General features: G+C 70.7%; 106 protein-coding genes, 1 rRNA gene, 3 pseudogenes and 1 riboswitch (1 of these 111 running past the window's edge). Of the genes and pseudogenes, 41 read left to right on the top strand and 69 right to left on the bottom strand.

All coding sequences use genetic code 11. The annotated features are described in order from the left end of the window. On the top strand, positions 1-916 hold the final stretch of the coding sequence (locus ACFY1L_RS20255; RefSeq protein WP_388825695.1) for a LuxR C-terminal-related transcriptional regulator. It extends 1,610 nt beyond the left edge of the window; only the last 916 of its 2,526 coding nucleotides appear in the window; its start codon lies off the left edge, out of view; the stop codon is at positions 914-916. Between the two features lie 25 nt (positions 917-941). On the opposite strand, the gene ACFY1L_RS20250 is transcribed toward ACFY1L_RS20255, so the two are convergent. Together ACFY1L_RS20250 and ACFY1L_RS20245 are read right to left on the bottom strand one after the other, a co-directional pair. Next, positions 942-1,424, bottom strand: coding sequence for a LuxR C-terminal-related transcriptional regulator (locus tag ACFY1L_RS20250; RefSeq protein ID WP_388825692.1), 483 nt, complete (start codon positions 1,422-1,424; stop codon positions 942-944). Between the two features lie 117 nt (positions 1,425-1,541). Then, positions 1,542-1,835, bottom strand: a complete 294-nt coding sequence (locus ACFY1L_RS20245) for a hypothetical protein (RefSeq protein ID WP_388825689.1) — start codon at positions 1,833-1,835, stop codon at positions 1,542-1,544. Positions 1,836-2,032: 197 nt separating this feature from the next. Between ACFY1L_RS20245 and ACFY1L_RS20240 the strand changes: the two genes are divergently transcribed. Beyond that, the gene (locus ACFY1L_RS20240) at positions 2,033-2,497 is read left to right on the top strand and encodes a hypothetical protein (protein WP_388825686.1); all 465 of its coding nucleotides are present in this window, start codon (positions 2,033-2,035) and stop codon (positions 2,495-2,497) included. A gap of 26 nt (positions 2,498-2,523) precedes the next feature. On the opposite strand, the gene ACFY1L_RS20235 is transcribed toward ACFY1L_RS20240, so the two are convergent. Further along, positions 2,524-3,828, bottom strand: coding sequence for a diacylglycerol/lipid kinase family protein (locus ACFY1L_RS20235; protein WP_388825683.1), 1,305 nt, complete (start codon positions 3,826-3,828; stop codon positions 2,524-2,526). A gap of 140 nt (positions 3,829-3,968) precedes the next feature. Between ACFY1L_RS20235 and ACFY1L_RS20230 the strand changes: the two genes are divergently transcribed. After that, entirely contained in the window at positions 3,969-5,372 is a 1,404-nt protein-coding gene (locus ACFY1L_RS20230) for a DUF2252 domain-containing protein (protein ID WP_388825680.1), read from the top strand. Here the strand turns inward: ACFY1L_RS20230 and ACFY1L_RS20225 are convergent. After that, the gene (locus ACFY1L_RS20225; protein WP_388825677.1) at positions 5,364-6,170 is read right to left on the bottom strand and encodes a YhjD/YihY/BrkB family envelope integrity protein; all 807 of its coding nucleotides are present in this window, start codon (positions 6,168-6,170) and stop codon (positions 5,364-5,366) included. The two genes, ACFY1L_RS20230 and ACFY1L_RS20225, sit on opposite strands and share 9 nt — an antisense overlap. 158 nt (positions 6,171-6,328) lie before the next feature. Between ACFY1L_RS20225 and ACFY1L_RS20220 the strand changes: the two genes are divergently transcribed. Continuing rightward, the gene (locus tag ACFY1L_RS20220; protein ID WP_388825674.1) at positions 6,329-6,862 is read left to right on the top strand and encodes a gamma carbonic anhydrase family protein; all 534 of its coding nucleotides are present in this window, start codon (positions 6,329-6,331) and stop codon (positions 6,860-6,862) included. A 3-nt stretch (positions 6,863-6,865) separates the two neighbouring features. Here the strand turns inward: ACFY1L_RS20220 and ACFY1L_RS20215 are convergent, their stop codons facing one another. From ACFY1L_RS20215 to ACFY1L_RS20200, 4 genes are all read right to left on the bottom strand, one after another. Continuing rightward, positions 6,866-7,525: a DedA family protein gene (locus ACFY1L_RS20215; protein ID WP_388825671.1), complete on the bottom strand. Its 660-nt coding sequence runs from the start codon at positions 7,523-7,525 to the stop codon at positions 6,866-6,868. A gap of 94 nt (positions 7,526-7,619) precedes the next feature. After that, positions 7,620-9,179 (bottom strand): carboxylesterase/lipase family protein, encoded by a 1,560-nt coding sequence (locus ACFY1L_RS20210; protein WP_388825668.1) that lies wholly within the window; start codon positions 9,177-9,179, stop codon positions 7,620-7,622. Next, positions 9,176-11,641, bottom strand: a complete 2,466-nt coding sequence (locus ACFY1L_RS20205) for a beta-glucosidase (protein WP_388825665.1) — start codon at positions 11,639-11,641, stop codon at positions 9,176-9,178. Before ACFY1L_RS20205 ends, ACFY1L_RS20210 begins: the two co-directional genes overlap by 4 nt. 271 nt (positions 11,642-11,912) lie before the next feature. Further along, positions 11,913-13,679, bottom strand: coding sequence for a ricin-type beta-trefoil lectin domain protein (locus ACFY1L_RS20200; RefSeq protein WP_388825662.1), 1,767 nt, complete (start codon positions 13,677-13,679; stop codon positions 11,913-11,915). Between the two features lie 439 nt (positions 13,680-14,118). Between ACFY1L_RS20200 and galU the strand changes: the two genes are divergently transcribed. Continuing rightward, the gene (gene galU, locus ACFY1L_RS20195; RefSeq protein WP_388825659.1) at positions 14,119-15,069 is read left to right on the top strand and encodes a UTP--glucose-1-phosphate uridylyltransferase GalU; all 951 of its coding nucleotides are present in this window, start codon (positions 14,119-14,121) and stop codon (positions 15,067-15,069) included. A gap of 72 nt (positions 15,070-15,141) precedes the next feature. Here galU and ACFY1L_RS20190 read toward each other — a convergent pair whose 3' ends face one another. Then, entirely contained in the window at positions 15,142-15,579 is a 438-nt protein-coding gene (locus ACFY1L_RS20190) for a DUF4442 domain-containing protein (protein ID WP_388826884.1), read from the bottom strand. 98 nt (positions 15,580-15,677) lie between these two features. Here ACFY1L_RS20190 and ACFY1L_RS20185 point away from each other — a divergent pair, with 98 nt between their 5' ends. Continuing rightward, positions 15,678-16,610, top strand: coding sequence for a hypothetical protein (locus ACFY1L_RS20185; protein WP_388825656.1), 933 nt, complete (start codon positions 15,678-15,680; stop codon positions 16,608-16,610). 66 nt (positions 16,611-16,676) lie between these two features. Next, complete coding sequence (locus tag ACFY1L_RS20180; protein WP_388825653.1) at positions 16,677-17,714, top strand: hypothetical protein; 1,038 nt, start codon at positions 16,677-16,679, stop codon at positions 17,712-17,714. A gap of 46 nt (positions 17,715-17,760) precedes the next feature. Here the strand turns inward: ACFY1L_RS20180 and ACFY1L_RS20175 are convergent, their stop codons facing one another. The 4 genes from ACFY1L_RS20175 to ACFY1L_RS20160 form a co-directional block, all read right to left on the bottom strand. Further along, positions 17,761-18,606, bottom strand: a complete 846-nt coding sequence (locus ACFY1L_RS20175) for a spermidine synthase (RefSeq protein WP_388825650.1) — start codon at positions 18,604-18,606, stop codon at positions 17,761-17,763. A gap of 97 nt (positions 18,607-18,703) precedes the next feature. Then, positions 18,704-19,873, bottom strand: a complete 1,170-nt coding sequence (tuf, locus tag ACFY1L_RS20170; RefSeq protein ID WP_388825647.1) for an elongation factor Tu — start codon at positions 19,871-19,873, stop codon at positions 18,704-18,706. 97 nt (positions 19,874-19,970) lie between these two features. After that, positions 19,971-20,135, bottom strand: a complete 165-nt coding sequence (locus ACFY1L_RS20165; RefSeq protein ID WP_388826939.1) for a hypothetical protein — start codon at positions 20,133-20,135, stop codon at positions 19,971-19,973. Continuing rightward, a complete protein-coding gene (locus tag ACFY1L_RS20160; protein ID WP_388825645.1) occupies positions 20,132-20,854 on the bottom strand; it encodes a DNA alkylation repair protein in 723 nt (240 codons plus the stop codon). The genes ACFY1L_RS20165 and ACFY1L_RS20160 overlap by 4 nt, the downstream gene beginning before the upstream one ends. Positions 20,855-20,903: 49 nt before the next feature. Between ACFY1L_RS20160 and ACFY1L_RS20155 the strand changes: the two genes are divergently transcribed. Beyond that, a complete protein-coding gene (locus ACFY1L_RS20155) occupies positions 20,904-21,677 on the top strand; it encodes a TVP38/TMEM64 family protein (RefSeq protein WP_388825642.1) in 774 nt (257 codons plus the stop codon). 4 nt (positions 21,678-21,681) lie between these two features. Here the strand turns inward: ACFY1L_RS20155 and ACFY1L_RS20150 are convergent, their stop codons facing one another. Then, on the bottom strand, positions 21,682-22,851 hold the full coding sequence (locus ACFY1L_RS20150) for a thiolase family protein (protein WP_388825639.1): 1,170 nt from the start codon (positions 22,849-22,851) through the stop codon (positions 21,682-21,684). Between the two features lie 117 nt (positions 22,852-22,968). Here ACFY1L_RS20150 and ACFY1L_RS20145 point away from each other — a divergent pair, with 117 nt between their 5' ends. Together ACFY1L_RS20145 and ACFY1L_RS20140 are read left to right on the top strand one after the other, a co-directional pair. Next, positions 22,969-23,439, top strand: coding sequence for a winged helix-turn-helix transcriptional regulator (locus tag ACFY1L_RS20145; RefSeq protein WP_388825636.1), 471 nt, complete (start codon positions 22,969-22,971; stop codon positions 23,437-23,439). Positions 23,440-23,501: 62 nt separating this feature from the next. Next, entirely contained in the window at positions 23,502-24,110 is a 609-nt protein-coding gene (locus ACFY1L_RS20140; protein ID WP_388825633.1) for a DUF4328 domain-containing protein, read from the top strand. Here ACFY1L_RS20140 and ACFY1L_RS20135 read toward each other — a convergent pair. From ACFY1L_RS20135 to ACFY1L_RS20125, 3 genes are read right to left on the bottom strand one after another with little or no spacing between them, the layout of a single operon-like run. Next, positions 24,107-24,817 (bottom strand): cupin domain-containing protein, encoded by a 711-nt coding sequence (locus tag ACFY1L_RS20135; RefSeq protein ID WP_388826881.1) that lies wholly within the window; start codon positions 24,815-24,817, stop codon positions 24,107-24,109. The two genes, ACFY1L_RS20140 and ACFY1L_RS20135, sit on opposite strands and share 4 nt — an antisense overlap. Then, the gene (locus ACFY1L_RS20130; protein ID WP_388825630.1) at positions 24,814-25,740 is read right to left on the bottom strand and encodes a PmoA family protein; all 927 of its coding nucleotides are present in this window, start codon (positions 25,738-25,740) and stop codon (positions 24,814-24,816) included. The genes ACFY1L_RS20135 and ACFY1L_RS20130 overlap by 4 nt, the downstream gene beginning before the upstream one ends. Next, entirely contained in the window at positions 25,737-26,921 is a 1,185-nt protein-coding gene (locus ACFY1L_RS20125; RefSeq protein ID WP_388825627.1) for a Gfo/Idh/MocA family protein, read from the bottom strand. The genes ACFY1L_RS20130 and ACFY1L_RS20125 overlap by 4 nt, the downstream gene beginning before the upstream one ends. 274 nt (positions 26,922-27,195) lie before the next feature. Here ACFY1L_RS20125 and ACFY1L_RS20120 point away from each other — a divergent pair, with 274 nt between their 5' ends. Then, on the top strand, positions 27,196-28,071 hold the full coding sequence (locus tag ACFY1L_RS20120; RefSeq protein WP_388825624.1) for an undecaprenyl-diphosphate phosphatase: 876 nt from the start codon (positions 27,196-27,198) through the stop codon (positions 28,069-28,071). Here ACFY1L_RS20120 and ACFY1L_RS20115 read toward each other — a convergent pair. After that, positions 28,040-28,633 carry a carboxymuconolactone decarboxylase family protein gene (locus ACFY1L_RS20115; RefSeq protein WP_388825621.1) on the bottom strand — a complete coding sequence of 198 codons (594 nt, stop codon included), beginning with the start codon at positions 28,631-28,633 and terminating at the stop codon, positions 28,040-28,042. The two genes, ACFY1L_RS20120 and ACFY1L_RS20115, sit on opposite strands and share 32 nt — an antisense overlap. Before the next feature lie 160 nt (positions 28,634-28,793). Here ACFY1L_RS20115 and ACFY1L_RS20110 point away from each other — a divergent pair, with 160 nt between their 5' ends. Both ACFY1L_RS20110 and ACFY1L_RS20105 read left to right on the top strand, forming a co-directional pair. Then, positions 28,794-29,072 carry a winged helix-turn-helix transcriptional regulator gene (locus tag ACFY1L_RS20110; protein ID WP_388826878.1) on the top strand — a complete coding sequence of 93 codons (279 nt, stop codon included), beginning with the start codon at positions 28,794-28,796 and terminating at the stop codon, positions 29,070-29,072. A 126-nt stretch (positions 29,073-29,198) separates the two neighbouring features. Then, positions 29,199-29,378 carry a hypothetical protein gene (locus tag ACFY1L_RS20105; protein ID WP_361256850.1) on the top strand — a complete coding sequence of 60 codons (180 nt, stop codon included), beginning with the start codon at positions 29,199-29,201 and terminating at the stop codon, positions 29,376-29,378. A gap of 13 nt (positions 29,379-29,391) precedes the next feature. Here ACFY1L_RS20105 and ACFY1L_RS20100 read toward each other — a convergent pair whose 3' ends face one another. Then, positions 29,392-30,387, bottom strand: a complete 996-nt coding sequence (locus ACFY1L_RS20100) for an LLM class flavin-dependent oxidoreductase (RefSeq protein ID WP_388825618.1) — start codon at positions 30,385-30,387, stop codon at positions 29,392-29,394. 126 nt (positions 30,388-30,513) lie between these two features. Between ACFY1L_RS20100 and ACFY1L_RS20095 the strand changes: the two genes are divergently transcribed. Together ACFY1L_RS20095 and lnt are read left to right on the top strand one after the other, a co-directional pair. Further along, the gene (locus ACFY1L_RS20095) at positions 30,514-30,999 is read left to right on the top strand and encodes a nuclear transport factor 2 family protein (RefSeq protein ID WP_388825615.1); all 486 of its coding nucleotides are present in this window, start codon (positions 30,514-30,516) and stop codon (positions 30,997-30,999) included. Positions 31,000-31,086: 87 nt separating this feature from the next. Beyond that, positions 31,087-32,652 carry an apolipoprotein N-acyltransferase gene (gene lnt, locus ACFY1L_RS20090; protein WP_388825612.1) on the top strand — a complete coding sequence of 522 codons (1,566 nt, stop codon included), beginning with the start codon at positions 31,087-31,089 and terminating at the stop codon, positions 32,650-32,652. Here lnt and ACFY1L_RS20085 read toward each other — a convergent pair. Further along, entirely contained in the window at positions 32,576-33,481 is a 906-nt protein-coding gene (locus ACFY1L_RS20085; protein ID WP_388825609.1) for a Gfo/Idh/MocA family protein, read from the bottom strand. The genes lnt and ACFY1L_RS20085 overlap by 77 nt on opposite strands. Positions 33,482-33,494: 13 nt before the next feature. Next, positions 33,495-34,682: an FAD-dependent monooxygenase gene (locus ACFY1L_RS20080; protein ID WP_388825606.1), complete on the bottom strand. Its 1,188-nt coding sequence runs from the start codon at positions 34,680-34,682 to the stop codon at positions 33,495-33,497. Between the two features lie 101 nt (positions 34,683-34,783). On the opposite strand from ACFY1L_RS20080, the gene ACFY1L_RS20075 reads away from it, so the two are divergent. From ACFY1L_RS20075 to ACFY1L_RS20065, 3 genes and pseudogenes are all read left to right on the top strand, one after another. Beyond that, positions 34,784-35,386 carry a TetR/AcrR family transcriptional regulator gene (locus ACFY1L_RS20075; RefSeq protein WP_388825603.1) on the top strand — a complete coding sequence of 201 codons (603 nt, stop codon included), beginning with the start codon at positions 34,784-34,786 and terminating at the stop codon, positions 35,384-35,386. A 42-nt stretch (positions 35,387-35,428) separates the two neighbouring features. Next, a pseudogene (locus ACFY1L_RS20070) lies at positions 35,429-35,930 on the top strand (DinB family protein). A 111-nt stretch (positions 35,931-36,041) separates the two neighbouring features. Further along, entirely contained in the window at positions 36,042-36,548 is a 507-nt protein-coding gene (locus ACFY1L_RS20065; RefSeq protein WP_388825600.1) for a hypothetical protein, read from the top strand. 35 nt (positions 36,549-36,583) lie between these two features. Here the strand turns inward: ACFY1L_RS20065 and ACFY1L_RS20060 are convergent, their stop codons facing one another. The 7 genes from ACFY1L_RS20060 to ACFY1L_RS20030 form a co-directional block, all read right to left on the bottom strand. After that, positions 36,584-37,102 (bottom strand): hypothetical protein, encoded by a 519-nt coding sequence (locus tag ACFY1L_RS20060; protein ID WP_388825597.1) that lies wholly within the window; start codon positions 37,100-37,102, stop codon positions 36,584-36,586. Between the two features lie 113 nt (positions 37,103-37,215). Next, complete coding sequence (gene ung, locus ACFY1L_RS20055) at positions 37,216-37,899, bottom strand: uracil-DNA glycosylase (protein WP_388825594.1); 684 nt, start codon at positions 37,897-37,899, stop codon at positions 37,216-37,218. Between the two features lie 89 nt (positions 37,900-37,988). Beyond that, the gene (locus tag ACFY1L_RS20050) at positions 37,989-39,572 is read right to left on the bottom strand and encodes an ABC transporter substrate-binding protein (protein WP_388825591.1); all 1,584 of its coding nucleotides are present in this window, start codon (positions 39,570-39,572) and stop codon (positions 37,989-37,991) included. Positions 39,573-39,773: 201 nt separating this feature from the next. Further along, positions 39,774-40,535: an SDR family oxidoreductase gene (locus ACFY1L_RS20045; protein WP_388825588.1), complete on the bottom strand. Its 762-nt coding sequence runs from the start codon at positions 40,533-40,535 to the stop codon at positions 39,774-39,776. Between the two features lie 14 nt (positions 40,536-40,549). Continuing rightward, a complete protein-coding gene (gene fabG / locus ACFY1L_RS20040; RefSeq protein ID WP_361256886.1) occupies positions 40,550-41,311 on the bottom strand; it encodes a 3-oxoacyl-ACP reductase FabG in 762 nt (253 codons plus the stop codon). Between the two features lie 183 nt (positions 41,312-41,494). Further along, positions 41,495-41,944 (bottom strand): DUF3037 domain-containing protein, encoded by a 450-nt coding sequence (locus ACFY1L_RS20035; protein ID WP_388825585.1) that lies wholly within the window; start codon positions 41,942-41,944, stop codon positions 41,495-41,497. Continuing rightward, on the bottom strand, positions 41,941-42,711 hold the full coding sequence (locus tag ACFY1L_RS20030; protein ID WP_388825582.1) for a HipA family kinase: 771 nt from the start codon (positions 42,709-42,711) through the stop codon (positions 41,941-41,943). The genes ACFY1L_RS20035 and ACFY1L_RS20030 overlap by 4 nt, the downstream gene beginning before the upstream one ends. 204 nt (positions 42,712-42,915) lie before the next feature. On the opposite strand from ACFY1L_RS20030, the gene ACFY1L_RS20025 reads away from it, so the two are divergent. Beyond that, positions 42,916-43,407: a Rieske (2Fe-2S) protein gene (locus ACFY1L_RS20025; RefSeq protein ID WP_388825579.1), complete on the top strand. Its 492-nt coding sequence runs from the start codon at positions 42,916-42,918 to the stop codon at positions 43,405-43,407. Here the strand turns inward: ACFY1L_RS20025 and ACFY1L_RS20020 are convergent. After that, positions 43,394-44,050: a cysteine hydrolase gene (locus ACFY1L_RS20020; protein WP_388825576.1), complete on the bottom strand. Its 657-nt coding sequence runs from the start codon at positions 44,048-44,050 to the stop codon at positions 43,394-43,396. The two genes, ACFY1L_RS20025 and ACFY1L_RS20020, sit on opposite strands and share 14 nt — an antisense overlap. A 144-nt stretch (positions 44,051-44,194) precedes the next feature. Here ACFY1L_RS20020 and ACFY1L_RS20015 point away from each other — a divergent pair, with 144 nt between their 5' ends. Next, positions 44,195-44,662, top strand: a complete 468-nt coding sequence (locus tag ACFY1L_RS20015) for a pyridoxamine 5'-phosphate oxidase family protein (RefSeq protein ID WP_388825573.1) — start codon at positions 44,195-44,197, stop codon at positions 44,660-44,662. Between the two features lie 10 nt (positions 44,663-44,672). Here the strand turns inward: ACFY1L_RS20015 and ACFY1L_RS20010 are convergent, their stop codons facing one another. Continuing rightward, entirely contained in the window at positions 44,673-45,575 is a 903-nt protein-coding gene (locus ACFY1L_RS20010) for a LysR family transcriptional regulator (RefSeq protein ID WP_388825570.1), read from the bottom strand. Positions 45,576-45,650: 75 nt separating this feature from the next. Between ACFY1L_RS20010 and ACFY1L_RS20005 the strand changes: the two genes are divergently transcribed. Beyond that, positions 45,651-46,586, top strand: a complete 936-nt coding sequence (locus ACFY1L_RS20005) for a DMT family transporter (RefSeq protein ID WP_388825567.1) — start codon at positions 45,651-45,653, stop codon at positions 46,584-46,586. A gap of 94 nt (positions 46,587-46,680) precedes the next feature. Here ACFY1L_RS20005 and ACFY1L_RS20000 read toward each other — a convergent pair whose 3' ends face one another. Beyond that, entirely contained in the window at positions 46,681-48,012 is a 1,332-nt protein-coding gene (locus ACFY1L_RS20000; RefSeq protein ID WP_388825564.1) for an aminotransferase class I/II-fold pyridoxal phosphate-dependent enzyme, read from the bottom strand. Between the two features lie 47 nt (positions 48,013-48,059). Between ACFY1L_RS20000 and ACFY1L_RS19995 the strand changes: the two genes are divergently transcribed. Both ACFY1L_RS19995 and ACFY1L_RS19990 read left to right on the top strand, forming a co-directional pair. Next, the gene (locus tag ACFY1L_RS19995) at positions 48,060-48,746 is read left to right on the top strand and encodes a pyridoxamine 5'-phosphate oxidase family protein (protein WP_388825561.1); all 687 of its coding nucleotides are present in this window, start codon (positions 48,060-48,062) and stop codon (positions 48,744-48,746) included. Beyond that, the gene (locus tag ACFY1L_RS19990) at positions 48,746-49,375 is read left to right on the top strand and encodes an FMN-binding negative transcriptional regulator (protein WP_388825558.1); all 630 of its coding nucleotides are present in this window, start codon (positions 48,746-48,748) and stop codon (positions 49,373-49,375) included. Before ACFY1L_RS19995 ends, ACFY1L_RS19990 begins: the two co-directional genes overlap by 1 nt. A gap of 33 nt (positions 49,376-49,408) precedes the next feature. Here ACFY1L_RS19990 and ACFY1L_RS19985 read toward each other — a convergent pair whose 3' ends face one another. The 3 genes from ACFY1L_RS19985 to ACFY1L_RS19975 form a co-directional block, all read right to left on the bottom strand. Continuing rightward, on the bottom strand, positions 49,409-50,350 hold the full coding sequence (locus ACFY1L_RS19985) for a DMT family transporter (RefSeq protein WP_388825555.1): 942 nt from the start codon (positions 50,348-50,350) through the stop codon (positions 49,409-49,411). Positions 50,351-50,565: 215 nt separating this feature from the next. Then, a complete protein-coding gene (locus tag ACFY1L_RS19980) occupies positions 50,566-51,576 on the bottom strand; it encodes a DMT family transporter (protein WP_388825552.1) in 1,011 nt (336 codons plus the stop codon). A gap of 115 nt (positions 51,577-51,691) precedes the next feature. Then, the gene (locus tag ACFY1L_RS19975; RefSeq protein ID WP_388825549.1) at positions 51,692-52,201 is read right to left on the bottom strand and encodes a Clp protease N-terminal domain-containing protein; all 510 of its coding nucleotides are present in this window, start codon (positions 52,199-52,201) and stop codon (positions 51,692-51,694) included. Positions 52,202-52,420: 219 nt separating this feature from the next. Here ACFY1L_RS19975 and ACFY1L_RS19970 point away from each other — a divergent pair, with 219 nt between their 5' ends. After that, on the top strand, positions 52,421-52,588 hold the full coding sequence (locus ACFY1L_RS19970; protein ID WP_388825546.1) for a hypothetical protein: 168 nt from the start codon (positions 52,421-52,423) through the stop codon (positions 52,586-52,588). 115 nt (positions 52,589-52,703) lie between these two features. Continuing rightward, positions 52,704-53,132, top strand: a complete 429-nt coding sequence (locus ACFY1L_RS19965) for an SRPBCC family protein (protein WP_388825543.1) — start codon at positions 52,704-52,706, stop codon at positions 53,130-53,132. 64 nt (positions 53,133-53,196) lie between these two features. Here the strand turns inward: ACFY1L_RS19965 and ACFY1L_RS19960 are convergent, their stop codons facing one another. The 4 genes and pseudogenes from ACFY1L_RS19960 to ACFY1L_RS19945 form a co-directional block, all read right to left on the bottom strand. Further along, on the bottom strand, positions 53,197-53,838 hold the full coding sequence (locus ACFY1L_RS19960) for a PadR family transcriptional regulator (protein ID WP_388825540.1): 642 nt from the start codon (positions 53,836-53,838) through the stop codon (positions 53,197-53,199). A gap of 187 nt (positions 53,839-54,025) precedes the next feature. After that, positions 54,026-54,204: pseudogene (locus ACFY1L_RS19955) on the bottom strand (VOC family protein); the annotation flags it as partial. A gap of 31 nt (positions 54,205-54,235) precedes the next feature. Beyond that, positions 54,236-55,876: a thiamine pyrophosphate-binding protein gene (locus tag ACFY1L_RS19950; RefSeq protein ID WP_388825537.1), complete on the bottom strand. Its 1,641-nt coding sequence runs from the start codon at positions 55,874-55,876 to the stop codon at positions 54,236-54,238. Beyond that, on the bottom strand, positions 55,873-56,658 hold the full coding sequence (locus ACFY1L_RS19945) for a cyclase family protein (RefSeq protein WP_388825534.1): 786 nt from the start codon (positions 56,656-56,658) through the stop codon (positions 55,873-55,875). Before ACFY1L_RS19945 ends, ACFY1L_RS19950 begins: the two co-directional genes overlap by 4 nt. 210 nt (positions 56,659-56,868) lie before the next feature. Here ACFY1L_RS19945 and ACFY1L_RS19940 point away from each other — a divergent pair, with 210 nt between their 5' ends. Next, positions 56,869-57,678 carry a PhzF family phenazine biosynthesis protein gene (locus ACFY1L_RS19940; protein WP_388825531.1) on the top strand — a complete coding sequence of 270 codons (810 nt, stop codon included), beginning with the start codon at positions 56,869-56,871 and terminating at the stop codon, positions 57,676-57,678. Between the two features lie 19 nt (positions 57,679-57,697). Here ACFY1L_RS19940 and ACFY1L_RS19935 read toward each other — a convergent pair whose 3' ends face one another. Then, positions 57,698-58,498 (bottom strand): CPBP family intramembrane glutamic endopeptidase, encoded by an 801-nt coding sequence (locus ACFY1L_RS19935; RefSeq protein WP_388825529.1) that lies wholly within the window; start codon positions 58,496-58,498, stop codon positions 57,698-57,700. A gap of 187 nt (positions 58,499-58,685) precedes the next feature. Between ACFY1L_RS19935 and ACFY1L_RS19930 the strand changes: the two genes are divergently transcribed. Beyond that, entirely contained in the window at positions 58,686-60,452 is a 1,767-nt protein-coding gene (locus tag ACFY1L_RS19930; protein WP_388825526.1) for a substrate-binding and VWA domain-containing protein, read from the top strand. A 25-nt stretch (positions 60,453-60,477) separates the two neighbouring features. Here ACFY1L_RS19930 and ACFY1L_RS19925 read toward each other — a convergent pair whose 3' ends face one another. After that, on the bottom strand, positions 60,478-61,995 hold the full coding sequence (locus tag ACFY1L_RS19925; protein WP_388825523.1) for a glutamate-cysteine ligase family protein: 1,518 nt from the start codon (positions 61,993-61,995) through the stop codon (positions 60,478-60,480). A 551-nt stretch (positions 61,996-62,546) separates the two neighbouring features. On the opposite strand from ACFY1L_RS19925, the gene ACFY1L_RS19920 reads away from it, so the two are divergent. The 3 genes from ACFY1L_RS19920 to ACFY1L_RS19910 all read left to right on the top strand — a co-directional run bounded on the left by ACFY1L_RS19920 (position 62,547) and on the right by ACFY1L_RS19910 (position 65,011). Then, the gene (locus ACFY1L_RS19920) at positions 62,547-63,131 is read left to right on the top strand and encodes a hypothetical protein (protein WP_388825520.1); all 585 of its coding nucleotides are present in this window, start codon (positions 62,547-62,549) and stop codon (positions 63,129-63,131) included. 387 nt (positions 63,132-63,518) lie between these two features. Beyond that, complete coding sequence (locus ACFY1L_RS19915; RefSeq protein WP_361256963.1) at positions 63,519-63,725, top strand: DUF5999 family protein; 207 nt, start codon at positions 63,519-63,521, stop codon at positions 63,723-63,725. Positions 63,726-63,961: 236 nt separating this feature from the next. Further along, on the top strand, positions 63,962-65,011 hold the full coding sequence (locus ACFY1L_RS19910) for a LacI family DNA-binding transcriptional regulator (protein ID WP_388825516.1): 1,050 nt from the start codon (positions 63,962-63,964) through the stop codon (positions 65,009-65,011). A 1-nt stretch (position 65,012) separates the two neighbouring features. On the opposite strand, the gene ACFY1L_RS19905 is transcribed toward ACFY1L_RS19910, so the two are convergent. The 7 genes from ACFY1L_RS19905 to ACFY1L_RS19875 all read right to left on the bottom strand — a co-directional run bounded on the left by ACFY1L_RS19905 (position 65,013) and on the right by ACFY1L_RS19875 (position 72,673). Next, positions 65,013-66,059, bottom strand: coding sequence for an endo-1,4-beta-xylanase (locus tag ACFY1L_RS19905; protein ID WP_388825514.1), 1,047 nt, complete (start codon positions 66,057-66,059; stop codon positions 65,013-65,015). 52 nt (positions 66,060-66,111) lie between these two features. Continuing rightward, the gene (locus ACFY1L_RS19900) at positions 66,112-66,945 is read right to left on the bottom strand and encodes a carbohydrate ABC transporter permease (RefSeq protein ID WP_388825511.1); all 834 of its coding nucleotides are present in this window, start codon (positions 66,943-66,945) and stop codon (positions 66,112-66,114) included. Beyond that, positions 66,942-67,940 carry a carbohydrate ABC transporter permease gene (locus tag ACFY1L_RS19895; protein WP_388825508.1) on the bottom strand — a complete coding sequence of 333 codons (999 nt, stop codon included), beginning with the start codon at positions 67,938-67,940 and terminating at the stop codon, positions 66,942-66,944. The genes ACFY1L_RS19900 and ACFY1L_RS19895 overlap by 4 nt, the downstream gene beginning before the upstream one ends. A gap of 6 nt (positions 67,941-67,946) precedes the next feature. Continuing rightward, a complete protein-coding gene (locus ACFY1L_RS19890) occupies positions 67,947-69,242 on the bottom strand; it encodes an extracellular solute-binding protein (protein ID WP_388825505.1) in 1,296 nt (431 codons plus the stop codon). A gap of 180 nt (positions 69,243-69,422) precedes the next feature. Beyond that, positions 69,423-70,877, bottom strand: a complete 1,455-nt coding sequence (locus ACFY1L_RS19885; RefSeq protein WP_388825502.1) for a glycoside hydrolase family 43 protein — start codon at positions 70,875-70,877, stop codon at positions 69,423-69,425. 111 nt (positions 70,878-70,988) lie between these two features. Then, complete coding sequence (gene lysA, locus ACFY1L_RS19880; RefSeq protein WP_388825499.1) at positions 70,989-72,323, bottom strand: diaminopimelate decarboxylase; 1,335 nt, start codon at positions 72,321-72,323, stop codon at positions 70,989-70,991. Between the two features lie 14 nt (positions 72,324-72,337). Continuing rightward, positions 72,338-72,673 (bottom strand): SAV_915 family protein, encoded by a 336-nt coding sequence (locus tag ACFY1L_RS19875; protein ID WP_388825496.1) that lies wholly within the window; start codon positions 72,671-72,673, stop codon positions 72,338-72,340. 295 nt (positions 72,674-72,968) lie between these two features. On the opposite strand from ACFY1L_RS19875, the pseudogene ACFY1L_RS19870 reads away from it, so the two are divergent. Next, positions 72,969-73,287: pseudogene (locus tag ACFY1L_RS19870) on the top strand (universal stress protein); the annotation flags it as partial. Positions 73,288-73,328: 41 nt separating this feature from the next. Here the strand turns inward: ACFY1L_RS19870 and ACFY1L_RS19865 are convergent. From ACFY1L_RS19865 to ACFY1L_RS19840, 6 genes are all read right to left on the bottom strand, one after another. Continuing rightward, complete coding sequence (locus tag ACFY1L_RS19865; RefSeq protein ID WP_388825493.1) at positions 73,329-74,012, bottom strand: response regulator; 684 nt, start codon at positions 74,010-74,012, stop codon at positions 73,329-73,331. A gap of 86 nt (positions 74,013-74,098) precedes the next feature. Then, positions 74,099-74,731, bottom strand: coding sequence for a potassium-transporting ATPase subunit C (locus ACFY1L_RS19860; RefSeq protein WP_388825490.1), 633 nt, complete (start codon positions 74,729-74,731; stop codon positions 74,099-74,101). Between the two features lie 5 nt (positions 74,732-74,736). Continuing rightward, the gene (gene kdpB / locus ACFY1L_RS19855; protein WP_388825487.1) at positions 74,737-76,860 is read right to left on the bottom strand and encodes a potassium-transporting ATPase subunit KdpB; all 2,124 of its coding nucleotides are present in this window, start codon (positions 76,858-76,860) and stop codon (positions 74,737-74,739) included. Next, positions 76,857-78,521: a potassium-transporting ATPase subunit KdpA gene (gene kdpA, locus ACFY1L_RS19850; RefSeq protein WP_388825484.1), complete on the bottom strand. Its 1,665-nt coding sequence runs from the start codon at positions 78,519-78,521 to the stop codon at positions 76,857-76,859. The genes kdpB and kdpA overlap by 4 nt, the downstream gene beginning before the upstream one ends. Before the next feature lie 8 nt (positions 78,522-78,529). Beyond that, complete coding sequence (gene kdpF / locus ACFY1L_RS19845; RefSeq protein WP_016434100.1) at positions 78,530-78,619, bottom strand: K(+)-transporting ATPase subunit F; 90 nt, start codon at positions 78,617-78,619, stop codon at positions 78,530-78,532. A gap of 233 nt (positions 78,620-78,852) precedes the next feature. After that, positions 78,853-80,685 (bottom strand): APC family permease, encoded by a 1,833-nt coding sequence (locus tag ACFY1L_RS19840; protein WP_388825481.1) that lies wholly within the window; start codon positions 80,683-80,685, stop codon positions 78,853-78,855. Between the two features lie 272 nt (positions 80,686-80,957). Between ACFY1L_RS19840 and ACFY1L_RS19835 the strand changes: the two genes are divergently transcribed. Continuing rightward, on the top strand, positions 80,958-81,515 hold the full coding sequence (locus tag ACFY1L_RS19835; RefSeq protein ID WP_388825478.1) for a hypothetical protein: 558 nt from the start codon (positions 80,958-80,960) through the stop codon (positions 81,513-81,515). A gap of 10 nt (positions 81,516-81,525) precedes the next feature. Here the strand turns inward: ACFY1L_RS19835 and ACFY1L_RS19830 are convergent, their stop codons facing one another. Continuing rightward, positions 81,526-83,373, bottom strand: coding sequence for an NAD-binding protein (locus ACFY1L_RS19830; RefSeq protein WP_388825475.1), 1,848 nt, complete (start codon positions 83,371-83,373; stop codon positions 81,526-81,528). A 324-nt stretch (positions 83,374-83,697) separates the two neighbouring features. Next, positions 83,698-86,235 (bottom strand): ATP-binding protein, encoded by a 2,538-nt coding sequence (locus ACFY1L_RS19825; protein WP_388825471.1) that lies wholly within the window; start codon positions 86,233-86,235, stop codon positions 83,698-83,700. 183 nt (positions 86,236-86,418) lie between these two features. On the opposite strand from ACFY1L_RS19825, the gene ACFY1L_RS19820 reads away from it, so the two are divergent. Continuing rightward, positions 86,419-87,993: a Na+/H+ antiporter gene (locus ACFY1L_RS19820; RefSeq protein ID WP_388826875.1), complete on the top strand. Its 1,575-nt coding sequence runs from the start codon at positions 86,419-86,421 to the stop codon at positions 87,991-87,993. A 12-nt stretch (positions 87,994-88,005) separates the two neighbouring features. Here ACFY1L_RS19820 and ACFY1L_RS19815 read toward each other — a convergent pair whose 3' ends face one another. Further along, on the bottom strand, positions 88,006-89,418 hold the full coding sequence (locus tag ACFY1L_RS19815; protein ID WP_388825468.1) for a hypothetical protein: 1,413 nt from the start codon (positions 89,416-89,418) through the stop codon (positions 88,006-88,008). A gap of 614 nt (positions 89,419-90,032) precedes the next feature. On the opposite strand from ACFY1L_RS19815, the gene ACFY1L_RS19810 reads away from it, so the two are divergent. Beyond that, on the top strand, positions 90,033-91,979 hold the full coding sequence (locus ACFY1L_RS19810) for an amino acid transporter (protein ID WP_388825465.1): 1,947 nt from the start codon (positions 90,033-90,035) through the stop codon (positions 91,977-91,979). Positions 91,980-92,079: 100 nt separating this feature from the next. Further along, on the top strand, positions 92,080-92,598 hold the full coding sequence (locus ACFY1L_RS19805) for a hypothetical protein (protein WP_388825462.1): 519 nt from the start codon (positions 92,080-92,082) through the stop codon (positions 92,596-92,598). On the opposite strand, the gene ACFY1L_RS19800 is transcribed toward ACFY1L_RS19805, so the two are convergent. Further along, positions 92,591-93,196, bottom strand: a complete 606-nt coding sequence (locus tag ACFY1L_RS19800; protein WP_388825459.1) for a DUF1707 domain-containing protein — start codon at positions 93,194-93,196, stop codon at positions 92,591-92,593. The two genes, ACFY1L_RS19805 and ACFY1L_RS19800, sit on opposite strands and share 8 nt — an antisense overlap. Before the next feature lie 102 nt (positions 93,197-93,298). Between ACFY1L_RS19800 and ACFY1L_RS19795 the strand changes: the two genes are divergently transcribed. The 5 genes from ACFY1L_RS19795 to ACFY1L_RS19775 all read left to right on the top strand — a co-directional run bounded on the left by ACFY1L_RS19795 (position 93,299) and on the right by ACFY1L_RS19775 (position 97,244). Then, the gene (locus tag ACFY1L_RS19795) at positions 93,299-93,694 is read left to right on the top strand and encodes a molybdopterin-binding protein (RefSeq protein ID WP_123963776.1); all 396 of its coding nucleotides are present in this window, start codon (positions 93,299-93,301) and stop codon (positions 93,692-93,694) included. A gap of 195 nt (positions 93,695-93,889) precedes the next feature. Beyond that, entirely contained in the window at positions 93,890-94,720 is an 831-nt protein-coding gene (gene modA, locus ACFY1L_RS19790; RefSeq protein ID WP_388825456.1) for a molybdate ABC transporter substrate-binding protein, read from the top strand. Beyond that, positions 94,717-95,574, top strand: coding sequence for a molybdate ABC transporter permease subunit (gene modB / locus ACFY1L_RS19785; RefSeq protein ID WP_388825453.1), 858 nt, complete (start codon positions 94,717-94,719; stop codon positions 95,572-95,574). Before modA ends, modB begins: the two co-directional genes overlap by 4 nt. Beyond that, a complete protein-coding gene (locus ACFY1L_RS19780) occupies positions 95,556-96,797 on the top strand; it encodes an ABC transporter ATP-binding protein (RefSeq protein WP_388825450.1) in 1,242 nt (413 codons plus the stop codon). The genes modB and ACFY1L_RS19780 overlap by 19 nt, the downstream gene beginning before the upstream one ends. Before the next feature lie 27 nt (positions 96,798-96,824). After that, positions 96,825-97,244 (top strand): molybdopterin-binding protein, encoded by a 420-nt coding sequence (locus ACFY1L_RS19775; protein WP_388825447.1) that lies wholly within the window; start codon positions 96,825-96,827, stop codon positions 97,242-97,244. Between the two features lie 41 nt (positions 97,245-97,285). Here the strand turns inward: ACFY1L_RS19775 and gcvP are convergent, their stop codons facing one another. Beyond that, positions 97,286-100,171, bottom strand: coding sequence for an aminomethyl-transferring glycine dehydrogenase (gcvP, locus tag ACFY1L_RS19770; protein ID WP_388825445.1), 2,886 nt, complete (start codon positions 100,169-100,171; stop codon positions 97,286-97,288). Positions 100,172-100,350: 179 nt separating this feature from the next. Next, positions 100,351-100,446: riboswitch (glycine riboswitch) on the bottom strand. A gap of 113 nt (positions 100,447-100,559) precedes the next feature. Here gcvP and ACFY1L_RS19765 point away from each other — a divergent pair. Continuing rightward, the gene (locus ACFY1L_RS19765) at positions 100,560-100,937 is read left to right on the top strand and encodes a PRC-barrel domain-containing protein (RefSeq protein ID WP_388825442.1); all 378 of its coding nucleotides are present in this window, start codon (positions 100,560-100,562) and stop codon (positions 100,935-100,937) included. Between the two features lie 16 nt (positions 100,938-100,953). Here the strand turns inward: ACFY1L_RS19765 and ACFY1L_RS19760 are convergent, their stop codons facing one another. From ACFY1L_RS19760 to rrf, 11 genes are all read right to left on the bottom strand, one after another. Next, positions 100,954-102,321 carry a DNA polymerase IV gene (locus ACFY1L_RS19760; protein ID WP_388825440.1) on the bottom strand — a complete coding sequence of 456 codons (1,368 nt, stop codon included), beginning with the start codon at positions 102,319-102,321 and terminating at the stop codon, positions 100,954-100,956. A gap of 67 nt (positions 102,322-102,388) precedes the next feature. Then, entirely contained in the window at positions 102,389-103,033 is a 645-nt protein-coding gene (locus ACFY1L_RS19755) for a MerR family transcriptional regulator (RefSeq protein ID WP_388825437.1), read from the bottom strand. 261 nt (positions 103,034-103,294) lie between these two features. Then, positions 103,295-103,768 carry a bifunctional nuclease family protein gene (locus tag ACFY1L_RS19750; protein WP_186287664.1) on the bottom strand — a complete coding sequence of 158 codons (474 nt, stop codon included), beginning with the start codon at positions 103,766-103,768 and terminating at the stop codon, positions 103,295-103,297. Between the two features lie 86 nt (positions 103,769-103,854). Beyond that, entirely contained in the window at positions 103,855-104,592 is a 738-nt protein-coding gene (locus tag ACFY1L_RS19745; protein ID WP_388825433.1) for a MerR family transcriptional regulator, read from the bottom strand. Between the two features lie 42 nt (positions 104,593-104,634). Further along, positions 104,635-105,540 carry an FHA domain-containing protein gene (locus tag ACFY1L_RS19740; protein ID WP_388825430.1) on the bottom strand — a complete coding sequence of 302 codons (906 nt, stop codon included), beginning with the start codon at positions 105,538-105,540 and terminating at the stop codon, positions 104,635-104,637. Between the two features lie 61 nt (positions 105,541-105,601). Further along, the gene (locus tag ACFY1L_RS19735; RefSeq protein WP_388825427.1) at positions 105,602-106,444 is read right to left on the bottom strand and encodes a DUF881 domain-containing protein; all 843 of its coding nucleotides are present in this window, start codon (positions 106,442-106,444) and stop codon (positions 105,602-105,604) included. A 5-nt stretch (positions 106,445-106,449) separates the two neighbouring features. Next, a complete protein-coding gene (locus ACFY1L_RS19730; RefSeq protein WP_003988855.1) occupies positions 106,450-106,782 on the bottom strand; it encodes a small basic family protein in 333 nt (110 codons plus the stop codon). Further along, the gene (locus tag ACFY1L_RS19725; RefSeq protein WP_388825424.1) at positions 106,779-107,684 is read right to left on the bottom strand and encodes a DUF881 domain-containing protein; all 906 of its coding nucleotides are present in this window, start codon (positions 107,682-107,684) and stop codon (positions 106,779-106,781) included. Before ACFY1L_RS19725 ends, ACFY1L_RS19730 begins: the two co-directional genes overlap by 4 nt. A gap of 107 nt (positions 107,685-107,791) precedes the next feature. Next, on the bottom strand, positions 107,792-110,287 hold the full coding sequence (locus ACFY1L_RS19720) for a sugar phosphate nucleotidyltransferase (RefSeq protein WP_388825421.1): 2,496 nt from the start codon (positions 110,285-110,287) through the stop codon (positions 107,792-107,794). Between the two features lie 115 nt (positions 110,288-110,402). Next, positions 110,403-111,011, bottom strand: coding sequence for a CDP-alcohol phosphatidyltransferase family protein (locus ACFY1L_RS19715; protein ID WP_388825418.1), 609 nt, complete (start codon positions 111,009-111,011; stop codon positions 110,403-110,405). Between the two features lie 109 nt (positions 111,012-111,120). Continuing rightward, positions 111,121-111,215 (bottom strand): 5S ribosomal RNA (gene rrf, locus ACFY1L_RS19710); the annotation flags it as partial.

The raw sequence follows: 111,215 nt of genomic DNA, 5'->3' as shown, positions 1-111,215 counted from the left end.
CATGGCCCGGGACCGGTGCCGTGATCCGCAGGCGGCACGGGCCGCGGCGGCCGACACCGAGGGCCTCTTCGCGCATGTGCCGCGCGCCCTGCTGGCGGACCGCCCCGAACTGCGGGCGCTCGCCCTGACCATCCGCGGCCGCGCCGAACTGCGCGAGGGCGGCCTCAAGGCGGCCGAGGCCTCGCTGACCGCCGGGCTCAAGGCCGCGGGCGCCGCCGACAACGGCGTACTGCGCCGGGACTGCCTCGCCGAGCTGGCGCTGCTCGAAGTGCTGCGCGGACGCTTCCGGGCCGCGGACGAACTCGCCGGGCACGCCCAGCGGCCGCCGCTGCCGGCCTGCACACCGGGGGACCCGTCCCGGGCGGCGCTGCACGTCGTACGGGCCTGGGTCGGCACGGCCCGGTTCGAGTCGGCCCGGGCGCGCAGCGAACTCGCCCGCGCCCACGCCGCGTTGCGCACGGCGCCCGATCCGTTCGTGGCGGGCATCGGCTCCCTCGTCGCCCAGCTCGTCAGCGCCGTGGAGAGCGGGACACCGCCGCCCCCCGAGGCCGTCGCGGCCATCCCCGACGGCGCCGACTGGCTCGCCGAGAGCCTGCGCCGGCCCGTGCGGCATGCGTGCGCCGCCTCGGTCGGTGCGCTTCGCGCCCACACGCTGCGCCTGCCGCCGGACGACGGCCGTACGGCCCTGGCGGACCACCGGCCCGGGGACGACCGGCCGCCCGTGGAAGCGCTCAGCGCCCGGGAGCAGGACGTGCTGCGACGGCTGGCGCAGATGATGACCACGGAGGAGATCGCCGAGGAGCTGTATCTGTCGGTCAACACGGTCAAGACGCACCTCAAGAGCGTCTACCGGAAGCTCGCCGTGACCCGGCGGTCGGCCGCGGTACGGCGAGCTCGCGAGCTCGAACTGCTCTGAGGGTTCTCCTTCCGGGCTCCGGGGATCACAGGAGCCGCAACTGCCTTGCCCGGTCGAGGGCTTCGCTGCGCGAGGAGACACCGAGTTTGCGGTACAACGCGCGCGCATGGCTCTTCACCGTGTTGTGCGAGATGAAGAGGTCCGAGCCGATCTGCCGGAGCGGCACGTCCTCCTGGAGCCGCACGAGGACGGTGTGCTCACGTTCCGTCAGGACTTCGGCCGACGCCACGGGGTCCGGGCCGCCCCGGCCGTTGCGAGGCACTGCGGCCAGCACGGCCGACGCCTCGTCCACCAGCACACCCGCGCTGCGCGGGTCGCCCACGCCGGCCGCGATGTCCACGAGCGTGTCGGCGACCCACACCAGACAGGCCGCCACCACCTCGTCCGCGCCGGGCGCGTCCGAACCGAGGGCACGCAACCGCCCGTGCAGCACGGACACCCGCCGGGCGTCCGCCTCCTCGAAGTCCGTCTCCTTCCGCCTCCGTTCGGTGCCCAGCACCGCAGGCATGTCCCTCACCTCCTCCGCGGTAGGCGGTACATACCAACGGTGCGGGCCGGGCGCCGGTGCCGGAAGGGGCTCTACGGACATTTCTGCAAGGAATCGGAAAATGTCAGCGGAAAGTGTCTACGCCGGCCCGCCCGAACCGGGGTCCGCGCCGCCAGGTCCGCCGGGCAGCCGCCGTACCTCGACGAGTTCGAGTCCGAGGGCCTGGATGCGGTCCAGGATCCCGTACAGGGCCGCCTGGTCGAGCCCGGCGCCGTGCAGGATCGTCTCCGGCGGGTTGACCGTGACCGTCAGTTCGGCGAAGGCCGTCAGGAAGGGCTGACCGACCCTGCCCTTGATCCGGATCTCGAAGTCGCCGCCGGCGGTGCGCGGCTCGCCCCGCTCGGATCCCGGGCGTTCGTGGGCCGTACCCATGAGGTCACCTCCGCTGCCGAGGGCCGGGTACTGGGGCTTCCCCATTCTCCCGGGCCCCGGGCCCGGCACATCACACAGCCGGGGTGACGGCGGCGGCGGGCGGGGCGCGGGCACCGGACCGGAGTCATCCACCGCGGGTGAACCCCCGCCGCCGCGGCTGCGGGATGCTCCTGGCTCCCGAGGAGGAGGTGTCCGACATGGCGGAGCAGACATCGTCAGGGCAGAGGCAGTACGGCGGCGCACCCGCGCCGCAGCCGCGGATCACACCCCTGATGCTCGGCGGGGTCGTGTTCGCCGCGTGCATGATGGGCATCATCGGCCTTTACCACGCGGTCGTCGGCATGGCCGCCCTCATCGACGACGACTTCTACCAGCAGATACGCAACTACCCGTACGAGTACAACGTCCGCGCCTGGGGATGGCTCCACCTGGGCTCCGGCATCGTCGTCTTCGCCGCCGCCTGCACGCTCTTCTCCGGCAAGCTGTGGGCCCGCGTGGTCGGGATCGTCGTCGCGTCGCTGAGCGCCCTGGAGAACTTCTTCTTCGCGCCGTACTACGCGGTCTGGTCGGTGATCATCATCGGGCTGGACGTGCTGGTGATCTGGTCCCTTGCCACCTATGGCAGTGCCCAGGCCCACAAGGCCTACGGCGCGCCACTGTAGGACCGCCGCTGCAGGACGGGGCCGTTTCAGGACGTCCGAGCCAGGCTGAGCCGGACGAGGCGGCGCCAGTTCAGCCGCGGCAGTGCCGGGCGCATCCCCGGGCGGTGGCGAGGCACCAGCACCCGCAGCGCCCGTGGCCGTATCTCGCAGCGCACGGGCACCGGCAGCATCAGTGCCTCGCCGTCGACGCCGGCCGGGATCGACGGACGGTCGGCGTCGACGACCACCGCCGGCGCCGTCGCCGTGGTCAGCCCGGTGGCCCGTCCGCCGACCATCAGCCCGGCGGCCTGCGCGGCGCTGTTCACGTCGACGCCGACGGCGCCCAGCTCGCCGCCGTCGAGGCGGGCTCGGCGGCCGAGGCCCACGATGTCGCCGGTGCCGTAGGGGTTGTTGCTGACCAGGAGAGCCTGCGGCCTGGTGAACGTCGTCTCCCCGGCGCGGGCGGTCAGCCGTGCGCCCTCGTGGCCCATCAGCAGGTCCGGCAGGAGTTCCAGGGTGGTGCGGGCCTTGTCGTCCCGGTAGGCGGGGCTCTGCACGACCTCGGCGTAGGCGCCGAAGGACACGTTGTTGACGAAGGTGCGGCCGCCCGCGCGGCCGAGGTCGACCCGCAGTTCCACGCCGTCGCCGAGCGCGTCCAGCGCCTTGGACGGGTCGTCGCGGTCCAGGCCCAGGTCGAGGGCGAAGTGATTGCGGGTGCCGGCCGGGATCACCAGGAAGGGCAGGTCGAGCGAGGCGGCGACATCGGCGACCAGGGCCTGGGTGCCGTCCCCGCCGGCGACGCCGAGCAGATCGGCGCCCTCGGCCGCGGCCTTGCGCGCGAGCTCGGCGACATCGGTCTCGCCGGGCCCTTCCAGAAGCCGTACCTGGGCGCCGAGGGCCTCGGCCTTCTCCCGCAGTCCGAAGCGCTCGACCTTTCCGCCGCCCGAGCGCGGGTTCATGATCAGCACGGGGTGGCGGACCGGCACGGCCGGCCGCTCCGGCATGGGCACGTCGGCGTCGGCCCGGCGGAGAGCGCGCCGTCCCGCGCCGACCGCCAGCAGCCACAGCGCGGCGGACACGGCGACGACCCACGCCAGATTTGCGCTGGTGTACTGCACCAGCACCCACACCGGTGCGGCGACGGCCAGCAGAAGCGCGAGCAGTCGCGTCACGCGCCGCCTGGTCAGCACCCACCAGATGGCCGCGGCCGTGACCGCGGTGCCGGCCAGGCCGACACCGACCAGGGCGAAGGTCCGCAGTCCGGCGAACACGGCCAGGACAACCACCGACGCCGTGGCAGCCGCCAGCGACGCACGTGCCAGCCACCGCTGCCGGGACGTCGTGGACTCCATGACCACACCTTCGCTCGCTGCCCCCCGGAGCGCATCACCCTCGACAGGCGAACCCGGCCGCCCGTCTGCATCACACCCCCAGGGTGACGGCGCGGCGACCGCACCGGGCAACAGTCGCTCCAGCAGGAAGGGAGCCCGCCATGACCGGAGCCAGGCATCTGCATCTCACCCCGCAGGAACGGGCGGCCCGCGGCCGGGCGGCCCGGACCCTCGTACCGCCCGACAGCCACGCGGAATTCACACCCGCCGGGGACCGGCCGGACCCCGTCGACCTGGTCGAACGGCAGTCCGCGGGCAGGCTCACGGATCTCGTCCCGATCAGGTACGGCCGGATGATGGAGTCGCCGTTCCGGTTCTACCGCGGGGCGGCCGGCGTCATGACCGCCGACCTGGCCGGTACGCCCTCCAGCGGGTTCACGACCCAGCTGTGCGGGGACGCGCACATGCTGAACTTCCGGCTGCTCGCCTCCCCGGAGCGGCATCTGATGTTCGACGTGAACGACTTCGACGAGACCCTGCCGGGCCCCTGGGAGTGGGACGTCAAACGCCTGTCGGCGAGCCTCGTCATCGCCGGCCGGGCCAACGACTTCAGCACCAGGGAACGGGCGGAGGTGGTCCGGGAGACGGTGCGCTCGTACCGGGAGTCGATGGACACCTTCGCCGGGCGACGCAACATCGAGGTCTGGTACACGCGGATCGACGCGGACGAGCTGTTCACCGCGCTCTCCGGCGAACTGGGCCACCGCGAACAGCGCCGGGTGACCCGCACGCTCACCAAGGCGCGCACCCGCGATCAACTGCACGCCTTCGAGAAGCTCACCCACGTGGTCAAGGGCGAACGGCGCATCGCCCCCGACCCGCCCCTGGTGGTACCGCTCGAGGACTTCCTCCCCGGCATCCAGCGGGAGCAACTGGAGCAGCAGCTGCGCGAGCTGATCGACCGCTACGGCCACACCCTGCCCTCCGACCGGCGGGCGCTGCTGCACCAGTACCGGGTGGTGGACATGGCCCGCAAAGTGGTCGGCGTGGGCAGCGTCGGCACCCGCTGCTGGATCATCCTGCTGCTCGGCCGCGACGACCAGGACCCGCTGCTGCTGCAGGCGAAGGAGGCAGGGGAGTCCGTGCTCGCCGAGTTCACGGCCCCGAGCGCGTACGCGAACCAGGGCGAGCGGGTCGTCGCGGGACAGCGCCTGATGCAGGCGACCAGCGACATGTTCCTCGGCTGGGAGCGCGTCGAGGGCCTGGACGGCCGGCAGCGCGACTTCTACGTCCGCCAGCTGCGCGACTGGAAGGCCATCCCGCAGGCCGACACCATGACACCGGACGTGATGCGGCTGTTCGGCCGGCTGTGCGGGGCGACCCTGGCCCGCGCCCACGCCCGCTCCGGCGACCGCATCGCCATCGCCGCCTACCTGGGCGACACGGACGTCTTCGACCGCGCGGTCACTGCCTTCGCCGAGCTGTACGCCGACCGCAACGAGCAGGACCACCGCGCACTGACGGAGGCGGTGCGCGACGGCCGGGTCACCGCGGTGTCAGCCTGAGGGCGGCGGTACGAGGCCCAGCCTGCGCCCGATCGCGCCGTCGTGGGCGATCACGTACCCCACCGCAATGCCCAGGACCACGGTCGTGAAAAACAGGATCAGCCAGGACAGCAGGGTGAAGACGGACCCGAGCGGCCCGTACCGCTCGACGCTCATCCGCAGGGAACGCGGCAGCCAGAGCCCGGAGACGACCGAGAGCAGGACGACGCCGAAGCCGGTGAGCAGGGCACCGGGCAGCAGGGGCAGCCAGCCCACCCGCCCGACCAGCAGCAGATGCTGCGTCCACCACCACAGCAGACACGAAGCGGCCAACTGGAGCGGCACGCCCAGCACGGGCCCCGCACCGAAGCCGTCGCGCAGCATCCCCTGGACCAGCAGAGCCGTGATCCACACGACCAGCCAGGCAGCCCAGCGCCAGACGACGCTGCGCAGCCCGGAACGGGGCAGATGCCAGGAGCGCTCGCACAACCGCTGCAGGGCCCGGCTGAAGGCCGTGGCCGACACCACCGCCAGCAGGACACCGATCGCACCCCAGGTCTCCCGCGCCTGGTCGCCGCCCGCATAGACCTCGTCGACCTGGGCGAGAACCGGACCCGAGCCACCGAGCAGCATCCGCAGCGTCCGCCGGAACTCGTCCCGGACCGCCTGCGGGGAAAAGGAGGCGATCGCGAAGAGCAGGGGCAGTGCCGTCAGGAAGGCCTGCGCCGCGAGCCGGGTCGCCATGTCCAGCAGCCCCACACTCACCAGCTGACGGCCGATGCGGCCCACCAGAGGTCGCGCGAGACCCGGGAACGCCATGGCCGTGCCCCCTCGGACCACCGAAGCCTGTCGGCCGATCACTCTCTCCCCGACCCGGCCGCCGTACTTCACCCACAACGGGTGAAGCGCGCCCCGCCGCGCTCCAACGGCAGTTCATCGCCTACGGTGCGTCTTGTACCGGCGACGAGGAGAGGGCAATGGGGCACAAGGCGTTGATCACGGGCATCGGCGGCAGGGAACCGAGGATCGACTCGGAGGCGTTCGTGGCACCGACCGCGTCGGTGATCGGCGACGTGACGCTGGAGGCGGGGGCGAGTGTCTGGTACGGCGCGGTGCTCCGGGGCGACGTCGAGCGGATCTCGGTGGGAGCTCAGGCCAACATCCAGGACAACTGCACCCTCCATGCCGACCCCGGGTTTCCCGTCAGCATCGGCGAGCGGGTCTCCGTGGGGCACAACGCCGTGGTCCACGGGGCGACCGTGGGAGACGACTGCCTGATCGGGATGGGGGCGACGGTTCTCAACGGCGCCGTGATCGGGGCGGGCTCTCTTGTCGCCGCACAGGCACTGGTACCGCAGGGGATGCAGGTGCCGCCGGGTTCACTCGTCGCGGGCGTCCCGGCGAAGGTCAAGCGGGAGCTGACGGACGAGGAGCGCGAGGGCGTCACTCTGAACGGAACGCTGTACGCCGAGCTCGCAAAGTCTCACAACGAGCTGTACGAGAAGCCGTAGGGCTCAGTCCACGGCCGGGACGGGCTCCGTCTCGGCCGACTCTTTCTCCGCCTTCTGCGCCGCCGCCTTCTTGGCCTTGCGCTTCAGTACGAGCATCGACGTCAGGCCGATCAGGACCGCCACCACCAGGCCCAGGTACGAGAACCTCTTCAGCCAGTCCTCGGCGACGACACCGACGTAGTAGATGACCGCCGTGGTGCCGCCCGCCCAGCAGATGCCGCCGAGGACGTTGGCGATCAGGAACTTCCAGTACGGCATGTGGAGCACGCCCGCGAGGGGCCCGGCGAAGATGCGCAGGAGGGCGACGAAGCGGCCGAAGAAGACGGCCCACATGCCCCACTTCTCGAAGGAGCGCTCAGCGGTGGCGACATGGCCCTCGCTGAAGTGCCTCGGGAACTTCCTGCCCAGCCAGGCCAGCAGCGGGCGGCCGCCCTTGCGGCCGATCGCGTAGCCGATGGAGTCGCCGACGACGGCACCGGCGGTCGCGCACACGCCGAGGACGACCGGGTTGATGCCGGAGTGCTGGGAGGACATGAGCGCCGCCGAGACCAGGACGATCTCGCCCGGCAGCGGGATGCCCAGGCTCTCCAGACCGATGACCAGTCCCACCACGGCGTAGACGGCTGCCGCGGGCACCGTGTCGAGCCACTCCTGGACGTGCAACGCCGGCTCCTCCCGTTTCGTGACCCTCTGTGACTGCGTTCCGGGTGTTCCCGGCGTGCGCCGCACGGGGGCGCACGCCGGGAAGCCTACCGGGTCAGCCCGCAGAGGCCGCGTCCCACAGATCGCACTGGTGCTCCCGATGGACGGAGGTGCTCAAGGTGTTACCTCCCTTGGAAGCGGTCTTCAGGGAGAGGATCACGCCCGGGCCGGCGGGCATCGTGGGCTGCCCCGCGGCCCGCGGCACACCGTCCCGTACGAAGGATCCCCAGTACTGGACCATCTGCCGGGACAGCGCCTTCTGCTCGGCGTTGAACGGGGACTCCAGACCGAAGTGCTTGAAGAGGTACTGGATCTCGTTGACGTGCGTCGCGCCGAAGTCGAAGTCGGTGTGCAGGTTGCGCAGGGAGGCGAAGGGCGGTGAGGTGCGGTCGGCGAACTCGTACGAGTAGACCGGGCCGCGGGCCGCGAGCAGACCGTCGAGCCGCAGCGCCGAGCAGCTGAACACCACGTCGCCCAGCGCGGTGGCGTACGCGATGGTCGGCGTCGGGTAGTCCGCGAGCGGGTAGCGCTGCAGCGCCTGCTCGCCGAAGTCGTTCCGCATGAGCTCCGGGTACTGCTCGGCCGTGATCGGCGTGCCGTTCAGATCGAAGTTGGAGAAGGCGAACAGCCGTCCCTCGTCCTTGTTCGAGCCGTTGATCACCGGCACCCGGGACGCCGTCCCGTTCGCGATGGCCTGCTCGGGCTGCACCGGCAGGAAGGCGCCGCCGACCACCGGGTTCCAGTCGAAGTCGCCCTGGGCCTCGAGGATTTCGCGGGCGGACTTGCCGCGCAGGCAGGCGACGGTCGTGCAGCCGAGCTTCTTGGCGAAGTCGGCTCCCTGGGCCACCGCGTCCTGATGCGTACGGGCGTTGCAGTCGTCGTACGCGCCGCTCTCGATGATGCCCGCCCGGAACAGACCCTTGGCCGTCGGCGAGCCCAGCTGGGTGCAGACCGAGCGGCCGCCCGCCGACTCGCCCGCGATGGTGACGCGGGCCGGATCGCCGCCGAAGCGGCCGATGTTGGCGCGTACCCAGCGCAGCGCGGCCTGCTGGTCGAGCATGCCGAAGTTGCCGGAGACCTTGTCGTGCGTCTCACCGTCGAGGCCGGACGTGGCGAGGAAACCCATCGCACCGAGGCGGTAGTTGACGGTCACGACGACCGTTCCGGTCTGACGCGCGAACGTGTCCGGTACGACGTCCTGACCGGCACCGGCGGTGAGCCCGCCGCCGTGGAGCCACACCAGGACCGACCGCTTGGCGGAGCCCTCGGGGACGTAGACGTTGAGGTCGAGGCAGTCCTCGGTGTACGACGGCTGGTCGTAGCCGGGGTCCCAACTCGACGTCTGTACGCACTTGTTGCCGAAGTCCCCCGCATCCCGGATCCCTTGCCAGGGCCGGACGGCCCGCGGCTCGCGCCAGCGGAGCTTGCCGACCGGCGGCTGGGCGTACGGGATGCCGAGGAACTGCCGTCCCTCGGCGGTGGTTTCGCCGCGCACGAGTCCCGCGTCGGTGCGGACGACCGGGTCGCCGCCCGACGGCGCGGCCTGCGCCGCCGGGACGGGCGCGACGAGTGCCGCCGCGAGGGCCGTCAGGCCGATGACGATGCGCCGTATCACGTGCCCACCTCCACGTTGGTACGCAACCGCAGATCACGCGAGGACGCTCCGACCCAAACCGTGCGACGGCCGGTTCCGAGCACCCAATCGTGACGCTTCGGGTCCCATGAGGACAATGTGCGTGCAGCGACTTCGACGACGATCCGCCGCCGCTCGCCAGCGCGCAGCGCCACCCTCCGGTAGCCCCCCAACACCCTTACCGCCTGGTCGAGTCGGAGCTCCGGCGACGGTCCGACGTACACCTGCGGCACGTCCACACCCTCGCGCCGGCCCGTGTTGCGGACGGTGAAGGACACCTCCAGTCCGCGCCTCGTCCGGCGCGCGCGGAGGTCCTCGTAAGAGAAGGAGGTGTACGACAGCCCGAATCCGAAGGGGAACAGCGGCCGTACGCCCTCGGCGTCGTACCAGCGGTAGCCGCCGTGGATGCCCTCCGAGTACTCCTCGACGCCGTCCACGCCCGGGTAGCGGCGAGGGTCGCCGGCGACGGGGTGGTGGTCGTCGTCGGCCGGGAAGGACTGGGTGAGGCGGCCGCCGGGGTCGCTTTCGCCGAACAGCACGGCGGCGGTGGCGGCCGCGCCCTCCTGGCCGGGGTAGTACATCTGGAGCACGGCGCCGGTACGCCGCAGCCAGGGCATCGACGTCGAGGACGAGGTGTTGAGGACGACCGTGGTACGCGGGTTGGCCGCCGTCACGGCCTCGATCAGCTTCGTCTGGTTGCCGGGGAGCGCGACGGTGGTGCGGTCGAGGCCCTCGGTGGCGTCCTCGTAGGCGAACAGGACGACGTCGCGGGCGGCGCGCGCGGCCTTGGCGGCTTCGGCGACGTCCTGTGCCCGAGTGGCGCCGGTGATGCGGCGCAGCCGGAACAGCTGTCCGGCGTCCCCGCCCTGCGCGGTGATCTGCAGTCTGTGGGCGCCCTTGGTGAGGCTGAGCGTCTTGCGGCGGACGGACAGGCCGTCGGGGTCGGCGGAGATCAGGCCGCCCGAGAAGTACTCGCCGTAGCCGGGGGCGAGCGGGAAGAGGTCCTCGCCGTCGAGCAGCACCTTGGGGCGCAGGGTGGGGGCGGCGGAGTAGTGGATGACGAAGGTCCACTGGTCGGCCTCGGAGGCGGTGAGCGTGCCGTCGTAGGTCCAGGTCTTTCCCGCGCCGACCTGGATGCCCTCGCCGGCGAATGCGGGGCTGAGTGCGGATGCCGGGATCGCCTTGCCGAAGAGGTCCTCGCCGAGTGCGTAAGTGACCTTTCCCGCACGGGACTTGATGGCCTCGAGGGGGCTGTCGGCGTGGTCGGGGATCACGTGCGCGCTGCCGCCACCGCTGACGAAGGGCAGGGTGCCGGTCGGGCCGATCACCGCGACCGTGCCGCCAGGGGCCAGCGGGAGGGTGCGGTGCTCGTTGCGCAGCAGGGTCGCCCCTGCCTTGGCGACCTCCAGGGCGACGGCCGCGCCCGCCGGTGCGTCGCGCTCCGGGCGCGGTGGTGCACTGCCGTCGAGGAGGCCGAAACGGTCCATGACGGCGAGGACGCGGCGCACCGCGCGGTCGACGTGGCGCTCGGGCACGCTGCGGTTCTTGACGGCGGTCTTGAGTGCCGTACCGAAATATGTGCCGTCGGGCATCTCCATGTCGAGGCCCGCGGCGATGGCCTTGACCGTGCTGTGCGCGGCGAACCAGTCGGTCATCACCCAGCCCTCGAAGCCCCACTGCTCGCGCAGGACGTCCGTGAGCAGCGTCTTGTTCTCGCAGGAGAACGTGCCGTTGACCTTGTTGTAGGCGCCCATCACGGCGCCCGTGCCGGCGCCGACGGCCGCCTCGAAGCCGCGCAACTCCAGCTCGTGCATGGTCTGTTCGTCGACCCGCACGTCGATGGAGTCGCGGTCCTTCTCCTGGTTGTTCATCGCGAAGTGCTTGACGGTGGCGATGAGGTGCTCGCCCTGGATGCCGCCGATCTCGGCGGCGACCATGTCGGACGCCAGCAGCGGATCCTCGCTGAACGTCTCGAAGTTGCGCCCCGCGTACGGCGTGCGGATGAGGTTGACCATCGGGGAGAGCAGCACGTCCTGGCCGAGTGCGCGGCCCTCGCGCCCGATGACCTGCCCGTAGCGGCGGGCAAGGTCCGGGTCGAATGCGGAGGCCAGCAGGACGGGGGCGGGCAGGGCGGTGGCGTGCTTGGTGACGCGGACGCCGGCGGGTCCGTCGGCGAGGCGCAGCGGGGGGATGCCGAGGCGTTGGACGCCCGGAATGTAGCCGGCCTGGCCGAGCGGGTCGGGGTCGGTGGCGCCGTGCAGGAGGGAGATCTTCTCGTCGAGGGTGAGCTTGCCGATGAGGCCTTCGACACGGGGGCCGGCCCCCGCCTCGGGTCTGTCCAGGGCATGTGCGGGAGGCGTGAGACCACTGGTGGCCGCCGTGGCGACGGCGATCGCGCCGCCCAGCAGACGCAGCGCGGATCTCCTGGAGACAGTGTCGGTCATGAGCCGTCACTCCTTCGGTGTGCGGGCACGACGTTGTGAACCGCCGATGCGCCCCGGCGACCCGGCTCCGCGTTCGGCATGTGAACGCATTAAGCGTCAGTACTGACCTGACACCCCGTCGGACACCACGGCGCGGCGGGAAAACTATGACCAGAGGTGACTCGTGTCAATGATGCGAACGAGAAACGTTCGAATGCCGACAAGAAACGAAGACGGGAAACAACGATGGGGCCACCCCGGAGTGGGGTGGCCCCATCGGGGCGGGCCTGCTTCAGTGCGGGGTGGGCCCGAGGGCGGTGGTGACCGCGCCCAGCACGTGCGCCGGGAGCGTACGGACCTCGTCGAGCGGGACCGGTGGCGGGACGGGCGCCGGGGAGGGCGCGGTCTCACTGTCGACCTGGGCGAACCTCTCCTCGTACGGCCCTTCGTGCCGTTCCCCCTCGGGCTTCTGCTGCGGAGCCCGGCCGCCGGGCGGCGGTTTCGGCGTACCGCTGGAAGTGCCGGGAGAATCGGGCGAGTTGGGGATGCCCGGGGCTTCTGGGGCTTGTGGGCGACCGCCCTCCTGCGCTTCGCCCTTCTTCGCCGTGAGACCCGTGCCGTCCTCGACCTCGAGCGTCCACCGCTGGGCGGCGGATCCGTCCCGTTCGGCCACCGTGACGTCCGTGCCCTTCCCGGGCGCGACGAGGAGTCCCTTGCCGCCGCGCAGCAGGAGTTCCCCGCGGACCGTGAGGTCGTAGCGGACCTCACCCGCGTGCACGACGCAGCCGGCCAGGACCACCGAGCGCCGGCCGGCGTCGGAGGCCAGGCACAGGGTGGGGTCGGCGCCGCTGCGCAGCAGGCCGTCGTCCTGGTACGACCACTGCTGGGACGCGGCGGACGAGCATGCCGCCAGCACGGCCGCGGCGCGGGACTCGGCCCGGCCGCCGTCGACGTCGAGACAGAGCCCGGCGGTGGCGTTGCGGAGCCTGCCGCGGCCGACCTCGACGGGCTGCCCCGCGGAGGCGGCCGACGGCGACCCGGCCGACGTGGTGTCGTTCGCGGAGGTCGACGGGCGAAGGGTGCTGCTGCTCTGTGCTCCCCACGTGGCGTGCGGGTCGGGGACACCGTTGTCGTCGGACCAGCTCCTGGTGGCGAGCACGGTGGCGAGCAGGGCGAGCGTCGTCACGCCGATGCCCACGGCGACGGCCTTGGTGTGCCTTCGCGACACGGTGGGGCGGTGCCGTCCGCCGCCCCCGGACCGCGCGCCGCCGCCCCAGGGCCGTACGCCGCCGCGTCCGGCCGGCGTCGTGCGGTCCCCGCCGCGGCCGGGGCGGGAGTCGAGATAGCGCCGGGCGCCCCAGCCGAGCACGGTCTCCGCGAGGAGTTCCTCCAGACCGCCCTCGAAATGGCTGAGCTGTTCGGCGGCGTGACGGCAGTAGCGGCACTCCGTCAGATGCTGCTGGACATCCGGGAGCAGGGCGCCGCCCCGGCGTATCGGGACGTCGAGGAGACGGTTGTAGAAGCGGCATTCCTTGCCGGGCGCGAGTTCGCGGTGGGCGCGTACACAGCCCGTCCGGAATTGCTCGCGTGCCTGCTCGAGGGCCGCGGACGCGGTGGGCGCGTCCACCCCCAACAGACCGGCCGGTACGGTTATGGGTTCGGCCTCGACCTCCACATGCCAGAGCAGGCATTGCGAGGCCCCCGGAAGGGCCCGGAATGCCCGTTCGGCGAGCTGCCGCCTTTCGGGCGTCACGGACCGTGCGGCACGCAGTCCGCGGCCGCCGGTCGGTTTGCGGAGTTCCGGCAGCAGGGCGGAAATTCCGTCGTCCGCGGCCCACTCCTTGACCGTCTCCCGTACGGCCATGAGCAGTTGCGGACGCAGAGCGCCACCGGCCGGCCTCCCGAGCACCCGGTGGAACGCGGCGGCGGCCGCCATCGACGCCGGACTCTCCCCGGAGACAAGGCATATGACTGCGTAGTCGTACGTCGCCCGCCAGTGCCGCGCCAGCAGGAGCGCGCCCGCACGGGCGCCCTCGGTGCCCGGACCCAACTGCGCCACCAGATTGCGGTCGGATTCCGCGGGCCCCGATCCGGGCCGCGGCGGGTACGGCGGGCGTGGGGGGTAAGGGGATTGCACTGAACCATTTCCTTCCAAGCCGCAGGACGACAAACGGAATGGATGCGTCCGTCGGAAAGCAGGTGCGTGATTGGTGCATACCTATGCGCGTCGGGTACCGGGACCGCTATAGGGCCGCTCACTTTCGCACAATTGACGTACAGGAAACAAGGAGTTTGAGTGACCCAAGTTCAAAACGCGGAAACTTCAGATAAGTTACCGGCGGTACCCGCACCCGCATTCGAAATAACCGACGCATGAACGCCAACTTGTGTGCGGCCAAGGACAGTTGGCACACGAAATCTCCACCGTGCACGGACGCACAGCGAGCTCCGAGGTTTCTCTCGGGAAGCTCTCATACCGGTACGCCAGCATGGGCCGCATGATCGCCCCCCACGCTTCGAGCGCCCCCGCCACCGCCCGCACGGTCACCAAGGCCGTCGTCCCGGCCGCCGGGCTCGGCACCCGGTTCCTGCCCGCGACCAAGGCGACTCCCAAGGAGATGCTGCCGGTCGTGGACAAGCCGGCCATCCAGTACGTCGTCGAGGAGGCTGCCGCGGCCGGCCTGGACGACGTGCTGATGGTCACCGGCCGACACAAGCGGGCCATCGAGGACCACTTCGACAACGCCTTCGAGCTGGAGCAGGCCCTCGCCGCCAAGGGAGACGCCGTACGCCTGGACGCCGTGCGCGACCCGGCCCGGCTGGCCAACATCCACCACATCCGCCAGGGTGAGCCCCTCGGCCTCGGACACGCGGTGCTGTGCGCCCGCCGGCACGTCGGCGACCAGCCCTTCGCGGTCCTGCTCGGCGACGACCTGATCGACCCGCGCGAGACGCTGCTCAGCCGGATGCTCGACGTCCGCGACCAGTACTCCGGCAGCGTCGTGGCCCTGATGGAGGTCCCGCCGGAGCAGATCCACCTCTACGGCTGCGCGGCCGTGGAGGCGACCGGCGAGGACGACGTCGTCCGGGTCACCGGCCTGGTGGAGAAGCCGTCGCGCGAGAACGCGCCCAGCACCTACGCCGTCATCGGCCGCTACGTCCTCGACCCGGCCGTCTTCGACACCCTGGAGCGCACCCCGCCCGGCCGCGGCGGCGAGATCCAGCTGACCGACGCCCTCCAGGAACTCGCCGCGGGCGGCACGGTGCACGGGGTCGTCTTCGACGGCCTGCGCTACGACACCGGCGACAAGGCCGACTATCTGCGCACGGTGGTGCGCCTGGCCTGCGACCGCGACGACCTGGGCCCTGAATTCACGGCCTGGCTCAAGGAGTTCGTGGCGGGGCTGGAGGGTGACGCGGTCGCAGGCCGGAGGCGACTCGCGGCCTGATCACGCGGCGAATGCACGCCCGAGGGCCCGGGTCACATTTCGCGTGACCCGGGCCCTCGGCGGCAGCGGCTCTCAGCCGTTCGGGCGGAGCGTCCAGACCACCGTCATCTCGCCGGTCACGGCGCCGTCCCCGCGGCGGATCTCGATCGTCACCGGGAACTCGGGGCGGCCCCCGGCGTCCAGCTCGGCGACGACGTCGGCGGCCGGCCGGCCGAGGACCGCGGTGGCGGTGACGACTCCCATCGCGAGCTTCCTGTACGCGATCTCGGCGCTCACCGCAAGCGGCACCGCACGCGCGAGCTGTTCTCCGAACGCGGCCAGCACGACCGACCCGCTGGCGGTCTCCCCGAGCGTGAACATCGCTCCGGCATGCGGCCCGCCCACGTGGTTGTGGTACTCGCTCTGGTCCGGCAGGGCCACGACCGCCTTCTCCGGCGTGGTCTCCAGGAACTCCAGGTTCAGGGTCCGGGCCATCGGCACGGTGGCGGCGAGCATCTCGCCGATCGACATCTGGTCTGCGCTCATGACGGCCAGGTTACCCACGAGTAGCCTCGGCTGACCAGAGCCGTTCCCGGTGCCGCTCGATGATCGTCGTATCCTTGCGGCCCATGTGGCCAGGAGAGCAGTCGCCCGGGGGCCGGCCCGATCAGCAGCAGGACGCCAATCCGTACCGGCAGCCCGGATATCAGCAGCCCAACCCGTACCAGCAGCAGCCGTGGCAGGCCCCGACCGCTCCGGCGCTGCCAGCGACGCGTGGTGCGGGACGCCGTACGAAGGTGGTCGCTCTTGTCGCGGCCGCGGTGGTCGTGGTGACCACCGCCGTGACCGGAGCCGTCCTGCTGACCGGCGGCAGCGAGGACCGGGCGGATCCCGGCCCGACCGGCTCGGCGAGCCCGCGGGCGTCCGACAGCGGGAACCCGCGGGCGTCCGACGGCAACGGTCCGACCATCGCCGGCTGGCAGGTCGTGGCCAACCCCCAGCTGGGTGTTCTCTTCGACGTTCCGGCCGACTGGGCGCCCCAGGCGCCGAGTTGGGTCTCGTACGTCTCGGAGAATGACGATCCCGACGACACGCCCCTGGTCGGCATGAAGGCCCCCGCGATCCTCAAGGAGGAGTGGTGCAAGGCCGACGACGACCGGGACGGCAAGGCCGACTACACGTCCCTGGCGAGCGCGGGCACCCGGCGGAACAACGGCGCGAAGAGCACGGCGGAGATCGCCCGCGCGGACTCGGCGGCCTGGGTCTACGGCAGCTACACCCAGCCGGACCACAAGAAGGTCACGACCGGTCCCGTCGCCTCCTTCACCACGGCCTCCGGACTCACCGGCAGCGTCGCCACGTCCCGGTCGTCGGGTGTGAAGAAACTGCACAAGTGCGATTCGGACGGGAAGGCGACGACCTTCGCCTTCAAGAACACCGCGGGCGATCTGGCGTCCTGGTCGTTCGTGGGCGCGAAGGGCGTGGGCGAGGAGGTCCCGGACGCCACGGTCAGGAAGGTCCTGAGCACCGTACGGCTCTACACGCCCCCCGAGGACTCCTGATTCGCTACGGCCCTGACGAGCCGCAGTGACCGAATCGTGTCCCCGGCGGCACTAGGGTGGCTGCACATGTGGCCAGGACAGCAGCCGCCCGGGGGCGAGCAGAACGCGCAGGGGCAGAACCCCCAGGCGCCGAACAACCCGTACCAGCAGCCGGGATACCAGCAGCCGAATCCGTATCAGCAGCCCGGATTCCAGCAGCAGCCCAGCCCCTATGCGCAGCAGCCGCAGTGGGGTCCGCCGGGTCCGGCGGGGGCGCCGCAGCCGCCGAGCGGTGGTGGCGGCAACAGAACGAAACTGGTCGCGATCGTGGCGGCCACGGCCGTGGTCGTGGCCGCCGGCGTCACCGGCTTCCTGGTGCTCGGGGGTGACAAGGACGACAAGGCGGACGGCGGTTCGGGCAAGAAGGTGCGCCAGTCGCCTTCCGCGTCGGCGAGCCCGAGCGACTCCGCGTCGGCGGCGGACGACAACCCGCGCGGCGGCGACACCGCGAAGGCGACCATCGCCGGCTGGAAGGTCGTGGTGAACCCCAAGTGGGGCACCGCCTTCGACGTACCGGCCGACTGGGAGGTCGACTCCCCCGGCACGCTGATCGGCTTCGAGGACAAGAGCAAGGACGCCGGCAGCAAGCCGCTCATCACGATGTCTGCGCCGGCGTACTACAAGTCCAAGTGGTGCACGTCCGACGACGACAAGGACGGCAAGACGGACGACACGGCGCTCGCCGCGGTGGGCACCAAGGGTGCGGACGGCGCGAAGAACACCGACGAAGTCGCCGTGAACCAGGTGCCGTGGTGGGTCTTCGGCGGGTACACGCAGCCGGACAAGAAGAGCATCACCTTCGACAAGACGGCCAAGAAGTTCACGACGACCTCCGGCATCTCGGGCAGTTACGCCTGGGCCCGGTCGAAGAACAGCCCGGAGATCGGCAAGTCGAAGTGCGCCAGCGACGGCAAGGCCATCTCGTTCGGCTTCAAGAACTCGGCCGGGGACTTCGTGGCCTGGAACCTCTACGCCGCGACCGGCGTCAAGGGCGAGGTCCCGGACAAGACGATCCTGAAGATCATGAGCACCGTGCGGCTGTCGGGTGAGGATCCGACGGGGTGAACGGCAACCGGTAGCGGGGCACGGTGATTTGGTTGGCCGGGACGGCTCAGCCGATGCCGAACGCCCCGTCGGGGGGTTCGGGTGACGGTACGGCGTCCTCGTCCCGTACCGGTTGGGCGCCGCGGGTGAACTCCCGTATGCCCGGCCCGTATTCGACCCGGGCCGGGAAGGCGTCGGCCGCTGTGAGGCGGGCCAGGGCGACCGCGTCGAGGGGGTGGTGCGCGGCGACGAGCACCGCGTTGCCGAAGCGGCGCCCGCGCAGGACGGCCGGTTCGGCGATCAGGACGAGCTCCTCGAACACCGCGGCGAAGGTGGCGAGTTGGGAGCGGAGGAAGGCGAAGGGCGCGGCGTCGGCGAGGTTGGCCAGATAGACGCCCGTGTCGCGCAGCACCCGGCCGGCCTCGCGGGCGTAGGCGACGGAGGTGAGGTGTGCCGGGACGCGGGAGCCGCCGAAGACGTCGGCGACGAGCACGTCCGCGGAGTCCGCGGGGGCCGCTTCCAGCCAGGCGCGGGCGTCGTCGGTGTGCAGGGTGATCGCAGCGCCGTCCGGCAGCGGCAGGTGCTCCACGACCAGCTCCAGCAGAGCCCGGTCCGCCTCGACGACGTCCTGCCGCGAGCCGGGCCGGGTGACCGCCAGGTACCGGGGCAGGGTGAGCGCACCCCCACCGAGGTGCAGCACGTCCAGCGGACTCCCCGGCTCGGCGACGATGTCCAGAACATGCCCGAGCCGCCGCGCGTACTCGAACTCCAGATGCTCCGGCTCGTCCAGGTCCACGTACGACTGCGGCGCCCCGTCCACCGTAAGCAGCCAGGCCCGCTTCCGGTCGACGTCGGGCATGAGCTTGGCAACACCGAAGTCGGTGGTCCTGCTTACGGGGATGGGTTCGGTCACTCCTCCATTGTGGGGCCCGGCAACGCCGCCAAGGGGCACGGGGAACTGCGTGACCGGCCACAGCCGGCCGGCAGTCCCCCACGCACCTCAGCGACCTTCACACAAGGGCTGTCACGGTCCCGGCCCCGACGGTCCGTCCACCCTCACGGATGGCAAAGCCCAGCCCGGGCTCCAGAGGAACCTCACGCCCCAGCTCGACGGTCATGGTGACCGTCTCCCCCGGGCGCGCGACCGCCACCGTGCCGAGGTCGACGTCACCGACCACGTCCGCGGTCCGGATGTAGAACTGCGGCCGGTACCCCGTCGACACCGGTGTCGTGCGTCCGCCCTCGCGCGTCGACAGGACGTACACCCGCGCGGAGAAGCGGCGACTGGGCGCCACACTGCCCGGCGCAGCCACCACGTGCCCGCGCCGCACCGCGTCCCGGGGAACACCCCGCAGCAGCAGCGCCACGTTGTCCCCGGCCTGCGCCTCCTCCATGGGCTTGCCGAAGGTCTCCAGGCCGGTGACCACGGTCTCCAGCCCGGCGCCGAGCACTTCGACCCGGTCGCCCACGCGGACGACACCGCGCTCGACCGCGCCCGTGACCACCGTCCCCCGGCCGGTGATCGTGAGCACGTTCTCGACCGGCAACAGGAACGGCGCGTCCAAGTACCGCTCGGGCATGGGCACATACGTGTCCACGGCGTCGAGCAGCGCCTCGATGGACGCCGTCCACCGCGGGTCGCCCTCCAGCGCCTTGAGCCCCGAGACCCGTACGACGGGTACGGAGTCGCCGCCGTAGCCCTGCGCGGTGAGCAGCTCGCGGACCTCCAGCTCGACGAGGTCGGTGAGCTCCTCGTCGCCCGCGTCGGCCTTGTTGAGCGCGACGACGATGTGGTCGACGCCCACCTGCCGGGCGAGCAGGACGTGTTCGGCGGTCTGCGGCATGATCCCGTCGACCGCGGAGACGACGAGGATCGCCCCGTCGAGCTGCGCGGCGCCGGTGACCATGTTCTTGACGTAGTCGGCGTGGCCCGGCATGTCCACGTGCGCGTAGTGGCGGGTGTCGGTCTCGTACTCGACGTGCGCGATGTTGATGGTGATGCCGCGCGCGGCCTCCTCCGGGGCGCGGTCGATGCGGTCGAACGGCACGAACGTGCCGGTGCCGCGCTCGGCCAGCACCTTGGTGATGGCGGCGGTCAGGGTGGTCTTGCCGTGGTCGACGTGACCCATGGTGCCGATGTTCAGATGCGGTTTGGTGCGCACGTAAGCCGTCTTGGGCATGGCGATACCTCGAAGCCTCTTCGTCAGGAGAGAGATGGGGACCCCAAGGACTCGCCGACCCTCCCCCTGCGGGGTCCGCCGGACGATCCGGAGAGGGTCAGCTTCGGGCGCCGTCGACTGCGGCGGCGAGAACGGGAACGGCAGCCTTCGGGGCATCCGCGACCGCGGATGCTGCGAGGTGGAAGGCGTACCGGAACATGACGTCGATCATTGCCGACGCTTTGCCCGGCGTCGAATGGTTTTCCCCCTGGGGCGAGTTCACGCCCCGATGTTCTTCAGTGCCTCCCGCACCGACAGCGGCGCGAACCGTCCGCGCTCCCGCGCCAGGAACGCCCGTACGGCCTCGGGGTCGGTCTTGGCGTACTCGCGCAGACACCAGCCGATGGCCTTGCGGACGAAGAAGTCGGGGTGTCCGGACTGGTGCAGGCAGTAGCTGAAGAGGCGTTCGGTGTCGGTGCGTTCCTTGTAGCGCAGCTGGTGCAGCAGGGCGGTGCGGGCGACCCACAGGTCGTCGTCCACGATCCAGAGGTCCATGTCTGCCGTGAGCTTCGGGTCGGCCGCGACCAGGGCGCCCACCGTGTGCGCCGCGAGCGCGTCGACCGTGTCCCACCAGGAGACGGTGGTGACGAGGTGCCGGGCCACCGGGAGGAAGCCGGAGGAGCACGCGCGCGCGTGGCGGCGCAGATAGTCGACGGCGAAGTAGTGGTACTCGCGTTCGGGCAACTGCCAGCAGCGCAGGGCGATTGCGGTGCAGTCGGCCTCGTCGGGGCGGGGCAGGCCCTCCACGACGGTGCGGGACAGGGCCCTGCGGACGGGTGTGGTCAGGCCCAGAAAGGGGGCCACGTCCTTCATGTACGCCTGCATGGGAGCGGCTCGCTCGGGGTCGGCCGCGGCGGCGTACGTGGCGGTGAGCCGCTCCAGCACGGTGTCGGCGAGTGTGCTGAACGGCACGTCCACGATGCCCGCATCTGTGACGCCCATGGGACGAACCATACGGCGATCACACACATCTGTCGGTTAGTGTCACCGGATGCTCGATGCCACCACCCGCTCTGGGGGCACCGCCACGGCCTCTCCCCGGGCCGCCGCCACGGAGCTCGCCGTCGCCGTACCCGTCCCGGCTCCACAGGGCCTCGGCGCGCGCTGCACGCGCGTGCTGCTCTCGCCGTGGTCGCGGTTGTCCCTGCTCGTCGTCCTGCTCGCCGCCGCCGCGAGTGCCGTGCTGCTCTTCGAGCCGCAGCGACTGCTGGCGCACGGCTGGCCGCCGCAACTCGGCGGGGCCGCGGCGGCCATGGTGTTCGCGGGGGCGTACGGACTGTGCACGGTCGCGTTCGTGCCGCGGCCGCTGCTCAACCTCGCCGGGGGCGCACTGTTCGGCTCCCAGATGGGCATAGGCACGGCCCTGGCGGGCACGGTGCTCGGGGCCGGAATCGCCTTCGGCCTGGGCCGCGTGCTCGGGCAGGACGCGCTGCGCCCGTTGCTGCGGGGCCGGCTGCTGAAGGCGGCGGACGGACAGCTCAGCCGGCACGGCTTCCGCTCGATGATGGCGGCCCGGCTCTTTCCCGGGGTGCCGTTCTGGGCCGCGAACTACTGCGCCTCCGTCTCCCGCATGGGCTGGGTGCCCTTCCTGCTCGCGACGGCCCTCGGCTCGATCCCGAACACCGCCGCTTACGTCGTCGCCGGCGCTCGCGCCTCGTCGCCGACATCCCCGGCCTTCCTGATCGCGATGGCCTGCATCGCCCTGCCGGCCCTGGTCGGCACGGCGGTGGCTTGGCGCAAGCGGCACCACATCCGGGGCTGCTGACCGCCTACGCGGCTTCCAGGATCATCGCGTTGGCCAGTCCGCCCGCCTCGCACATGGTCTGCAGGGCGTAACGCGCTCCACGCGCGCGCATGGCGTGCACCAAGGTCGTGGTCAGGCGGGTGCCGCTCGCCCCGAGCGGGTGCCCGATGGCGATCGCGCCGCCGTGGACGTTGACCTTGGCGAGATCGGCGCCGGTCTCCTGCTGCCAGGCCAGGACGACGCTGGAGAACGCCTCGTTGACCTCGAACAGGTCGATGTCGTCGAGCGTCAGGCCGGCCCTGCGCAGCACCTTCTCCGTGGCCGGTATGACGCCGGTGAGCATCAGGAGCGGGTCGGAACCGGTGACGGCGAAGCTGTGCAGCCGGGCGAGCGGGCGCAGGCCCAGCCGGGCGGCGGTCTCACTGGACGTGATCAGCACGGCGGAGGCGCCGTCGTTGATGGGGCTGGCGTTGCCCGCGGTGACGTTCCACTCGATCTGCGGGAAGCGCTCGGCGAAGGCCGGGTCGTGGTAGGCGGGGCGCAGGCCGGCGAGGATCTCGGAGGTGCTGTTGGGCCGCACGCACTCGTCGCGCGTGACACCCTCCAGAGGCGCGACCTCGGCGTCGAAGAGGCCCTGCTGCCAGGCCGCGGCGGCCTTGTGATGCGACGAGACGGCGAAGGCGTCCATCTGCTCACGGTTGATCGACCACTTGGCTGCGATCAGTTCGGCGCTGATGCCCTGCGGAACCAGGCCCTCCGGGTAGCGCTCGGCGACACCGGGGCCGAAGGGGTCCTTGCCGGGCGGCACGTTCGACCACATCGGTACGCGGCTCATCGACTCGACACCACAGGCGACGACGATGTCGTACGCCCCCGACATGACGCCCTGCGCCGCGAAGTGCACGGCCTGCTGGGAGGAGCCGCACTGGCGGTCCACGGTGGTCGCCGGGACCGAGTCGGGGAAGCCCGCCGACAGGACGGCGTAGCGGGTGGTGTTCATGGCCTGCTCGCCGACCTGGTCGACGGTGCCGCCGATGACGTCGTCGATCAGCGCCGGGTCGACCCCGGAGCGGTCGACGAGGGTGCGCAGGGTGTGGGCGAGGAGCTCGACGGGGTGGACGTGCGCGAGGGAGCCGTTCGGCTTGCCCTTGCCTATCGGGGTGCGTACGGCTTCGACGATCACTGCGTCACGCATGGTGCGGCCTCCACGACAACCGGCGGACAACTGCCAGGAACTACTGGTGAGTAGGAAATTCAAACTCACCATAACCGAGTGGGTTGGAAAATCAAACCCTCTCCTAGACTGGGCCCCATGGCCGCCACCAAAGACCCGCGCCCCTGTTCCATCGCCGACGCCCTGGCGCTCGTCGGCGAGAAGTACTCCCTGCTCGTCCTGCGGGAGGTGTGCCTGGGCAACGGTCGCTTCGACCAGCTGGTGCGCAACATCGGCGCCCCGCGCGACGTCCTGACCACCCGGCTGCGCCGGCTCGTGGACGCCGGGATCCTGACAAAGCGCGTCTACAGCGAGCGGCCGCAGCGCTTCGAGTACCGGCCGACCCGTGCGGGGCTCGAGCTGGAGCCGGTCCTGATGACCTTGATGGAATGGGGCGACCGCCATCTGCGCAAGGACAGCGACCGGCCCATGGTGGTCGAGCACAGCTGCGGCAACGAACTGGTCCCCGTCGTCACCTGCCGGGCCTGCGGCGAGGCGGTGCGGCACGAGGACCTCACCGCTCACCCGCAGGCCACGGGCTGGACGGTGACGGGTCCGACAGCAGCCTGAGCATGGTCATGTTCAGGTAAACGGCAAGGTCGCAAGGGTGCGGGCGGCCCTATCCTCCCGCTGTGAACAGTCCCCTCAGCAAGGCGCCATGGCTCCTCGCGCGATGCACGCAGGCCGTCATACCCGTGGCGGCAGTCGCGGACGTCTTCCGGTCCGTGGCCGTCAGGGCTCACCGTCTGCACCCGACGGATGCGTCGCTCAACAGGTCGGGGTTCGCGTCGATGGTGTTCGTGTACCTGACGACTGCGGCGATCGCGCTCTTCCTGGTGTGGTTCAGCCGCTGCCGGCGCAACGCACAGGTGCTGTCTCCCGGCGCCGTCACGGGATCCGGCGCGTGGGCCGTCCTCGCCTGGCTGATCCCGGTGGTCAACCTGTGGGTTCCGCGGGGGCTCGTCCTCGAGGTACGGCGCGCGAGCAGCGTCGGGACGACGGAGACCGGCCGCGACGAGGTCCTGGTGAACGTCTGGTGGGCGGCGTGGGCCGGGCACACCGTGCTCACCGCGGCGTCCCAGTTCGGGGGCGGGACCTCGCTGCCCCTCCTGGTGGTGGCGGAAGTGCTCGAACTCGCCGCGGCGGTCCTCGTGGTGTTCGTGATCCAGCGCATCACCGCGCTGCAGAGCAGGGTGCTCGCCGCCGGTGCGCCGGTCGAGCCCCTTACACCCGCCGCTTAGGGGCCCTGGTACACGTCCAACCGGCCGCACATCCCGAACTTCCCGTACGCCGAAGGCAGTTCGGCGCGTACGACGGCGTCCGCGAGGTGGGTGACGTCGCCCTTCTCGAGGCGGTCCAGCTGCTCCCCCGTCGCTGCCGCGGCCGCCTCGGCACCCCGCTGCCAGCGCTCGCGCCACTCGGCGAGACGGGGGCGCACCAGTGCCGCGGCGGCGCGGTGGAAGGCGGCCAGCGGCTCCGGGCCGTCCGCGTCGCGCAGGGCTCGGTAGCCCTCCAAGGCCAGGTCACGGCGGGCCCGGGCGACCCGGGCCTGCTCCTCCTCCGGTGCGTCCGTCGGGATCCTGGTCGCGGCGGCGTACGTGTCGGGGTCGGTCAGGTACCGCGGCGGCAGCGTCAGCACCGCGTCGCCCGCCTCGGGCAGCCCGCTGTTCTGCATCAGCACGGTGATGCGCAGGTCGTCCTCGTTGACCAGCCGGTGGATGGTGCCCGGCGTGAACCAGGCGACCGTACCGGGTACGAGGGGCGTGACCTCGTAACCGGACGTCGTGAGCGTCTGCACCGCGCCCCGGCCGCCGGTGACGACGTACCCCTCCGAACAGGTCAGGTGCATATGGGGAGTTCCGCCGCAGACGCCGTCGGCGGCGGGCCAGTCGTAGACGGACAGGTGCGAGACGGCCACCCCGCCGGGCAACCCCGGGAAACCGTTCACCACGGATGCGCCTCCAGGTACTTGGCGATCTCCTCCCGCTCCCAGGCTCCGTCCGCCACGACGACGCGGTAGCGGCGGGTGAGCGTGTCACCGGGGGCGAGTTCCAGTTCGTCGTAGAACGCCCAGGAGGGTGCCACCGCGGCGAACGGCTCGTTGCGTACGAACCAGTGGGCGGGGTGCGTCCCGAGGGAGCCGTCGTGGTCGTTCTCGGGAGCATGCACGAAGACGAGCGTCGCGTGGCCGTCGGTGCCGTCGTGCTCGCCGGAGTAGGCGAGCCAGGGCGCCTGTTCGCCCATCAGGCCCGGACCCTCGGACTCGGGGCCGATGATCCGGCCGTCGCGGAAGGCGCGCGGACCGCGCCAGAACAGGCCGGTGTAGCCCGCCAGTTCACGCCCGGCGGTGGTCGGGCTGCCGAAGAGCAGCGGCTCGTCACGGCGGTTGGTGACGGCGCTCGTCCAGGTCAGCGCCCAGGAGCCGGACTCCCGGTCGACGTCGTGGATCTCGATCCGGCGCTCCTCGTCGGCCCACAGTTCGCCGTTGTACGGGTGCCAGGTCAGCCTCTCGGCGATGACGACACGGTCCTCCCCGGCGGCCACCTCGTCGAAGCCGACGTGCGCCATCGAGCCGACGCGCTCGGGGAGTTCGAGGTAACCCTCGCCGTGCACGTAGGAGTTGCCGCCCCACAGGTTGGCGCCCGACAGGTGCGAGGCCGTCAGCTGCAGGCCCTTGTGCCAGCGGTGGTCGTTGGGCCGGTAGTCGGTGACGACGTCGCCGGCCAGGGTGCGCAGGGGGTGGAGGTACGGCTTCGGGGACTCCCAGGCCGCCTCGGGGGCGTAGACGTAGCTGAGCAGCTCGACGCCGGTGGACGGTTCGGTGATCGTGATCCGGTCGCCGTGGGCGTGGACGAGACGCAGGCCGGTCATGCGGAGACCTCCTCGGCGACGACGGGGGCGGGTGCCCAGCCGGGGGCGTTGCCGTGCATCGCCGTGTAGAAGGGATCGCCGGGGCCGATCTCGCCCGCCCTCACCGTCACGTCGGTGAACGCCGACTTGTACAGCGCGGCGATCAGCTCCAGGCTCGTGCGCCCGTCCGCGCCGCTGCTGCGCGGCCGCTCCCCGGCCCGCATGCTCGCGACGAGCTCCCGCAGCTGCTCCAGGTGCGAGCTCGGTACGTCCGCACCGAAGTCCTGCCAGGCGGCGACCTCGTCGCCGGACACGTCCGGGGCGGGGGTGATGCGCCAGTTCTCGTTGCCGTGACCGTAGAGGTGGGTCAGTTCGACGGTGGCGCGCTCGCAGTCGATGCGGATGCGGCTGACCTCGTCGGGGCTCAGGACACTGTTGACGATCGTCGCCAGGGCGCCGTTCTCGAAGCGGACCAGGGCGGTCGAGACGTCCTCGGTCTCCACGTCGTGCACCAGGCGCCCGGCCATCGCGCGCACCTCGCTCCACGGGCCGAGCAGGTCCAGCAGGAGGTCCATCTGGTGGATGCCGTGTCCCATCGCCGGCCCGCCGCCCTCGGTCGCCCAGCGGCCGCGCCAGGGCACGGCGTAGTACGCGGTGTCGCGGTACCAGGTGGTCTGGCAGTGCGCCACGAGCGGCCGGCCCATGGCCTTCTCGGTGAGCAGTCGTCGAACGTGCTTCGAACCCGACCCGAAGCGGTGCTGGAAGACGATCGAGGCGTACGGGCCGCCGTCCTTGCCCTCCTCGGCCTCCACCGCGTCGTAGTCGGCGAGCGTCGGCACCGGCGGCTTCTCGCACCACACCCACGCCCCGGCACGCAGCGCGGCGGTCGTCTGGTCGCGGTGCAGCGTCGGCGGGGTGCAGATGCTCACCAGGTCGGGGCGCTGCTCGCGGAGCATCTGCTCCAGGTCGGTGTACGCGTGCGGGATCCCGGTCGCCCGGCAGAACTCCTCGACGGCGGTGGCATCGATGTCAACCGCGGCGACGACCTCCGTCTCGCCCTCCTCCGCGAGCTTGGCCAGCGCGGGCAGGTGCGAGCCCCGCCCGATGGCGCCGGTACCGACGAGAGCGGCCCTGATGCGGCGGCCGGTGAGCGGGGCGGAGGGAGGCCGGGACGTCCCTGGGCGGGTCTCGGACGTGGACATGGACCTGATCAGCACTCCTCCGGGGACGACGAGCCGGCGAGGAAGAACAGCAAGCGCTTTCCCCTCCGGTGAAACGTAAGCTCCGCCCCTGTGGCTGGTCAACACCGCAAACGCCGAGGCCACCGGCCGCCTGCGAAACCCCTGTGCCGGGCCTGTCATCCGGGGGCGCTACGCTGCCGTGTGATCTCCGCGCCCGACGGCGGCGATCACCGTGCCCGGCGGCGCGGTACGCCCGGCGCCCCTTCCTCCATCAGCACTTGGACTCCGTAACTTCATGTCTTGGTTTGAATCCCTCGTCCTCGGACTCGTCCAGGGGCTGACCGAGTTCCTTCCCGTCTCCTCCAGCGCGCATCTGCGGCTGACCGCGGCCTTCTCCGGCTGGAAGGACCCGGGCGCGGCCTTCACGGCGATCACGCAGATCGGCACGGAGGCCGCCGTGCTCATCTACTTCCGCAAGGACATCGGGCGGATCATCTCGGCGTGGGCGCGTTCGCTGGTGAACAAGGACATGCGCCGGGACCACGACGCGCAGATGGGCTGGCTGGTGATCGTCGGATCGATCCCGATCGGTGTGCTGGGGCTGCTGTTCAAGGACCAGATCGAGGGGCCGTTCCGCGATCTGCGGATCACAGCGACCATGCTGATCGTCGTCGGCGTGGTCATCGGCATAGCCGACCGGCTGGCGGCACGTGACGAGACCGGCGGCCGCCACCGGGCACCCAAGCAGCGCAAGAACCTCGAGAACCTGGGCGTGAAGGACGGCCTGATCTTCGGCCTGTGCCAGTCGGCGGCCCTCGTCCCCGGCGTCTCCCGCTCCGGCGCCACCATCAGCGGCGGCCTGTTCATGGGCTACAAGCGCGAGGCCGCGGCCCGCTACTCCTTCCTGCTCGCCATCCCGGCGGTGCTGGCGTCGGGCCTCTTCGAGACCAAGGACGCGCTGGAGAGCGACCATGTCTCATGGGGCCCGACCCTGTTCGCGACGGTGATCGCCTTCGCGACCGGATACGCCGTCATCGCGTGGTTCATGAAGTTCATCTCGACCAAGAGCTTCATGCCGTTCGTCTGGTACCGCATCGCGCTCGGCATCGTCATCATCGCCCTGGTCACGACGGGCGCGCTCAGCCCGCACGCGGCGGAGTCGGCGGGCTGACCCACTCCTCGGGCAGGGCGAGCGCCCACGGTTCGGGGTCGATCGCCGTGCCGTTCGCCACGTAGGCGATCGTCCGGTACCAGCCGGCGAGGACGAGGAACTCGACGGTCTCGGGCTCGTCGAGGTGCTCCCGCAGTCCCGACCATGCCTCGTCGGTCAGCTGCGAGCCGGCGTGCAATTCGTCGACGGCACGGAGCAGGGCCTTCTGGCGGGGCGACCAGGCCGGATCGTCGGGGGTGCCGGTCGCGGTCAGGGGGATCTGCCGCGGGGTGAGACCGGCCACTTCTGCGTACGCCGCCATGTGCACACCCCACTCGTAGCCGCAGCCGCTCCGGGCACAGACCCGGGCGATCACGAGCTCACGGTCCGCGTCGGACAGCCGGCCGTGGACGAGGAGGCCTGCGCCCAACGCCCGCATGCGTGAGGCGAGTTCGGGGTGACGTTCCAGGACCTTGAAGAGCATCAGGGGTCCGCGGTCGGCGCCCGGCGGCATCCACCGGTGCAACGCGCGATCGGTTTCCGGGGTGTAGGGCGGCGCGACGCCGTCGATGCGCTGTTTCACGCCGACCGACTCTTGCGCTTCTGAAATCGAAGCGCAAGAGTGAGGGAGGAACATTCGTGAGCGACGCACCGCAGTGCGGATCGGATCGAGAGGAGGCCAGTTGGGATCGACGCCCACCCCCGGCCGCCCCGTACGCGGATCCACCACCGGCCGTCCCGTCATGGCCGCGCTCGACCTGCTGGGCCGGCGCTGGACGCTGCGCGTGATCTGGGAACTCCACCAGCACGGCGACCCGATCGGCTTCCGGGACCTGCAACGCCGTTGCGACGGCATGTCCTCCAGCGTCCTGTCCACCCGACTGACCGAGCTGCGCGAGGCGGGCCTCACAGCCCCGACCGCCGAGTCGACCTGGCACCTCACACCGCTCGGCACTGACCTGGTCACGGCGATGCGACCGCTGCTGGACTGGTCGCGCACGTGGGCCGAGCGACAGGAGTGACGGTGATCCAACACCGCGCCACGACACGGGAGTTCAGCGGCGCCACGAAAATCCGTGACCAATCGCATACGTCCTCAGTAGCCATCCGGTAGCGCAGTGTCAGTGCTTGCCCCTAGGCTTGTGCGCATGTCCCCCGATTCCGTGACCCGTGGTTCCGTGCGCTCTGCTGCCGAGGTGAACGAGCAGATCCGTGCCCTGTGGATGCGCGCGGGCGGTTCCCTCTCGGCTCAGGAGCGCGCGGAGTACGAGCTGTTGGTGGTCGAGTGGGCGGCGGCGATCCGGAGCGATGTCATCGAGGCGGCCTGAAGAAGACCTTCTGCTACGGCAGTTGTGGCGCCGCGGGCAGCATGACGTGCTGCCGGACAAGTTCGTACGACCTCAGGCGGTCGGCCAGCGCATAGATGGGCGTCACCAGCATGAGCTCGTCCGCACCCGTCACGTCCACCAGCTCCGTCAGGCGCTTGTCCACGATCTCCGGTGAGCCGTGGGCCTGTTGGGCGCGGAAGCCCGTCAACGCCCGTGCCTCCTCCGGGGTGAACGAGTGGGCGGCCGCCTCCTCGGGCGTCGGGAAGGGAATGTCTCCCCGCCCCTTGAGCAGCCCGGCCTTGACGACGTCCATCGGGCCCGCGAGGCGGGCCGCCTCCTCCTGTGTCTCGGCGCACACCGTTTCCACGCAAATCAGCACGCGGGGACGCGCGCACCAGCGGGAGGGCGAAAAGTGCTCGCGGTAGTGGTCGAGCGCGGCGAGGGTGTTGTCGGGGCGAATGTGGTGGGCGAAGGCGATGGGCAGCCCGAGTTCCGCGGCGAGCGCCGCACCCGCCGTGCTCGACGACAGCAGCCACGGCTCCGGGAGCGGGCCGAGGGCGACCTCGTCCACCAGGAAACGCAGCGTCTGCGCCACGTCGTCGCGGTACTCGTCGTCCGTCGCCGGTCCGGCCCCACGCCGCAGGGCCCGCGCCGTCGGCTCGTCGAAGGTGGCCGGCCCGCGGCCGATGCCCAGGTCGATCCGCTCCGGGTGCAGTGCGGTCAGCGTGCCGAACTGCTCCGCCAGCATGATCGGGGCGTGGTTCGGGGCGAGCACACCCCCGGAGCCGAGACGGATGGACGACGTCGAGGCGGCCGCGTGGGCGGTCAGGACGACCGGCGGAAAGGCTCCGATGGCCGGGGAGTGGTGATGCTCGGCGTACCAGAGCCGCAGGTAGCCGAGGCCGTCCAGGCGCCGGGCGAACTCGGTGGTGTCCCGTAGCGTGTCCGCGGCCCGGGCGCCCGCCTGGACCATGGCCACTTCGAGCGCACTGAGCGGAACATCGATCATCCGGTCAGTATAGGAAGGGGTGTTGGCGGCGGCCCTGCCAACTTCCGTGCCCGCGCCCGCCGTTCACGACACACGAGTCGCCGCACGCCTCTTGGCCCGGCCCGTCCCATGCCCAACACTGAGCCGATGACACAGCGAGTGGAGCTGGCGACCGTCATGGACCGGCTGGCCGTCGACGAGCTGGTCACCGACTACGCGGTGGCGGTGGACGACGGCGACTGGAGAGCGTACCGGGGGCTGTTCACACCCGACGGGCGCGCGGACTACCGCTCGGCCGGCGGTATCGAGGGGGCCGCGGGGAAGGTCGCCGAGTGGCTCGCCGAGAGCATGCTGCTGTTCCCGATGCGGCAGCACCTGATCGTCAACCGCCGGGTGCGGTTCGGGCCCCTGGAGCAGGACGTCGGCGACACCGCGCGCGTGCAGGCCGACTACGTCAACCCGATGCGGTTCGCGAAGGACGGAGCAGAGTCGGCCGCCCCCGACTTCGTGTGCGGCGGCCGCTACCGCTTCGGCTTGCTCCGCACATACGACGGCTGGCGGCTGCGCGAGGTGGTCGTACAGGAGAAGTGGCGCCGTCTGCCCGAGCCGCACTCCGCGCCCGCGGGCGGCTGAATCCGGCCCTTGGCCGAGATGACCCCCCTGGCCGAGATCACCGGAAGCACGCACACTGGAGCCAGCCGCCGGGTAGGGAGGTGCCGTATGAAGACCTTCGGTCACTGGCTCGCCTCCCCGTGGCGGCGCTCGGCGATCGCAGCGCTCGCCGGCGCCCTGCCCGTGTTCGCGTTCCCCGCGCCGTCCCTGTGGTGGTTCGCCTACGTCGCCCTGGTCCCCTGGATCGTCCTGGTCCGCTCCGCGCCGACCGGGAAACGCGCCGCGTACGACGGATGGTGGGGCGGGTTCGGCTACCTGGTGGCCGTGCACCACTGGCTGCTGCCGAGCCTGCATGTGTTCATCTTTCTCATCGCCGCGCTGCTGGGCGCCCTGTGGGCCCCCTGGGGCTGGCTCGTCCGCCGCTTCCTGGGCGGGGTGCCCGGGCCGGGGCGAGGTCTGGCCGCACTCCTCGTGCTGCCGTCGGCCTGGCTCATGGCCGAGCTCGTGCGCTCCTGGCAGGGGCTCGGCGGCCCCTGGGGCATGATCGGGTCGAGCCAGTGGGACGTGGAGCCCGCGCTGCGGCTCGCCTCGGTCGGCGGGGTGTGGCTGCTCAGCTTCCTGGTGGTGGCCGTCAACGTCTCGGTGGCCGTGCTGGTGTCGGTGCGTGCGTCCCGGGTCCCGGCCGTGGCGGGACTCGTCGCGACCGCCGCGGCCACCTCGGCGGCCTGGGTGTGGTCACCGCGCCCGGACGTCGACGGCCGGACGCGGATCGCGGTCGTACAGGCCGGTGTAATAGATGGCGCCGACGCGCGCTTCGACCGCGAGGAACAGCTCACCCGCAAGCTCGCCGGACAGGGCGTCGACCTGATCGTCTGGGGCGAGAGCAGCGTCGGCTTCGACCTCGGAGACCGGCCCGACCTCGCACGGCGGATAGCGGCGCTCTCGAGGGAGACGGGCTCCGACATCCTGGTCAACGTCGACGCTCGCCGCTCCGACAAACCCGGCATCTACAAGAGCTCGGTGCTCGTCGGCCCGGACGGCCTCACCGGCGACCGCTACGACAAGATGCGGCTCGTGCCCTTCGGCGAGTACGTCCCGTTCCGCTCGGTGCTCGGCTGGGCGACCTCCGTCGGCAAGGCGGCCGGCGAGGACCGCAGGCGCGGCTCGCAGCAGGTCGTCATGAACGTCGGGCACGGCCTGCGCGTCGGCCCGATGGTCTGCTTCGAGTCGGCCTTCCCCGACATGAGCCGCCATCTCGCCCGGGACGGCGCCGAGTTGCTGATAGCCCAGTCCGCGACCTCGACGTTCCAGCACAGTTGGGCCCCTGAGCAGCACGCCTCGCTCGCCGCGCTGCGCGCTGCCGAGACCGGGCGGCCCATGGTGCATGCGACGTTGACCGGGGTTTCGGCGGTGTATGACGCGAGCGGGCATCGGATCGGCTCGTGGCTCGGCACGAGCGACAGCGCTTCAGTGGTATACGACATTCCACTGGCGCACGGCGTCACCCCGTACGCCCGCTACGGCGACTGGCCGGTGCACGGCGCGCTCCTGATCCTCGCCGTGTGCTGCGCGGCCGAGGGCGTACGGGCCGTCCGCCTCAGGCGGTCCGGTCCTGCACCGCACGTACCACCCGCTCGCACAGTTCGTGAGTCGCCAGCGCGTCCCGGGCGCTGAGCACCTTGCCCGCGCGCACCGCGTCGAGGAAGGCCAGCACCGCCTGCTCGATACCGCGCTGCCGCGCCACCGGCACCCAGTCGCCGCGCCGCCGCACGGTCGGCTGGCCCTTGTGGTCGATCACCTCGGCGAGGTTGAGCACCTGACGCTTGGTGTCCTGCCCGGACACCTCGAGGATCTCCTCCGCCGAACCGCTGAGCCGGTTCATCACACCGAGCGCGGTGAAGCCGTCCCCGGACAGCTGCAGCACGAGGTGATGCAGCAGCCCGCCCTCCACGCGCGCGCGTACCGTCACGTCGTCGACCGGCCCCGGCACCAGAAAACGCAGCGTGTCCACGACGTGGATGAAGTCGTCGAGGATCATCGAGCGCGGCTCCTCCGGCAGCCCGATCCGGTTCTTCTGCATCAGGATCAGCTCGCGCGGATGGTCCGCGCACTGGGCGTACCCGGGCGCGAAACGCCGGTTGAAGCCGACGGCCAGGCTGACGTTCCGCGCCTCGGCGAGCGCCACCAGCCGCTCGGAGTCGGCGAGCTCGTACGCGAGCGGCTTGTCGACGTACGTCGGCACGCCCGCCTCCAGCAGCCGGGTCACGATCTCCGGGTGCACGATCGTGGGCGCGTGCACGAAGGCGGCGTCGAGGTCCTGGGCGAGCAGGGCGTCGAGATCCGCGTGCCGCTGCTCCGGCGGGACGCGGAGGCTGTCGCCGACCCGGGCGAGAGTCGCGGGGGTGCGGGTCTGCAGGTGCAGCTCGATCCCGGGAAGAGCGCCGAGCACCGGGAGGTAGGCCTTCTGCGCGATGTCGCCGAGTCCGATGCAGCCGACCTTCACGGGACGGTCTCCTCTAACGGTTGCCTGCCGGGGTCCTGCCGGAAGCATACGGCTGCTGCGGCGGCCGCCAGTCGGCGATCGAGTCGAAGCTGCGCAGGAGGAGCGCGGGTCCCGCCTTGGACAGTGCCGCAATTGCGGTGTTGCGTACGGCGATGGCGGCGCGGCTGCTCATCAGGTTCATGCGGGCCACCTTGACGGACTGGCGCGCGATGGCGGTCGTACGGGGAAGACGGGCCGCCGTGTACGCGGCGAGGTCGTCGCAGTGGGCGGCGAGCACGATCGCGTCCTCGATCGCCTGGTTGCCGCCCTGCCCGAGCATCGGCGGCATGGCGTGCGCGGCATCGCCGAGCAGAGCGACCCGGCCGCGGTGGAAGGCGGGCAGCGGCTGGGCGAGGTGGTGGACGTCGTGCCGCAGGACGTCCTCGGGGCGTGCGGCGGCGAGGACGGCGGGGATCGGGTCGTGCCAGTCGCCGTAGCGGCGCAGCAGTTCGGCCCGCTCGCCGTCGGACGCCCTCGCGCCGGCCGGCGCGAGGGCGGCGGCGTAGGCGTAGACCCGCCCGTCCTTGAGCGGGTGCGTGCCCCAGATACGGCCCCTCCCCCACGTCTCGTGCGAGGCGAACTCGGCACCGGGCACCGGGACCACGATCCGCCAAGTGGTGAACCCGGAGTAGACGGCCCCGGGGTGCTCCGGGAACAGCGACCGGCGTGCGGCGGAGCGGATGCCGTCCGCCGCCACGACGAGGTCTGCCTCCAGCTCGCCGTCCGGAGTGCTCACCCGGGCCGGCCGGTCGGCGTCGCCCGGGTCGGCAAGGGTCGCGGGCGCGGCCGTGCGGACGGTGTCCGGCGGGAGCAGGGCCGCGAGGCTGGTGACGAGAGTCGATCGGTGGAGCAGGACGAGGGGGCCGCCGAAGCGCTCGGCGGCGGCGTCGGCACTGGAGCGGGAGAGCCAGCGCCCGCCCGGGGTGCGCAGCCCGCCGTCCTCCTGCCAGGCGGCCAAGTCGCGGATCTCGTCGCCGAGCCCGATGACGTCCAGGGCGCGCAGGGAGTTCGGGGCGAGGGAGATGGCGGCGCCGACCGGTTCCAGGGAGACCGCGCGCTCCAGGACGGTGACGTGCAGTCCGCGTTGGTGGAGGGCTGCGGCCGCGGTCAGGCCGCCTATTCCGCCGCCGATCACGACGGCTCGGCCGGTGGTATGTGACATAGCACTTCCTCGGGTCCGCTGCGTGAAGGAATAACTACACCTGTAGTGCCGCACTGGATCCACCGTACTACAGCCGTAGTACACCCGGTAGGTTGACCACCATGTCGACCTCCACCCCCGCAGACACCCCCGCCGCCTCCCGTCCCGACCTCGTCGCCGACACCGCCCTCGCCCTGCTCGCCGAGCGGGGGATGCGCGGGCTGACGCACCGGGCCGTCGACGAGGCGGCAGCGCTGTCGCAGGGCTCCACCTCGAACGTGGCGCGGACCCGGCAGGCGCTGCTGGAGCTGGCGGTGCGGCGGCTGGCCGAGCGCGAGGCGCGCGTCCTGGCCCTGGACGAGATGCCGGACCCGGCGGCCGGGCTCCCCTCCCTCGTCGACGCGCTGGCCCTCGCCACGCACCGCGCCCTGACCCGCAACCGCGAACTGACCCTCGCCCGCTACGAGCTGGCCCTGGAGGCGACCCGCCGCCCCGAGCTGCGCGCCTACTTCGACGCGACCGGCGCCCGCTTCCGCGACCAGCTGGGCGGCATGGTCACGGCGATGGGCTCGAAGGACCCGGCCCGGCACGTGCTGTCGCTGGTGGCCTGGGCGGACGGGCTGATGTTCTCCTGCGTGGCCGGCTCCTTCAACGCGGAGGTGCCGAGCCTGGACGAAGTGCGCGCGGGGTTGCGGGAGTTGCTGCGGGGGATGCTCGGCGGCTGAAAACCCGTGGTGGGCTCGGGTGCGGTGGGTCAGGATGCGGGGATGACCATCGAACGCCGTGAACCCGCGACCGACGCCGACGAGCGCACCATGCTGGAGGGCTGGCTGGACTACCACCGGCAGACCCTGGCGCTCAAGTGCGAGGGTCTGACCGACGCCCAGCTCAGAACCGCCTCCGTGGAGCCGTCCTCGCTGTCCCTGATGGGGCTGGTGCGGCATCTGGCGGAGTGCGAGCGGGGCTGGTTCCGCAAGGTCCTCGCGAACGAGGACGCGGGCCCGATCTACTACACCGAGGAGGACCCGGACGGCGAGTTCCACCTCACCGAGGCGGACACGTGGGCGGAGGCGTACGCCACCTGGCAGGCCGAGATCGAGCTCGCCCGGCGCAACGCGGCCCGCTTCGCCCTGGACGACATCTCCGAGGGCAAGCATCGGCGCACCGGCGAGGGGTTGGATCTACACCCACATGATCGAGGAGTACGCCCGGCACAACGGCCACGCCGACCTGATCCGCGAGCGCATCGACGGCGCCACGGGCGACTGACGTCAGCCTGCCGCACCCGCGCCCTCCGTACGGGGTGCGAGATCACCCGTGCGGGCCAACCTCCGCCTGTCCGCCGTCTGCCGACCCACCGGACCCGACATCGTTGCGCGGGTGCATCGAACGACGACCACCGCAACGCTCCTGGTCACCGCGGCCGTCACGGCCCTCTCCGGCTGTGTGACCGTCCAGCGCCCGCCCGTGCCCGGCCCGCCGACGGCGGCACCGTCCCGGGAATCGGTTCCGCGCCCGGACGGCAGCGCGGACCCACGGGTCGTGCAGGCGCCGGCCCGTGAGGCACTGGAGATGATCGAACCGTCCGGGCGGGCTCAGCCCGATACACCGGAGCCGCACCGCTCGGCGGCCACTGCGCCTTCGCCCGGTCGGCCGGGCCGACCCGACCGACCGCACGGACCGCACGGACCGCACGGACCGCACAAGCAGTCACCGGCGCATCCCCCGCACCCGCATCCGCACGCCAAGATCCCCGAGGTGTCCCAGTCGCTCCCCAAGGGCTCGGTTCCCAAGAACGCGGACGTGTGCGCCCTGGGCAGGCAGTACGGGGGCTGGCGGGCGGACAGCCCGGAGGCGGTCATCTGCCAGCAGACGTACGGGCGTTGATACCCGGCCCACCCGACCACCCGGCCTCAGCCGTCCTACGGCCGCTGCCGCGGTGGCCCCCACACCCCCTCGCCGGCTCCGTCCTCCCCCAACCGCAGCTCCAGCCGCTCGATGGCCGCCCGCACCCCGTCCCCGTAGGGGTCGTCCGCGAGTGTCCGTGCGGCTCCGCGGGCCCGGCGCAGATGGGTGCGGGCGGCTCCGCTGCGGCCGAGCTTCACGTAGTCGGCCGCGAGGTTCAGGTGCAGCGAGGGGTACAGGGCGCGCACCGCGAGCGCTCCTTCGTGGGCGGCGAGGCGATCGTCCGTGAGTTCCTCGGCGGCCGTCAACGCCCTTAGATCCCAGGCCAGTTCATCCGCTGGGTCGTCCTGGGCGTCGGCCATGTAGTGGGCCAGGGTGCAGCGGTGCAGGGGGTCGCCGTCCGCGCCGATCTCCGACCAGAGCTGGAGGAAGCGGTGCCGGGCCTCCTCGCGGTCGCCCGCGTGGTGCAGGATGACGACCTGCCCGATCCGCGTCATCACGGCATCCGGCGCCGCCTGCTCCTGTCCTTTGGCCACCGCGTCCTCCGCCCGCTCGTCGGCTGTGCAGTCGACGCTAACCGCAGCCGCCCGCAATCCCGGTCAGGCGGCACCGGGCCGGGCCGACGGGAAACCGGCCCGGCGGTGGCCGGTCAGCCCAGGTTCGGGACGGTCCAGTCGATCGGCTCGTGGCCCTGCGCCGCGACCGCCTCGTTGATCTGCGTGAACGGGCGGGAGCCGAAGAACTTCTTCGCGGACAACGGGGAGGGGTGCGCGCCCTTGACCACCACGTGCCGGGTCTCGTCGATCAGCGGGAGCTTCTTCTGCGCGTAGTTGCCCCACAGCACGAAGACCGCCGGGTCCGGGCGGTCGGCCACCGCGCGGATCACCGCGTCGGTGAACTTCTCCCAGCCCTTGCCCTTGTGCGAGTTGGCCTCGCCGGAGCGGACCGTGAGCACCGCGTTGAGCAGCAGGACGCCCTGCTGGGCCCAGGGCATCAGATAGCCGTTGTCCGGGATCGGGGTGCCCAGCTCCTCGTGCATCTCCTTGTAGATGTTGCGCAGGGACGGAGGGATCTTGACGCCCGGGCGGACGGAGAAGCACAGACCGTGACCCTGGCCCTCGCCGTGGTACGGGTCCTGGCCGAGGATCAGGACCTTCACCTTGTCGTACGGCGTCGCGTCCAGGGCGGCGAAGACCTCCTCGCGCGGAGGGTAGACGGGACCGAGCGCCCGCTCCTCCTCGACGAACTCCGTCAGCTCCTTGAAGTAGGGCTGCTGCAGCTCGTCGCCCAGAACCCCGCGCCAGGACTCGGGCAGCATGGCGGTGTCGGTCACGTCAACGTCCTTATGTCGTGCGGTCGCTTCAGGTCTCAGAACCTACAGGCGACCACTGACAACGACCCCCGCTCCCCGAAGTCCGCGCGCTACCAGCTGGTCTTGCGGTACAGCTCCCACATCATCATGATCGTCGACGGGTCGAGCGCCCGCTCCGCGCCGGAGATCTCGTCGCTCGCGGCCACGAACTGCTTGCCCTGCCACAGAGGCAGCAGCCGCGCGTCCCTCACGAGGATCTGCTGGGCCTCCTCGAAGTCCGAGACCACGTTGGCACGGTCGCTCTCGCTGCGGGAGCGCGGCAGCAGCACACCGGTGATCTCGGGCGCCGGGTAGGGCGTGCCGAGCGCGTTCTGGTTGCCGACGAACGGCGCGATGAAGTTGTCGGGGTCCGGGAAGTCGGGGAACCAGCCGCGCCCGAACACCGGGTACTCGCCGTCCTGGTAGCCCTTCACATACGTCTTCCAGGGCCGGCTCTTGAGGGTGATCGTGAAGAGGCCGGAGTCCTCCAGCTGCCGCTTGATCTCCGCGAACTCCAGCTTGGTGGAGGAGCCGTAGCGGTCGGTGGTGTACCAGAGGGTGAGCGGGACGCGCTGGGTGATGCCGGCTTCGGTGAGGATCTTGCGGGCCTTGGAGGTGCTGGGGCTGCCGAAGTCGTCGAAGAAGTCGGTGGTGTGCCCGGTCAGTCCCTTCGGGACCATGGAGTACAGCGGCTCGACGGTGTCCTTGTAGACCTTGTGCGCGATCGCGCCGCGGTCGATGACCTGGGCGATGGCCTTGCGGACGGCGGCCTTGCCGGCCCAGGGTTCCTTCGGGTTGAACACCAGGTAGTTGATCTCGATGCCGGAGCCCTCGACGAGCTGGAGGTTGCCGCCGGCGTCGTGCTTCTGGAGGTCGACGATGTCGTCGGCGTTGAGGCCGCGGAAGGCGACGTCGAGCTTCTTGGCCTTGAGGGCGGTGACCATGGTGGACGAGTCCTGGAAGTAGCGGATCGTCACCGCGCTGTTCTTGCGGTCGGCGTAGCCCTGGTAGTTGCCGTTCTTGACGAGCACGGCCTCCTTGCCCTCGGTGTACGAGTCGAGGGTGTACGGCCCGGAGCCGTCGACCTTGGAGTCCTTGCGCAGGGAGCCGGCCGGATACTCCTCGGGGTCGACGATGGACATCGCGGGCGTCGCGAGGACGAACGGGAAGGTGGCGTCCGGCTTGTTGAGGTGGAAGACGACTTCCTTGTCACCGAGCGCCTGGACCCGGTCGAGGCTGCCGAGCAGGCCGGCGGGGCCGCCGTTGAGGTTGATCTTCCGGATGCGGTCGATGGAGTACTTGACCGCCTTGGCGTCCAGCGTGTGGCCGTCGGAGAACGTCAGGCCGGAGCGCAGCTCGCATCTGTACGTTCTGTTCGAACTGTCCGTGAAGCGGCAGTTGTCGGCCGCGTCGGGCTGCGGAGTGGTCGCGCCGGAGGGGTAGCTGAGGAGCGTCTGGTAAATGTTGCGGAACAGTTCCCAGGACTGGTCCCACGAGGCTGCGGGATCCAGTGTGCTGGGGGCGCTGGTCGTCCCGACGGTGATCGCTCCCTCGTCGTCGGAGGAGCCCGACGAGAGCACGCCACATCCGGCCACCAGGGACGATATGGACGCGATGGCCGCCACCTGCCGCAGGCGTCGCTTCCGGTTGAACACGCGCTCGCTCCTCGATCTGCCGTACCAAGGGTCGGCAGACCATACCGCAGCATTCCGCCAACTCCACCAGGTTCGGCACGGCGTTCTTGATCAGCGCGTTCATGACGACGTTGTCAAAGGAATGTGTTCTTCCTGTACGTGGACACGGGCGCCGCTGATGTCCAGCGACGCCCGTGTCATGGGCACGTACAGCCTGGTGCGTCAGCCGACGCCGGCGTTCAGGAAGATGCCGCCGTCGACCACGAGCGTCTGGCCGGTGATCCAGTCGGACTGCTCGGAGGTGAGGAACGCGGCGGCGCCGCCGATGTCGGAGGGCACGCCGAGCCGGGCGAGCGGGTAGGCGGCGGCCGCCTCCGCCTCCCGGCCCTCGTACAGGGCCTTGGCGAACTGGGTCTTCACGACGGCCGGGGCGATCGCGTTGACCCGCACCTTCGGCGCGAACTCGTGCGCCAGCTGCTGGGTCAGGTTGATCAGCGCGGCCTTGCTGACGCCGTACGCGGCGATGAACGGCGAGGGCGCGATGCCCGCTACGGAGGCGATGTTGACGATCGCGCCGCCGTTGTCCTTCTGCCAGGCGTGCCAGGTCTTCTGCGCGAAGCCGAGCGCCGAGATCACGTTGGTCTCGAAGACCTTGCGGGCCACGTTCAGGTCGAGGTCGGCGATCGGGCCGAAAACCGGGTTGGTACCGGCGTTGTTGACCAGGTGGTCGACGCGGCCGAAGGCCTCCATGGCGCGCTCGACGACCTCGGTCTGGTGGTCCAGGTCGTGCGCCTTGCCGGCGACACCGATGACGCGCTCGGCGCCGAGCTTCTCGACGGCCTCCTTGAGGGCGTCCTCGCCTCGGCCGGTGATGACCACACGGTCACCGCGGGCGACGAGCGCCTCGGCGACGCCGTAGCCGATGCCGCGGCTGGCGCCCGTGACGATGGCGACCTTGCCGGAGAGTGCGGGCAGTTCAGTCATGAGTGGATGATCTCCTAGTCGAGCGGTCCGCCGGCGACGTACAGCACCTGGCCGGAGACGAACCCGGCCGCCTCGCCCGTGAAGAAGGCGATGGCGTTGGCGATGTCGTCCGGCTCGCCGACGCGGGCGACGGGGATCTGGGTGGCGGCCGCGGCCTTGAAGTCCTCGAAGCCCATGCCCACGCGCGCGGCGGTGGCGGCGGTCATGTCGGTGGCGATGAAGCCGGGGGCGACGGCGTTGGCGGTGATGCCGAACTTGCCGAGCTCCTTGGCGAGGGTCTTGGTGAAGCCCTGCAGACCGGCCTTGGCGGCCGAGTAGTTGACCTGGCCGCGGTTGCCGAGGGCCGAGGAGGAGGACAGGTTGACGATGCGGCCGAAGCCGGCGTCGACCATGTGCTTCTGGACGGCCTTGGACATCAGGAAGGCGCCGCGCAGGTGGACGTTCATGACGGTGTCCCAGTCGGAGACGCTCATCTTGAACAGCAGGTTGTCGCGCAGCACGCCCGCGTTGTTGACGAGGATCGTCGGCGCGCCGAGCTCCTCGGCGACGCGCGCGATCGCGGCCTCGACCTGCGCCTCGTCGGAGACGTCGGCACCGACCGCGAGGGCCTTGCCGCCGGCCGCGGTGATCTTCTCCACGGTCTCCTTGCAGGCGGCCTCGTCGAGATCGATCACGGCGACCGCGCGGCCTTCGGCGGCCAGTCGTACGGCGGTGGCGGCACCGATGCCGCGCGCTCCGCCGGTGACCACGGCGACCCGCTGCTCAGTGGTGGACATTGCTGCTTCTCCTCGCCCTCGAGAAAGTACGCCCGCTTTGAAGGTACGTCCGTCCGACGTCTTGGAAGTACGTCCGCCCGACGCTGCGTCCGCTAGGTGAGCGACCGCTTAGTACCTTCGGCACACGTGACGCTAGAAGGCCTGGCACTCGGTGTCAACGGCACACGGCGCGGGTGTGATCCATTACCTCACCAGCAGGTCGAGCAACCGCTCCGTCTCGGCCGCCGGATCGGCGGTGAGGCCAGTGTGCACCGGTCCGGGCTGGACGACCGTGGAGCGGGGCGCGATCAGCCACCGGAAGCGCCGCCCGGCGTCGTCGCCCGCGGCCTGCCCCGCCGTCTCTCCCCCGCCGCAGACGCGCTCGACGGCCCCGAGGGCGGCCCGGATGCCGGCCACGTCCGCGTCCGGGTCGAGGGCCAGCAGCCGCGCCTCGTCGAGGTGGGTGCGGGCGCCGACGTAGGCCTTGGCGCGGCAGTAGACGAGGACGCCGGCGTTGATGCACTCGCCGCGTTCCACGCGCGGTACGACGCGCAGGAGGGCGTACTCGTAGACGTCCCGTTCGTTCGCCTCGCTGCCCTTGATGATGTGGCGTTCGACCACACTGCCGGCCATGTGGATGTGGCGCTCGCTCACTTGCCCTCCTCGACGGCGATTCCGGTGATGCGCTCGTGGACGACGGCGGCCCGGGCCAGCAGCGGCCGCGTGTAGGCCCGCCGGAGGTCGTCCGGAGAGTCGAAGCCGGGTTCGTCGGCCAGCCAGGCGTCCGGGATCTCGGCGGTGACCTCGGCGAGGAGGTCCTCGGTGACACGGGGGGCCAACTCGGCGGCGGCGCCCGCGAGATCGGGGGCGAAGCGGGCGAGGGCGTGGTCGGAGGCGTCGTAGGAACGGCCGGCCGAGGTCTCGGCGCCGGGCCAGTTGTGGTGCCAGATCATGGTGGCGCCGTGGTCGATGAGCCACAGTTCGCCGCGGTGCATCAGCAGGTTGGGGTTGCGCCAGGAGCGGTCGACGTTGTTGACCAGTGCGTCGAACCAGAGGATGCGGCCGGCCTCCTCGGGGCCGACCGCGAAGACGAGCGGGTCGAAGCCGAGGGCGCCGGAGAGGAAGTCCATGCCGAGGTTGGTGCCGCCGCTGGACCGCAGGAGCTCCTGCACCTGCTGCTCGGGTTCGCCGAGCCCCAGCACCGGGTCCAGGTCGATCGTCACGAGCCGTGGCACCCGGAAGCCGAGCCGGCGGGCGAGCTCACCGCAGACGACCTCGGCGACCAGCGTCTTGCGACCCTGTCCCGCACCGGTGAACTTCATGACATACATCCCGAAATCGTCCGCTTCGACGAGCCCCGGCAGCGAGCCGCCCTCACGCAGGGGCGTGATGTAGCGGGTCGCGATGACTTCCTTGAGCATCGCCCCAGGTTACTGGGGTGTTGGCGGACGCAGGCGGCGCCCCGGGGGCAGCGGTGCGCCGAGACCGACAGCAAAGCGACAGCGTGGCTTTACCCACCTCCAGGCTCGAGCGAGTCAAGATCTCGACATCGTCTGAACAACGGGCGACCGGCGCCCGTAACCCTGTACAGATCTACGAAACATGCCATGGAAGGGAACGTCAGCATGACCAGCGAATCGCTTCAGCCCACCGGGGCACCGGCCCGCCGTACCGTCGTGGCGGCGGTCGGCGCAGCGGGGCTCGCCGTCGCGCTGACCGCGTGCGGATCGGACGACTCCTCCTCCGGCTCCTCCGACACCCAGGCCGGCGCGAATGCGAGCGGAGGCGACTCCGGCGCGAGCAGCAGCGCCTCGTCCGGCTCGGGAGGCGGCACCGCCCTCGCCAAGACCTCCGACATCCCGGAGGGCGGCGGCAAGATCTTCAAGGACCAGGGCGTGGTGGTCACGCAGCCGAAGGCGGGCACCTACAAGGCGTTCTCCTCGAAGTGCACGCACCAGGGCTGTGCGGTGTCCAGCATCGCCAACGGCGTCATCCTCTGTCCGTGCCACAAGAGCGAGTTCTCGGTGGAGGACGGCAGCGTGAAGAAGGGTCCCGCGACCCAGGCGCTGCCCGCCGAGCAGATCACCGTGAGCGGGGACTCGATCACCCTGGCGTGACGCCCGTACGCCGGGGCCGCTTGAAGCAGCCCAGCACCTCGTCCGTGGTCGCGACCGTGGCGACCAATGCGAGGGTGTGGCGGATCATCGCGGGGGTGTAGTCGGCGGGCACCCCCGCGATGGCGTCGCTCGGGACGACGGCGGTGTAGCCGCGGTTGACCGCGTCGAAGACGGCGTTCGGGATCGCCACGTTGGCCGAGACCCCGGTCACGACCAGTGTGCGGCAGCCGAGGTTGCGGAGCAGGGCGTCGACGTCGGTGCCTTGGATCGGGGACAGCCCGTGCAGCCGCCGTACGACGAAGTCCTCCTCGGTGACCTCGATCGGGGGCGCCACGCGGACCGCCGTGGTGCCGGACAGCTGCTGGACGGGCAGCCGTTCGGCGGCTCGGAAGAGACGGGCGTTGCGGTTCGCGCCGCGGCCGTCCGGGCGGCGTTCGGCGACCGCGTGGACGACCTGGATTCCGGTCTCGTGGGCTGCCGCCACGAGCCGGGCGATGTTGGCGAGGGCGCCCGAGGAGCGTGCCGCGCGGGCGAGTTCGGGCAGCGCGCCGTCCGGGCCGACGACCCCCTGCTGGCACTCGACGGTGAGCAGCACGGTGGTCGCCGGGTCGAGGAGCTCGCTGAGCTGTTCGTACGACGGCACGGTTCCCCCTCGTCGGCGGTGGTCCGGAGCGGGCGAGAGTAGCCACCATTGCGCGAGGACGGAAGACGACCCATTCTTTTCTGACGTGATGTCAGAGGATCACGGTAGTTCCTCTGACACGACGTGAGAGAAAGAGGGGGCCGCATGACCGTCACTCAACGCCGGGGCCGGAAGATCATGATGACGCCCGGTGAGCTGGACGAGTTCCTCGCCACCCAGCGCACCTGCCGGGTGGCCACCGTGTCCGCGGGCGGTGCGCCGCACGTCAGCACGCTGTGGTTCGCCTGGGACGGCACGTCGATGTGGCTGTACTCCGTCGTGCGCAGCAAGCGCTGGACCGATCTCCGTCGCGATCCGCGGGTCGCGATCGTGGTCGACACCGGCGAGGAGTACGACGAGCTGCGGGGCGTCGAGCTGTCCGGAGCCGTGGAGTTCGTGGGCGAGTTCCCGCGCACCGGGGAGCTGTGTGCCGAACTCGACGTCCCGGAGACCCTGTTCGCCCGCAAGAACTTCAACCTGGAGGAGATGCCGCACGACGGCCGGCACGCCTGGGTGCGGCTGACGCCGGAGAAGATCGTGTCCTGGGACTTCCGCAAGCTGGGGCCCGCATAGGCGCGTTGGGTCAGCCGACCTTCCGCCCCGCGTCCTGAAGTGCCTCCACCGCCGCCCGGATCGACGGGCGGCGGTCGGCGTCCGTGCGCCAGACGGCGTAGATCTGGCGCTGGACGGACTGCCGCACCGGTACGGTCCGCACGCCCTCCGGCACCGGCCCGCGTCCGAGCCGCGGTGCCACGCAGACGCCCAACCCGGCGCCGACCAGGGCGAGTTGGGTGGGGTGCTCCTCGGCGCGGTGGGCGACGCGCGGTTCGATGCCCTTGGAGCGCAGGGTGTGGATCAGCCACTCGTGGCAGAACTCGCTCTCGCCCCAGGTGATCCAGTCGTCGTCGGCGAAGTCCTCGAGGTCCACCTCTTCCCGGTCCGCGAGGCGGTGCGCCGCGGGCATCGCCACATCCGCCGTGTCGTCGAGGATGACGGCCTTGACGAGCCCGTCGGGCATGGGCAGCGGCCGGTTGTACCAGTCGAGGACGACGGCGAGGTCGAAGTCGCCGCGGACCACGGCGAGGACGGCGGGCTCGGGCTCCGTCTCCCGCGAGGTGACACGGAGCCCCGGATGGGCGGAGCGCAGCGCCGACAGCGCGGCCGGGAACAGCCCACGCGCGGCGGTCGGGAACGCCGCCAGTCTGAGCTCGCCGACCACCTGCCCGCGGTGCGCCTCCAGGTCGGACTGGGCGAGCGCGACCTGCGACAGGATGCGCGCCGCGTGCTCGGCGAGCAGCCGGCCGGCGTCCGTGAGCCGCACACCCCGCCCGTTCTTGGCGAGCAGCTGCTGGCCGACCTCGCGCTCCAGCTTGGACATCTGCTGCGAGACGGCCGACGTCGTGACATGCAGCCCCTCGGCCGCGCCGCTGACCGAGCCGTGCCGGGCGAGGGCGTCGAGGGTGCGCAGGCGCTCCAGGTTCAACATGTAAGCAATACTACGAGGTACCGGGCGCGAAAACTCGATTGTGCTACGAGGTTCCTGTGCCGCATCGTTACGACCATGACCACCGCCACCGCGCCACGGACCCCCGCCCGGTCCTCCTCCGCCGCCCGCCGTCCCGCCCTCGACTGGCGTCTGCGCTTCGGCGGACTGTCCCTGATCTGGGGCTTCAGCTTTCTCCTCATCAAGGTCGGTACGGAGGGGTTTGCACCGTTCCAGGTCACGCTCGGGCGGCTGGTGTTCGGAACGGGTGTGCTCGCGCTGGCGATGGCGGTGAAAAGGGAGCGGCTGCCTCGGGGGGTGCGGACGTGGGGGCATCTGACCGTCGCCGCGTTCCTGTTGAATGCGCTGCCGTTTTCGTTGTTCGCCTACTCCGAGCTGACGATTCCCTCCACGCTGGCCGGGATATGCAATGCGACGTCGCCGCTTTGGGGGATGGCGCTGTCCCTGGTCGCGCTGTCCGAGGACCGGCCTACTCGGGTGCGGGTCGCGGGGCTGGGGATCGGGTTTCTCGGTGTTCTGACGGTTCTCGGGGCCTGGCAGGGGTTCCATGGGCTGGATGCGACGGGGACGGCCATGGCGTTGCTGGCCTCGCTGAGTTATCCCGTCGGGTGGATCTATGTTCGCCGGACTCTGGCCGGGTCGAGCCACTCCCATCTGTCGCTCACCGGTGCCCAGTTGTTGCTGGCGACGCTTCAACTGGCCGTCGTCACGCCGCTGTTCACCACGGCTCCGAGTCACTTCGCCGTGGTGCCGCTGCTTGCGGTCGCCGCGTTGGGTGCGCTGGGGACGGGGCTGGCCGTTCTCCTCCAGTACGGGCTGGTTGCTGAAGTCGGGCCTACGACGGCTCAGATGGTCACGTACTTCATTCCGGTGATCGCGACTGCCGCGGGGGTTGCGATTCTTGGGGAATCGCTGAGTTGGTCCACGCCGGTGGGGGCATTGGTCGTGTTGGCGGGGGCGGCGCTTACTCAGGTTCGGCCCAAGGGCGCCTAATGGGGTGAGGCCGAGGATTGTGTGCGACTGCGGGTTGTTCGTGGCTGGTCGCGCAGTTCCCCGCGCCCCCAAGAAGGTCGACTGTCCTTACCCCTTACACAAAGTTCCGGGTCGGTGCAGGACCCAAGGCCTTGGCGATCGCGTCCGCCAAGGGGGCAGCCTCTTCCGGGGTGAGAGTAGAGACCGTGACCCGGATGCCCGGCGGTGCACTCATCCTGAAACGTGCGCCCGGGGCCACCGCCCAGCCGGCGTGGAGCAGGCGGGACACGGCTGCGGTCTCGTCCGGCACGGGGATCCAGACGTTCAGGCCGGTTCGGCCGTGGGACTCGACGGCATGGTCTGCCAGTGCGTTGATCAGTAGGTCCCGGCGTTGGCGGTATGCCGTTGCCACCGCCCTTGCGTCCAGTGTGTCGTCGGTCCACAGGCGCACCACCGCCCGTTGGGTGATGCGGCTGACCCAGCCGGGGCCCAGGCGGTGGCGGCCCCTTACCCGGTCGACCGTGACGCCGTCGCCGGTGAGTACCGCGAGGCGCAGGTCGGGGCCGTAGGCCTTGGCCACCGAGCGGACGAAGGACCAGTGGTGGGTGACGCCGGCCAGGGGGTGCAAAGGGAGGTCGACGATGCCGTGACCGTGGTCGTCCTCGATCAGGAGGGTCTCCGGGTGCTCGCGGAGCACGGCGCGCAGGGCACGCGCGCGCGTGGCGGTCACGGCGGCGCCGGTCGGGTTCTGGGCCCGGTCCGTGACGATCAGGGCGCGTGCGCCCGACTCCAGAGCCCGTTTTACGTCAACGGGCAGCGGGCCCTCGTCGTCGACGCCCACCGGGGCCGTGCGCAGGCCCAGCGCCGGGACGAGGTCGAGCAGGCTGCCCCAGCCGGGGTCCTCCACGGCCACGGTGTCCCCGGGCTTGAGATGTGCCGCCAGCACGCGCTCGACGGCGTCCAGCGAACCGGAGACGACGGTCAGGGGGCCGTCCGGCACGCCGTCCGCGTCCAGCGCCGCGCGCGCGATGCGTGCCAAGTCCGGCTCCACGGCGGCACCCCCGTACAGGACCGGCTCGCGGTCGGCCTGCTCGCCCGCCGCCGCGAATGCCTTGGCCAGCGACGGCAGCAGTGCCGGATCCGGGTTGCCGTTCGCCACGTCTCGGACCCCCTCCGGCAGGTGCATCCCGGCGTACTCGCGCCCCGTCGTGGCCGGCTTGGGCCGCACCCGGCTGCCCCGGCGCCCGGCCGTCTCGATGACCCCGCGCTCCCGCAGGATCCGGTACGCGGACGCCACCGTATTGGGGTTCACGCCCAGCTCCACGGCCAACTCCCGCATGGGCGGAAGCAGTTGCCCCGGCTCCAGCTCGCCGGACCCCACCGCACGCTCGACGCTCGCCGCAATCTCTGCTGCGCGTCGCCCCTCGATCCGATATCCTCCTAGCACAAAGCAGATTATGCACTAGTGCAATAGGAAACGCAATGGAGATCGCGATGCAGGGGACCCAGCAGCAGCCGACGTCGCAGCCCGCCGCCTACACGCCGACCGACCGCACCGTCCCCACGCGCTCCGCGGACCGGGCGTCGTACGACAAGGAACTGGTGCACTCGATACTCGACGAGGGCTACGTGTGCCATCTCGGCTTCGTGCGCGACGGGGCACCGGTGGTGCTGCCCACGCTCTACGGCCGGGTCGGCGAGCGGCTCTATGTGCACGGTTCGACGGGGTCGCGGCCGCTGCGGATGACCGGCAAGGCCGACCCGGGGCTGCCGGTGTGCCTGACGGTCACGCATGTCGACGCGCTGATCCTGGCGCGGTCGGCCTTCCACCACTCGATCAACTACCGGTCCGTCGTCGTCCACGGCATCGCGTACGACGTGACCGACCCGGAGGAGAAGCGGGTCGCGCTGGACACACTGGTCGACCACGTCGTGCCGGGCCGGGCGGCCGACTCCCGGCCGGCGAACAAGAAGGAGCTGGCCGCGACCGCCGTGATCCGCCTCGACCTGGACGAGGTCTCCGCCAAGCTCCGCACGGGCGGCGTGAACGACGAGCCCGAGGACCTCGCCCTCCCGCACTGGGCCGGGGTGGTGCCGCTGCGCAAGGGCTACGAAGTCCCGCTCCCCGACGCCGACCTGGCTCCGGGCATCGCGCTCCCCGACTACCTGGCGGTGCCGTGATGCTGATCCACCCCTGGGACGCCGCCCGCGACGACACCGAGTGGCAGCAGTGGCTCGGCACGCACGACTTCGGACAGCTCGCCGTCAACGGCCTGCCGGGCGAGCCGCCGTACGTCCAGCCGCTGCACTTCTTCTACGACGCGGAGCGCGGCGAGGTCGTCACCCATCTCGCCCGGCCCAACCCCCTGTGGTCGGCGCTGGAGGCGGACCCGGACGTGCTGCTGAGCGTGGTCGACGACTACGTGTACGTCCCCGGCCCCTGGCAGGCCCCGCCGGACGCGCCGCCCGAGCACGGCACTCCGACGAGTTTCTACGCGGCCGTCCAACTCCGTTGCCGGGCCCACGTCGTGGACGACCCGGCCGAGAAGGCCGCGCTCCTCAACCGCCAGGTCGGCCACTTCCAGCCGGAGGGCGGCTCCGCCCGGGTGGCGACGGGCGAGGTGCCGTACGGCCGGATGCTGCCGGGCATTCGTGGGCTGCGGCTCGAAGTCGTCGACGTACGGGCGAAGTTCAAGTACGCGGGCCGCAAGCCCGAGGTGCAGGAGCGTGTCGCGGCCGGGCTGGCGGAGCGGGGCGGGCCGCGCGACGCGGCCGCGCGTGAGCATCTGCTGCGCAGGCGCGGGGCGTGAGAGAGGGGCCTGCCAAGAGGCCCCTCTCCCGGTTCAGCTGTGCACCGGCTCCGGTGTCGCACCTCGCGCCTCGGCCGACGCGAGGCCTGCGACCGAGGTGAGCATCAGCGCGATGCCGGTCAGGGTCGTCGCCGTCAGGCGTTCGCCCAGCAGCGCGAACCCGAGGACGGTTGCGCCGACCGGCTCCAGGAGCATGATCACGGCCACGGTGGCCGACCGTACGACGGCTGCGCCCGCGAAGTAGAGCGTGTACGCCAGGGCCGTGGGCACGGTCGCGAGGTAGGCGAACAGCAGGAGAAACAGGGTCGGTCGGGCGATCTGCGGCAGCAGTCCGCCGGCGAGCGCGAGCGGCAGCAGCCACAGGGACGCGCCCGCGAACGTGTCCACGGCCGCCGCCGAGGCATCGGCGTGGCCCTGCCGCCCACGCCTGCGGGCGAGCAGCGTCGTGGCGCACTGGCCGGCGGCGGAGACCACCGCGAGCAGCACACCCCACGGCCGTACCGTCGCGCCCGCGCCCCCGAGGGTGACGACGCCGAGCCCGAGGAGCACTCCGCCGACCGCCACGGCACCGCCGCGCCCGAGCCTCTCCCCCATGGTCAGGCGGGCGGCGAGTGCGACGAGGACGGGGCCGGTGCCCAGGGTGACGACGGTGGCCACGGCGAGTCCCGTGGCCGAGACGGCGGCGAAATAGGCGGCCTGGAAGACGGCCAGCCCCAGCCCGGTGACGGTGGCCAGCGCGGCTCGCCGGCCGAGCGGTTGCCGCGGGGCCGACTGGACCGGGCGGCGCAGGGCGCGGACGGCGGTCAGCAGGACGAGCCCGGCCGCGCAACGCCAGAAGGACAGGACGACGGGACCCATGTCGCTGGTCCGGTGGATCAGCGACGCGGCCGCGCCCGCGGTGCCCCAGACGGCACCGGCGATGATGAGACAGCCAAGACCTCGCCCGACGGGCAGGCCGGAAGCAGCATTCGACACGATGTTTTCTCCGCAGGCGCGCGGCGGCAGCCCGCAGGCGGCGGCCGCGCGGAAGTCAGGGAACGGACCTCGCGCGGACGCGCGGAAGGCCCTCGGACTCCGTCTGCGGGCGACACCGACACCGCCCGGGCATGCCGGGCGCGGTTCTCGGAGGCCCGCCTCAGGCGGCGGGCGGAGAGACGATGACGTGAGTGATCGAATGCACGAACCGGAGACTAGGCCGCGGTTTCACGGGCCGGCAACTCACTTTCCGCGTGGGCGTCTCCGCTCGCCACCGGGGCGCCGGAGGCCTTCGAGGGGGCCGAGGACTGGGCGATGAACGCGCCCACCAGTACGATCGCGCCGCCCGCGATCTGCGGCGCCGAGAGGTGCTCGCCCAGCAGCACCCAGGCCAGCACGGTCGCGATGACCGCTTCGAGGCAGGCCACGACTCCCGCGACCTGCGGCGAGAGCCGCCGCACCGACAGCACGCCGGTGACGTACGCGAGGACCGTGGCGACGAGGACGATCCAGGCCAGCAGGGCGGCGGCGGCAACCGGGGTGCCGTCCATGTGCGCGGTACCGGTCAGCACGGACCAGTGCATGGTCCAGGGGCGGGCGACGGCGGTCAGGACGACCGCGCCGATCAGCAGGCCGTAGGCGATGACGCCGAGCGGGTCCGGTGCGTCGTCGCCGGCGTCGCTGCCCTGGTCGGACAGGACGAAGTAGCCGACCTGACAGCAGGCGGCGGCGAGCGCGAGCAGCAGCCCCACGGCGTCGAAGCCCAGGCCCGACCAGACCTCGACGACGCAGGCGAGGCCGCCGACCGCGAGGACCACGCCGAGCGCGGCGGCGCGCGTCACCGGCCGCCGCTGCACGAAGCGCACCCAGCCGAGCACGATGGCCGGTGCGAGGTACTCGACGAGCAGGGCGACGCCGACGGGGATCCGGGAGATCGCGGCGAAGTAGCAGGCCTGCACACCGGCCACCGCGAGCAGGCCGAACCCGGCGAGCAGGGCGGGGCGGCGGCGCAGCAGCGCGCGGTGGCGCACGGCGACCGGCAGCATCACCAGGGCCGCGCCCGCCACCCGCAGCCACACCACGTGCAGCGGGTCGAGTCCCGCCTCGATCAACGGCTTGGCCGCGACGCCGGATCCCCCGAAGGCGACCGCGGACACGAGCGCGAGACCGAGCCCGACACCCTTGCCACTGCCGCCCGAACTGCTCTCAGAGGTACGCACCGGCACATGATGACAGGCGACGACATGACCGTCACCCTCGTTGACACCTGTCTCAACGATTGGACGCACCCCGGGTGGTCGGAGCTCAGCGGCCGGGCCGGGCCGACCGCGCCGGCACGCCCTAGATGCGGGCGAGGACCGCGCTCGTCTCGATACCGGCGCGGTCGAGCACCTCGACGGCGCGGGCCTGTGGGTCGACGACGATCGCCGCGAGGAGGTCCACGCCACGGGCCGGTTCGGGGCCGCGGGCGGCGGCGCGCTCGCAGGCGTACTCCATCGCGCCCGCGGCCAGCGGCGAGAAGCCCTCGGTCTCCGTCACCACGGGCACGGCACCGGAGTCCTCGACGGAGCCCTGCCAGCGCAGGCCGTAGCCGATGCTGCGCTGCACGAGGTAGCCGAGCAGCCGGGCGATCTCGGGTCCGTCGTCGAAGACGTCCCGCACCTCGGGGTCGTGCTCCAGGAGCGAGTGCAGCAGATGGGCCGTGTCGATCTGCCGGTCACCGTCGCGCACTGCCCGACGGCGGGCACCCGAGACCACCGCTGCCAGCTCGTCACTGAGCCTGGCATCGTTGTCCGAGCGCGGCCCGACGGCCTGCTCGCCTGCCTGCTGCCGGGGGATACGGGGTTGCACATCCCCTACCCCATCAGCCCCCTCGCCGCCGGTCATCCCCGAGGGGAAGCATTTCGGCGTCCCACACAGAGTGGACTCGGCGGGCCGGAATCTCCTCCTTACGGATGAGATCAAGCCGCTTTACCCGCAGGGGCGCGCGCCGCCTTGCCGCACGCCTCACGCGCAACCACAGCGCCCCGTCGCACGTCCAACAGGTGCATGGAGAGCAGGTGCTGGCTGGTGGCTCTGCCGGCGGTGGACGGCAAGCAGTACGTGTACCGGGTGTACGCCCCGGAGGACGCACTGCCCGCCGACCTGTTCTGGGACGCCTGGCACTGCCACGACGAGAGCGCCTTCCCGCGCGCATGGGACCTCTTCGACGCCGCGGTGATACGACGGGTCGGCTGAGCCCGCGGCGCCCGACGGGAACGCTCACACTTTCTGACGGTTCATCAGTATTGAATGTTCCAGGCCCTGCGGCTACGTTCCGCGACACCGTAGCCCGACACGAAGGGGTGGTCGCATGGCCGAAGTCAGCGCGGAGGCTCGCATCGGGGCCCCCGCCGAGAAGGTCTGGTCGCAGCTCACCAACTGGTCCGCGTACGGCGAGTGGAACGCGACCCACACCAGCTTCCCCGAGGGCGGTCCGGAGAGCCTCGAAGTGGGCGGGACCTACCAGGAGAACATGAAGCTCATGGGCTTTCCCGCCGAGGTCGAGTGGACCATCGACGAGCTGGAGCCGGCCCGGGTGTTCGCCACCCGGGGCAAGGGTCCGATGGCGGTGAGCCTGGTCAACCGCTACACGCTGACCCCCGACGGCGACGCCACGACGGTCCGCATCGACAGTGAGTTCACGGGCGCGGCGGTGTCCCTGATGGCGGGCAAGCTCAAGGACTCGGCGACGGCCGCGCTGAACGAGTCGCTGCGGAAGCTGGCCGGGCTGGTGGCCTGAGCCACGACACGCGGAGGCGCCCCGCACGGATACCGTGCGGGGCGCCTCGTCAGGCCTGTCGGCCTCAGTCCTCGTCGGCGAGGATCAGGTACAGCTTCTTGCGGGCTTCGTTGATGACGGCCAGCGCCTTCTCGCGCTGCTCCTTGCTGCCGGTCTTCCAGACCTGGCCGAAGGCCTCCATCAGGCCGAAGCCGGCCTGGCGGATCTCACCGAGCGCCTCGAAGTCGATGCCGCGGGAGGCTTCCTCCCAGGGCGCGTCCGGGCCCTCGTCGGCCGCCGTGCGGCCGGCCTCGGTGAGCGAGAACAGCTTCTTGCCGCCCTCGCTCGCGCTGGTGATCAGGCCCTCGTCCTCCAGCAGCTGGAGGGTGGGGTACACCGAGCCGGGGCTGGGCTTCCACGCCCCGCCGCTGCGCTCGGCGATCTCCTGGATCATCTCGTAACCGTGCATCGGCCGGTCCTTCAGCAGGGCCAGGATCGATGCGCGTACGTCACCTCGCCGTGCCCTGCCTCGCGGTCCGCCGCGCCCTCGTGGGCCCCAGGGGCCCGGGCCGAAGCCGGGTCCGCCGAAACCGAAGCCCGGGCCGCCCGGACCACCGCCGGGGCCACCCGGCCCGAAGGGACCGAAGGCACCGCGTCGGCCCTCGAAACCACCCCGGCCGCGAGGGCCGGGTCCACCGTGTCCACGTTCGAATCCATGGGAACGCATCGCAATCACTCCATTCCATCGTTGATCTGTCGCGATGCGTCAACGATATATCGGAACCGATCGCATGGCAAGGCCCGAGAGAAGTCCGGCTGCCGAGGGGGTTGTGGATCAGGCCGCGTACCCTCGGCTGCCGGGCGCCGCCCGACCGCTGCTCGACGCGGCCGTACGGCCCCCTGGGCAGTCCTCGGCCGAGCTGTTCGGCCAGTCCGACGAGGAGGCCCTCGGGGCCGCGGACGTAGCAGAGCAGATAGCTGTCCTCGAACTGCGCGACCTCGCCACCGGCTCGGCGCTGATCGCCTTCGGCGTGTGGAACCTCGTCAGCTCGAGCCGCCCGTGGCCGTCCGGCGTCCTCAGCATTGCGACGTCCTGCTCCTCCTCGGTGTTCGACGGCACCCTCCTAGTGACCGCGGAACGCCTCCTCCAGCCACCAGGACCCGTGGTCGCGGGTCACCTTGGCGTCGATGAGCAGAGGGGCGGATCGAGGTCCGGCGACCCAGTCCTCCACGGTCTTGAGGTCGGCGGGCGTGCGGACCGTCACCGCCTCGAAGCCGTAGCCGCGGGCCACGGCCGCGATGTCCGTCTCCGGGAAGGTGACCGTGTCGAGGGCGAAGCCGTCGGGGCCGAAGTGGTGCACCTCGGCGCCGTAGCCCTCGTCGTTGTAGACCACGACCACCATCGGCAGTCCGAGCCGGCGCACGGTGTCGAGTTCCACGGCGCTCATCAGCGCGCCGCCGTCGCCGAGGGTGGCCACGGGGAGCCGGTCGGGCTGGGCGAGGGCCGCGCCGATCGTGGTCGCGAGGCCCAGACCGATCGACTGGAAGGCCTGGGTGAAGCAGAACCCGTTGTGGTCCGGCACCGACAGGTATGCGCTCGGGTAGCCCATGAAGTTGCCCGAGTCGACGCCGACGACCCGCTCGGCGGGGAGGATGTCGTCGAGCGCGATGCTCAGCGTCCGCGGGTCGATCCGCTCCCGGGTGCCCTCGTCCTCGTACGGCACGTCCCGCCACCGCACGCGCGCGGCGAGTTCGGCGGCCGTGCCGGGCGTGCGGTACCCCTCGTGCCGCCCGCCGCCCGCCTCCAGGGCCCGCAGGGCCGTGCGTTCCACGTCGCCGGTGACGCCCAGGGCGATCGGCCGGTGCGCGCCGAGCGCCTCCGGGTCGTCGTCGACCTGTACGACGGTGGCGTCGGGGCCGATCAGGCTGCCGTGCCGCATGGTCCACATGTTCAGGGCACAGCCCCAGGCCGCGATCAGGTCGGCGCCCTGGATCAGTTCGGTGGCGAGGGGGGACGCGAAGCCGCCGGAGACGTCGAGTGACCAGTCGTTGCCGTGGAAGAGGCCGCGGGCGACGGCCGAGGTCGCCAGCAGCGCGCCGTGCCGGTCGGCCAGGGCGGTGAGCGCGTCGCGGCTGCCGGTGGTGCGCGCGCCCCGGCCGGCGACGAAGACCGGACGCCGGGCGCCGTCCAGGGCTCGTACGAGCGCCGTCACCGCGGCCTCGGACGGCTCGACCGGTTCCCGTACGGGCATGGGCAGGGCGTCCAGCAGGGCCCCGTCGGGCACGTCGAGGGACTGCACCTCGAGCGGCAGGTTCAGCAGCACCGTGCACCGCTCGTGCCGGGCCCGCTGCAGCGCGGCGCGGGCCTGCTCGACCGCGTCGTGCGTCGTGGTCACGCGCGCGGTGACGGCGCCGACGGAGTGGGCCAACATCGCTTGGTCGATACGGAAGTTGGACCTCTGCGCGGTCGCCTCGGCAGCCAGCACGAGCAGGGGCGTACGGCTTTTGGCCGCCTCGGTGATCCCGGTGACGGCGTTGGTCAGGCCGGGGCCCTGGTGGACGCTGAGCGCGGCCACCGTGCCGCTGGTGCGGGCGTAGGCGTCGGCCATGGTCGCCGCGCCGCCCTCGTGCCGGGCGGCGACGAAGCGGGCGCCCGCGGCCACCATGGCGTTGGTGAGGTGGAAGTTGCCGGAGCCGACGACGCCGAAGACGTGGTCGACCCCGGCCGCGGTCAGCGCCCGGCCGACGGCCTCCGCGACCTTCACGACCGCTCCACCAGGGCGAGCACACGGGCGGGGGCGCCGGAGCCGGTGACGATGGGCAGCGGTCCGGCGATGACGACGGCGCCGGTCGGCGGCAGGGCTCCGAGGTTCTGCAGCTGGGTCAGCCCGTACTTGTCGGCGCCCAGGAGGTAGGAGTGGCAGGGGAAGGCGGGGTCGAAGGAGTGCGCCCGTCCCGCGTCCGTGCCGACCGTCTCCGTGCCGAGGCCGATCACCGGTGACTCCTCGGCCACCCAGCGGGCGCACTCCGCCGACAGGCCGGGGGTGTGCGGGCCGTTCTCGTCGGCGTTGAGGAACGCCTCCTGCGACTGCGAGCGGGCGTCCCAGCCGGTGCGCAGCAGCAGCCAACCCCCTTCGGGCAGCGGCCCGTTGTCGGCCTCCCAGGCCTTGATGTGGTCGACCTCGACGAGGAAGTCGGGGTCCTTGGCGGCGTGGTCGGAGAAGTCCAGTACGGCCGCCGGGGCGATCAGCCGCTGCGCCGGCACCGAGGCGACATCGGCGAGGTCCTTGCCGGTGACCCAGTGGACGGGTGCGTCGAAGTGGGTGCCGGTGTGCTCACCGCTGCGGAAGTTGTTCCAGTACCAGGCCGGACCCCGGTCGTCGTAGCGGCTGATCTCCTCCAGCTCGAACACCTGGGTCTGCCCGAACTCGGGCGGCAACTGGATCACCGGCGTCGACGACGCCAACGGCGACGTCAGATCGACGACTTCGATCGCCCCGCTCCGCAGCGCGGACAACAGAGCGACGAGCACGGACGGCTGGGACATGACGGCCTCCTGGGACGGGGCTGAACTGCCAACGCCTGCGCGTACAGGGTGTCAGGCGACGGCCGGTTCTCCGAGTCCCGTTACCCGGACGGGCTCGGAACGGGAGCACGGGCCAGGTGCGCCGTCCGGGTGAGTGGCATCCGTAAATCGGGCCACTGGCCCGGAATTGGCCTTGGTCCGAGGGGCGCGGTGGCCCCTAGCGTCGACGTCATGCGAATCCGAATCGTCGACGCCTTCACCGACCGTCCCTTCGCCGGCAACCCCGCCGGTGTCCTCCTCCTCGACGCCTTCCCGGACGACGACCGGCTGCAGAAGATCGCGCTGGAGGTGAACCACGCCGAGACGGCGTTCGCGCATCCGTTGCCGCCGGGCGGGGAGGCCGACTGGGCGCTGCGGTGGTTCACGCCCGCGACCGAGGTCAACATGTGCGGCCATGCCACGCTCGCCACGGCGCACGTGCTGAGCACGACCGGCGCCCACGAGGGCACCGTACGGTTCGCCACCCGCAGCGGTGTGCTCGTCGCGACGCCCCATGAGGACGGCTCCATCACGCTGGACTTCCCGACCGCCCCGCTGACGCAGGTCGAGGTGCCGGCCGGGGTCGCCGAGGCGCTGGGAGCGGAGCCGCTCGTCGCCTTCGACACCGGGCCGAACATCGGCGACCTCGTGATCCAGCTCGCCGACGAGAAGACCGTCCACGCCCTCAACCCGGACCTCAAGGCGCTCGGCGCCTACTCCGAGCGCGGCATCATCGCCACCGCCCGCGCCGAGGACCCGTCCCGGGGCTACGACTTCGTCTCCCGCTGCTTCTTCCCGAACGTCGGCATCGACGAGGACCCGGTCACCGGCAGCGCCCACACCGCCCTCGCCCCCTTCTGGTCCGAGCGCCTCGGCCGCACCGTCCTCACCGGACTGCAGGCCTCGCCCCGCTCCGGCCGCGTCCGCACGGAGCTGCGCGGGGAGCGCACCCTGCTGAGCGGCCGGGCGGTGACCGTCATCGAGGGCGACCTGCTCGCCTAGGGAACCGGCTGCCGGCGTCTCACGCCGTCGGCAGCCAGCCCACCTTCCCGGCCAGCAGCGCGTAGCCGACGAACGCCCCGATGTCGAGCAGGGAATGCGCCACCACCAGGGGACCCACCCGGCCCCACCGCCGGTACAGGTACACGAACACCACGCCCATCACCATGTTGCCGATGAAGCCGCCGATGCCCTGGTAGAGGTGGTAGCTACCGCGCAGTACGGAACTGGCCACCAGCGCGGTCCCCGGGGTCCAGCCCAGCTGCCCCAGCCGGCGCAGCAGATAGCCGACGACGATCACCTCTTCGAGGATCGCGTTCTGCAGCGCCGAGAGGACCAGCACCGGGTACTTCCACCACACGTCGGGCAGCGCCTCCGGCACCACCGTGAGATTGAAACCGAGGCCGCGTGCGGCCAGGTAGAAGGCGATTCCGGTGCTGCCGATCACCGCCGCGATCCCCGCGCCGCGGCCGAGGTCGAACCAGGGCCGGGTGCGGTCGAAGCCGATGGTGCGCAGGCTCTGCCCCTCCCGCAGCAGCAGGTGGGCGACCAGCGCGACCGGCACCAGTGCCGAAGCGATCCCGAACAGCTGCCAGGCGAGATCCAGCCAGGGACGGCCCGGCGCGGCCGAGGCGTTGAGGGTCGCCGCCTGGTCCTTGAGCCCGCCCGGTTTCGTGACCGATCCGACAAAACTGATCAGGGCGGACAAACCGCTCGCACCGAGCGAAAGCCCCAGAACGAGCAGCGTCTCATCACGGAAGATCCGCCGCGAGGGCCGTTCCGGAGGAAAAGAATCGGCCACCGCACCCGTCTCAGCCTGCACACCTGACTCCAATTCAGTATTCCCGCCTCATCCCCACCGCGGCCCCGCTAGGGTCTCGAAAGAAGTTACGAAGATCGTGCGCTTGGCCGTCAGGGGGGGACGGACGCCGTACGGGGCGTACCTCCCCCTTTTCCTGCCATACGGCCGTGCTGCGGCACGAGGTTCGACAGGGAGGGGCACCACCGTCATGGGACGTCACAGCTTGCCCGATCAGTATGGGGCGGGCCGCAGCGACCCCCGCCCACGCGCCCGGCGCCGCACGGTGGCGATCGCGACGGTCCTCGTCCTCACCGTCGCCGGGGGCACGGCGGGCGCCGTCAGAAGCGGGCTGCTCTCCTTCGGCTCGTCCTGCCGCGACAACCCGGTGCGCCTGAAGCTCGCCGCCTCGCCGGACATCACCCCGGCCCTGACGGCCGCGGCGAAGCAGGCCCGGGACGACGACATCACTTCCGACGGCCGCTGCATCGCGGTCACGGTGGCCGCGCGTGACTCGTACAAGGTCGCCGACGTGCTCGCCGCGGGCAAGAAGACGGATGTTCAGGTGTGGGTGCCGGACTCGGACCTGTGGGTCGACCGGATCACCGCGAACAACAGCGCGGTGGACGTGACCCCGGCGGGCGCGGTCGCCTCGACGCCGATCGGCGTGGCCATGGTCCCTACGGCGGCGAAGTCGCTGGGCTGGCCGAAGAAGACGTACAGCTGGATCGAGCTGGCCGGGGCCACCATGCAGGACGACTCGCTCAAGCTCGGCGCGGCCGACCCCACGCGCAGCGCCACCGGTCTGCTCGCCCTCACCCAGCTCACCACGACCGCAGGGAAGATCAAGGGCGGGGACACCCAGGCCGCGGCCATGATGAAGACGCTGTCGCAGCGCGCCTCGGACAGCGACAGCCAGGTGGTGGAAACCCTGCCGCGCGACTCCTCGGGCGCCGAGCAGGGCAACCCGAAGCGGAACCAGGCACTCGTGCTGTCCGAGCAGGCGGCGTACGCGTACAACTCGTCGGCCGACAACGACGCCGGCCTGGACATGTTCTACCCCAAGGACGGCTCGCCCCAGCTCGACTACCCGTACGCGATGACCGGCCAGCTGACCACCGACCAGAGCCGGGCCGCGCTCAGGTTCATGAACTACCTGCGGCAGCCGGAGCAGCTGCGGCTGCTGCAGAAGTACGGCTTCCGGACCTCCGACGAGGAGGCGCCGACGGCGGTGGTCGCCGAGGCCGGCGGTATCAGCCCGCAGCCCTACGACGAGCCCGCCCTGCAGCCGGCCACGGACGTCGCGCTCCAGGAGGCCCTGGGCACCTGGACGATCACGGTGCAGAGCGCCCGGCTCACCACGGTCGTGGACGCCTCGTCGTCCATGTCGGAGCCGGTGCCGGGGACCGGGGGCCAGTCGCGCATGGACGTCACCAAGGGGTCCCTACTGCAGGCCCTCGCCACCTTCACGCCCGAGGACGAGATCGGCCTGTGGGAGTTCTCCACCAAGCTGGACGGCGACAAGGACTACCGCGTCCTCGTGCCGACCGAGCGGCTCGGCGACCGGAAGGGCACCGGCACCCAGCGCGACAGGCTGTCGTCGGCGTTCAGCTCCCTGGAACCGGTGCCGAACGGGGCGACCGGCCTCTACGACACCACGCTCGCCGCGTACAAGGCGGCGACCTCGTCCTACGCCAAGGGGAAGTTCAACGCGCTGGTCGTGCTGACCGACGGCGTCAACCAGGACCCGGGCAGCATCTCCCGCAGCGAGCTCATCAGCGAACTCCAGAGGCTCACCGACCCCGAACGTCCGGTGCCGTTGATCATGATCGCGGTAGGCCCCGACGCCGACAAGGAGGAGGCCGGGGAGATCGCCAGGGCGACGGGCGGCTCGGGTCAGTCGGTCAGCAACCCCTCACAGATCCAGGCGGTGATGCTGAAGGCGATCGTGGCGGCAGGGGCTCAGGGCGAGAACTGATCCGGCGTCCTCGCTCCGCCCGCTCTCACCCGATCGGCACGGGCTCCGGCAACCCCACCGGCCACGTGTGCACCGGGTCCCCCATGTGCATCAGCTCGCTGTACCTGCGGGTCGTGGCCGCCAGTGCGGAATCCCGCGACAGGCCCGCCTCCAGTGCCCGGTGGAAGGTCGCGGCCTGCCAGGACGCGCCGTTGACCCGGCGCCGGCAGCGCTCGTCGATGACGCCGAGGTACAGATCCCGGTCGGCGGGCTCCACCCCCCATGCGTCCAGGCCGGCCTCGGCGAGCGGCAGCAGTTCGTCGCGTACGAGGCTCACCGCGTCGACCTCGGCCATGCCCCCGTACCGGCCGCGGCGCGGCCACTGCAACCGTGCGTCGATGCCGTGTTTGCAGGCGGCGTCGAAATTGGCGGCGGCCGCCTCGAAGGACATTCGGGTCCACACCGGCCGCGACTCCTCGGCGAGGGCGCGGACGAGGCCGTAGTAGAAGGCCGCGTTGGCGATGACGTCGGTGATGGTGGGGCCCGCGGGCAGTACGCGGTTCTCGACGCGCAGATGCGGGACGCCGTCGGCGATGCCGTAGACCGGGCGGTTCCAGCGGTACACCGTGCCGTTGTGCAGGACGAGTTCGTGGAGCTTCGGGACTCCGCCCTCGTCGAGGACCTTCAGCGGGTCCTCCTCGTCGCAGATCGGCAGGAGGGCCGGGTAGTAGCGCAGGTTCTCCTCGAACAAGTCGTAGGCGGAGGAGATCCAGCGCTCCCCGAACCAGGTGCGCGGGCGCACGCCCTGGGCCTGCAGCTCCGGGGGCCGGGTGTCGGTGGACTGCTGGAACAGCGGGGGCCGGGACTCGCGCCACAGCTCACGGCCGAACAGGAAGGGCGAGTTGGCGCCGACGGCGATCTGTGCGGCGGCGACGGCCTGGGCGGCGTTCCAGACGTCGGCGAAGCGGCCCGGGGTGACCTGGAGATGCAGCTGCACGGAGGTGCAGGCGGCCTCCGGCGCTATCGACTTCGAGCTGCAGGTCAGCCGCTCCACGCCGTCGATGTCGAGGACGAAGTCCTCGCCGCGGGCGGCCACGATCTGCTCGTTGAGCAGGGCGTAGCGGTCGACGTCGGAGAGGTTCGAGGAGACCAGGTCGTCCCGGTCGAGCGTCGGCAGAATGCCGATCATCACGATTCCCGCGTCGAGCTCGCCCGCTTTTCGGTCGGCATATGCCAGCGAGGTGCGGAGTTCCTCCGCGAGCCGGTCGAATACCCGCCCGCCCAATCGGTGTGGGGCTATGTTGACTTCCAGATTGAACATGGCGAGTTCTGTTTGGAAATCTCGGCTCGCGATCCGTTCCAGGACCTGCGCATTGAGCATTTTCGGCATACCGTCGGCGCCGGTCAGATTCAATTCGATCTCCAGCCCCATGAGATTCTTCGGGCGGTCGAACCGCTTCTGGGCCAGGAGCCGCTCGAGCCCCGTCAGGCACCTGCGGAGCTTGTCGCGGTACTGCTGCCGATCGGAGAGGTCGAACCGACCTGCCACGACCTTCTCCCCCATGGAAGCGTCCCTCCTTGCATGGGCGGACCGATCCTCCGGCCGCCGGCCTCCGGGTCACGTGGGATGATGCCCAGCCGAGCCGATCGATAACGTCCCGCCCGGGCCCGGCGACCGCTACTCTGGTCGGACATGACCGGCGGCACATTCACCGGGCATGATGCACAGTGCGGTTTCTGGCCGCCTACGAACTCGTGAAAAACGCCGACGAGAATTGGCCGACCGCTTCGCGGGTATTTTCCGAGGTCACCGGCGTGAGGTCACTTCGGAATCGGGATGATTCCCACGTATCGCCGACCGTATACACCCTTGCCGGGTGCACCGGAAACGGCTAGATGAAACACCGTCTGAACACATGTCGTATAAACTCCGCGAACAAGGCAGAGGGTTGGCGCCCCGGTCATGGAACCTGCCGTCCAGGTGACGTACGGCAGGCCTCACCCACGCTCACCGTGCCCAGACCCCGGTCACCGCCTCTCTCGCCTCGTGAGCAGACAGCGCCGTCCGCCCCCGCCCTCGCGCCACCGTGCCTGTCGAATGAGAGGCGACCCACCATGCCGCTGCATGTCCCCCCGGCTCCTGCGCCCGCCCTTCGCACCGTCCTCACCGCCCTCGGTTCGCCCACCGCGGTCCGCGAGGCCCGAACCCCGTCCCTGCTGCACTCCCAGGGCCCCGCCACTCCCGAACTCCCGCTTCCGGTACACGTATTGGACGAGCTCACCCCCGCGGGTGCATCCGCCACCCGGCTGACCGGGTGGCGTTTCCTGATCCGCTGCGGCGACCGCGCGGTGGCCGCGGCCGAGACCATGCTGACCCCCGACGGCTGGGCCTTCTCGCGCTTCTTCGAGGGCCCCTACATCGCCTCCACCGAGCGCGCACTGCGCCAGGCCGAGACGATGAAACAGCCCTACCAGCCGCGCCTGCTGTCGGTGCCGAGCCTGTACATGCTCACGCTGTGGCTGCACGGCGACTGCACGGCGGACGGCGCCACCGGCCACCCCGCCGCGACCGACCTGCTCGTCCCGCTGGCGCCGGCACCGCCCGGCATCGCGGCGCACCGCCCGCACCGGGTCGCCGAGCTGCTCCCGGTGCTCACCCATCGGGTGACTCCCGTCCCGCTGCTGGGCTCGCCCGCCTGAAATCGCCCGTCGCGAGGACCTTCGTACCCCGCCCCCGTATTTCCGGGTGGCGGGGTACTTTGCTTTTCCCGGCCACAATGCGCTCGTACGAGCAATTGACTGCTCGTACGAGCCGAAAATAGCCCCTGACCTGTAAGGACTAGCCCCATCCGGCCACCGCGAACCACCCGAAATGACAGTGCAGTTGGACTGAACCGTCCGCGCGGGTGATGCGTCCTCAACCTGTGAGAAGCGGTGCTGCGAAATGCCTGCGGATTGACGCCCGTGGGGCAACACTGGGACTGGACCGACTTATCACTACGGGGGGCGGCCATGAACGGAGCTTCAAGCCGCGGGACAGACACAACAGCCATCTCACACATCACGACAGAGCGAAAGATCCCATCAATGTGCCAGCACCAGCCACCGTGTCCGACAGCCGACTCCGCCGACCGGGAATCCGCCCGACTTGTGGCGCACCACCCGGAGCAGGGATGGAGCCTGCTGTGCAACGGCGTTCTGCTTTTCGAGGACACCGGTGAGCTCCTGCCCGACGGCCAGATCATCGCCCCGCACCGCCCGCTGGGCGCCGGCAAGGTGATGACGGCCGCCTGAGGCGGACCCGGGCGGTGCGTCACATCGCCCGGAGTACTTGAGGGGCCGGTCGCGGTCACGTCGCGAACCGGCCCCGACGCATGTCCGGGGGCGATCACTCCCCGTAGTTACTCGTGCGTAATGCGGTCGTCGCTCTCCCCACGGCCTTCCCACAGCGCGATCTCCCTTCCCACGGGCGCCCGTTTTCCGGAAGACTTCTGGAAGTTTCGAGGCAAGTGTCGACGGAGGTGGGGGAATTGGTCGCTCACGAGGCCGGGGCCGAGGAGGCGTCCGAGGTCCGGGGCAGGGTCACGATCACGGAGATCGCCCGGCAGGCCGGCGTCTCGGTCCCGACGGTGTCCCGGGTCGTCAACGGCCGGTCCGACGTGTCGCCCAGGACCCGGGCCAAGGTCGAGGACCTGCTGCTCCGGTACGGCTACCGCAAGCGCACCGCGGCCTCCGCTCCCGGCGCCGCCCTGCTCGACCTGGTCTTCAACGACCTCGACAGCCCCTGGGCGGTCGAGATCATCCGCGGTGTCGAGGAGGTCGCGCACGCGGCCGGCGTCGGCACCGTGGTGTCCGCGATCCACGGCCGCTCCGGCGACGCCCGCGAATGGATGCGCAATCTCAGGGCCCGCGCCTCCGACGGGGTCATCCTGGTCACCTCGGCCCTGGAACCGGTCCTGCACGAGGAGCTGCGCGCCCTCGGCGTCCCGCTGGTGGTCGTCGACCCGGCGGGCTCCCCCGCCCTGGACGTGCCGACCATCGGCGCCGCCAACTGGTCGGGCGGCATGGCGGCCACCGAGCACCTGCTGTCGCTGGGCCACCGCAGGATCGGCCTGATCGCCGGGCCGCCCCGGCTGCTGTGCTCCCGCGCCCGCCTCGACGGCTACCGCGCCGCCCTGGAGGGCGCCGGCATCGCACTCGACGAAACCCTCGTCGTCCCCGGCGACTTCCACCCCGAGTCCGGCTTCACCGGCTGCAACGCCCTCCTCGACCTGCCCGAGCCGCCGACCGCTCTCTTCGCGGCGAGCGACCAGATGGCGCTCGGCGCGATCGAGGCGCTGCGCCGCCGGGGCCTCAGGGTGCCGGAGGACATGAGCGTGGTCGGTTTCGACGACCTTCCGGAAGTGCGCTGGTCGGCTCCGCCGCTGACGACCGTGCGCCAACCGCTCGCCGACATGGGCAAGTTGGCCGTCCGCACGGTCCTCAGACTGGCCCGCGACGAACAGCCCGACTCGCCCCGGGTGGAGCTGGGCACGGAACTGGTGGTGCGGTCGAGCACCGCACCACCGTCGACCGCGTGAACTACTTCAGCGCGTCCCTGATCGCGAAGTACGCCGGTTTCGGCTGCAGTTGCTCGTCCCAGGGCAGCGCGGCACCCTCACCGGGGAAGAACGCCGGGATCCAGGAGTACTTGTCCGTGTAGTCCCATACGGTGATGCCGACGCACCGGCGGACGGCCAGGCACGCCTTGGTCAAATCCCGGTACCAGTCGGCCTGTTGGGCCAGCTTCTCCTCGGTCGCGGGCAGGATCATGCGTATGTCGACCTCGGTGAGCGCGGTGTCCAGGCCGAGCCGGGAGAAGCGGCGGAGGTTGTCCTCCAGGGTGGTCGGATAGCCGTACTGCAGGGCCAGATGGGCCTGGAGGCCGATGCCGTCGAGCGGGACGTGCCGCGCCTGGAGGTCCTTGGCCAGCTGGTAGTAGGCGTCCGACTTCGGGCCGACGGCCTCGATGTTGTAGTCGTTGAGGTAGAGCTTGGCGTGCGGGTCGGCCTGGTGGGCCCAGCGCAGGGCGTCGGCGATGTAGCCGGGGCCGAGCGTCTTGTACCAGATGGTCTCGCGGTAGGTGCCGTCCTCGTTGAACGCCTCATTGACGACGTCCCAGGAGTAGACCTTGCCGCGGTAGTGCCGTACTTCGGTCTGGATGTGCTTCTTCAGTACGGCCCTCAGCTCGTCCGCGGTCCATTCGCGGCCGGTGAGCCAGCTGGGCAGCTGGCTGTGCCAGACCAGGGTGTGGGCGCGGACCCGCTGATGGTTCTTGCGGGCGAGGTTCACGATCTCGTCGCCGTTCGTCCAGTCGAAGACGCCCTGTTGGGGCTCGGTGGCGTACCACTTCATGCCGTTGCCGGGCGTGATCATGTCGAACTCGCTGCCGAGCAGTGCCGTGTAGGCGGTGTCGGTGAGTTCGGGGTTGTCGGTGGCGCTGCCGAAGTAGCGGCCGTGGCGCTGGGCGAGTTCGGCGAGGGTGGCGGGTGTGGCGTGCGCCTGGGCGGGCGAGCCGGTGGCGATGCCGGCCGCGACGAGGACGGCGGCGAACGCGCCGGCGAGTCTCAGTCGGGTGGTCTTGCGCATGGTGCGACTCCTCACGGTGTGGGGTGCGGGGCCGTACGTCCGCGGGCGCGCGTCATCCCTTCGTGGCGCCGGCGGTGAGGCCGCCGACGAGCTGGCGCTCGGCGACCGAGTAGAAGGCGAGGGCGGGGACCATTGCCAGGACGAGATACGCGAAGACCCGGGCGTAGTCCGCCGAGTACTGGCCCTGGAACTGCTGGACGCCGATGGGCAGCGTCCACCAGGTGTTGTCGGTGAACACCAGCAGCGGCAGGAAGAAGTTGTTCCAGCTGGTGACCACGGCGAGCACGGAGACCGTGCCGAGCGCGGGCCGCGCCATGGGCAGCAGCACCCGCCAGAAGAACCCGAAGGAGCTGCAGCCGTCGAGGGTGGCCGCCTCCTCCAGCTCGCCGGGGATCTGCCGGAAGAAACCGCGCAGGATGATGATGGTCATCGGCAGCCCGAAGGCGACCTGCGGCAGGATCACGCCGAGCGGGTTGTCCAGCAGGTCCATGGAGCGCAGCAGCAGGAACAGCGGCAGCGCGGCCACCGCGAAGGGGAACATCAGCCCCATCGTGAAGAAGGTGAACAGCAACTCCCGCCCGCGGAAGGCGAACCGGGCGAAGGAGAAGGCCGCGAGCGCGGACACGGCGACCACCAGCACGGTCGTCGCCACCGCGATCAGCGTGCTGTTGCCGAGCAGCCGCCAGAAGTCGCCCGAACCGAGGATGTCCGTGTAGTTCCCGCTCAGCCAGTGGTCGGGCAGCCCGAAGGGGTTGCTGGAGAGCTCGTCGGTGGACTTGAAGCCGGACAGGACGGCGTACACGAGGGGTACGACCATCACCGCGCCGACGAGCACGAGGATCAGGTGCAGTGGCAGGGTCCGTGCGGCACCGGTCTTGCGGGTCATCTCCCGTCCCCCCTCATCGTCGTGGTGGCCCCTTCGAGGTCGCGGCGGAGCACGAACCGCTGGTAGGCGAGGGCGAAGACAAGGCAGATGCCGAACATGACCACACTGATCGCGCTTGCGTAGCCGACCTGATAGCGCTTGAAGCCGTACTGGAACATGGTCACGGCCATCGTCTCGGAGTGGTGGTCGGGGCCGCCCTGGGTGACCACCCAGACCAGGTCGAAGAGCTGGATCGACCCGATGACGGACAGGAAGATGCTGATGCGCAGGGTGGGTGCGAGCAGCGGCAGGGTGACGTTGCGGAACCGCTGCCAGGGGCCCGCCCCGTCGATGAGCGCCGCCTCGGTCAACTCGGCCGGGATGGACTGGAGTCCGGCCAGGCAGAGCATCATGTGGAAGCCGAAGTACTTCCACGTCATGACCAGGAAGAGGGTCGCCATCACGTAGGAGGGATCGGCGAACCACTCCCCGCCCAGGCCGTCGAGGCCGATGCTGCCGAGGACGTGGTCGGCGAGTCCGTCGTCCGGGGCGAAGATCATGCTGAACAGCACACCGGTGATGGCCTCGGACAGGACGTACGGCGCGAAGAACAGCATCCGGTACACGGCCCGGCCGCGCAGCCGCTGGTTGAGCGCGACCGCCATGGCGAGCGCGAACGGCAGCTGCAGCACGAGCGACAGCACGACCAGGATCAGGCAGCGCCACAGGTCGCCGAGGAAGACGTCGTCCTGGAAGAGGCGGGTGAAGTTGTCGCCGCCGACGTAGTCGGAGGGCATGCCGAAGCCGCCCCAGCGGAAGAAGGCGGCGTACAGCGCGAACAGCATCGGCAGCAGGACCAGGCCGATGAACAGCACCAGCGCGGGCACCTGGAAGGCGACCGCGGTGAGCCAGTTCAGCAGGCGCCGACGCGCCCGTCCCCGGGCCGACTTGGCGGCCGGGGAGGTGCGGGCGACGTCGGGACCCGTCCGCTTGTCCGGGAGGAAGGTCGAGGTCATCTCCGGTTACTGCTCTTCCTTCGCGGTCTTCGTGATCGACTGCGTGACCTGCTCGGGGGACTTGGAGCCGGCGATGAGCGCGGCCACGCTGTCGTTGACCTCCTGGCCGACGGCGGGGGCGTACGCCTGGTCGAGGAAGAGCTGGAAGCCGGTGGCGGCCTTCAACTGGGCTTGTACGGCCTTGATGTTGGGGTCGGAGAGGGCGCTGTCTGCAGCCGGGACGACCGGGATGGTGCCGGTCTTCTTCACCAGTTCGACGTCGGTGGACTCGGAGGCGAAGAACTTCAGGAAGTCGACGGCCGCCTGCGGGGCGCCCTTGCGCAGGGCGTGTCCGCCGCCACCGCCGAACACCTCGGTGATCGCACCCTTTCCGCCCTCGACGGCGGGGAACGGGAAGAACCCGAGGTTCTTGCCGAGTCCCTTGCCGGCGTCGGCCTCCACGCTCGGGGCCCACTGGCCCATCAGCTCCATGGCCGCCTTGCCGTTGCCGACGGTCGCGGCCTGCCCGGTCGGGGTGGAGTACGCGGCGCCGAGGAACCCCTTCTGGAACGGCTGGAGTTGGACCAGGTCCTTCAGGTGCTGCCCGGCCTGCGCGAGTCCGGGGGCGGTGAAGTCCTTGTCGTCGCTGGCCTTCTGGAGCGCGTCGATGCCGGCGGTGCGCATCGCGAGGTAGGCCCAGTAGTACATGCCGGGCCACTTCTCCTTCCCCGCGAGGGCGAGCGGGGTGATGCCCTTGGCCTGCAGCTTCTTCACGGCGTCGAGGAAGCCGCTCCAGGTCGTCGGGGGCTTGGTGATGCCGGCCTGCTTGAAGAGCGCCTTGTTGTACCAGAAGCCGATCATGCCGATGTCGAACGGGATGGCGTACGTCTTGTCGTCGAGGATGTACGCCTTCTTCGCCACCGGCAGCAGGCCGTCGGCCCATGGCTTGGTCTTGTCGGTGAGGTCCTCGACGAGCCCGGCGTCGACCTGCTGCTTGAGGACGCCGCCGCCCCAGGTGTGGAAGATGTCGGGGAGCTTCCCGGAGGCGGTCAGCGCCGTCATCTTCGACTTGTAGGCGTCGTTCTCGAGCTGGACGATCTTTATCTTCACCTTCGGGTTCTGGGCCTCGAACTTCTTGGCCAGACCCGCCCAGACGGTCTTGGCGGGCTCGGTGGTGGAGATGTTCCACCACTCGATGGTGGTCGTCCCGTCCGACGACCCTCCGTCCGAGTCGCCGCCGCATGCACTCAGTGCCGTCATGCCCAGGCCGGCCGCGGCGGAGGCCGCCAGGAAGCCGCGGCGGGACAGTGCCCGGTCGCCCATTTTGCGCTCCTTGGGTAGGGACGGCGCGTCCACGACCGTCCGCTGGGACCGAAAGTTTCGGAGTAGATCCAGAAAGCTTCGCTGTTGCCGCACCCTAGAGACAGCTCCCAAACGGTGGCAACCCCTTGAACACGGTGAATCTGCGGCCGACATGAGCGGCCCGGAGGGGCGCTGACGCGCTCAGGCGCCGTCCGTCGGGAGGTACTCGAACCAGTCGAGGGCCGCGCTGCCCTCGGTGACGTACATGCCGATCACCCGGCCGGTGAAGCCGCCTGCGACCTGCGTGGAGAGGTAGCGGCCGTCGAGCTCGGCGAGCGGTTCGCCACCGTCGGCCGAGAAGGCGATCGTGTCGGGGCCGAGGTCGGCCGTGCGGATGTCGACGGTCAGGGTGACCGGCCCCGACGGCAGCGGACGGCGGGCGAGTTCCTGCCGCACCGGACCGATGCGGGCGATCACGCCGACCTCTCCCCCGGCGATCTCGAGGTCGTAATGATGGGCCTCGTCCATGCGCACCGAGAGCCCGGCGCGGCCCGACCCGGGGTCGAGGCGGGCGGCGATCCGGCACTCCGGATGCTGCTGCCGGCGTCCGACGAAGGTGTGGCCCGGCAGGTCGAGGCTGCCGCCCGTCGCGTGCAGGGTCAGCCATCCCGGCCGCTCGCTCAGCGACCAGCAACTGCGCGGCCTGCGGCGCGGGGAGATCCAGTGCGGGGCGAGGTCGGCGGCGTCGAAGTCGTCGCGCGGCGGCTCGGGTTGGAGGGGATGGCAGGCCGCCGGTGCGGGACGGCGCTCCAGCACCGGGGCGATCCGCGGCCAGCCGTCGACCCACTCGACCGGGGTCAGGAAGGTCTCCCGGCCCAGGACGTGGAAGCCCGGAAACCAGCCGCGCGGACGGGTGCCCAGCAGCACCGCCCACCAGGTGCCGTCCGGTGCCTGGACCAGGTCCGCGTGGCCGGTCGACTGGACGGGACGACCGGTGCTGCGGTGGGTGAGGATCGGGTTGTCGGGCGCCGGTTCGTACGGGCCGCGCGGTGAGCGGGCGCGGGCGACGGAGACGCTGTGGCCGAGGCCGGTGCCGCCCTCGGCGAGCATCAGGTACCACCAGTCGCCGATGCGGTAGAGATGCGGGGCCTCCGGGTCCTGCATCCCGGACCCGGACCACACCGACAGCGGCCCTTCCAGCACCTTTCCCGTCACCGTGTCGATGCGGGCGACCGAGACTCCGGCGAGCGCGCACCAGCAGGAGCCGTCCTCGTCCCAGGCGAGGTCGGGGTCGATGCCGGGCAGGTCGATCCACACCGGGTCGGACCACGGCCCCTCCGGCCGCTCACTGGTGACCAGGAAGGTGCCGCCGCCGTCGACATTGGTGGTGATCATGTGGAAGCGGCCGTCGTGGTACCGGATCGTCGGCGCGTAGATGCCGCCGGAGGCCCGCGCGGTGTCCGGCAGGTCCAACTGCCCCGGCCGGTCCAGTACGTTGCCGATCTGCCGCCAGTGCACGAGATCGCGGCTGTGGAAGAGCGGGACGCCGGGAAAGTACTCGAAACTGGAGCAGACCAGGTAGTAGTCCTCGCCGACCCGGCAGACGCTGGGGTCGGGGTGGAAGCCACCGATGACGGGGTTGTCGTACATCCGCATGCGCGTCAGCCCTCCGGTCCCACTGCCGAAACATTCGATCCTGCTGGCGAACATTACGGAGCGGACTGTACGAGGGTGTCAGGACGGGGACAAGGCGGTAGCGGGCGGGCTCTAGAGGCCGACGTCGCGGCTGCGGATGTCCTCCAGGGACTCCCGGCGGACCAGCAGCCGGGCGTGGCCGTCGGCCACGGCCGCCACGGGAGGGCGGCCGACCAGGTTGTAGGCGGACGCCATGGAGAGGTGGTACGCGCCTGCCACGGGGACGGCGAGCAGGTCCCCGGGGCGTATGTCGTCCGGGAGCCGGACGTCGGCGGCGACGATGTCGCCGGCCTCGCAGTGCCGGCCGACCACGGTCACCGGGGCCCGGGTCGCGCCGGCGCGGCGGCCGATCAGGCGGGGTGAGTAGCGCACGCCGTAGAGCGCGGGCCGCGGGTTGTCGCTCATGCCGCCGTCCACGGCCACGTAGGTGTGCTCGCCGGTGCGCTTCACCGCCAGGACGCGGTACACGGCGACCCCTGCCGGGCCCGCGACCGCCCGGCCCGGCTCGATGACCAGGCGGGGCACGGGCAGCCCTGCCGACGCACATGCCTCGGCCAGCTCGCCGCGGACCTTGCGGGCCAGCAGGGGCAGATCCAGGGCCTGCTCGCCGGGGCGGTAGGCGATGCCGTGGCCGCCGCCGAGGTCGAGTTCGGGCAGGACGAGGCCGTGTTGTTCGTGCAGGCGGGCCATGAGGCCGACCATGCGGCGTACGGCCGCGAGATACGGCTTCACGCTGGTGATCTGCGAGCCCAAGTGGCAGTGCAGTCCGGTCAGTTGGAGCTGCGGCTGGTCCAGTATCCGGGCGATGGCGTACTGGGCGTAGCCGTCGGAGATGGACAGGCCGAACTTCTGGTCCTCGGTGCCGGTGCGGATCTTGTTGTGTCCGCCGGCGCTGATGCCCGGTACCACCCGCACCATGACCTTCTGGTGCCCGCCGGGGCCGACCGCGGCCGCCAGCCGCGCGATCTCCGACGGGCTGTCGATGACGATGCGGCCGACGCCCAGGCGCAGTGCGCTCTCCAGGTCGCGCGGGGACTTGGCATTGCCGTGCAGGGTGATCCGCTCCGGCGGGAAGCCGGTGGTGACCGCGAGTTCGAGCTCTCCGGCCGAGCAGACGTCCAGGCCCAGGCCCTCCTCGGCCATCCAGTGGACCATGGCCCGGCACAGGAACGCCTTGGCCGCGTACAGGACTTCGGCCTCGGGGAAGGTCTGCCGGTAGGTACGGCAGCGGTCGCGCACCTCGGCCTCGTCGAGGACGTAGACCGGGGTGCCGAAGCGGTCGGCGACCTCGGTGAGCGGTACGCCGCCCACGGCGAGGTCGCCCGGGTGCGGCTCGGTGGTGGAGGCGGGCCACACCGACAGCTCCTCGGCGTCGGTGGTGACCGTGGGTTCGTGAACGGTGGTCATCGTGTGCCGCCCCCTCAAGCGATGCGCAGTGACATAACAGGTGCAACGGGAACGACCGGCGCGGCGGCCGGCGCCGCGAACCGGGGGTCCAAGGTGAGCCCGGTGACGCCGAGCGGCTCGGTCAGCGCGCGCAGCGCGGGCTCGGCGAGCCTGATCCACGCCTGGTCGGGGCCGAGGGTCGAGGTCAGGTTGCGTACGGAGGTGAAGGCGACGGCCGTGCGGTCGCCGAGGGGCGTGCGGAAGAGCCGGGCCGCGCAGCCCGAGGGTCCCGGCCGGACCGGAACGAACAGAGGTCCGGCCGGGAAGCGATCGGAGGGTTCGGGGTCTTCGCCGCACAGGATGTCTGTCATGGGGGAGGTCTCCTGGGTGATCCGGGGGGTGCGTGGGAGGGGTGGGAGCGCCCCGGACGCGGGGAGGCGGACCGGGGCTCGCCGCTCACGCTATGCCCGTTCACCCGGGGGTTCGGGCACCTCATGACGCGATGCTGACGGCGATCGGGCGGACGCTGACGAGACGCTGACGCTGGGGCCGGACGGGGTGGTCACGAGCCGTGGACCAGGCGTGGGATGGAGACGGGCCCGTAGCGTCGGCTCCCGGAAGGACGCGTCGCGGGGCCGTCGGGCACGCGTGAAGAACGGTGGAGCCATGTCTCATTCCGACGGCATCCTGCCCGCCCGGGTCGTGGTGGGCGTGAGCGGTTCCCTGAGCAGTCTCACCGCGCTGCGCCGCGCCGCCGCCGAGGCCCGGTGCCGTGGCGCCGAGCTGTGGCCGGTGCCGGCCTGGGAGCCGTCGGGCGGGGAACGTCGTCCGGGGCACACCGGGTCCGGCGCTGACCGGGACCGCCGACCGGGAGACCGACCTGCTGGTCGTCGGCGCCGGCCGGCGCGGCGTCCCGCACCGCGCGTTCCCCTCGACGAGCCGCTACTGCCTGGCCCACGCCACCTGCCCGCTCCTCGCGGTGCCATGAGACGGCGCCGCGGGACGCATGAGGGGCGCCTGTCATGTTCAGCCTTCGAAGCGGTAACCCATGCCGGGTTCGGTGATGAGGTAGCGCGGGTGCGCGGGGTCCGTCTCCAGCTTGCGGCGCAACTGGGCCATGTAGACCCGCAGATAGTTGCTCTTGTTGCTCTGGGACACCCCCCAGACCTCCTGCAGCAGGTACTTCTGCGTGATGAGCCGGCCAGGATTGGTGATCAGGATCTCCAGCAGATGCCATTCCGTCGGCGTCAGCCGTACGTCGCGCTGACCGCGGACGACCCGCTTGGCGAGCAGGTCGACGGTGAAGTCGTCGGTCTCGACCCGGGTGGTCTCGGGCGCGAGCGGGGTCTCCGCCACGCGGCGGACGGCGGCCCGCAGCCGGGCCATGAGCTCGTCCATACTGAAGGGTTTGGTGATGTAGTCGTCGGCGCCCGCGTCGAGTGCGGCGACCTTCTCGTCGGAGGCCTGACGCGCGGACAGCACCAGCACCGGCACCCGGGTCCAGCCGCGCAGGGCCCTGATGACGTCGACGCCGTCCATGTCGGGCAGTCCGAGATCCAGTATCACCACGTCCGGTTGGCGTGCGGCCGCCAGTCGCAGGGCCGTGGTCCCGTCGGGGGCCGCGTCCACCCCGTACCGGCGTGCCTGCATGTTGATCACGAGGGCCCGTACCAGCTGCGGGTCGTCCTCCACCACCAGCACCCTGGTCATGGGTGTACGCCTTTCTCGACGGCTGCGGGAGCCGGCGGATCCGGATGGTTCCGGCCGCCGGCTCCCGCTCGGGTCACGTAACGCCATCAGCTCTTGGCCACAAGGTCCTTGAGCGCGATGTTGAGCTCGAGGACGTTCACGCGGGGCTCGCCGATGAAGCCGAGGGTGCGGCCGTCGGTGTGGTCCTCGACCAGCTTCTCGACCTGCGCGACGGACAGTCCGTTCTTCTCGGCGACCCGGTGGACCTGGAGTTCGGCGTAGGCCGGAGAGATGTCCGGGTCGAGACCAGAGCCGGAAGAGGTGACCGCGTCAGCGGGAACCTGGGATGGCCTGACCTTGTAGTCGGCCGTCGAGTTGTCCTTGACGACCTTGGCCTTCGCCTCCTTCACCCACTTGATGAGTTCGGCGTTGTCGGCGGAACGGTTGGTGGCGCCGGAAAGGATCAGCTTGTACTGGGTGTTGACCGAGTTCTCACCGAGACCGTTGGCCGGGCGCGGCTGGAAGTACTTGAGGCTGTACCCCTGTTGACCGATCAGCGAGGAACCGACCACCTTGCCGTCCGACTTGATCTCGGAGCCGTTCGCCTTGTTGTGGAACAGCGCCTGGGCCACACCTGTGACGGCCAGCGGATAGATCACGCCTGTTAGCAGAGTCAACACCAACAGCGCCCGCAGGCCCGCCCCGAGCAACCGGGCTGTGTTTGCAATGGAGTTGTTCATGGCGATCAACCGATTCCGGGGATCAGGGAGATGAGCAGGTCGATGAGCTTGATGCCGATGAAGGGCGCGATCAGCCCTCCGATGCCGTAGAGGGTGAGGTTGCGCCGGAGCATCCTGTCCGCGCTCACCGGCCGGTACTGCACGCCCTTCAGGGAGAGCGGCACCAGCGCGATGATGATCAGCGCGTTGAAGATGACCGCGGAGAGGATCGCGGAGTCCGGCGAGGACAGGCCCATGATGTTGAGCTTGTCCAGGCCCGGGTACACGGCCGCGAACAACGCGGGGATGATCGCGAAGTACTTCGCGACGTCGTTGGCGATCGAGAACGTCGTCAACGCACCCCGGGTGATGAGGAGTTGCTTGCCGATCTCGACGATCTCGATGAGCTTGGTCGGGTTGGAGTCGAGGTCGACCATGTTGCCGGCCTCCTTGGCGGCCGACGTACCGGTGTTCATCGCCACACCGACGTCCGCCTGGGCCAGCGCGGGCGCGTCGTTCGTACCGTCACCGGTCATCGCGACGAGCTTGCCGCCGGCCTGCTCCCGCTTGATGAGCGCCATCTTGTCCTCGGGAGTCGCCTCCGCGAGGAAGTCGTCGACGCCCGCCTCCTCGGCGATCGCCTTGGCCGTCAACGGGTTGTCACCCGTGATCATGACGGTCTTGATGCCCATGCGGCGCAGCTCGTCGAACCGTTCGCGCATGCCGTCCTTGACGACGTCCTTCAGGTGGATGACACCGAGCACGCGGGCCCCGTCGGCGTCCTCGATCGCGACCAGCAGCGGCGTGCCGCCCGCCTCGGAGATCCGGTCCGTCAACTCCTGGGCGTCCCGGGCGACTTCACCACCGCGTTCCGTGACCCAGGCGATGACCGAACCGGCGGCTCCCTTGCGGATCTTCCTGCCGTCGACGTCGACACCGGACATCCGGGTCTGCGCGGTGAAGGGGATCCACTCGGCACCGGCCAACTCGCCCTGGTGGCGCTCGCGCAGACCGTACTTCCCCTTCGCCAGTACGACGATGGAGCGGCCCTCGGGCGTCTCGTCGGCCAGCGACGACAGCTGGGCGGCGTCGGCCACCTCGGCCTCCGTCGTACCGCTCACCGGCACGAACTCGGCGGCCTGCCGGTTGCCCAGGGTGATGGTGCCGGTCTTGTCGAGCAGCAGGGTGGACACGTCACCGGCGGCCTCGACCGCGCGACCCGACATCGCCAGGACGTTGCGCTGCACCAGCCGGTCCATGCCCGCGATGCCGATGGCCGACAGCAGAGCCCCGATCGTGGTCGGGATCAGGCAGACCAGCAGCGCCACCAGCACGACCATCGTCAGATGCGTGCCCGCGTAGTCGGCGAACGGCGGCAGCGTGGCACAGGCCAGCAGGAACACGATCGTCAGTGACGCCAACAGGATGTTGAGCGCGATCTCGTTGGGCGTCTTCTGCCGGGCCGCGCCCTCGACCAGGTTGATCATCCGGTCGATGAAGGTCTCGCCGGGCTTCGTCGTGATCTTGATGACGATGCGGTCGGACAGCACCTTCGTACCGCCGGTGACGGCCGAACGGTCACCGCCGGACTCGCGGATGACGGGCGCCGACTCGCCGGTGATCGCCGACTCGTCGACGGATGCGACGCCCTCGACGACGTCACCGTCGCCGGGGATGATGTCGCCCGCCTCGCAGACTACCAGGTCACCGATCTTCAGCTCGGTGCCGGGCACCTGCTCCTCCAAGTCGCCCACCAGCCGCCGCGCCACCGTGTCGGTCTTGGCCTTGCGCAGGGTGTCGGCCTGCGCCTTGCCGCGGCCCTCGGCGACCGCCTCCGCCAGGTTGGCGAAGACCACGGTCAGCCACAGCCAGGCGCTGATCGCCCACCCGAACCAGTCGCCCGGGTCCTTGAAGGAGAAGACGGTGGTCAGGACGGAGCCGATCCACACCACGAACATCACGGGGGACTTGACCATCACCCGCGGGTCGAGCTTGCGGAAGGCGTCCGGCAGCGACTTCAGGAGCTGCTTGGGATCGAAGAGACCTGCGCCGACCCGGCCTTCGGGGGACTTGTGCCCGGTGGGTGCGTCCTGGTGGGGCGCGAGGGTGGGAGTGGACATGGAGTCCTGCTTCTTTACGTCGGTTGTCATGACGCCAGCCCCTCGGCCAGCGGCCCCAGCGCGAGGGCCGGGAAGTAGGTGAGACCGGTGATGATCAGGATCGCGCCCACCAACAGGCCGGTGAACAGCGGCTTTTCGGTGCGCAGGGTGCCCGCGGTGGCCGGCACCGGCTTCTGCTCGGCGAGCGAACCGGCCAGCGCCAGCACGAACACCATCGGCAGGAAGCGACCGAAAAGCATGGCCAGGCCCAGGGTGCTGTTGAACCACTGGGTGTCCGCGTTCAGACCCGCGAAGGCCGAGCCGTTGTTGTTGGCGGCCGAGGTGTAGGCGTAGAGGATCTCGGAGAATCCGTGCGCCCCGCTGTTGGTCATCGAGTGCGCCGGGGTGGGCAGAGCCATGGCGAAGGCGGTGAAGATCAGCACCAGGGCCGGTGTGATGAGGATGTAGCAGGCCGCCAGCTTGATCTCACGGGTGCCGATCTTCTTGCCCAGGTACTCGGGCGTACGCCCGACCATCAGACCGGCGATGAACACCGCGATCACGGCCATGATCAGCATGCCGTACAGGCCGGAGCCGGTGCCGCCGGGCGCGATCTCGCCCAGCATCATGCCGAGCATGGTGATGCCGCCGCCGAGGCCGGTGAAGGAGGAGTGGAAGGAGTCCACGGCACCGGTCGAGGTGAGCGTGGTCGCCGTCGCGAAGATCGAGGACGCGCCGACGCCGAACCGGGTCTCCTTGCCCTCCATCGCCCCGCCTGCGATCTGGAACGCCGGGCCGTGGTGGGCGAATTCGGTCCACATCATCAGGGCCGTGAAGCCGATCCAGATGGTGGCCATGGTCGCGAGGATCGCGTAACCCTGCTTGACCGAGCCGACCATGACACCGAAGGTGCGGGTCAGGGCGAACGGGATCACCAGGAGCAGGAAGATCTCGAAGAGGTTGGTGAAGGGCGTCGGGTTCTCGAAGGGGTGGGCCGAGTTGGCGTTGAAGTAGCCGCCGCCGTTGGTGCCCAGCTCCTTGATGGCCTCCTGGGAGGCGACCGCGCCGCCGTTCCACTGCTGCTGCCCACCCATGAACTGGCCGACCTCGTGGATGCCGGAGAAGTTCTGGATGGCACCGCAGGCCACCAGAACGATCGCGGCGACGAGGGCTCCGGGCAGCAGGATGCGGGTGACACCGCGCACCATGTCCGACCAGAAGTTGCCCAGTTCACCGGTGCGCGAGCGCGCGAAGCCCCGTACGAGCGCCACGGCGACGGCGATGCCGACGGCCGCGGAGACGAAGTTCTGCACGGCCAGACCGGCGGTCTGCACGACGTGGCCCATGGCCTGCTCGCCGTAGTACGACTGCCAGTTGGTGTTGGTCACGAAGGACGCGGCGGTGTTGAACGCCTGGTCCGGGTCGATGGCCTTGAAGCCGAGTGACAGCGGCAGGGCGCCCTGGAGGCGCTGCAGCAGGTAGAGGAAGACGACGCCGACCGCGGAGAACGCGAGGACACCGCGCAGGTACGCGGTCCAGCGCATCTCGGTGTCCGGGTTGGCACCGATGCCCTTGTAGATCCACTTCTCCACCCGCCAGTGCTTGTCGGAGGAGTAGACCTTGGCCATGTAGTTGCCGAGGGGGACGTAGGCGAGGGCCAGCGCGCCTATGAGGGCGAGCAGCTGGAGAGCGCCGGCGAGTACGGGACCCATGTCGTGGCTCAGAACCTCTCCGGGAAGATCAGGGCGAGGACGAGATAGCCCAGCAGGGCGACGGCCACGACCAGGCCGACGATGTTCTCGGCGGTCACAGCTTGGTCACCCCCTTGGCGACGAGGGCCACCAGCGCGAAGCACGCGATCGTGGTGACGACGAAGGCCAGATCGGCCATCGTGAACTCCTGGAGTGAGGTTCGTTGGACAGGGACGGTTAGAGGAAACCGCCTTGATGGCCGGATTCGACTGCCGTTGACGGGTCCCATACGGCGCTCTGCGCGCCTTTGACGGGTCTCTTACGGCGACTGCGCCGGGCTGTGACCTGGGGCTCAGAACAGCCGGAACCGCAGCCGGCAGATCACCGCGTCGGTCTCCCTGCGCACGGCATGGGCGACCACCGCGCCCCGTTGGTTCTGCAGCAGCCGCTGCCACAGCCGCTCGGGCTCCGTCTCCGGGATGAGCACGGTGACCCGGGTGGCCGGCTCGGCGGCCGACACCTCGCGGACGTAGGCGGCGATCGGGCGGCCGAGGGTGCGGCGCTCGCTGGCCAGCCGGACCAGGGGGACGCCGGGGTCCCAGTCCGTCCACGCGCGCTCCAGGGAGTGCATCTGGGCGCGGTCCTCGGGGTCTGGGTAGCAGACGGTGACCGCGCGGACCTCGTCGCCGAGGGAGGCGGCGGCCGTCAGGGCCTCCGAGGTGAGACGGGAGATCGACGAAACGGGCACGATCACGACCGAGCGGTCGCGGTGCGGGTGCTCGGGGATACGGCCCAGGCCCAGCCGCTCGCCGATCCGCCGGTAGGCACGGTGCACGGTCTCGAAGGCCGCGACCAGCAACGGCAGTGTGATCACGATCAGCCAGGCGCCCTCCTCGAACTTCGACGCCGTGACGACGATTGCCGCGACGCCGGTGAGGACGGCGCCGAACCCGTTGAGCAGCGCCTTGCCCTTCCAGCCGGGCCCGCGTTCGAGCCGCCAGTGCCGGACCATGCCGACCTGCGCGATGGTGAAGCCGACGAAGACGCCGATCGCGAACAGCGGCACCAGCGTGTTGGTGTCGCCGCCGGAGAACACCAGCAGCGCGGCCGACACCGCGGCCAGCGCCAGCACTCCGTGCCGGTGCACCTGGCGGTCCGCCTTCAGTGCGAACACGTGCGGCGCGTAGTTGTCACGGGCCAGCAGCTTCAGCAGCACCGGCAGCCCGCCGAAGGAGGTGTTCGCGGACAGCGCCAGCAGGATCATCGTCGCGAACTGGATGACGTAGAAAGCCCAGTTGTGGCCGAGCGAGGCGTCGGCGAGCTGGGCGAGGACGGTGACTCCCTGGACCGGCTGGAGGTGGAAGCGGGAGATCAGCACCGACAGGCCGATCAGCATCACGCCGAGCACCGCGCCGAGTGCGACCTCGGCCCGCTGGGCCCGCTTGACGCGCGGGACGCGGAAGGAGGGGACGGCGTTGGCGATCGCCTCGACGCCGGTCAGGGCGCTGCACCCGGAGGCGAAAGCTTTCAGCAGGAGCAGAACGCCCACGCTTGTGGCATTGCTTGACACCACAGAAGCGTGGTCAACCGTGTTCACAGGCTCATCGCGGAAAAGCCCGATCACAATCAGAGCGAAGATCGAACCGACGAACACGACCGTCGGCACGATGAACACCCGCGCCGAGTCGACGATCCCCCGCAGGTTCACAGCCGTGAGCAGCGTCAACACCACCAGGCACAGCCACAGCCGTTCACCATAGAGAGCCGGGAAGGCGGAGGTGAGCGCTGCGACGCCGGCTGTCACGGCCACGGCGACGTTGAGCACGTAGTCCAGGACGAGCGAGGCCGCCGCGACGAGGCTCGTCCGCGCCCCCAGGTGCGTCCTGGCCACCGCATAAGAGCCCCCGCCTTCCGGAAAGGCCGCGATCACCTGCCGGTACGAGGCGACCAGCACCGCCAGCAGGCCCGCGATGGCCAGGGTCACCGGCAGTGTGAAACCCAGCCCGTGGGCACCTGCCGCGGCCAGCACCAGCACGATGGCCTCGGGCCCGTACGCCACCGAGGCCATGGCGTCCAGGGACAGCGCGGCGAGGCCGGTGACGGCGGTGAGGCGGTGGCGCTCGCCGGTATCGGGCGGCTCCTCACCGGCGGGGACTGCGCCTGGTTCGGTGATCAGTACCGACATGGGGATGTGCTCCTTCGTGCAGCCTGCGTGCGGGTGAACAGCCGTGCGCGGCCATCGCGTCCGGTGCACCAAGGTTGTGTCCCGATGCCGGGCCCGCCGAGCGTCCCTTGCGCGTTCTTCGCGCCGAACCCCCGGTCTTTGACGCGTCCTTGACGGGTATGTGACTCATCAACGGACGGCCGCCGCTGCCTCGGCGTCAAGAAGGGAGAGCGGGCCGTATGGGTCCCGTCAAGGTCCGTTCCCTCACGTCGCGCGATCTCTAGCGTCGCCGTATGGCACACCGCGACGATGCGCGAGAGCACCGGTCCGGCACCTCCGCGCCGGAGTCCGGTCGGGCGGTCCACGACCGCCGCTGGAGGGGAGATCTGGTCGCCGCGATCCGCTGTGCCGCCGTACTCCTCGGACTGCTGCTCCTGATCGACCGGTGCGCGGGGAATCTGTCCCCCGGGCGCGGTGCGCTGTGGTCCGCGCTCGCGGTGCTGCTCTTCCTCCTGCTCTGCCCCGACCGGGTCCGCGCCGGCGAGGGCTGGCTGGCCTCGCGCCGGCTGCTGCGCACTCGAAGGGTCCGCACCGACCTGCTGGTGTCGGTGCGCCGCCTCGACGGGATCACCCAACGGCTGGTGCTCAGGGACGCCTTCGGCGAGCGCGTCGAACTCGACCCCCAGGTCCTCGTCCACAATCCCGACCTCTGGCACCGGCTCCACGAGGACGCCCGCAGGTCCCTCGCCCACGGCACCCTGCTGTGCGGGGCCACCGCGCTCGAGCGGATCTCGCAGCAGGTGGAGCGCGAGACGGCGCGGGCGGTGTTCGAGGTCTCCGATCTGAAGTGACGCCCTCGGCTCAACGTCGCGGCGGCAGGCCCGTCATCAGGATGTCCAGGCCGCGCCGCGTCGTCGCCAGGACCACCCGGTCGCCCGCCCGCAGCAGCCGGGCCTGCGCCGGACGCCAGTCGAAGTCCGTCCGGTCCAGGCGCGGCGCGGTGAGGGAGTCGCCGCCCGACGAGTCGGGGAGCGGTCCGGCGGCGGTCCCGACGGCCAGCACCCGCCACTCGTTCTCCCGGAACGCCTCGTGCACGGAGCGCCCCTCCAGCTCCGGGTGCCCGGCCACGTCCACGCAGGTGAACAGCAGGGACCCCCGCTCCACCGGCATCACCCCCAGTACATGGCGGCCCATCATCGCGGCGGCGAACGAGGGCGCGGCCAGCGCGGAAACGCTTCTGCTCCGGGTGAGGGCGTCCGGGTAGGAGGCGCGCAGGGTGCGCTGGACGGTCGCCGCGAAGTCGTCGTCGTACAGCCGCGTCACGACCCGCACCTGAGGGTTCGTCTCCCGGACGGCCATGACGATGTCGAGGTTCTGGCCGTCGTCGCGGGTGAGGACGAGCAGTGACCGGCTCTGCCGGACCCGGGCGAGTTCGAGCACTCCCGGAGCCGTGGCGTCCTCCAGGATCAGCGGTACGCCGAGTTGGCGGGCGAGGGCGGCGCCCCGGGCGTGCATGTCGCGCTCGATGGCCACCATCTGATGGCCGGTGGCGTGCAGCCGGGCCAGCACCCGGGTGCCGACCATGCCGAGGCCGACCAGGACGATGTGGCCGTTCACGTCGTCGTCGGGCGGATGGCTCGCGGAGGCGGTGCGGAAGGCGTCCGTGGCGTTCATGGTCGCGGCGACGACCATCGGGAGCACCGCCAACCCCACGAAGCCCGCGAGCAGTTGGAGCACTCGGCGGGCCACCGGTTCGTCGGTGGCCGGGTCGCCCATGGTGAAGATGTCCAGCAGCGGCAGGTAGACGTTCTTCCACCAGGGGTGCTCGTCGGCGAACAGCGCGGTGGCGGTCGAGAGCCCGACCACCACGGCCGCCAACGCCCCGTACACGGCCGCGAGTTGATGGGAGAGGAAGACCTTCCATGGCAGATGGGCGAGCCGTGCGCGCAGCCAGTTGCGGGGACGCGGGCGCCGGGCGCGGGCGTCCGGCTCGGAGGACTGCTGGGTGACCTCCTCCAGCATCAGCCGGCCGTGCGTGAACTGCCGGTGGTACGCGGTCTGTGTGTCGGGCAGCAGCTGGATGCCGTCCTCCCCCGGCGTCTCCGCGCTGTCCTGGCTCGCCGGGTCATCCTGGTGGGCGCCGGACAGGACCGCCAGGGTGGCCAGGTCGGTGACCTGCGACGGCGCCCCCGCAGCCCGTACGACACCGCGGAACACCTTGCCCTCGACCTGGAGGGTGTGTCCGTGGCCCACGGCGGCGGCCGCCACGAGTTCCGGTACGGCGGTGTCGGCGTCCGAGAGCACTGTGGTGGAGGTGTCGCGGGCGGGGTCGTCGCACAGTCCCGCCGCCCGGTCCAGCAGCCGTTCCAGATGCCGCCCGCGCTCGCGGTTGAACATGCGGACGACCAGCCGCACCGAGGGGTTGATGGTGCGGGCGAGCAGAGCCGCGGTCATGTTGACCTGGTCGTCCCGGTAGGTGAGGGCGAGCGCGGCGGCCCGCTGGATGCCCGCCGCCTTCAGGGTCCGCTCGTCCGGGCGCGCGGAGACGTGCAGTTCGACCGGCGAGTCCGGGTCGCGGTGCAGCGCGGCGATCCGGGCGCCGTGCTCGTCGCTCGCGGACGGCAGCACGACGGTGACGATCTCGCCGCACACGCCGTCCAGTTCGACGGCGAGCCGGTGCGCGAGTCCGTCGTCGCCACATATGACCATGTGCTGTGCTCGCTGTCCGGTCTCCGTGCGGATGGGGAGGGTTGACGTCACATCAGGCAGAACGGCGCGGGCCACGAAGGCAGTTCCGGCCGTGTACCTGACAGAGGCCAAGAGTGCGCCAAGATCATGCCAAGCCGGGCAGTACGCCGGTCACTTCTCAGCGAACCGGCCCCGCGGTGTCCAGGGCGGCCCCGGTCTGGTCGGAGTACCCCCGCCGTCCGGTTGCCGAGCGCGGAGACCGCGACCCCGACGATGACGAGGACCAGGTCGTCGTCCGCGTGCCGGAGGTGGTGTGGTGCGACCGCCACAGGCCGGCCGCGACAGTCATGGGGCGCCTCCCGCATTCCGCGCGCCACTGGTGCGCTGTTGATGGGTGAGGGCGATCCGCTCGGCGGCTTCGAGTCGCTCGGAGCGTTCGGCCAGCGGCAGCGACACCACCATCGTCAGCCCGCCGCCCGGGGTGTCCTCGGGGGTGAGCGTGCCGTCCATGGCCTCGGTCAGACCGCGGGCCAGGGCCAGCCCCAGGCCGAGGCCCCTGGAGTTGTCGGTGTCGCCGAGCCGCTGGAAGGGCTCGAAGAGACGGTCCCGGTCCGAGGACGGGAGGCCGGGACCGCGGTCCACGACGCGCAGTTCGACCCGGCCCGCGAGCACGCTGGCGGTCACCAGCACCCTGGCCCCGGGCGGGGTGTGACGGGCCGCGTTGCCCACCAGGTTGGCGATCACGCGTTCCAGCAGCGGCGGATCGGCCAGCACCTCGGGGACCGCCTCCACGTCTCCGACCTCGACGTCGGGGGTGTCCATCAGCGCGACGGGGAGGACCTCCTCCAGGGCGGTGGCCCGCAGGTTGAGTTTCAGCACACCCGCCTCCAGGCGGCTGAGATCAAGGAGGTTCTCGACCAGGCGGTTGAGCTTGGCCATGGACTCGTCGGCGGTGGCGAGGAGTTCGTCCCGGTCCTCCGCGGAGAACTGGACGTCACGGCTGCGCAGCGAGGTGACCGCGGCCCAGCCCGCGGCGAGCGGGGTGCGCAGATCGTGGCCCACGGCCCGCAGCAGCGCCGTACGCATGCGGTCTGCCGCACGCACCGGCTCTATCTCGGCGGCGGCCTCGGCCAACCGCGCCCGCTCCACCGCCGAGCCCACGTGCGCGGCGAAGGCGGCCAGGACGCGCCGCTCGGACGAGGAGAGCGTGCGGCCGTGCAGCACCAGGAAGGACCCGGGGCCGGCCGGGACGACCGTCGCCCCCTCCGCGGCGGGCGGCTCGTCGACCAGTTCCGCAGACTCCATGCCGAAGGTCTCCCGGGTCCGCTCCAGCAGCGCGGGGATGGTCTGGCCGCCGCGCACGATGCTGCCGGCGAGGGAGGACATGGTCTCCGCCTCGGCGGTGGCGCGGGCCGCGCGGCGCGACAGGCGCAGGGAGCGGTCGACGACGGCGGCCACCGTGGCGGCCACCACGGCGAAGACACCCAGTGCGATCAGCGCGTTGGGGTCGTCCAGCGTGAACTGGCCGATGGGCGGGATGAACCAGTAGTTCAGCAGCAGGGACGCCGTGACGGAGGCGATCACCGCGGAGACCACGCCGCCGATGCAGGCCACGCCCACCACCGCGAGCAGGAACAGCAGGGCCTCGCTGGTGAGATCGAGGGGCCCGCGCACATGCGCCAGGACAAAGGTGAGCAGGAACGGCAGCACCAGCCCCGCCACCGGCCCCGCGATCCGCCGGGACCTCGACAACGTACGGCGCCGGGACGGCAGCAGGGCGCCCCGGCCGGCCTGCTCGTGCGTGACCCGATGGACGTCGATGTCCCCGGAGAGCGCGACGACCGTCTCCCCCGTCCCGAGGCCCGTCAGGAACCGCTCCAGCCGTCCGCGCCGACTGGCGCCGAGGACGAGCTGGGTGGCGTTCTCCGCGCGGGCGAACTCCACCAGCGCGGTGGCCACATCGTCGCCGACGACCGAGTGGTAGCTGCCGCCGAGGTCCTCGACGAGCCGGCGCTGCCGGACCAGCGAGGCGTGCGAGACCCCGGCGGCCAGACCGTCGCTGCGGGCCACGTGCACGGCGAGCAGCTCACCGCCCGCCGACCGGTCGGCGATCCTGGCCGCCCGCCGCACGAGCGTGTCGCCCTCCGGACCGCCGGTCAGGGCGACCACCACCCGCTCCCGGGTCTCCCACACGGTCCCGATGGCGTGCTCGGCCCGGTAGCTGCTCTGCGCCTCGTCGACCCGGTCGGCCACCCACAGCAGCGCCAGCTGGCGCAGCGCGGTCAGGTTGCCGGGCCGGAAGTAGTTGGCGAGGGCCGCGTCGACCTTCTCGGGGGCGTAGATGTTGCCGTGGGCCATACGACGGCGCAGTCCCTCGGGCGGGATGTCGACCAGCTCGACCTGGTGGGCCCTGCGTACGACCTCGTCCGGCACCGTCTCGTGCTGCGGCACCCCGGTGATCTTCTCGACGACGTCCTTGAGGGACTCCAGGTGCTGGACGTTGACCGCGGTGATCACGTGGATGCCGGCGGCCAGCAGCTCCTCGATGTCCTGCCAGCGCTTGGGACTGCGGCCCTCGCCCGGCACGTTGGTGTGGGCGTACTCGTCGACGATCGCGACCTCCGGGCGGCGCGCGAGCACCGCGGCGAGGTCCATCTCCTCGAACCGCCCGCCCCGGTAGACGCATCGGGCCCGCGCCACCGTCTCCAGGCCGTCGAGCATCGCCTCCGTCAGCGGCCGCCCGTGGCACTCGGCGAACGCCACGACCACATCGGCGCCGCGGCCGGCCCGGCGGCGCCCCTCGTCGAGCATGCGGTACGTCTTGCCCACCCCCGGGGCCGCCCCGAGGTAGACCTTCAGCCGTCCGCGCCGTACGTCGTTCATCACCCCCAAGCGAAGCGCTCCGCCCCGCCTCGGGCCGGACATCTTGACGCGTCCCTGGCGCCGCCGGCGGGGACGTTGACACTGTCTTGACGGGCCGCGGCCGGGATAGGGTGAAAGCGGTGTGCCGGGAAGTCTGGTCGGCGGGGAGCCATGGTGGCTCTCATCGAAGTCCAGGGGGACGGCATGCGCAGCGTCGGAACGGTTCTCGCACTCGTGGTGCTGGCCACGGTGGTGGCGACGTTCGCACGCCGGTGGCGCATTCCCGCCCCTTCCCTCCTCGTCGTCGCCGGTCTCGCCGTGGCTCTGCTGCCCGGCACCCCGGAGATCGAGATCAGCCCCGAGATCATCGGCCTGGTGGTGCTCCCGCCGCTGCTGTACGCCAGCGCCGAGGAGCTGTCCTGGCGCGAACTGCGGGCGGTGTGGCGGCCCGTCGGAGTACTCGCGGTGGGGCTGGTGCTGGCCTCCGCCGCCGCCGTCGGCGCGGTGGCCTCGCTGGTGACGCCGCTGTCGTGGCCGATGGCGCTGGTACTGGGCGCGGTGCTGGCCAGCACCGACCCGGTGGCGGTCACCGCACTGGGCAGACGGCTCGCCCTGCCGCCCAAGGTACAGGTCCTGGTCCAGGCGGAGAGTCTGTTCAACGACGCGACCTCGCTGGTCCTGTTCCGGGTCGCGGTGAGCGTGGCCGTTGCGTCCGCGGCCGCCGACTGGGGTGCGGCGGGCGGCGAGTTCGCGTTGCTCGCGGGCGGCGGCACGCTCATCGGCGCCGCCGTCGCCTACGTCGTCACTCTGATCCGGCGGCGCACCGAGGACCCCGTCCTGGAGACGGTGATCGCCCTGGTCACGCCGTACGCCGCCTACGTCCTGGCCGAGGCGGCCCATACCTCCGGCGTCACCTCGGTCGTGGTCGCCGGCGTCGTCCTGGGCGGGCGCGGCGAGAAGCTCACCAACGCGCGCATACGGCTCCAACTGCACGCCGTGTACGGCACGGTGGTCTTCCTGCTGGAGAGCGTGGTGTTCAGCCTGATAGGCCTGGCGCTGCCCGCCCAGGTCCAGGCGCTGTCCGACGGCGACAAGGCATGGCCGCTGTACGCGCTGGCGGTGGCGGGCACCCTGATCGCCGTACGGCTGCTGTGGCTGGCGCCGCTGTCCGCGGTGGTGCAGCGCAAGGGTGGCATCCAGCGGCTGAACTGGCGGGTGCCGGTCGTGCTGACCTGGGCGGGCACCCGGGGCGTCGTCCCGCTGGCCGCGGCCCTGTCCGTCCCGGAGACCGCGAAGGACGGCTCCGCCCTCGCCGACCGCCCCCTGATCCTCGTACTGACCACCTCGGTCGTGGTCGTCACCCTCGTCGTCCAGGGGTTCACCCTGGCGCCCGTCGTCCGCCGCTCCGGCATCGCCCTCGAGCCCGACCACACCGAGCGCGAGGAGGCCGCCGCGCGGTGCAGCCTGGCGGGCGCGGGCATCAAGCGGCTCGAGGAGCTGTCGGAGCTGGAGGCCGTCCCGGACGTGGTCCTGGACCGGCTCCGCCGCGGCCTGAACGCCCGCCTCGACGACGCCCGCGACCGCCTTGCCGACAGCAACGGCACCGGAGCACCGACCGAGTCCGCCGACCTGGTCTACCGCCAACTGCGCCGCGACCTGATAGTGGTGGAGGCGGCCGAACTGCAGCGCCTCTACGACGACCACGCCATCAGCGACACCACGCGCCGCCGCCTCCAGCGCTCCCTGGACCTGGAGGAAGCACGGCTCACGGACGTGTGAACCCTGCCGGGCTCAGCGGAACTCGGCCAGCCGCGGTCGCAGCCCCAGCCCCGTGAGCACGACGGCCAGCAGCAACAGCCCGCAGACCAGCGGGAGTTCGGTGTCCAGGTCGGAACGGCCGGCCCGCACGGACCCGTCGAAATGCTGTCGGTTGATGTCGGTCACCCTGTCCAGCGCGGCCATCCACGCCCCGAAGTGCGCGTTGGAGGTACCCGCCTGCCAGCCCATGCAGAACTCCACCGCCTGACGCTCCTTGCCCGCCGCCAGCAGTGCGCGGACCTTCCGGTCGTCGCGCTGGTAGACGGCGTAGGCCTCGACCGTCCTCTCGGCCGCCGCCCGCTCGCCCGGGAAGGTGACGTTGTCCAGCTCGCGCCGGAACTCGCCGGTGAAGCGCAGGCCGCGGTGGTCGCTCTCGTACGCCTGCCAGGTGGCGGCGAGCCGGGGGTCGTACGAGGAGAGGTCGGCCCCCTGAATGCCGTACAGCTCCTGCGACTTGGTGAGGAAGGAGCGCGCGTACTGCTCGCGCCGTCCGGGGTCGAGGAGGTAGCGGCTCTCGTCGGCGTTGGCGTCGTAGGCGATGGCGCGGGCGCGGGAGAGGGCGACGACGGAGTCGAAGGCGTCGCGGCGGGCGCCGCGCAGATCGCTCGCGGAGGCGGCCAGAAGCTGCGTGCCGAGCAGGACGGCGACGAGGGCACAGACGGTGGCGGCGAGCACGCCGGGGTTGAGGATCCGCCGGAACGCGCGCGCCAGACACCACTGGAGAGCACCGAGCAATGCGAGCAGCAGCACGCCCAGGGCGAGGACGGCGACGAGCCGGCCGGAGAGCGCGGAACGGGCCGCGGCGTACTCGGCGTTGAAGGCCTGGTTGTTGGAGTCCACCAACTTCCGCGAGTCCGGGAGCAGTTGACCCTGTAGCAGGTCCGTGGCCCGGCGGTAGTCGGCGAGCGCGGCCGCCCTGCCGCCGCTGCGGCCGTCGTTCTCCAGGGCACGGCCGATGAGTTCCTGGTACTCGGCGAAGTCGTCGGTGAGGGACTCCACGGTCCTCTCGTCGGCACGGTCGCCCTGCGCGGCGACGGCGAGGGTGCGCAGGTCGTGCCCGATCTCGCGCCGCGCGTCACCGTAGAAGCCGACGGCCTTCTCGTACGGCGTCCGCAGGCGCCCTTCGCCCGCGTTGCCGTTCGCCAGCAGGATGTTGGCGGCCTGCGCGTCCATGTCGTTGAGGGCGAGATCGAGGTCGGCGGCGCTGGTGGTGCGGGGTGCGTCCCGCCCGGCGACGCCGTCCCAGGTGCCGAGCGCGGCGAGACCGGTGACCAGCAGCAGCGCCGCGAGGACGGTGGCGAGCAGGACCGTGGCCGCGCGCAGAAGGCGCAGTCGCGCGGGCACGGTGGCCCAGTAGCGACGGCGCAGAGCGGCCCGCGCGGCCACGGCCCGATTCCGGGGGCCGGGTCCCGGACGTCCGGTCCGCGACCCCCCTCGCGGCCGCGGACCGGGGCTGCCCCCGGCCGGGACGACCGTCTGCGGTCGCGGCCGCTCGGCAGCCTCCGACCCGGGTCTCCGCGATGTTCCGGCCGTGATCGCCACGGTCCCTCCCACGTCACGCCACGGACGGTCGCCCGTCCCCCGTGCCGCTCAGTCTGCGACCGGTTCCGGCCAGGCGGACGAGGCGTTGACGCGCCCCTGACGCGTTCTCAGGTGCGCTTGACGGGTCCTTGACGGAGCTGACGCGGCGGTCACGCTGTCCGCACCACTCATGCGGGCCGGCCCCTCCCCCGACCCCGCCCGAAGCCTCGTACGACATGACGCTGGGTGTCCGGCATCGCCCTCCGCCCTCCCTCCCTCATTCAGCGCAAAACCCCCTCAAGCATCCCCAAAGACCCTTTTTGAAGCGCCGCTCCGCCCCAGCAGCCAGTCTTAACGGAAGCTTGACGCCGTCGGCCCCCTCATCCGTGGGCCCGCGCGTCACTCTCCGCTTACGCTGGTGCCGCCGTCCGCGTGATGGCCGGAACCCACACGCTGAGCCGCACTTCAGGAGCACGCCGATGGCCACGACCGAACGCCCTCCCAGTCGCCTGCGCGCCTGGATGCTGGAGGGTCTGTCCGACATGGGCAAGGGCGTCCAGCAGGCACCGCACGCCGAGCCGGAGGCCCCGCACAAGGGACAGCGCTGGTACCGGGTGATGTGCCTGACCGGTGTCGACTACTTCTCGACCCTCGGCTACCAGCCGGGCATCGCGGCCCTCGCGGCCGGCCTGCTGTCGCCCATCGCGACCATCGTGCTCGTCATAGTCACCCTCGCCGGCGCCCTGCCCGTCTACCGCCGCGTGGCCGAGGAGAGCCCGCACGGCGAGGGTTCGATCGCGATGCTGGAGCGGCTGCTGTCGTTCTGGAAGGGCAAGCTGTTCGTCCTGACCCTGCTCGGCTTCGCCGCCACCGACTTCCTGATCACCATCACCCTGTCGGCCGCCGACGCCTCGACCCACCTGGTCGAGAACCCGCACCTGACCAGCGTCCTGCACGGCAAGGAGATGCTGATCACGCTGATCCTCGTCGCCCTGCTCGGCGCGGTGTTCCTCAAGGGCTTCCTGGAGGCGATCGGCGTCGCCGTCGCCCTGGTGGTGGTCTACCTCGGGCTCAACGTGGTGGTCGTGGCCGTCGGCTTCTGGCACGTGCTCACCGCGAGCCACGTGGTCACCGACTGGACCAGCGCCCTGACCGCCGAGCACGGCAACGTGTTCGCCATGATCGGTGTCTCCCTGCTGGTCTTCCCCAAGCTCGCGCTCGGCCTCTCCGGCTTCGAGACCGGCGTCGCGGTCATGCCGCACGTCCAGGGCGAGCCGGGCGACACCGAGGAGAACCCCAAGGGCCGCATCCGGGACACCAAGAAGCTGCTCACGGCCGCCGCCCTGATCATGAGCGTGTTCCTGATCGCGACCAGCTTCATCACCACCGTGCTGATCCCGGAGAAGGAGTTCAAGTCCGGCGGCCAGGCCAACGGACGCGCCCTCGCCTACCTGGCCCACGAGTACCTGGGCAACGCCTTCGGCACGGTCTACGACGTCTCGACCATCGCCATCCTGTGGTTCGCCGGCGCCTCCGCCATGGCCGGCCTGCTCAACCTGATGCCGCGCTACCTGCCCCGCTACGGCATGGCCCCGCACTGGGCCCGCGCCGTACGCCCCATGGTGATCGTCTTCACCCTGGTCGGCTTCCTGGTCACCTGGATCTTCGACGCCGACGTCGACGCCCAGGGCGGCGCCTACGCCACCGGCGTCCTGGTCCTGATGTCCTCCGCGGCCATCGCGGTGACCATCGCGGCCCATCGCGCCCAGCAGCGGAACTGGACCATCGCCTTCGCGACCGTCTCGGCGGTCCTCCTCTACGTCACCGTCGCCAACGTCATCGAGCGCCCCGACGGCGTCAAGATCGGCGCCTGCTTCATCGCCGGCATCATCCTGGTCTCCCTGCTGTCCCGCCTCGCCCGCGCCTTCGAACTCCGCGTGACCAGCGTGACCCTCGACGGCATGGCGGAACGTTTCATCCGGGACATGTCCAGCCGCAAGATACGGTTCATCGCCAACGAGCCCGACCGGCGCGACAAGGCCGAGTACCGCGACAAGATCGAGCAGATCCAGAACGACAACGACATCCCCGGCGAGGACTTCGTCTTCGTCGAGGTCACGGTCCTGGACCCCTCGGAGTTCGAGGCCGGCCTGACGGTCCGCGGCGAGGTCCTCCACAACCGGTACCGGGTGCTGACCCTGGAATCCTCCTCCATCCCGAACGCGCTGGCCGCCCTGCTCCTGCACGTCCGCGACAGCACCAACTGCACCCCGCACATCTACTTCGAGTGGACCGAGGGCAACCCCTTCGCCAACTTCCTGCGCTTCTTCCTCTTCGGCCAGGGCGAGGTCGCCCCGGTCACCCGAGAGGTCCTGCGCGAGGCGGAACCGGACCGCGCACGCCGACCGCGCGTCCACACGGGCTGAGCCGACCTCCGCGTCAGAAACGCGTCAAGACTCGCCGGTACGGCGTCAGAGCCCCGTCAGCGACGGCCCCTCCCGGTCCTCGGCGGCTTACCGTCGCCCCATGCGAGGAAGCAGACCGACGGACCGTGTCGGCGACCGCCACTGGAGCGGCGGCGTACGGCTCGCCGCATGCTGCGCGCTCGTCTTCTGCGCCATGACGATGCTGGTCGACTGGGACGCCGAGACCTTGACCCCGGCCCGCGCCCTGCTGTGGCTCACGCTGTCCGCAGCCGTCTTCACAGTCCTGCTGCCGCCCCGCGTCACGGCGGGACCCGGCTGGCTCGCGGTGAGCGGCCCGCTGCGCCGACGCGTCGTGCGTACGGACGCGCTCGTGTGCGTACGGCAGTTCAGCGGCGCCTCCTCGCACCTGGTCCTGCGGGACGCCGAGGGCAACCGGCTGGAACTCGACCCGCGCGTCCTGGTCGCCGATCCGCTGCTGTGGCACGAGCTGGACACCGGAGTGCGCCGCTCCGTCGAACGCAGCACCCTGCGCCAGGGCACCGATGTGCTGAGCCGCCTGGGTCACCGGATCGACGACGAGACGGCGCGGGCGGTGCTGAGGGAGTCGGGGATCACCTGACGAACGCGCGCCGCTGCTGACGCGTCACGACCCGGCCGAAGCTCATGCGCCCCCGTATCTCCACCCGCAGTTCGACGGGGACGCCGGGCCCGCCGGCCGCACGCGACTTGACCTTCGCGTACTCCACCACCAGGGAGTCGGTGTCCACCACGACACCGGGCCGGGTCACCAGCTTCAACGTGCCGCCGCGCATGTCGAGGTCGACGACCAGCGTGTCGTGCGTGATCACCGCCGTGGTGAAGTCGAGCGTCACATCGCCCCACTCCGACTCGACCTCCAGCCGCCGCGGCACCATCCAGCCGTCCCCGCGCCGGGCCGAACCACCGCGCTGCTCGATGCGTACGTCGTCCTTGGCCTCGGCCACGGTGCCGCCGGCCACCGTCGGCAGATCCGCCGTCAGGACGGCGAGCTCGCCCAGCGTGCGGGCGGACAGGGCGGCCTCCACCCGCTCGTCGAGCTCCTCGGCGGTCAGCCGGCCGTCCCCCGCGGCGACGGTCAGCAGGTCCACGACCCCGTCCCGGTCGGCGTGCGAAGCCCTCAGTTCGAGCGGGGCGGCAGCACTCGACGCCCCGCCACCCCGCACCAGCTCACCGGACATGCCCTCACTCCCCTCACGTCACGAACTAACGCTATATCGCGTTATACCCAACGCTCAACCCCACGTCCACCAGAGCCCGTTCGCAGCCCTATCGTGATCCGCATGCAGAGCTACACAATCGGCCAGGCCGCACGGCTGCTCGGCGTGAGCCCCGACACCGCGCGCCGCTGGGCGGACGCCGGTCGCGTGGCGACCCATCGCGACGAGGGCGGACGGCGACTCATCGACGGCCGGGACCTGGCCGCGTTCTCGGTCGAACTCGCCAAGGCGGGCAGCGCCGAGGAGGAGACCTCGTACACCTCGGTCCGCAACGCCTTCCCCGGCATCGTCACCGCGATCAAGCTCGGCGACGTGGCCGCCCAGGTCGAGATCCAGGCCGGCCCGCACCGCCTGGTCTCGCTCCTGACCCGCGAGGCCGTCGAGGAACTGGGCCTGGAGGTCGGCATGGAGGCCACGGCCCGAGTGAAGTCGACAAACGTCCACATCGACCGCACCTGACCCACCACCCCCTCCCGTACGAACCCGTCACGCACAGCCGCTCCCGTACGAACGCACATGCGGGCCCTACGGCCCTACGGCCCAGCTCATGCGATGTGACAGGAGACTTACGCCTCGCATATGCGCCAGTATGATCGGCGCACAGGGGGAACCCGACGGGCTCCTCCACGAAGAAACAGAGGGAGTGGACCCGTGATGACCCGTTCCGCGCGCCGGACCCGCCGGACCCTGCAGGTGGCCGGTGCGGGTGCCGCCGCGCTGCTGGCCCTGAGCGCGTGCTCCTCGTCCGACTCCGACTCCGGTTCGAACTCCGCGAAGTCGGACTCCTCGGCGTCCTCTTCGCCGAAGCTGTCCGGCGACGTCACGGTCTTCGCGGCCGCTTCGCTCCAGGAGAGCTTCACGACCCTGGGCAAGCAGTTCGAGAAGGAGCACCCGGGCACCAAGGTCAACTTCAGCTTCGGCGGCAGCGACACCCTCGCCGCGCAGATCACCGGCGGCGCCCCGGCCGACGTCTTCGCCGCGGCCAGCCCCAAGACGATGAAGATCGTGACGGACAAGAAGGACAACGCCACCGCCCCGGCCACCTTCGTCCGCAACCAGCTGGAGATCGCCACCCTGCCGGGCAACCCCGACAAGGTCTCCTCCCTCAAGGACCTCACCAAGTCCGGCCTGAAGGTGGTGCTCTGCGACAAGACGGTGCCGTGCGGCGCCGCCGCCCAGAAGGCCCTGGACGCCAGCGGGCTGAAGCTCACCCCGGTCTCCTACGAGCAGGACGTCAAGAGCGCCCTGACGAAGGTCGAGCTGAAGGAGGCCGACGCGGCGGTCGTCTACAAGACCGATGTGAAGGCGGCCGGTGACAAGGTGGAGGGCGTGGAGTTCCCCGAGTCGGCCGACGCCATCAACGACTACCCGATCACCCTGCTCAACAGCTCGAAGAACGCCCAGACCGCCAAGGCGTTCATCGCGCTGGTGCAGTCCGCCGAGGGCCAGAAGGTCCTGAGCGAAGCCGGGTTCCTCAAGCCGTGACCCCGACCGACAAGTCCGACGCCGCGGCCGACACCCTCCAGGGCGGTCCGCGGCGCGGGCGTGTCCGACCGGCCCGCCGCGGAGTCCCGCTCCCCCTCCTCCTCCCCGCCCTGCTCGGCCTGGCCTTCCTGCTCCTCCCCCTCGTCGCCCTTCTCGTACGAGCCCCGTGGAGCACGCTCCCCGATCAGCTGACCAGCGCCGAGGTATGGCAGGCCCTTCGCCTGTCCCTGGTCTGCGCGACAGCGGCGACGGCGGCGAGCCTCGTCGTCGGCGTCCCCCTGGCCTGGCTGCTGGCCCGCACGAACTTCCCGGGCCGCGGCCTCGTCAGGGCCATGGTCACCCTCCCCCTCGTCCTGCCCCCCGTCGTCGGCGGCGTCGCCCTCCTCCTCGCCCTCGGCCGCAACGGCGTGGTCGGGCAGTTGCTGGACTCATGGTTCGGCATCACACTCCCCTTCACCACCGCGGGAGTTGTCGTCGCGGAGACCTTCGTCGCGATGCCGTTCCTGGTCATCAGTGTCGAGGGCACCCTGCGCGCCGCCGACCCCCGCTACGAGGAGGCCGCCACGACCTTGGGCGCCTCCCGCTTCACCGCGTTCCGCCGCGTCACCCTGCCCCTGATCGCCCCGGGCATCGCGGCGGGCGCCGTGCTGGCCTGGGCCCGGGCCCTGGGCGAATTCGGCGCGACGATCACTTTCGCGGGCAACTTCCCGGGCCGTACCCAGACCATGCCCCTGGCCGTATACCTGGCCCTCCAGAACAACCCGGAGGCGGCCATCGCCCTCAGCCTGGTACTGCTGGCGGTGTCAATCGCGGTACTGGCGGGCCTGCGGGACCGATGGATGACGCCATCATGACGAGCCCGCGCCGGAGGCCGCCCCCAATGACGAACACGCGTCCCGCAGCCGCCGACGGCGCCCAGCCCCCACAGGGGCCACCCGCACCCGACCACGAAAGTAGTACGGGTGGTGCGGGTGGGAACCCAAACCCGGCCGAAGGCCGGGTGCCCCCCACAAACCCGCACCCGAATACGCACCACGCCCAAGGCCTCGACACCCACCTCGTGGTCGACCGAAAAACCTTCCGCCTGGACGTCACCCTCACCGCCGCCCCCGGCGACGTACTCGCCCTCCTGGGCCCCAACGGCGCAGGCAAAACCACGGCCCTCCGCGCCCTCGCCGGCCTCGTCCCCCTCACTGCCGGCCACCTACGCCTGGACGGCGCCGAGTTGGACCGTACGCCCCCCGAATCCCGCCCCGTGGGCGTCGTCTTCCAGGACTACCTCCTGTTCCCCCACCTCACTGCCTTGGACAACGTGGCGTTCGGCCCCCGCTGCCAGGGCGCCACCAAGGCCGAGTCCCGAGCCGTGGCCGCCGAGTGGCTGACCCGTATGGGCCTCACCGACCACGCCACCGCCAAGCCCCGTCACCTCTCCGGCGGCCAGGCCCAACGCGTGGCCCTGGCCCGCGCCCTGGCCACCAACCCCCGCCTCCTGCTCCTGGACGAACCCCTCGCCGCCCTCGACGCCCGCACCCGCCTGGACGTACGCGCCCAACTCCGCCGCCACCTGGCCGAGTTCGAGGCGGTCGCCGTCCTCGTGACGCACGACCCCCTGGACGCCATGGTCCTGGCCGACCGCCTGGTGGTCATCGAGCACGGCAGCGTCGTACAGGAAGGCACCCCCGCCGACATCGCCCGCCACCCCCGTACGGACTACATCGCGCAGCTGGTGGGCCTGAACCTCTACAAGGGCCAGGCCGAAGGCCACACCGTCCGCCTCGACACAGGCCCGGCCATCACCACGACGGAAGACCTGTCCGGCCCGGTCTTCGTGGCGTTCCCGCCCAGCGCGGTCACCCTCTTCCGAGACCCGCCCACCGGCTCCAGCGCCCGCAACCACTGGCGCTGCGAGGTCGCGGGCCTGGAAACCCACGGCGACCAGATCCGCGCCGACCTCACCGGCGAACTCCCCCTCGCCGCCGACCTCACCACGGTCGCCGCCGCCGAACTCGACCTGCACCCGGGCGCACCGGTCTGGGCGACGGTCAAGGCGACGCAGACACACGCATACCCGGCATGAGCCGCAAAGAGCCGTAAGTTGATGCCCATGACCCTGAGCATCCGCAACCAGATCCCCGGCACCGTCACCGCCGTCACCCCCGGCGAGGTGATGGCCACCGTCAAGGTCCGCCTCACCGGCGGCCAGGACATCACCGCGGCGATCACCCTCGAGTCCGTCGAGGACCTCGGCCTCGCCTCGGGCACCGCCGTACGCGCCCTGGTGAAGTCCACGGAGGTCTCCCTGGCCACCGCCCCGGTCGAGGGCCTCTCGATCCGCAACCAACTGCCCGGCACGGTCACCGACGTGGCCACCGGTGGCGCGATGGCCTCCGTCAAGGTCGCCGTCGACGGAGGCGAACTGACCTCCGCGATCACCAAGGACGCCGTCACGGACCTGGCCCTGGCGGCCGGCACCCCCGTCGTAGCCCTGATCAAGTCGACGGAGATCTCCCTGGCGACGGCGTAACGCGAAAGGGCCCCACCGAAGCGGGGCCCTGGCTCACGGTCTCAGTCCTCGTACGCGTCCAGCGGCGGGCACGAGCACACCAGGTTCCGGTCACCGAAGGCCTGGTCGATCCGGCGCACCGGCGGCCAGTACTTGTCGGCGGCCGACACCCCGGCCGGGAACACTGCCTCCTCGCGCGAGTACGCGTGCTCCCACTCACCGCCCAGCGCGGCGGCGGTGTGCGGCGCGTTCCGCAGCGGGTTGTCGTCCGCAGCCCACTCGCCCGCGCCGACCTTCTCGATCTCCGCACGAATGGCGATCATCGCCTCGCAGAACCGGTCCAGCTCCACGATGTCCTCGGACTCGGTCGGCTCGATCATCAGCGTGCCGGCCACCGGGAACGACATCGTCGGCGCGTGGAACCCGTAGTCGATCAGCCGCTTGGCGACATCGTCGACGCTCACCCCGGTCGCCTTGGTCAGCGGCCGCAGATCGATGATGCACTCGTGCGCGACCAGGCCGCCCGGGCCGGTGTAGAGCACGGGGTAGTGCGGCTCGAGCCGCTTGGCGATGTAGTTGGCGGAGAGCACCGCCACCTGCGTCGCCCGCTTCAGCCCCTCGCCACCCATGAGCCGGACGTAGGCCCACGAGATCGGCAGGATCCCCGCGGACCCCCAGGGCGCGGCCGAGATGGGCCCGACACCCGTCTCCGGACCGGCCGCGGGCTGCATCGGGTGGTTCGGCAGATAGGGCGCCAGGTGCGCGCGCACGCCGACCGGACCGACGCCCGGGCCACCGCCGCCGTGCGGGATGCAGAAGGTCTTGTGCAGGTTCAGGTGCGAGACGTCGCCGCCGAAGTGCCCCGGCTTGGCGAGCCCGACCAGGGCGTTGAGGTTGGCACCGTCGACGTAGACCTGACCACCCGCCTCGTGCACCTGCGCGCAGATGTCGGCGACATGCTCCTCGAACACACCGTGCGTGGAGGGGTACGTGATCATCAGCACCGACAGCTCGTCACGGTACTGCTCGATCTTCGCCCGCAGATCCTCGACGTCGATCTCGCCGTCCTCGGCGGTCTTCACGACGACGACCTTCATCCCGGCCATCACGGCGCTGGCGGCATTGGTGCCGTGCGCGGACGACGGAATCAGGCACACGGTCCGCTGCTCGTCCCCGTTGGCCCGGTGATACCCGCGCACGGCGAGCAGCCCGGCCAGCTCCCCCTGCGATCCGGCGTTGGGCTGCAGGGACACCTTGTCGTACCCGGTGACCTCGGCGAGCCGCTCCTCCAGCTCACGGATCAGCGTCAGATACCCCTGCGCCTGCTCGGCGGGCGCGAAGGGGTGCAGCTGCCCGAACTCGGGCCAGGTGACGGGCTCCATCTCGGTGGTCGCGTTGAGCTTCATCGTGCAGGAGCCCAGCGGGATCATGCCCCGGTCGAGCGCGTAGTCGCGGTCGGCGAGCCTGCGCAGGTAGCGCAGCATCGCGGTCTCGGAGCGGTACTGCTGGAAGACCGGGTGGGTGAGGTACTCGTCGGTGCGCAGCAGCTCGGCGGGAATCGCCTCCGCGGCAGCCGCGTCCAGCGCCTCGATGTCCCCCTTGACCCCGAACGCGGTCCATACGGCGCCCAGTTGGGCCCGCAAGGTGGTCTCGTCGCAGGCGATCGACACATGGTCGGCGTCGACGAGGCGCAGATTGACGCCGTTCTCCCGAGCGGCGGCGACGACCGCGGCGGCCCCGCCCGGCACGCGCGCGGTGATCGTGTCGAAGTAGGAACCGTGCACGATCTCGACGCCACCGGCCTTGAGCCCCTCGGCGAGGATGGTGGCGTACCGGTGGGTGCGCTGCGCGATGCCCTTCAGCCCTTCGGGCCCGTGGTACACCGCGTACATCCCGGCCATGACGGCGAGCAGCACCTGCGCGGTGCAGATGTTGCTGGTGGCCTTCTCCCGCCGGATGTGCTGCTCACGCGTCTGCAGCGCGAGCCGGTACGCCTTGTGCCCGTCCGCGTCCACGGACACACCCACGAGCCGCCCGGGCAGGCTGCGCGCGAACTTCTCGTGTACGGCCATGTAGCCCGCGTGCGGCCCGCCGAAGCCCATCGGCACACCGAACCGCTGCGTGGTCCCGATGGCGATGTCCGCACCGAGCTCACCGGGCGACTTCAGCAGGGTGAGAGCCAGGAGATCCGCGGCGACGGTGACCAGGGCCCCCAGCTCGTGCGCCTGGTCGATGACCGTCTTGATGTCCCGTACGACACCGGAGGCGCCGGGGTACTGGACGAGCACGCCGTTGATCTCACGCCCGGCGACCTCGGCCGGAATCCCGTCGCTGAGGTCGGCGACCACGACCTCCACACCGGTCGGCTCGGCGCGGGTCTCGATCACGGCGATGGTCTGCGGCAGCACATCGGCGTCGACCAGGAACAGGCCCTTCTTGTTCTTGCCCATACGCCGGGAGAGCGCCATGGCCTCGGCGGCGGCCGTCCCCTCGTCGAGCAGCGAGGCACCGGAGGTGGGCAGCCCGGTGAGGTCGGCGACCACGGTCTGGAAGTTGAGCAGCGCCTCGAGCCGCCCCTGAGAGATCTCGGGCTGATACGGCGTGTAGGCCGTGTACCAGGCCGGGTTCTCCATGACGTTCCGCAGAATCACCGGCGGCGTGAACGTCCCGTAGTACCCGAGCCCGATCATGGAATCGAGCACCTGGTTGCGGTCGGCCAGCGAACGCAGCTCGGCCAGCACCTCGGCCTCGGTGCGCGCACCCGGCAGCTCGAGCGCATCGGCGTTCTTGATCACATCCGGGACCGCGGCGGCGGTGAGCTCGTCCAGCGAGCCGTATCCGACGTGCGCGAGCATCTTGGCCCGGGCCTCGTGGTCGGGCCCGATGTGGCGCTGCTCGAAAGGGATCCCCTGTTCGAGCTCGGAGAGCGGAATGCGATGGGCGGTCATTGGCGGAGGCCTCCTGGTCTGACACGACCTTCGAGGGGCACCACGGCGCGGGTACCCGGACGGCCTCCCCCTCTGTCATCTCAACCTGAGAGCTTCACCGGATCGCCCAAAAGGGCTTCCGGCTTTCACCGTCGGTGAGAGCGGAGGCCGTCGACACCCGCCCTGCTTTCCAGAGTGACCTCGTCCGTGCGGTACGTGGGCCTGAGAGATTCCGGGGAGGATTTGCTCCTTCGGCGCCTCCGATGGTGTCCGGAGGACTCTCCCGCACAGGGTCAGCAGCCGCTGTCAGCCTACCAGCGAGTGCAACACCCCATCCCTCGAGTGGCCGCCATCTCCAATGTGCTCTTTTGTAGTGCTTACGGATGAGTTGCGACCAAGTGGAGGGCCCGTGCAGACCGACATCGATCCGCGCAACCTGATCGGCCGCAAGGCGTTCGACCGCAACGGCACCAAGATCGGCACCATCGACGAGGTCTACCTCGACGACGCGACCGGCGCGCCGGAGTGGGCGGCCATACGCACCGGCCTGTTCTCCCGGGACGCCTTCGTGCCCCTGGAGCCCAGCGAGCTGGTCGAGGGCACCCTGCACGTCCCCTTCGACCGGGCCCTCATCAAGGACGCCCCCGACTTCGGCGTGGGCCGTCATCTCTCCCCCGAACAGGAACTCCAGCTCTACCACCACTACGGACTCGGCCTCACCCCTCCACCCGCCGTCCCCGACCGCGATTTCGGCCGGCTCGCGGGCACGGAGGACGCCGACGCCTGACGCGGCCTCGCACCACTCACGCAGCCCCCGCGGGGGCTGCGCCCGCCCCAGGTCTTCGCGGCACCAGCGGCAACGGATCCGCCGGCTCCAGCTCGGTGTCGTCGGTCCGGAACGTCCGCACCCGCCCCGGCTCCGAATCGGGCGTCTCGAACCGTACGGTGACCCGTCCGAGCCCGCTGCCCTGCACCCACCCGTGCCCGAACTCGGCATGCCGCACATCGTGTCCCGCGGGCCAGCGCCGCTCGGCGGGCACCTGCTGCTCCTCGACGGGCTCCTCGCCGCCCTCCTCCTCGGGCTGCTCCGCCACCTCCCCCGCCGCCTGCGCGAACAGGTCCTCCTGCGTGTAGTCGGCAAGCCCGGTGACGCCCACCCCGAGCAGCCGCACGCCGCCCGTGGTGTCCACGGAGTCCAGCAGCCGGGCAGCGGCCTCCCGCACCACCGCCGGGTCGTCCGTGGGCCCGCGCAGCGTCTCGGACCGGGTCAGCGTGGAGAAGTCGTACCGCCGCACCTTCAGCACGATGGTCCGCCCCGACAGCCGCGCGCCACGCAGCCGCCGCACACACCGGTCGGCCAGCCGCTGCACCTCGAGCCCCACCCGGATTCGGTCGTGGATGTCCACGTCGTAGGTGTCCTCGACCGACACGGACTTGGCCTCCCGCTCGGCCACCACGGGCCGGTCGTCGTGCGCCAGCGCCATGGCGTACAACGCGTGCCCGTGGGCCTTGCCCAGCAGCCGTACGAGCTCGTCCTCGCCCGCCTCGGCGATCTCGTCGACCGTGGTGATCCCGGCCCGCCGCAAATGGTCCCCCGTGGCCGGCCCCACGCCCGGCAGCATGCGCACCGACATCGGCCCGAGCTTGGCCCGCTCGGTCCCGGGCTCGATCAGCACCAGCCCGTTCGGCTTGCCCTCCTCGGAGGCGATCTTCGCGAGCATCTTGCAGGCGGCAAGGCCCACCGACCCGGTGAGCCCCGTGACAGCCCGTATGTCAGCCCGCAGCTTCTCCCCCACCAGCCGCGCCGACGCCTCGTCCCAGGCCGCCTCCCCGGCCTCCAGGTCCACGAAGGCCTCGTCCAGGCTCAGTGGCTCCACCAGCGGTGACAGCGAGTGCAGCAGCTCCATCACCTGCTCGCTGATCGCCCGGTAGAACCCGAAGCGCGGCACGAGATACGCGGCGTTCGGCGCCAGCCGACGCGCCTGAGCCATCGGCATCGCCGACCGCACCCCGAACACCCGCGCCTCGTACGACGCCGTGGCGACCACCCCGCGCGGCCCGAGCCCGCCCACGATCACGGCCTTCCCACGCAGACTCGGCTTGGATGCCTGCTCCGCCGAGGCGTAGAAGGCATCCATGTCGAGATGCAGGATCGTGGGTGCGTTTCTCACATCTCCGATGCTGCACCACGCCACTGACAATGCAGTGCCGCCGGAGCCCCGGCAGGGGAAAGCGCCGTCAGACGGCCCGGTTCCGCCGCCGCGCCAGCTCGTCGGCCGGGTTGTTCCCGACCAGGGTCTCGCCGGTGTCGATCCGCTCGCCGTGCAGCTGCGACAGCGCGCTCTCGACGTCCCGCCACACCACTCCCACCGCGATCCCGAAGATCCCCTGGCCGCCCTGCAGCAGCGCGTGGACCTCGTCGGGCGAGGTGCACTCGTAGACCGTGGCGCCATCGCTCATCAGCGTCATGCGTTCCAGGTCCCGGAACCCGCGCTCACGCAGATGCTGCACCGCGGTGCGGATGTTCTGCAGCGAGACACCGGTGTCCAGGAAGCGCTTGACGATCTTCAGGACGACGACGTCCCGGAAGCTGTACAGCCGCTGCGTCCCCGACCCGTAGGCAGGCCGGACGCTGGGCTCGACGAGCCCGGTGCGCGCCCAGTAGTCCAGTTGCCGGTAGGTGATGCCGGCGGCCGCGCAGGCCGTCGGACCGCGGTAGCCGATCTGCTCGGACGCCATGGATGCCGCCCCTCCGCTGCTCGGCACGGCCGCCGGTCGCTGCGAGACGTGATCGGCCGCGCTGCCGTGAAGCGGGTACGGGCTGCTCCCCCCGAAACCGCGTCCGGGGGCACCCCCAGCCGTACCGTCGCCGGTGCTTCTCACGCCGACCTCCGTCCTTGACCTGCCTCCTCGACGGTAGGCAGCCACCAGGGGTGCGTCAACGACCGCCACACTCGGCACGCCGAGTGATAATCACCCTAGGAGTGGTTTCCCGTACCCCATCGCGGGGAAAGGCTAGCCGAATGCGCTCGGAGCGGGCCGTAGGACGCCCGCACTCGCCATTGGCAATTGCGGGCATTTGAGCCGTGATCGACCACCGACCGGCCCGCCACGGGACCGCGAGTCCGCCGGGCCGGTCACGCCTCACTGGCTGCTGGTTCCGAAGTCCTCCGGCGAGATCTGGTCGAGGAACTCGCGGAACTTCTCCACCTCGTCCTCCTGCTCGTCCGGAATCGCGATGCCCGCGTCGTCGAGCACGCCATCACTGCCGTAGATCGGCGTTCCGGTGCGCAGGGCCAGCGCTATGGCATCGGACGGGCGAGCGCTCACCTCGACGCCGCTGGCGAAGACCAGCTCCGCGTAGAAGACACCTTCACGCAGGTCCGTGATGCGCACTTCGGTGAGCTCCTGGCCGACGGCGTCCAGCACGTCCTTGAACAGGTCGTGGGTCAGCGGTCGTGCGGGGGCCATGCCCTGCTGGGCGAAGGCGATCGCGGTCGCCTCCCCCGGCCCGATCCAGATGGGGAGGTAGCGGTCGCCTCCCACTTCACGCAGGAGCACGATCGGTTGGTTGGAGGGCATTTCGACCCGGACACCTACGACATCGAGCTCGTTCACACAGCAACCCTAGGACGTGCCCGGGACGTTTGGGTAGTCGGGCAGGAAACGGGGGGACGTTCCGGCCCTCACAGGGCACGCCCCGCTCAGGGCAGTCGCACGCCTAGCGCGGTCTGCACGAGCGCCGCGTGCAGCTTCACGGTGAGCGCCGCCAGCTCCTTCGTACGCGCCTCCGCATGCGCCCTGGTCTGCGGATTGCGGTGCCGCTTCAGCGGGGCCACCACCTGGTCCACCAGCCCCGCCTCGCGGTCGGCGGCGGCCTTCATCACCCTCAGATGCCGCGGCTCGATCCCGAACCGCCCCAGCTCGACCACGAGTGAGGCGACGGTGACCGTCTCCGCGTCGTACGCCCCGTCCTCCAGCGGCGCCACGAGCCCGTACGACTCCCACTCCTGGAGCTCCTGCTCACCGATCCCTGCGGCGGCGAGCAGCTCGGCCTTCCCGATCCGGGCCGCCGCGGGGGCCTCGGAGACCTCCAGGGTGGGCTCACCGTCGCGCTGACGGCCCACCGTGGGCAGTGGCACGGCCTCGCCGCGCTCCATGGCCTCCAGGTGCTCGCGGATCACCCTGAGCGGCAGATAGTGGTCCCGCTGCATCCTCAAGACGTGTCCGAGGCGCTGGACGTCGTCGGCACTGAACTTGCGATACCCCGAGGGGGTTCGCTGCGGCTCGATCAGCCCTTCCGACTCCAGAAAGCGGATCTTGGAGATGGTGACCTCGGGGAACTCGTCGCGCAGCACGTTCAGCACTGTGCCGATGCTCATCAGCCCACTGTCCGTGGCGGCGGTGCCGTGTCCGGCACCGCCGCTCGGTGTTCGAAGCATGGACCTTCCCTGGGGTTCCCCCGGGCAGAGCCCGGGGGCCGGTCAGTAGCCCTGCTGGCTCGCGTAGAAGACCAGCCGGTACTTGCCGATCTGCACCTCGTCACCGTTGTTCAGGGCGACCTGGTCGATCCGCTCGCGGTTGACGTACGTGCCGTTCAGACTGCCCACGTCGGCCACCGTGAACGAGCCGTCCGCGCCGCGGCGGAACTCCACGTGACGACGCGAGACCGTCACGTCGTCCAGGAAGATGTCACTCTGCGGATGACGCCCGGCCGTGGTCAGGTCACCGTCCAGGAGGAAGCGGCTGCCGGAGTTCGGACCACGGCGCACGACCAGGAGCGCGGAGCCCAGCGGCAGCGCGTCGACGGCCGCCTGCGCCTCGGGGGACAGCGCCGGCACCTGCGTCTGACCGGTGACCTCGGAGTCGTAGGCCTCGATGCCGGAGATGGAGATCGTCGACGTCGTCTCGGACGGCCGCTCGGCCGCTGCCCCAGCCCGCAGCGGAGCACCGCAGTTGGAGCAGAAGCGGCTGTTCTCCGCGTTGCGGTTACCGCACCTCGTACACACCAGGGCCGACATTGGGGAAAACCCTCCACCCGTACTTGAGGTTGACGGTTGCCCGAAACCTATGCCGCCGGACTGCGCAGGGTCAACAGACGGCGCGCCCTGACCTCCGGAAATGTCGCCACCCGGACCGCCTACCTGGTCCCGGAACAGCGGACGCTGATCCTCTGCGTCGGGCTGTGCGCGATGACGGGCAGTCGCGTTGTCACTGCCCTCTCGCGCGCTCTTGCCGAACAACTTCGCAAACAACTTCACGGGCGATTCCCCTTGACCGAAACAGACCCGCCCGTGGGGCAGGACGAACCCTGATTGCATACACCGGCCGACCCGGACATCCTCACAACGTCCGTATCCACCAGACAGTTTCCACCACGCACCACCCATTCGGTGCGCCGACCCCCCGCAACCTCATGCCCTCGCCGGACGTCCCCCATGCACCGCCGGTTCACCGTGAGGACGACCGAGCGTAGTCAGGCCGCTTCGCGGCTCGCAAGGCGTCCACGACGATCTTGTTCGACCGCTCGACGGTAACGGTGGCCTGCTCCTTCTCAAGAGTCTGCACCACGCCTCCAGGGATGTTGAGGGCCGGCTCGAGGTCCGCCGGCTTGCCGATGACCTTGAAACGATAGGGCGCGTTGATCTTGTTCCCGTCGACGCTGACGCTCTTGCCGGAGTCCGTGAGATACGTTCCGGCAACCACGCGCACGTCGTTCACCTGGATCGCCTCCGCCCCGGCCGCGCGCAGCTCCTGGATCGCGTCGAGCAGCATGTCCGCCTCGACCGTCCCCTTCGTGTCCTCGATCGTCATCGTGATGCCGGGACCCTGCGCGGCCACCGTGCCCGCCAGAATGCCGAGTTGCTTCTCCTTCTCGACAGTCTGCTTGCGGGCCTCCTCGGCCTGGTCGGAGCTGTTCTCCAGCTCGTCGCGCTGCTTCTCCAGTCCCTGCTTCTCGTCGTCAAGACGCTGAGTACGGTCGTCGAGTTCATCGAGGATGCGAACGAGATCTTCCTGACGCGCACCGCGCAGGGCGCTGTCGCTGTCGCTGTTCGAGGCGACCTGCACGGCCAGGCCGAAGCCGAGGCCGAACAGCAGCACGGCGACGATGAGTTGGGCCCGCGTGACACGCGGCGGCCACAGGCCCTGCACCAGGCGCCGGCGCCCGGTCAGCCCGGGCTCGGGCTTCTCCTCGGCTGCGTCCGCGGCTTCGGACGCCGTCTGGGGCACCTCTTCCGGCAGTTCCTTGCGCAGCCTGTTCTCGGGCTCGGGGGTCTCGTCCTGGTTGCTCATCGGCGTCACGCCCGGAACACGTGCCGGCGGATCGCCGCGGCGTTGGAGAAGATGCGGATACCGAGGACCACGACGACACCGGTGGAAAGCTGGGCGCCCACGCCCAACTTGTCGCCCAGGAACACGATCAGTGCGGCCACCACCACGTTGGACAGGAACGACACCACGAAGACCTTGTCGTCGAAGATGCCGTCGAGCATGGCCCGCAGACCACCGAAGACGGCGTCCAGCGCCGCCACGACGGCGATCGGCAGATAAGGCTCGACGACCGCCGGAACCTCAGGCCGGACCAACAGTCCGGCCACGACTCCCACGACGAGGCCCAGTACGGCGATCACGATGTGCCCTTCTCCGTCTTCTCTGTCTTCGGCTGTGCTGTACGTACGATCACACTCGGTGCGGCGGGCAGCCGGAGGTCGCTCTCCACGGAGATGGCGGTCCGGATGCCGTAGTTCTCCTGCAGGGCGTGCAGATACAGCCCGTCGGCGCTGTTCTGGAACCTGGTGCTGAGCTGCTTGCCGTTGCCCACGGCGAGCACCGTGTAGGGCGGAACCAGTGGCTTGTTGTCGACCAGTATCGCGTCACCGGCGGCCCTGATCGCCGACAGGGCTGTCAGCCGCTGCCCGTTGATGGAGATGGCCTCGGCCCCCGACTCCCACAACCCGTTGACCACGCGCTGCAGGTCGCGGTCGCGCACCCGACCGGTGTCGGAGAAGTCCGAGGTCTCGCGCGGATTGCCGTTGCCGCCGCTGGTGGCTTCCTTGGCATCGTTCACGACCAGCTTCACGCCGGGTCCGTGCACTTCGACTGCACCCGACAGAATCCCCACCAGTTCGCTCTGGTCCCCACTGCCACTCTTCTTGAGGGCTTCCCGCTGTCGCGCGCTCACGTCGTCGCGAAGCTTGTCGACGGAGCCCTCCAGCTTGTCGGCCGCCGCGGTCTCCCGGTCGATGCGGTCGATCAGCTCCTCGCGCTCCTTGGCGACGACCGGAGCCGCCACGCGGGCCTGTGCCGCTCCGACGGTCACGACGAGGGCCGCGAGCACTAGCCCGGCGGCTAGGCCCAGCTTGGCCCGCAGGGTCTTCGGCAGGCCGCCGGCACCCTCCGCCTTCCTCCGGGCGGCTGCCTCGGCGTAGCCGTCGTCGAGGCTGTGGTCCATGACGTTGGTGAGCAGGAACATGGACGCGTCCGGCCGCGAAGGGCGCGTAGGTGTGCTCCGAACGGGGGGCTGCTGCGGCATGCCGCACATCGTCGCACGTCGCGACCACTACCTCCGAATGGCCCCACCGGCGTGCCGGACAGGCCCCCTTGGGGACACTTGTCCGGCACGCACGCGTGCTGCGCTTTTCAACGTCCGGCGCTGTCCACGACCGCCGACCACTCGTCGAGCAGGGCCTGCGCCGAGGCGTCGTCCGGGCCTTCCGCCCACAGATGGGTGACAGCCTCGGCCGGGTCGGGCAGCACCATCACCCAGCGCCCGTCGGTCTCCACCACGCGCACGCCGTCAGTGGTGTCCACGAAGCGGTCTCCGGCCGCCTCGACCACCCGACGCATCACAAGTCCCTTGACCGCCCAGGGAGTCGCGAGATCCCGCTTCAGGACGTGCGCCCGCGGAATCCGTGCGTCGATCTGGCTGAGCGTGAGCTGGGTCCGCGCCACCAGCCCGATCAACCGCACAAAGGCCGCCGTACCGTCGAAGACGCTGCTGAACTCCGGGATGATGAAGCCGGCCTTGCCGTCACCACCGAAGATCGTCGAGTCGTCGCCCCCGACCCGGGTCAGATCGTCGGGCGAGGTCGTCGTCCACTCCACCTGCGTCCCGTGGTACGCGGCCACCTGCTCGGCGATCCGCGTCGTGGTCACCGGCAGCGCCACCCGCCCGCTGCGCCGCTCGGCGGCGACCAGGTCGAGCATGACGAGCAACGCCCGGTCGTCCTCAATGATCCGGCCCTTCTCGTCGACGAGCGAGAGCCGCTCGCCCACGGGATCGAACCGCACGCCGAACGCCGCCCGCGAGGAGGCCACGATCTCGCCCAGCCGCACGAGCCCCGACCGCCGCTGGTCACCGGTCTCCGTGGGCCGGGACTCATCGAGACCGGGGTTGATCGTCAGCGAATCCACACCGAGCTTCCCGAGCAGACTCGGCAGAACGAGCCCGGCGCTGCCGTTCGATGCGTCGACGACGACCTTCAACCCGGACTCGGAGATCCCGGTCGTGTCGACATTCCGCAGCAACGACCCGGTGTACGAGTCGAAGACACTGGCCGGGAAGTGCAGGTCCCCGATCTCGCCCGGGAAGGCCCGCCGATACTCCTGCCGCGCGAACACGCGGTCCAGCTTCCGCTGGCTGCCCTGCGACAGGTCGGCACCGTTCCCGTCGAAGAACATGATGTCCACTGAGTCCGGCACACCGGGAGTGGTCCGGATCATGATCCCGCCGGCACTGCCCCGCGCGGTCTGCTGCCGGGCAACTGGCAGCGGTACGTTCTCCAGGTCGCGTACGTCGATGGCGCTGGCCTGCAGCGCGGAGATGACCGCCCGCTTCAGCGCCCGGGCACCACGGGAGTGGTCGCGGGCAGTGGTGACGGTGGAGCCCTTCTTGAGCGTCGTCGCGTAGGCGCCGGCCAGGCGCACCGCGAGCTCGGGCGTGATCTCCACGTTCAGGATGCCGGAGACCCCGCGAGCACCGAAGAGATGGGCCTGGCCCCTGGATTCCCAGATGACCGAGGTGTTGACGAAGGCACCGGCCTCGATGGTCTTGAACGGGTAGACCCGCACATTGCCCTGAACGATCGATTCTTCACCGATCAGGCACTCATCGCCGATGACAGCACCGTCCTCGATTCGCGCGGCACGCATGATGTCGGTGTTCTTTCCGACGACGCAGCCACGCAGATTGCTGTGCTGGCCCACGTACACGTTGTCGTGCACGACGGCCTTGTGCAGAAAGGCACCAGTCTTGACGACCACGTTCGAGCCGACCACGGTGTGCTCGCGGATTTCCGCCCCCGCCTCGACCTTGGCGTAGTCGCCGATGTAGAGAGGCCCACGCAGAACCGCGTCCGGATGCACCTCGGCACCCTCCGCCACCCACACGCCCGGCGAGATCTCGAAACCGTCGATCTCGACGTCGACCTTGCCCTCCAGCACGTCGGCCTGCGCCTTCACGTAGCTCTCGTGTGTGCCGACGTCCTCCCAGTACCCCTCGGCGACATAGCCGTAGACCGGCTTGCCTTCCTTCATCAACTGCGGGAAGACATCGCCTGACCAGTCGACGGGCACGTCGGGTTCGACATAGTCGAAGACCTCGGGCTCCATGACATAGATGCCCGTGTTCACGGTGTCCGAGAAGACCTGCCCCCACGTCGGCTTCTCGAGAAACCGCTCGACCTTGCCCTCTTCGTCGACAATCGTGATGCCGAATTCCAGCGGATTGGGCACACGTGTCAGACACACGGTGACCAGCGCACCCTTTTCCTTATGGAAATTGATGAGCTCGGTGAGGTCGAAGTCGGTCAGGGCATCACCGGAGATAACGAGGAAAGCATCGTCCTTCAACGCCTCTTCGGCGTTCTTGACGCTTCCGGCGGTACCGAGTGGCTTCTCCTCATTGGCATAAGAGAGCTCCATTCCGAGCTCCTCGCCGTCACCGAAGTAGTTCTTGACCAATGAGGCCAGGAACTGGACAGTTACGACGGTCTCGTTCAGCCCATGCCTTTTGAGCAGCCGCAGCACATGCTCCATGATCGGGCGGTTGGCCACGGGTAGGAGCGGCTTGGGCATGCTAGAGGTCATGGGGCGAAGGCGTGTGCCTTCGCCTCCGGCCATCACGACGGCCTTCATGTCGGAAGCGTCCTCCTCAAAGAGACGACGGTCTAGCCGACTTCACCCGTCCAGATTGTCCCGCACTTTTCCGCCGAGGGCCATCGGGCCGCTTCGGCCGCAGCAATCGGCGAGTTCAATCGGCCATGGCGTCCGCACGTACCAGGCGGCGGACTTGTACTACGTAGAGGACTCCTGCCCACCAGTAGAGCGTTGTACCCCAACCAGCGAACGCCCATCCGAAAATAGCAGCGAGTGACGAGATCCATCCAGTTCCGTCACTGAGCAAGAGCAGCGGGAAGGCGTACATCAGGTTGAAGGTGGCTGCCTTACCCAGGAAGTTCACCTGCGGCGGCGGATAGCCGTGCCGCCTGAGGATGCCCACCATCACCAGCAGGACCAGCTCCCGCACCAGAAGTACAGCAGTCAACCAGATTGGCAGAATCTCGCGCCAGGTAAGACCGACCAAAGTCGAGAGAATGTAGAGGCGGTCGGCCGCGGGATCGAGAAGCCGGCCAAGGCTGCTGATCTGGTTCCAACGTCGCGCGAGCTTGCCGTCCAGATAGTCACTGACTCCGCTCAGAGCCAGCACCAGCAGCGCCCACTCGTCACTCTTGGGGCCTCCGAACTCAGGCCTGAGAATCAGCCACAGGAAGATCGGCACGCCGACGAGACGCGCCATGCTGAGGATGTTGGGGATGGTGAGGACCCGGTCTGTCTGGACGCGGGTCTCCTGGACCTCCACCCGGGAGCCTCCTGTGGGAAACGTGCCAACGATGCCCCCTGACCTTACCTCAACGCAAAAAAGCTCTGGCTCTTGGGCTGCGTGCCCAAGAGCCAGAGCTCTAAAGGGAGTTCGGCGGCGTCCTACTCTCCCACAGGGTCCCCCCTGCAGTACCATCGGCGCTGTAAGGCTTAGCTTCCGGGTTCGGAATGTAACCGGGCGTTT

The organism is Streptomyces sp. NPDC001663 (assembly GCF_042893105.1).
GTDB lineage: Bacteria > Actinomycetota > Actinomycetes > Streptomycetales > Streptomycetaceae > Streptomyces.
The sequence above is the reverse complement of the archived record's forward strand: the minus strand, read 5'-3'. Positions and strand labels throughout refer to the sequence as shown.

What these genes read in the sequence shown, in the direction of transcription:
- ACFY1L_RS20220 (WP_388825674.1), top strand. Translation starts at nt 6,329, where the DNA reads ATGGGGCACAAGGCGTTGATCACGGGCATCGGCGGCAGGGAACCGAGG.
- ACFY1L_RS19795 (WP_123963776.1), top strand. Translation starts at nt 93,299, where the DNA reads ATGCAGAGCTACACAATCGGCCAGGCCGCACGGCTGCTCGGCGTGAGC.
- kdpB (WP_388825487.1), bottom strand. Translation starts at nt 76,860, where the DNA reads ATGACAACCGACGTAAAGAAGCAGGACTCCATGTCCACTCCCACCCTC.
- ACFY1L_RS20005 (WP_388825567.1), top strand. Translation starts at nt 45,651, where the DNA reads ATGACCACCGCCACCGCGCCACGGACCCCCGCCCGGTCCTCCTCCGCC.
- ACFY1L_RS19990 (WP_388825558.1), top strand. Translation starts at nt 48,746, where the DNA reads ATGCTGATCCACCCCTGGGACGCCGCCCGCGACGACACCGAGTGGCAG.
- ACFY1L_RS19875 (WP_388825496.1), bottom strand. Translation starts at nt 72,673, where the DNA reads ATGACAGACATCCTGTGCGGCGAAGACCCCGAACCCTCCGATCGCTTC.
- ACFY1L_RS20160 (WP_388825645.1), bottom strand. Translation starts at nt 20,854, where the DNA reads ATGGGCGTCACAGATGCGGGCATCGTGGACGTGCCGTTCAGCACACTC.
- ACFY1L_RS20250 (WP_388825692.1), bottom strand. Translation starts at nt 1,424, where the DNA reads ATGCCTGCGGTGCTGGGCACCGAACGGAGGCGGAAGGAGACGGACTTC.
- ACFY1L_RS19735 (WP_388825427.1), bottom strand. Translation starts at nt 106,444, where the DNA reads ATGAGCAACCAGGACGAGACCCCCGAGCCCGAGAACAGGCTGCGCAAG.
- ACFY1L_RS19920 (WP_388825520.1), top strand. Translation starts at nt 62,547, where the DNA reads ATGCCGCTGCATGTCCCCCCGGCTCCTGCGCCCGCCCTTCGCACCGTC.
- ACFY1L_RS19780 (WP_388825450.1), top strand. Translation starts at nt 95,556, where the DNA reads ATGGATGACGCCATCATGACGAGCCCGCGCCGGAGGCCGCCCCCAATG.
- ACFY1L_RS20205 (WP_388825665.1), bottom strand. Translation starts at nt 11,641, where the DNA reads ATGACCGACACTGTCTCCAGGAGATCCGCGCTGCGTCTGCTGGGCGGC.
- kdpA (WP_388825484.1), bottom strand. Translation starts at nt 78,521, where the DNA reads ATGGGTCCCGTACTCGCCGGCGCTCTCCAGCTGCTCGCCCTCATAGGC.
- ACFY1L_RS19940 (WP_388825531.1), top strand. Translation starts at nt 56,869, where the DNA reads ATGCGAATCCGAATCGTCGACGCCTTCACCGACCGTCCCTTCGCCGGC.
- ACFY1L_RS20105 (WP_361256850.1), top strand. Translation starts at nt 29,199, where the DNA reads ATGTCCCCCGATTCCGTGACCCGTGGTTCCGTGCGCTCTGCTGCCGAG.
- ACFY1L_RS19720 (WP_388825421.1), bottom strand. Translation starts at nt 110,287, where the DNA reads ATGAAGGCCGTCGTGATGGCCGGAGGCGAAGGCACACGCCTTCGCCCC.
- ACFY1L_RS19825 (WP_388825471.1), bottom strand. Translation starts at nt 86,235, where the DNA reads ATGAACGACGTACGGCGCGGACGGCTGAAGGTCTACCTCGGGGCGGCC.
- ACFY1L_RS20110 (WP_388826878.1), top strand. Translation starts at nt 28,794, where the DNA reads ATGGCCGCGCTCGACCTGCTGGGCCGGCGCTGGACGCTGCGCGTGATC.
- ACFY1L_RS20230 (WP_388825680.1), top strand. Translation starts at nt 3,969, where the DNA reads ATGACCGGAGCCAGGCATCTGCATCTCACCCCGCAGGAACGGGCGGCC.
- ACFY1L_RS19860 (WP_388825490.1), bottom strand. Translation starts at nt 74,731, where the DNA reads ATGAACAACTCCATTGCAAACACAGCCCGGTTGCTCGGGGCGGGCCTG.
- ACFY1L_RS20015 (WP_388825573.1), top strand. Translation starts at nt 44,195, where the DNA reads ATGACCGTCACTCAACGCCGGGGCCGGAAGATCATGATGACGCCCGGT.
- ACFY1L_RS20185 (WP_388825656.1), top strand. Translation starts at nt 15,678, where the DNA reads ATGTGGCCAGGAGAGCAGTCGCCCGGGGGCCGGCCCGATCAGCAGCAG.
- ACFY1L_RS19745 (WP_388825433.1), bottom strand. Translation starts at nt 104,592, where the DNA reads ATGCTTCGAACACCGAGCGGCGGTGCCGGACACGGCACCGCCGCCACG.
- ACFY1L_RS19865 (WP_388825493.1), bottom strand. Translation starts at nt 74,012, where the DNA reads ATGACCAGGGTGCTGGTGGTGGAGGACGACCCGCAGCTGGTACGGGCC.
- ACFY1L_RS20120 (WP_388825624.1), top strand. Translation starts at nt 27,196, where the DNA reads ATGTCTTGGTTTGAATCCCTCGTCCTCGGACTCGTCCAGGGGCTGACC.
- ACFY1L_RS20080 (WP_388825606.1), bottom strand. Translation starts at nt 34,682, where the DNA reads ATGTCACATACCACCGGCCGAGCCGTCGTGATCGGCGGCGGAATAGGC.
- lnt (WP_388825612.1), top strand. Translation starts at nt 31,087, where the DNA reads ATGAAGACCTTCGGTCACTGGCTCGCCTCCCCGTGGCGGCGCTCGGCG.
- ACFY1L_RS19900 (WP_388825511.1), bottom strand. Translation starts at nt 66,945, where the DNA reads ATGACCCGCAAGACCGGTGCCGCACGGACCCTGCCACTGCACCTGATC.
- ACFY1L_RS19805 (WP_388825462.1), top strand. Translation starts at nt 92,080, where the DNA reads ATGCGAGGAAGCAGACCGACGGACCGTGTCGGCGACCGCCACTGGAGC.
- ACFY1L_RS19895 (WP_388825508.1), bottom strand. Translation starts at nt 67,940, where the DNA reads ATGACCTCGACCTTCCTCCCGGACAAGCGGACGGGTCCCGACGTCGCC.
- ACFY1L_RS19995 (WP_388825561.1), top strand. Translation starts at nt 48,060, where the DNA reads ATGCAGGGGACCCAGCAGCAGCCGACGTCGCAGCCCGCCGCCTACACG.
- ACFY1L_RS20095 (WP_388825615.1), top strand. Translation starts at nt 30,514, where the DNA reads ATGACACAGCGAGTGGAGCTGGCGACCGTCATGGACCGGCTGGCCGTC.
- ACFY1L_RS20125 (WP_388825627.1), bottom strand. Translation starts at nt 26,921, where the DNA reads ATGTCCACGTCCGAGACCCGCCCAGGGACGTCCCGGCCTCCCTCCGCC.
- ACFY1L_RS19930 (WP_388825526.1), top strand. Translation starts at nt 58,686, where the DNA reads ATGGGACGTCACAGCTTGCCCGATCAGTATGGGGCGGGCCGCAGCGAC.
- ACFY1L_RS20045 (WP_388825588.1), bottom strand. Translation starts at nt 40,535, where the DNA reads ATGACTGAACTGCCCGCACTCTCCGGCAAGGTCGCCATCGTCACGGGC.
- ACFY1L_RS20240 (WP_388825686.1), top strand. Translation starts at nt 2,033, where the DNA reads ATGGCGGAGCAGACATCGTCAGGGCAGAGGCAGTACGGCGGCGCACCC.
- ACFY1L_RS19725 (WP_388825424.1), bottom strand. Translation starts at nt 107,684, where the DNA reads ATGCCGCAGCAGCCCCCCGTTCGGAGCACACCTACGCGCCCTTCGCGG.
- ACFY1L_RS20100 (WP_388825618.1), bottom strand. Translation starts at nt 30,387, where the DNA reads ATGATCGATGTTCCGCTCAGTGCGCTCGAAGTGGCCATGGTCCAGGCG.
- lysA (WP_388825499.1), bottom strand. Translation starts at nt 72,323, where the DNA reads ATGACCACCGTTCACGAACCCACGGTCACCACCGACGCCGAGGAGCTG.
- fabG (WP_361256886.1), bottom strand. Translation starts at nt 41,311, where the DNA reads ATGTCCACCACTGAGCAGCGGGTCGCCGTGGTCACCGGCGGAGCGCGC.
- ACFY1L_RS20145 (WP_388825636.1), top strand. Translation starts at nt 22,969, where the DNA reads ATGGCCGCCACCAAAGACCCGCGCCCCTGTTCCATCGCCGACGCCCTG.
- ACFY1L_RS19925 (WP_388825523.1), bottom strand. Translation starts at nt 61,995, where the DNA reads ATGGGGGAGAAGGTCGTGGCAGGTCGGTTCGACCTCTCCGATCGGCAG.
- ACFY1L_RS19835 (WP_388825478.1), top strand. Translation starts at nt 80,958, where the DNA reads ATGGCACACCGCGACGATGCGCGAGAGCACCGGTCCGGCACCTCCGCG.
- ACFY1L_RS19960 (WP_388825540.1), bottom strand. Translation starts at nt 53,838, where the DNA reads ATGCGTTCCCATGGATTCGAACGTGGACACGGTGGACCCGGCCCTCGC.
- ACFY1L_RS20130 (WP_388825630.1), bottom strand. Translation starts at nt 25,740, where the DNA reads ATGACCGGCCTGCGTCTCGTCCACGCCCACGGCGACCGGATCACGATC.
- ACFY1L_RS20190 (WP_388826884.1), bottom strand. Translation starts at nt 15,579, where the DNA reads ATGTCGATCGGCGAGATGCTCGCCGCCACCGTGCCGATGGCCCGGACC.
- ACFY1L_RS20155 (WP_388825642.1), top strand. Translation starts at nt 20,904, where the DNA reads ATGCTCGATGCCACCACCCGCTCTGGGGGCACCGCCACGGCCTCTCCC.
- ACFY1L_RS19965 (WP_388825543.1), top strand. Translation starts at nt 52,704, where the DNA reads ATGGCCGAAGTCAGCGCGGAGGCTCGCATCGGGGCCCCCGCCGAGAAG.
- ACFY1L_RS19800 (WP_388825459.1), bottom strand. Translation starts at nt 93,196, where the DNA reads ATGTCCGGTGAGCTGGTGCGGGGTGGCGGGGCGTCGAGTGCTGCCGCC.
- ACFY1L_RS20180 (WP_388825653.1), top strand. Translation starts at nt 16,677, where the DNA reads ATGTGGCCAGGACAGCAGCCGCCCGGGGGCGAGCAGAACGCGCAGGGG.
- ACFY1L_RS19830 (WP_388825475.1), bottom strand. Translation starts at nt 83,373, where the DNA reads ATGGTCATATGTGGCGACGACGGACTCGCGCACCGGCTCGCCGTCGAA.
- ACFY1L_RS19740 (WP_388825430.1), bottom strand. Translation starts at nt 105,540, where the DNA reads ATGGGTGGTGCGTGGTGGAAACTGTCTGGTGGATACGGACGTTGTGAG.
- ACFY1L_RS20150 (WP_388825639.1), bottom strand. Translation starts at nt 22,851, where the DNA reads ATGCGTGACGCAGTGATCGTCGAAGCCGTACGCACCCCGATAGGCAAG.
- ACFY1L_RS20245 (WP_388825689.1), bottom strand. Translation starts at nt 1,835, where the DNA reads ATGGGTACGGCCCACGAACGCCCGGGATCCGAGCGGGGCGAGCCGCGC.
- ACFY1L_RS20030 (WP_388825582.1), bottom strand. Translation starts at nt 42,711, where the DNA reads ATGCTCAAGGAAGTCATCGCGACCCGCTACATCACGCCCCTGCGTGAG.
- ACFY1L_RS20225 (WP_388825677.1), bottom strand. Translation starts at nt 6,170, where the DNA reads ATGGCGTTCCCGGGTCTCGCGCGACCTCTGGTGGGCCGCATCGGCCGT.
- ACFY1L_RS20075 (WP_388825603.1), top strand. Translation starts at nt 34,784, where the DNA reads ATGTCGACCTCCACCCCCGCAGACACCCCCGCCGCCTCCCGTCCCGAC.
- ACFY1L_RS19775 (WP_388825447.1), top strand. Translation starts at nt 96,825, where the DNA reads ATGACCCTGAGCATCCGCAACCAGATCCCCGGCACCGTCACCGCCGTC.
- ACFY1L_RS20010 (WP_388825570.1), bottom strand. Translation starts at nt 45,575, where the DNA reads ATGTTGAACCTGGAGCGCCTGCGCACCCTCGACGCCCTCGCCCGGCAC.
- ACFY1L_RS19820 (WP_388826875.1), top strand. Translation starts at nt 86,419, where the DNA reads ATGCGCAGCGTCGGAACGGTTCTCGCACTCGTGGTGCTGGCCACGGTG.
- ACFY1L_RS19840 (WP_388825481.1), bottom strand. Translation starts at nt 80,685, where the DNA reads ATGTCGGTACTGATCACCGAACCAGGCGCAGTCCCCGCCGGTGAGGAG.
- tuf (WP_388825647.1), bottom strand. Translation starts at nt 19,873, where the DNA reads ATGCCCAAGACGGCTTACGTGCGCACCAAACCGCATCTGAACATCGGC.
- ACFY1L_RS19890 (WP_388825505.1), bottom strand. Translation starts at nt 69,242, where the DNA reads ATGGGCGACCGGGCACTGTCCCGCCGCGGCTTCCTGGCGGCCTCCGCC.
- ACFY1L_RS19945 (WP_388825534.1), bottom strand. Translation starts at nt 56,658, where the DNA reads ATGTCCCAGCCGTCCGTGCTCGTCGCTCTGTTGTCCGCGCTGCGGAGC.
- ACFY1L_RS20235 (WP_388825683.1), bottom strand. Translation starts at nt 3,828, where the DNA reads ATGGAGTCCACGACGTCCCGGCAGCGGTGGCTGGCACGTGCGTCGCTG.
- gcvP (WP_388825445.1), bottom strand. Translation starts at nt 100,171, where the DNA reads ATGACCGCCCATCGCATTCCGCTCTCCGAGCTCGAACAGGGGATCCCT.
- modA (WP_388825456.1), top strand. Translation starts at nt 93,890, where the DNA reads ATGACCCGTTCCGCGCGCCGGACCCGCCGGACCCTGCAGGTGGCCGGT.
- ACFY1L_RS19915 (WP_361256963.1), top strand. Translation starts at nt 63,519, where the DNA reads ATGTGCCAGCACCAGCCACCGTGTCCGACAGCCGACTCCGCCGACCGG.
- ACFY1L_RS19885 (WP_388825502.1), bottom strand. Translation starts at nt 70,877, where the DNA reads ATGCGGATGTACGACAACCCCGTCATCGGTGGCTTCCACCCCGACCCC.
- ACFY1L_RS19905 (WP_388825514.1), bottom strand. Translation starts at nt 66,059, where the DNA reads ATGCGCAAGACCACCCGACTGAGACTCGCCGGCGCGTTCGCCGCCGTC.
- galU (WP_388825659.1), top strand. Translation starts at nt 14,119, where the DNA reads ATGATCGCCCCCCACGCTTCGAGCGCCCCCGCCACCGCCCGCACGGTC.
- ACFY1L_RS19810 (WP_388825465.1), top strand. Translation starts at nt 90,033, where the DNA reads ATGGCCACGACCGAACGCCCTCCCAGTCGCCTGCGCGCCTGGATGCTG.
- ACFY1L_RS20025 (WP_388825579.1), top strand. Translation starts at nt 42,916, where the DNA reads ATGACCAGCGAATCGCTTCAGCCCACCGGGGCACCGGCCCGCCGTACC.